Annotated in this window: 127 protein-coding genes, 1 pseudogene and 1 riboswitch (2 of these 129 running past the window's edge); of the genes and pseudogenes, 104 read left to right on the top strand and 24 right to left on the bottom strand. The window is 37.4% G+C overall.

Features of this window, described 5'->3' with window-relative positions; translation table 11 throughout:
* From BANA01_RS01525 to BANA01_RS01490, 9 genes are all read left to right on the top strand, one after another.
* Positions 1–1110, top strand: partial view of a glycine--tRNA ligase gene (locus BANA01_RS01525; RefSeq protein WP_034675037.1) — the 3' portion only. 273 nt of this gene lie to the left of the window's left edge; 1110 of the gene's 1383 nt are visible here — the last part of the coding sequence; its start codon lies off the left edge, out of view; the stop codon is at positions 1108–1110.
* 55 nt (positions 1111–1165) lie between these two features.
* Positions 1166–1801, top strand: coding sequence for a transcriptional regulator CcpN (gene ccpN / locus BANA01_RS01520; protein WP_169803634.1), 636 nt, complete (start codon positions 1166–1168; stop codon positions 1799–1801).
* Between the two features lie 66 nt (positions 1802–1867).
* Positions 1868–2677 (top strand): pyruvate, water dikinase regulatory protein, encoded by an 810-nt coding sequence (locus tag BANA01_RS01515; protein ID WP_034675036.1) that lies wholly within the window; start codon positions 1868–1870, stop codon positions 2675–2677.
* Positions 2678–3088: 411 nt separating this feature from the next.
* Positions 3089–3280, top strand: a complete 192-nt coding sequence (locus BANA01_RS29790) for a hypothetical protein (protein WP_169803633.1) — start codon at positions 3089–3091, stop codon at positions 3278–3280.
* A gap of 19 nt (positions 3281–3299) precedes the next feature.
* A complete protein-coding gene (gene dnaG, locus BANA01_RS01510; RefSeq protein WP_063251330.1) occupies positions 3300–5111 on the top strand; it encodes a DNA primase in 1812 nt (603 codons plus the stop codon).
* A 42-nt stretch (positions 5112–5153) separates the two neighbouring features.
* Positions 5154–6281 (top strand): RNA polymerase sigma factor RpoD, encoded by a 1128-nt coding sequence (gene rpoD, locus BANA01_RS01505; protein ID WP_034675043.1) that lies wholly within the window; start codon positions 5154–5156, stop codon positions 6279–6281.
* A gap of 474 nt (positions 6282–6755) precedes the next feature.
* A complete protein-coding gene (cccA, locus tag BANA01_RS01500; protein ID WP_034675735.1) occupies positions 6756–7112 on the top strand; it encodes a cytochrome c550 in 357 nt (118 codons plus the stop codon).
* Positions 7113–7190: 78 nt separating this feature from the next.
* On the top strand, positions 7191–7922 hold the full coding sequence (locus BANA01_RS01495) for a tRNA (adenine(22)-N(1))-methyltransferase (protein WP_034675737.1): 732 nt from the start codon (positions 7191–7193) through the stop codon (positions 7920–7922).
* Positions 7900–9015, top strand: coding sequence for a Nif3-like dinuclear metal center hexameric protein (locus tag BANA01_RS01490; RefSeq protein ID WP_034675739.1), 1116 nt, complete (start codon positions 7900–7902; stop codon positions 9013–9015). The genes BANA01_RS01495 and BANA01_RS01490 overlap by 23 nt, the downstream gene beginning before the upstream one ends.
* A 579-nt stretch (positions 9016–9594) precedes the next feature.
* Here the strand turns inward: BANA01_RS01490 and BANA01_RS01485 are convergent.
* Both BANA01_RS01485 and vrrA read right to left on the bottom strand, forming a co-directional pair.
* The gene (locus BANA01_RS01485; protein WP_034675741.1) at positions 9595–10533 is read right to left on the bottom strand and encodes a 4-hydroxy-3-methylbut-2-enyl diphosphate reductase; all 939 of its coding nucleotides are present in this window, start codon (positions 10531–10533) and stop codon (positions 9595–9597) included.
* Positions 10534–10698: 165 nt separating this feature from the next.
* The gene (vrrA, locus tag BANA01_RS01480; RefSeq protein ID WP_034675743.1) at positions 10699–11358 is read right to left on the bottom strand and encodes a VrrA/YqfQ family protein; all 660 of its coding nucleotides are present in this window, start codon (positions 11356–11358) and stop codon (positions 10699–10701) included.
* Positions 11359–11609: 251 nt separating this feature from the next.
* Between vrrA and BANA01_RS01475 the strand changes: the two genes are divergently transcribed.
* Positions 11610–12920 carry a DEAD/DEAH box helicase gene (locus tag BANA01_RS01475; RefSeq protein ID WP_034675746.1) on the top strand — a complete coding sequence of 437 codons (1311 nt, stop codon included), beginning with the start codon at positions 11610–11612 and terminating at the stop codon, positions 12918–12920.
* 21 nt (positions 12921–12941) lie between these two features.
* Positions 12942–13835 carry a deoxyribonuclease IV gene (locus tag BANA01_RS01470; RefSeq protein ID WP_034675749.1) on the top strand — a complete coding sequence of 298 codons (894 nt, stop codon included), beginning with the start codon at positions 12942–12944 and terminating at the stop codon, positions 13833–13835.
* Between the two features lie 36 nt (positions 13836–13871).
* Here BANA01_RS01470 and BANA01_RS01465 read toward each other — a convergent pair whose 3' ends face one another.
* Complete coding sequence (locus BANA01_RS01465) at positions 13872–14126, bottom strand: DUF2624 domain-containing protein (protein ID WP_034675752.1); 255 nt, start codon at positions 14124–14126, stop codon at positions 13872–13874.
* 157 nt (positions 14127–14283) lie between these two features.
* Here BANA01_RS01465 and BANA01_RS01460 point away from each other — a divergent pair, with 157 nt between their 5' ends.
* From BANA01_RS01460 to zur, 3 genes are read left to right on the top strand one after another with little or no spacing between them, the layout of a single operon-like run.
* Complete coding sequence (locus BANA01_RS01460; RefSeq protein ID WP_034675755.1) at positions 14284–15063, top strand: metal ABC transporter ATP-binding protein; 780 nt, start codon at positions 14284–14286, stop codon at positions 15061–15063.
* Positions 15060–15923, top strand: a complete 864-nt coding sequence (locus BANA01_RS01455) for a metal ABC transporter permease (protein ID WP_034675758.1) — start codon at positions 15060–15062, stop codon at positions 15921–15923. Before BANA01_RS01460 ends, BANA01_RS01455 begins: the two co-directional genes overlap by 4 nt.
* Complete coding sequence (zur, locus tag BANA01_RS01450; RefSeq protein ID WP_034675760.1) at positions 15920–16330, top strand: zinc uptake transcriptional repressor Zur; 411 nt, start codon at positions 15920–15922, stop codon at positions 16328–16330. The genes BANA01_RS01455 and zur overlap by 4 nt, the downstream gene beginning before the upstream one ends.
* A 40-nt stretch (positions 16331–16370) precedes the next feature.
* Here the strand turns inward: zur and BANA01_RS01445 are convergent, their stop codons facing one another.
* On the bottom strand, positions 16371–16934 hold the full coding sequence (locus BANA01_RS01445) for a 5' nucleotidase, NT5C type (RefSeq protein WP_034675763.1): 564 nt from the start codon (positions 16932–16934) through the stop codon (positions 16371–16373).
* Positions 16935–17150: 216 nt separating this feature from the next.
* On the opposite strand from BANA01_RS01445, the gene BANA01_RS01440 reads away from it, so the two are divergent.
* Complete coding sequence (locus BANA01_RS01440) at positions 17151–17555, top strand: hypothetical protein (RefSeq protein WP_411834225.1); 405 nt, start codon at positions 17151–17153, stop codon at positions 17553–17555.
* Between the two features lie 188 nt (positions 17556–17743).
* Here the strand turns inward: BANA01_RS01440 and ispG are convergent, their stop codons facing one another.
* The 3 genes from ispG to BANA01_RS01425 form a co-directional block, all read right to left on the bottom strand.
* Positions 17744–18847: a flavodoxin-dependent (E)-4-hydroxy-3-methylbut-2-enyl-diphosphate synthase gene (gene ispG / locus BANA01_RS01435; protein WP_218008372.1), complete on the bottom strand. Its 1104-nt coding sequence runs from the start codon at positions 18845–18847 to the stop codon at positions 17744–17746.
* 116 nt (positions 18848–18963) lie between these two features.
* A complete protein-coding gene (locus BANA01_RS01430; RefSeq protein WP_034675768.1) occupies positions 18964–19293 on the bottom strand; it encodes a LysM peptidoglycan-binding domain-containing protein in 330 nt (109 codons plus the stop codon).
* An 87-nt stretch (positions 19294–19380) separates the two neighbouring features.
* Positions 19381–20160 carry a DUF1189 domain-containing protein gene (locus BANA01_RS01425; protein WP_034675772.1) on the bottom strand — a complete coding sequence of 260 codons (780 nt, stop codon included), beginning with the start codon at positions 20158–20160 and terminating at the stop codon, positions 19381–19383.
* A 136-nt stretch (positions 20161–20296) separates the two neighbouring features.
* On the opposite strand from BANA01_RS01425, the gene BANA01_RS01420 reads away from it, so the two are divergent.
* Positions 20297–20779 carry a DUF456 domain-containing protein gene (locus BANA01_RS01420; RefSeq protein ID WP_034675775.1) on the top strand — a complete coding sequence of 161 codons (483 nt, stop codon included), beginning with the start codon at positions 20297–20299 and terminating at the stop codon, positions 20777–20779.
* A 42-nt stretch (positions 20780–20821) separates the two neighbouring features.
* Here BANA01_RS01420 and BANA01_RS01415 read toward each other — a convergent pair whose 3' ends face one another.
* The gene (locus BANA01_RS01415) at positions 20822–21517 is read right to left on the bottom strand and encodes a Crp/Fnr family transcriptional regulator (protein WP_034675778.1); all 696 of its coding nucleotides are present in this window, start codon (positions 21515–21517) and stop codon (positions 20822–20824) included.
* Between the two features lie 278 nt (positions 21518–21795).
* Between BANA01_RS01415 and BANA01_RS01410 the strand changes: the two genes are divergently transcribed.
* The 16 genes from BANA01_RS01410 (at position 21796) to BANA01_RS01335 (ending at position 37488) form a co-directional block, all read left to right on the top strand.
* Entirely contained in the window at positions 21796–22404 is a 609-nt protein-coding gene (locus BANA01_RS01410) for a superoxide dismutase (RefSeq protein ID WP_063251329.1), read from the top strand.
* A gap of 108 nt (positions 22405–22512) precedes the next feature.
* On the top strand, positions 22513–23730 hold the full coding sequence (locus tag BANA01_RS01405; protein WP_063251328.1) for an MFS transporter: 1218 nt from the start codon (positions 22513–22515) through the stop codon (positions 23728–23730).
* A 208-nt stretch (positions 23731–23938) separates the two neighbouring features.
* Positions 23939–26041: a peptidoglycan D,D-transpeptidase FtsI family protein gene (locus tag BANA01_RS01400; protein ID WP_063251411.1), complete on the top strand. Its 2103-nt coding sequence runs from the start codon at positions 23939–23941 to the stop codon at positions 26039–26041.
* A gap of 227 nt (positions 26042–26268) precedes the next feature.
* Positions 26269–27231, top strand: coding sequence for a PstS family phosphate ABC transporter substrate-binding protein (locus tag BANA01_RS01395; protein WP_063251327.1), 963 nt, complete (start codon positions 26269–26271; stop codon positions 27229–27231).
* 62 nt (positions 27232–27293) lie between these two features.
* Positions 27294–28259 (top strand): phosphate ABC transporter permease subunit PstC, encoded by a 966-nt coding sequence (pstC, locus tag BANA01_RS01390; protein WP_063251410.1) that lies wholly within the window; start codon positions 27294–27296, stop codon positions 28257–28259.
* Positions 28259–29137 (top strand): phosphate ABC transporter permease PstA, encoded by an 879-nt coding sequence (gene pstA / locus BANA01_RS01385; RefSeq protein ID WP_063251326.1) that lies wholly within the window; start codon positions 28259–28261, stop codon positions 29135–29137. Before pstC ends, pstA begins: the two co-directional genes overlap by 1 nt.
* Positions 29138–29164: 27 nt before the next feature.
* Entirely contained in the window at positions 29165–29965 is an 801-nt protein-coding gene (pstB, locus tag BANA01_RS01380) for a phosphate ABC transporter ATP-binding protein PstB (protein WP_063251325.1), read from the top strand.
* 12 nt (positions 29966–29977) lie between these two features.
* Positions 29978–30637 (top strand): phosphate signaling complex protein PhoU, encoded by a 660-nt coding sequence (phoU, locus tag BANA01_RS01375; protein WP_063251324.1) that lies wholly within the window; start codon positions 29978–29980, stop codon positions 30635–30637.
* Positions 30638–30687: 50 nt separating this feature from the next.
* Complete coding sequence (locus tag BANA01_RS01370; protein ID WP_218008369.1) at positions 30688–31524, top strand: DUF4912 domain-containing protein; 837 nt, start codon at positions 30688–30690, stop codon at positions 31522–31524.
* Complete coding sequence (locus BANA01_RS01365; RefSeq protein WP_063251322.1) at positions 31517–32755, top strand: glycosyltransferase family 4 protein; 1239 nt, start codon at positions 31517–31519, stop codon at positions 32753–32755. Before BANA01_RS01370 ends, BANA01_RS01365 begins: the two co-directional genes overlap by 8 nt.
* 145 nt (positions 32756–32900) lie before the next feature.
* Entirely contained in the window at positions 32901–33050 is a 150-nt protein-coding gene (gene rpmG, locus BANA01_RS01360) for a 50S ribosomal protein L33 (protein ID WP_015594975.1), read from the top strand.
* 52 nt (positions 33051–33102) lie between these two features.
* Entirely contained in the window at positions 33103–33675 is a 573-nt protein-coding gene (locus tag BANA01_RS01355; protein ID WP_063251321.1) for a 5-formyltetrahydrofolate cyclo-ligase, read from the top strand.
* Positions 33672–34463 (top strand): DUF92 domain-containing protein, encoded by a 792-nt coding sequence (locus BANA01_RS01350; protein ID WP_063251320.1) that lies wholly within the window; start codon positions 33672–33674, stop codon positions 34461–34463. Before BANA01_RS01355 ends, BANA01_RS01350 begins: the two co-directional genes overlap by 4 nt.
* 109 nt (positions 34464–34572) lie before the next feature.
* Complete coding sequence (locus BANA01_RS01345; RefSeq protein WP_157411695.1) at positions 34573–35523, top strand: L-lactate dehydrogenase; 951 nt, start codon at positions 34573–34575, stop codon at positions 35521–35523.
* A 57-nt stretch (positions 35524–35580) separates the two neighbouring features.
* Positions 35581–35787 (top strand): hypothetical protein, encoded by a 207-nt coding sequence (locus BANA01_RS01340; RefSeq protein WP_063251318.1) that lies wholly within the window; start codon positions 35581–35583, stop codon positions 35785–35787.
* A 132-nt stretch (positions 35788–35919) separates the two neighbouring features.
* Positions 35920–37488 carry a rhomboid family intramembrane serine protease gene (locus BANA01_RS01335; protein ID WP_369689636.1) on the top strand — a complete coding sequence of 523 codons (1569 nt, stop codon included), beginning with the start codon at positions 35920–35922 and terminating at the stop codon, positions 37486–37488.
* On the opposite strand, the gene BANA01_RS01330 is transcribed toward BANA01_RS01335, so the two are convergent.
* Positions 37451–38284, bottom strand: coding sequence for a hypothetical protein (locus BANA01_RS01330; protein WP_063251316.1), 834 nt, complete (start codon positions 38282–38284; stop codon positions 37451–37453). The genes BANA01_RS01335 and BANA01_RS01330 overlap by 38 nt on opposite strands.
* 192 nt (positions 38285–38476) lie before the next feature.
* Between BANA01_RS01330 and BANA01_RS01325 the strand changes: the two genes are divergently transcribed.
* The 4 genes from BANA01_RS01325 (at position 38477) to BANA01_RS01310 (ending at position 42291) form a co-directional block, all read left to right on the top strand.
* The gene (locus BANA01_RS01325) at positions 38477–38689 is read left to right on the top strand and encodes a YqgQ family protein (RefSeq protein ID WP_063251315.1); all 213 of its coding nucleotides are present in this window, start codon (positions 38477–38479) and stop codon (positions 38687–38689) included.
* 5 nt (positions 38690–38694) lie between these two features.
* Positions 38695–39669 (top strand): ROK family glucokinase, encoded by a 975-nt coding sequence (locus BANA01_RS01320; protein ID WP_063251409.1) that lies wholly within the window; start codon positions 38695–38697, stop codon positions 39667–39669.
* Between the two features lie 100 nt (positions 39670–39769).
* Positions 39770–40957 (top strand): M14 family metallopeptidase, encoded by a 1188-nt coding sequence (locus BANA01_RS01315; RefSeq protein ID WP_063251314.1) that lies wholly within the window; start codon positions 39770–39772, stop codon positions 40955–40957.
* Between the two features lie 191 nt (positions 40958–41148).
* Positions 41149–42291 carry a YqgU-like beta propeller domain-containing protein gene (locus tag BANA01_RS01310; protein WP_063251313.1) on the top strand — a complete coding sequence of 381 codons (1143 nt, stop codon included), beginning with the start codon at positions 41149–41151 and terminating at the stop codon, positions 42289–42291.
* 33 nt (positions 42292–42324) lie between these two features.
* Here the strand turns inward: BANA01_RS01310 and BANA01_RS28935 are convergent, their stop codons facing one another.
* On the bottom strand, positions 42325–42501 hold the full coding sequence (locus BANA01_RS28935; protein WP_082799349.1) for a DUF2759 domain-containing protein: 177 nt from the start codon (positions 42499–42501) through the stop codon (positions 42325–42327).
* A 193-nt stretch (positions 42502–42694) separates the two neighbouring features.
* On the opposite strand from BANA01_RS28935, the gene BANA01_RS01305 reads away from it, so the two are divergent.
* Complete coding sequence (locus BANA01_RS01305; protein ID WP_063251312.1) at positions 42695–43330, top strand: MBL fold metallo-hydrolase; 636 nt, start codon at positions 42695–42697, stop codon at positions 43328–43330.
* A 169-nt stretch (positions 43331–43499) separates the two neighbouring features.
* Positions 43500–44597 (top strand): class I SAM-dependent methyltransferase, encoded by a 1098-nt coding sequence (locus BANA01_RS01300; RefSeq protein WP_063251311.1) that lies wholly within the window; start codon positions 43500–43502, stop codon positions 44595–44597.
* A gap of 47 nt (positions 44598–44644) precedes the next feature.
* On the opposite strand, the gene BANA01_RS01295 is transcribed toward BANA01_RS01300, so the two are convergent.
* Both BANA01_RS01295 and BANA01_RS01290 read right to left on the bottom strand, forming a co-directional pair.
* On the bottom strand, positions 44645–44893 hold the full coding sequence (locus tag BANA01_RS01295; RefSeq protein WP_063251310.1) for a DUF2626 domain-containing protein: 249 nt from the start codon (positions 44891–44893) through the stop codon (positions 44645–44647).
* Positions 44894–44973: 80 nt separating this feature from the next.
* The gene (locus BANA01_RS01290) at positions 44974–45669 is read right to left on the bottom strand and encodes a helix-turn-helix transcriptional regulator (protein ID WP_063251309.1); all 696 of its coding nucleotides are present in this window, start codon (positions 45667–45669) and stop codon (positions 44974–44976) included.
* Positions 45670–45938: 269 nt separating this feature from the next.
* Here BANA01_RS01290 and comGA point away from each other — a divergent pair, with 269 nt between their 5' ends.
* The 8 genes from comGA to BANA01_RS01250 all read left to right on the top strand — a co-directional run bounded on the left by comGA (position 45939) and on the right by BANA01_RS01250 (position 50243).
* Positions 45939–47045 (top strand): competence type IV pilus ATPase ComGA, encoded by a 1107-nt coding sequence (comGA, locus tag BANA01_RS01285; RefSeq protein WP_305802696.1) that lies wholly within the window; start codon positions 45939–45941, stop codon positions 47043–47045.
* Positions 47032–48063 (top strand): competence type IV pilus assembly protein ComGB, encoded by a 1032-nt coding sequence (gene comGB, locus BANA01_RS01280; protein WP_063251308.1) that lies wholly within the window; start codon positions 47032–47034, stop codon positions 48061–48063. The genes comGA and comGB overlap by 14 nt, the downstream gene beginning before the upstream one ends.
* A gap of 57 nt (positions 48064–48120) precedes the next feature.
* Positions 48121–48429: a competence type IV pilus major pilin ComGC gene (gene comGC / locus BANA01_RS01275; RefSeq protein ID WP_063251407.1), complete on the top strand. Its 309-nt coding sequence runs from the start codon at positions 48121–48123 to the stop codon at positions 48427–48429.
* On the top strand, positions 48429–48863 hold the full coding sequence (gene comGD / locus BANA01_RS01270; RefSeq protein ID WP_063251307.1) for a competence type IV pilus minor pilin ComGD: 435 nt from the start codon (positions 48429–48431) through the stop codon (positions 48861–48863). The genes comGC and comGD overlap by 1 nt, the downstream gene beginning before the upstream one ends.
* A complete protein-coding gene (locus tag BANA01_RS01265; RefSeq protein WP_063251306.1) occupies positions 48847–49182 on the top strand; it encodes a hypothetical protein in 336 nt (111 codons plus the stop codon). Before comGD ends, BANA01_RS01265 begins: the two co-directional genes overlap by 17 nt.
* Positions 49133–49606 carry a competence type IV pilus minor pilin ComGF gene (gene comGF / locus BANA01_RS01260; RefSeq protein ID WP_235847037.1) on the top strand — a complete coding sequence of 158 codons (474 nt, stop codon included), beginning with the start codon at positions 49133–49135 and terminating at the stop codon, positions 49604–49606. Before BANA01_RS01265 ends, comGF begins: the two co-directional genes overlap by 50 nt.
* Positions 49603–49986 carry a competence type IV pilus minor pilin ComGG gene (comGG, locus tag BANA01_RS01255; RefSeq protein ID WP_063251305.1) on the top strand — a complete coding sequence of 128 codons (384 nt, stop codon included), beginning with the start codon at positions 49603–49605 and terminating at the stop codon, positions 49984–49986. Before comGF ends, comGG begins: the two co-directional genes overlap by 4 nt.
* Before the next feature lie 68 nt (positions 49987–50054).
* Entirely contained in the window at positions 50055–50243 is a 189-nt protein-coding gene (locus BANA01_RS01250) for a YqzE family protein (protein ID WP_063251304.1), read from the top strand.
* 33 nt (positions 50244–50276) lie between these two features.
* Here the strand turns inward: BANA01_RS01250 and BANA01_RS01245 are convergent, their stop codons facing one another.
* Together BANA01_RS01245 and BANA01_RS01240 are read right to left on the bottom strand one after the other, a co-directional pair.
* Positions 50277–51068 carry a YqhG family protein gene (locus BANA01_RS01245; protein ID WP_063251303.1) on the bottom strand — a complete coding sequence of 264 codons (792 nt, stop codon included), beginning with the start codon at positions 51066–51068 and terminating at the stop codon, positions 50277–50279.
* Complete coding sequence (locus tag BANA01_RS01240) at positions 51046–52734, bottom strand: DEAD/DEAH box helicase (protein WP_063251302.1); 1689 nt, start codon at positions 52732–52734, stop codon at positions 51046–51048. The genes BANA01_RS01245 and BANA01_RS01240 overlap by 23 nt, the downstream gene beginning before the upstream one ends.
* A gap of 156 nt (positions 52735–52890) precedes the next feature.
* A riboswitch (glycine riboswitch) is annotated at positions 52891–52979 on the top strand.
* 179 nt (positions 52980–53158) lie between these two features.
* On the opposite strand from BANA01_RS01240, the gene gcvT reads away from it, so the two are divergent.
* Genes gcvT through gcvPB form a run of 3 tightly spaced genes read left to right on the top strand, consistent with a single transcriptional unit; the run spans position 53159 to position 57083 of the window.
* Positions 53159–54262 carry a glycine cleavage system aminomethyltransferase GcvT gene (gene gcvT / locus BANA01_RS01235; protein ID WP_063251405.1) on the top strand — a complete coding sequence of 368 codons (1104 nt, stop codon included), beginning with the start codon at positions 53159–53161 and terminating at the stop codon, positions 54260–54262.
* 21 nt (positions 54263–54283) lie between these two features.
* Positions 54284–55630 carry an aminomethyl-transferring glycine dehydrogenase subunit GcvPA gene (gcvPA, locus tag BANA01_RS01230; protein WP_063251301.1) on the top strand — a complete coding sequence of 449 codons (1347 nt, stop codon included), beginning with the start codon at positions 54284–54286 and terminating at the stop codon, positions 55628–55630.
* Complete coding sequence (gcvPB, locus tag BANA01_RS01225; protein WP_063251300.1) at positions 55623–57083, top strand: aminomethyl-transferring glycine dehydrogenase subunit GcvPB; 1461 nt, start codon at positions 55623–55625, stop codon at positions 57081–57083. Before gcvPA ends, gcvPB begins: the two co-directional genes overlap by 8 nt.
* A gap of 151 nt (positions 57084–57234) precedes the next feature.
* On the opposite strand, the gene BANA01_RS01220 is transcribed toward gcvPB, so the two are convergent.
* Positions 57235–57618: a rhodanese-like domain-containing protein gene (locus tag BANA01_RS01220; RefSeq protein ID WP_063251299.1), complete on the bottom strand. Its 384-nt coding sequence runs from the start codon at positions 57616–57618 to the stop codon at positions 57235–57237.
* Positions 57619–57798: 180 nt separating this feature from the next.
* Here BANA01_RS01220 and BANA01_RS01215 point away from each other — a divergent pair, with 180 nt between their 5' ends.
* Positions 57799–58635 carry a lipoate--protein ligase family protein gene (locus BANA01_RS01215; RefSeq protein ID WP_063251298.1) on the top strand — a complete coding sequence of 279 codons (837 nt, stop codon included), beginning with the start codon at positions 57799–57801 and terminating at the stop codon, positions 58633–58635.
* A gap of 37 nt (positions 58636–58672) precedes the next feature.
* Here the strand turns inward: BANA01_RS01215 and BANA01_RS01210 are convergent, their stop codons facing one another.
* Entirely contained in the window at positions 58673–59152 is a 480-nt protein-coding gene (locus BANA01_RS01210) for an SRPBCC family protein (RefSeq protein ID WP_063251297.1), read from the bottom strand.
* A 381-nt stretch (positions 59153–59533) separates the two neighbouring features.
* On the opposite strand from BANA01_RS01210, the gene BANA01_RS01205 reads away from it, so the two are divergent.
* Positions 59534–62086 carry a vitamin B12-dependent ribonucleotide reductase gene (locus tag BANA01_RS01205; protein WP_063251296.1) on the top strand — a complete coding sequence of 851 codons (2553 nt, stop codon included), beginning with the start codon at positions 59534–59536 and terminating at the stop codon, positions 62084–62086.
* 185 nt (positions 62087–62271) lie between these two features.
* Here BANA01_RS01205 and BANA01_RS28930 read toward each other — a convergent pair.
* Positions 62272–62448, bottom strand: a pseudogene (locus BANA01_RS28930) (helix-turn-helix transcriptional regulator); the annotation flags it as partial.
* Positions 62449–62552: 104 nt separating this feature from the next.
* Here BANA01_RS28930 and BANA01_RS01200 point away from each other — a divergent pair.
* The 3 genes from BANA01_RS01200 to BANA01_RS01190 all read left to right on the top strand — a co-directional run bounded on the left by BANA01_RS01200 (position 62553) and on the right by BANA01_RS01190 (position 64375).
* Positions 62553–63032: a GyrI-like domain-containing protein gene (locus BANA01_RS01200; protein WP_063251295.1), complete on the top strand. Its 480-nt coding sequence runs from the start codon at positions 62553–62555 to the stop codon at positions 63030–63032.
* 211 nt (positions 63033–63243) lie between these two features.
* A complete protein-coding gene (locus tag BANA01_RS01195; protein ID WP_063251294.1) occupies positions 63244–63951 on the top strand; it encodes an FAD-dependent oxidoreductase in 708 nt (235 codons plus the stop codon).
* 52 nt (positions 63952–64003) lie between these two features.
* Entirely contained in the window at positions 64004–64375 is a 372-nt protein-coding gene (locus tag BANA01_RS01190; protein ID WP_063251293.1) for an iron chaperone, read from the top strand.
* Between the two features lie 402 nt (positions 64376–64777).
* Here the strand turns inward: BANA01_RS01190 and chrA are convergent, their stop codons facing one another.
* Positions 64778–65944, bottom strand: coding sequence for a chromate efflux transporter (gene chrA, locus BANA01_RS01185; RefSeq protein WP_063251292.1), 1167 nt, complete (start codon positions 65942–65944; stop codon positions 64778–64780).
* 216 nt (positions 65945–66160) lie between these two features.
* On the opposite strand from chrA, the gene BANA01_RS01180 reads away from it, so the two are divergent.
* From BANA01_RS01180 to BANA01_RS01160, 5 genes are all read left to right on the top strand, one after another.
* A complete protein-coding gene (locus tag BANA01_RS01180) occupies positions 66161–66895 on the top strand; it encodes an urease accessory protein UreH domain-containing protein (protein WP_063251291.1) in 735 nt (244 codons plus the stop codon).
* A 143-nt stretch (positions 66896–67038) separates the two neighbouring features.
* A complete protein-coding gene (gene copZ, locus BANA01_RS01175) occupies positions 67039–67245 on the top strand; it encodes a copper chaperone CopZ (protein ID WP_063251290.1) in 207 nt (68 codons plus the stop codon).
* An 86-nt stretch (positions 67246–67331) separates the two neighbouring features.
* A complete protein-coding gene (locus tag BANA01_RS01170) occupies positions 67332–69746 on the top strand; it encodes a heavy metal translocating P-type ATPase (RefSeq protein WP_063251289.1) in 2415 nt (804 codons plus the stop codon).
* 118 nt (positions 69747–69864) lie between these two features.
* On the top strand, positions 69865–70551 hold the full coding sequence (locus BANA01_RS01165) for a response regulator transcription factor (RefSeq protein ID WP_063251288.1): 687 nt from the start codon (positions 69865–69867) through the stop codon (positions 70549–70551).
* The gene (locus BANA01_RS01160; RefSeq protein ID WP_063251287.1) at positions 70552–71922 is read left to right on the top strand and encodes a sensor histidine kinase; all 1371 of its coding nucleotides are present in this window, start codon (positions 70552–70554) and stop codon (positions 71920–71922) included.
* 53 nt (positions 71923–71975) lie between these two features.
* Here BANA01_RS01160 and BANA01_RS01155 read toward each other — a convergent pair whose 3' ends face one another.
* On the bottom strand, positions 71976–73766 hold the full coding sequence (locus BANA01_RS01155) for an urease accessory protein UreH domain-containing protein (protein WP_063251286.1): 1791 nt from the start codon (positions 73764–73766) through the stop codon (positions 71976–71978).
* Positions 73767–73963: 197 nt separating this feature from the next.
* On the opposite strand from BANA01_RS01155, the gene splB reads away from it, so the two are divergent.
* Together splB and BANA01_RS01145 are read left to right on the top strand one after the other, a co-directional pair.
* Positions 73964–74989: a spore photoproduct lyase gene (splB, locus tag BANA01_RS01150; RefSeq protein WP_063251285.1), complete on the top strand. Its 1026-nt coding sequence runs from the start codon at positions 73964–73966 to the stop codon at positions 74987–74989.
* Positions 74990–75075: 86 nt separating this feature from the next.
* Positions 75076–75960, top strand: coding sequence for a patatin-like phospholipase family protein (locus BANA01_RS01145; RefSeq protein ID WP_063251284.1), 885 nt, complete (start codon positions 75076–75078; stop codon positions 75958–75960).
* Positions 75961–75984: 24 nt separating this feature from the next.
* Here BANA01_RS01145 and BANA01_RS01140 read toward each other — a convergent pair whose 3' ends face one another.
* Positions 75985–76374 (bottom strand): SA1362 family protein, encoded by a 390-nt coding sequence (locus BANA01_RS01140; protein WP_305802695.1) that lies wholly within the window; start codon positions 76372–76374, stop codon positions 75985–75987.
* A gap of 340 nt (positions 76375–76714) precedes the next feature.
* Here BANA01_RS01140 and BANA01_RS01135 point away from each other — a divergent pair, with 340 nt between their 5' ends.
* The 5 genes from BANA01_RS01135 to BANA01_RS01115 all read left to right on the top strand — a co-directional run bounded on the left by BANA01_RS01135 (position 76715) and on the right by BANA01_RS01115 (position 80278).
* Positions 76715–77212 (top strand): YqhR family membrane protein, encoded by a 498-nt coding sequence (locus BANA01_RS01135; protein ID WP_063251282.1) that lies wholly within the window; start codon positions 76715–76717, stop codon positions 77210–77212.
* 104 nt (positions 77213–77316) lie between these two features.
* On the top strand, positions 77317–78378 hold the full coding sequence (locus BANA01_RS01130) for a M24 family metallopeptidase (RefSeq protein WP_063251281.1): 1062 nt from the start codon (positions 77317–77319) through the stop codon (positions 78376–78378).
* Positions 78379–78399: 21 nt separating this feature from the next.
* A complete protein-coding gene (gene efp, locus BANA01_RS01125) occupies positions 78400–78960 on the top strand; it encodes an elongation factor P (protein ID WP_063251280.1) in 561 nt (186 codons plus the stop codon).
* A 174-nt stretch (positions 78961–79134) separates the two neighbouring features.
* A complete protein-coding gene (locus BANA01_RS30740; RefSeq protein WP_369689635.1) occupies positions 79135–79584 on the top strand; it encodes a PCYCGC motif-containing (lipo)protein in 450 nt (149 codons plus the stop codon).
* Positions 79585–79594: 10 nt separating this feature from the next.
* On the top strand, positions 79595–80278 hold the full coding sequence (locus BANA01_RS01115; RefSeq protein ID WP_063251278.1) for a c-type cytochrome: 684 nt from the start codon (positions 79595–79597) through the stop codon (positions 80276–80278).
* 193 nt (positions 80279–80471) lie between these two features.
* Here BANA01_RS01115 and BANA01_RS01110 read toward each other — a convergent pair whose 3' ends face one another.
* Positions 80472–80729 carry a hypothetical protein gene (locus BANA01_RS01110; protein ID WP_063251277.1) on the bottom strand — a complete coding sequence of 86 codons (258 nt, stop codon included), beginning with the start codon at positions 80727–80729 and terminating at the stop codon, positions 80472–80474.
* 471 nt (positions 80730–81200) lie between these two features.
* Between BANA01_RS01110 and BANA01_RS01105 the strand changes: the two genes are divergently transcribed.
* The 12 genes from BANA01_RS01105 (at position 81201) to BANA01_RS01055 (ending at position 90295) form a co-directional block, all read left to right on the top strand.
* Positions 81201–81506, top strand: a complete 306-nt coding sequence (locus BANA01_RS01105; protein ID WP_169803632.1) for a hypothetical protein — start codon at positions 81201–81203, stop codon at positions 81504–81506.
* 465 nt (positions 81507–81971) lie between these two features.
* The gene (locus BANA01_RS01100; RefSeq protein WP_063251275.1) at positions 81972–83042 is read left to right on the top strand and encodes a hypothetical protein; all 1071 of its coding nucleotides are present in this window, start codon (positions 81972–81974) and stop codon (positions 83040–83042) included.
* Between the two features lie 13 nt (positions 83043–83055).
* A complete protein-coding gene (locus tag BANA01_RS01095) occupies positions 83056–83520 on the top strand; it encodes a cytochrome c maturation protein CcmE (RefSeq protein ID WP_063251274.1) in 465 nt (154 codons plus the stop codon).
* Positions 83521–83535: 15 nt separating this feature from the next.
* The gene (locus BANA01_RS01090) at positions 83536–85518 is read left to right on the top strand and encodes a heme lyase CcmF/NrfE family subunit (RefSeq protein ID WP_063251273.1); all 1983 of its coding nucleotides are present in this window, start codon (positions 83536–83538) and stop codon (positions 85516–85518) included.
* A 1-nt stretch (position 85519) separates the two neighbouring features.
* A complete protein-coding gene (locus BANA01_RS01085; protein ID WP_063251272.1) occupies positions 85520–86023 on the top strand; it encodes a cytochrome c-type biogenesis protein in 504 nt (167 codons plus the stop codon).
* A 12-nt stretch (positions 86024–86035) separates the two neighbouring features.
* A complete protein-coding gene (locus BANA01_RS01080; RefSeq protein WP_063251271.1) occupies positions 86036–86413 on the top strand; it encodes a hypothetical protein in 378 nt (125 codons plus the stop codon).
* Complete coding sequence (locus BANA01_RS01075; RefSeq protein WP_063251270.1) at positions 86410–87405, top strand: hypothetical protein; 996 nt, start codon at positions 86410–86412, stop codon at positions 87403–87405. The genes BANA01_RS01080 and BANA01_RS01075 overlap by 4 nt, the downstream gene beginning before the upstream one ends.
* 24 nt (positions 87406–87429) lie before the next feature.
* A complete protein-coding gene (locus BANA01_RS01070) occupies positions 87430–88134 on the top strand; it encodes an ABC transporter ATP-binding protein (RefSeq protein ID WP_063251269.1) in 705 nt (234 codons plus the stop codon).
* Positions 88134–88808: a heme exporter protein CcmB gene (locus BANA01_RS01065; protein WP_063251268.1), complete on the top strand. Its 675-nt coding sequence runs from the start codon at positions 88134–88136 to the stop codon at positions 88806–88808. The genes BANA01_RS01070 and BANA01_RS01065 overlap by 1 nt, the downstream gene beginning before the upstream one ends.
* Positions 88809–88811: 3 nt before the next feature.
* Positions 88812–89573, top strand: a complete 762-nt coding sequence (locus BANA01_RS01060; RefSeq protein WP_082799346.1) for a cytochrome c biogenesis protein — start codon at positions 88812–88814, stop codon at positions 89571–89573.
* 12 nt (positions 89574–89585) lie between these two features.
* Complete coding sequence (locus tag BANA01_RS28920; protein ID WP_082799345.1) at positions 89586–89711, top strand: CcmD family protein; 126 nt, start codon at positions 89586–89588, stop codon at positions 89709–89711.
* A 74-nt stretch (positions 89712–89785) separates the two neighbouring features.
* Positions 89786–90295 (top strand): TlpA family protein disulfide reductase, encoded by a 510-nt coding sequence (locus tag BANA01_RS01055; protein ID WP_063251267.1) that lies wholly within the window; start codon positions 89786–89788, stop codon positions 90293–90295.
* A 46-nt stretch (positions 90296–90341) separates the two neighbouring features.
* Here BANA01_RS01055 and BANA01_RS01050 read toward each other — a convergent pair whose 3' ends face one another.
* Positions 90342–91016, bottom strand: a complete 675-nt coding sequence (locus tag BANA01_RS01050; RefSeq protein ID WP_063251266.1) for an SIMPL domain-containing protein — start codon at positions 91014–91016, stop codon at positions 90342–90344.
* 196 nt (positions 91017–91212) lie between these two features.
* On the opposite strand from BANA01_RS01050, the gene spoIIIAA reads away from it, so the two are divergent.
* The 22 genes from spoIIIAA (at position 91213) to spo0A (ending at position 110444) form a co-directional block, all read left to right on the top strand.
* Positions 91213–92136 (top strand): stage III sporulation protein AA, encoded by a 924-nt coding sequence (gene spoIIIAA, locus BANA01_RS01045; RefSeq protein WP_063251265.1) that lies wholly within the window; start codon positions 91213–91215, stop codon positions 92134–92136.
* A complete protein-coding gene (spoIIIAB, locus tag BANA01_RS01040; RefSeq protein WP_063251264.1) occupies positions 92137–92652 on the top strand; it encodes a stage III sporulation protein SpoIIIAB in 516 nt (171 codons plus the stop codon). It abuts the gene before it with no gap.
* 11 nt (positions 92653–92663) lie between these two features.
* Entirely contained in the window at positions 92664–92867 is a 204-nt protein-coding gene (gene spoIIIAC / locus BANA01_RS01035; protein ID WP_007084610.1) for a stage III sporulation protein AC, read from the top strand.
* Between the two features lie 16 nt (positions 92868–92883).
* The gene (gene spoIIIAD / locus BANA01_RS01030) at positions 92884–93273 is read left to right on the top strand and encodes a stage III sporulation protein AD (RefSeq protein ID WP_174524393.1); all 390 of its coding nucleotides are present in this window, start codon (positions 92884–92886) and stop codon (positions 93271–93273) included.
* A gap of 36 nt (positions 93274–93309) precedes the next feature.
* The gene (gene spoIIIAE / locus BANA01_RS01025) at positions 93310–94509 is read left to right on the top strand and encodes a stage III sporulation protein AE (protein WP_063251262.1); all 1200 of its coding nucleotides are present in this window, start codon (positions 93310–93312) and stop codon (positions 94507–94509) included.
* A gap of 11 nt (positions 94510–94520) precedes the next feature.
* A complete protein-coding gene (gene spoIIIAF / locus BANA01_RS01020; protein WP_063251261.1) occupies positions 94521–95141 on the top strand; it encodes a stage III sporulation protein AF in 621 nt (206 codons plus the stop codon).
* A gap of 1 nt (position 95142) precedes the next feature.
* Entirely contained in the window at positions 95143–95793 is a 651-nt protein-coding gene (gene spoIIIAG, locus BANA01_RS01015) for a stage III sporulation protein AG (RefSeq protein WP_063251260.1), read from the top strand.
* Positions 95794–95809: 16 nt separating this feature from the next.
* Positions 95810–96370, top strand: coding sequence for a SpoIIIAH-like family protein (locus BANA01_RS01010; RefSeq protein WP_063251259.1), 561 nt, complete (start codon positions 95810–95812; stop codon positions 96368–96370).
* 135 nt (positions 96371–96505) lie between these two features.
* Positions 96506–97015 (top strand): acetyl-CoA carboxylase biotin carboxyl carrier protein, encoded by a 510-nt coding sequence (accB, locus tag BANA01_RS01005; protein WP_063251258.1) that lies wholly within the window; start codon positions 96506–96508, stop codon positions 97013–97015.
* Between the two features lie 14 nt (positions 97016–97029).
* A complete protein-coding gene (accC, locus tag BANA01_RS01000; protein ID WP_063251257.1) occupies positions 97030–98385 on the top strand; it encodes an acetyl-CoA carboxylase biotin carboxylase subunit in 1356 nt (451 codons plus the stop codon).
* Between the two features lie 18 nt (positions 98386–98403).
* A complete protein-coding gene (locus BANA01_RS00995; RefSeq protein WP_063251256.1) occupies positions 98404–98811 on the top strand; it encodes an Asp23/Gls24 family envelope stress response protein in 408 nt (135 codons plus the stop codon).
* 200 nt (positions 98812–99011) lie between these two features.
* Positions 99012–99401, top strand: a complete 390-nt coding sequence (gene nusB, locus BANA01_RS00990; protein WP_063251255.1) for a transcription antitermination factor NusB — start codon at positions 99012–99014, stop codon at positions 99399–99401.
* A 31-nt stretch (positions 99402–99432) separates the two neighbouring features.
* Positions 99433–100287: a bifunctional methylenetetrahydrofolate dehydrogenase/methenyltetrahydrofolate cyclohydrolase FolD gene (folD, locus tag BANA01_RS00985; protein ID WP_063251254.1), complete on the top strand. Its 855-nt coding sequence runs from the start codon at positions 99433–99435 to the stop codon at positions 100285–100287.
* Between the two features lie 13 nt (positions 100288–100300).
* Positions 100301–101659: an exodeoxyribonuclease VII large subunit gene (gene xseA, locus BANA01_RS00980; RefSeq protein WP_063251253.1), complete on the top strand. Its 1359-nt coding sequence runs from the start codon at positions 100301–100303 to the stop codon at positions 101657–101659.
* Positions 101649–101882, top strand: coding sequence for an exodeoxyribonuclease VII small subunit (locus BANA01_RS00975; protein ID WP_063251252.1), 234 nt, complete (start codon positions 101649–101651; stop codon positions 101880–101882). The genes xseA and BANA01_RS00975 overlap by 11 nt, the downstream gene beginning before the upstream one ends.
* 3 nt (positions 101883–101885) lie before the next feature.
* Positions 101886–102779: a polyprenyl synthetase family protein gene (locus BANA01_RS00970; RefSeq protein WP_063251251.1), complete on the top strand. Its 894-nt coding sequence runs from the start codon at positions 101886–101888 to the stop codon at positions 102777–102779.
* A 147-nt stretch (positions 102780–102926) separates the two neighbouring features.
* Positions 102927–104819 (top strand): 1-deoxy-D-xylulose-5-phosphate synthase, encoded by a 1893-nt coding sequence (dxs, locus tag BANA01_RS00965; RefSeq protein ID WP_063251403.1) that lies wholly within the window; start codon positions 102927–102929, stop codon positions 104817–104819.
* Positions 104820–104822: 3 nt separating this feature from the next.
* Positions 104823–105662 carry a TlyA family RNA methyltransferase gene (locus BANA01_RS00960; protein WP_063251250.1) on the top strand — a complete coding sequence of 280 codons (840 nt, stop codon included), beginning with the start codon at positions 104823–104825 and terminating at the stop codon, positions 105660–105662.
* 146 nt (positions 105663–105808) lie between these two features.
* Positions 105809–106258 (top strand): transcriptional regulator AhrC/ArgR, encoded by a 450-nt coding sequence (ahrC, locus tag BANA01_RS00955; RefSeq protein ID WP_034673247.1) that lies wholly within the window; start codon positions 105809–105811, stop codon positions 106256–106258.
* Positions 106259–106273: 15 nt separating this feature from the next.
* Positions 106274–107974, top strand: a complete 1701-nt coding sequence (gene recN, locus BANA01_RS00950) for a DNA repair protein RecN (protein WP_034673129.1) — start codon at positions 106274–106276, stop codon at positions 107972–107974.
* Between the two features lie 97 nt (positions 107975–108071).
* Positions 108072–109370 (top strand): SpoIVB peptidase, encoded by a 1299-nt coding sequence (gene spoIVB, locus BANA01_RS00945; protein ID WP_411834193.1) that lies wholly within the window; start codon positions 108072–108074, stop codon positions 109368–109370.
* A gap of 282 nt (positions 109371–109652) precedes the next feature.
* Complete coding sequence (gene spo0A / locus BANA01_RS00940; RefSeq protein ID WP_034673133.1) at positions 109653–110444, top strand: sporulation transcription factor Spo0A; 792 nt, start codon at positions 109653–109655, stop codon at positions 110442–110444.
* 65 nt (positions 110445–110509) lie between these two features.
* On the opposite strand, the gene BANA01_RS28915 is transcribed toward spo0A, so the two are convergent.
* Positions 110510–110647 carry a YycC family protein gene (locus BANA01_RS28915; RefSeq protein WP_082799344.1) on the bottom strand — a complete coding sequence of 46 codons (138 nt, stop codon included), beginning with the start codon at positions 110645–110647 and terminating at the stop codon, positions 110510–110512.
* A gap of 41 nt (positions 110648–110688) precedes the next feature.
* On the opposite strand from BANA01_RS28915, the gene BANA01_RS00935 reads away from it, so the two are divergent.
* Positions 110689–111417, top strand: coding sequence for a glycerophosphodiester phosphodiesterase (locus BANA01_RS00935; protein WP_034673135.1), 729 nt, complete (start codon positions 110689–110691; stop codon positions 111415–111417).
* A gap of 10 nt (positions 111418–111427) precedes the next feature.
* Here the strand turns inward: BANA01_RS00935 and BANA01_RS00930 are convergent, their stop codons facing one another.
* On the bottom strand, positions 111428–111670 hold the full coding sequence (locus BANA01_RS00930; protein ID WP_034673137.1) for a DUF2627 domain-containing protein: 243 nt from the start codon (positions 111668–111670) through the stop codon (positions 111428–111430).
* Between the two features lie 186 nt (positions 111671–111856).
* On the opposite strand from BANA01_RS00930, the gene BANA01_RS00925 reads away from it, so the two are divergent.
* The 3 genes from BANA01_RS00925 to bcd all read left to right on the top strand — a co-directional run.
* A complete protein-coding gene (locus BANA01_RS00925; RefSeq protein ID WP_034673139.1) occupies positions 111857–113929 on the top strand; it encodes a sigma-54 interaction domain-containing protein in 2073 nt (690 codons plus the stop codon).
* A gap of 132 nt (positions 113930–114061) precedes the next feature.
* Positions 114062–114970, top strand: coding sequence for a phosphate butyryltransferase (gene yqiS / locus BANA01_RS00920; protein WP_034673248.1), 909 nt, complete (start codon positions 114062–114064; stop codon positions 114968–114970).
* A 30-nt stretch (positions 114971–115000) separates the two neighbouring features.
* On the top strand, positions 115001–115343 hold the beginning of the coding sequence (bcd, locus tag BANA01_RS00915) for a branched-chain amino acid dehydrogenase (RefSeq protein ID WP_034673141.1). The gene runs 752 nt beyond the window's last position; only the first 343 of its 1095 coding nucleotides appear in the window; its start codon is at positions 115001–115003; the stop codon falls past the right edge of the window.

Below are 115343 nucleotides of genomic sequence, written 5' to 3'. Positions count from 1 at the left end.
AACTGTAAAGCACGACACCGTGCCGATAAGCTAATTGAAAATGCTCTTGATGAAAAGGGAGTAGAGATGATTGTTGATGGCCTGCCGTTTGATAAAATGGAAGAACTGGTAAAAGAACATAATATTGCTTGTCCTGATTGCGGCAGTCATGATTTTACCGGCATCCGTCAGTTCAACTTAATGTTTAAAACTTTCCAAGGGGTTACTGAGTCTAGTACGAATGAGATTTTCCTACGCCCTGAAACAGCACAAGGGATATTTGTTAACTTTAAAAATGTCCAGCGTACAATGAGAAAGAAATTACCTTTTGGTATTGCACAAATTGGAAAAAGCTTCCGTAATGAAATCACGCCTGGAAACTTTACCTTCCGTACGCGTGAATTTGAGCAAATGGAGCTTGAGTTCTTCTGTAAGCCTGGCGAAGAATTAACATGGTTTGATTATTGGAAGAATTTTGCTGAGCAGTGGCTTCATTCATTAGGCTTAAATAAGGAAAATTTAAGACTTCGAGACCATTCGGAAGATGAACTTTCGCATTATAGTAATGCAACAACCGATTTTGAATATAAATTCCCATTTGGCTGGGGAGAACTTTGGGGTGTAGCCTCAAGAACGGATTATGATTTAAAGCAGCATATGCAATTCTCTGGTGAGGACTTTAACTATATTGACCCAGAGACAAATGAAAGATATATACCATACTGTATCGAGCCTTCTCTTGGTGCGGACCGGGTAACATTAGCATTTTTAATTGATGCCTATGATGAAGAACAACTTGAAGATGGTACTTCAAGAACAGTTATGCATTTCCATCCTGCACTTGCACCATTTAAGGCAGCAGTTTTACCTTTGTCTAAAAAACTTTCTGAAGAAGCCAAAGAAGTGTTTCAAACTTTAGCCAAGCATTTCTCCGTTGACTATGATGAAGCAGGTTCAATTGGTAAACGTTACCGAAGACATGACGAGATTGGTACACCATTCTGTATCACATATGATTTTGATTCAAAAGAAGACAATATGGTAACAATCAGAGACCGTGACACCATGGAACAAACACGAGTACCACTTGCAGAATTAGTCACTTTCCTCCAAGAAAAGATAATGTTTTAGGTTTAAATTTTTCTGAGGGTGCGGTCCGTCCGCCCCTCTACATAATGGATTAAAAATGGTGGTGAGAAAAATAGAACTGACCAAACGCCAAGAACTTATCATTCAAATTGTGAAGGATAATGGACCAATAACGGGGGAAAACATTGCAGAACAGCTAAATTTGACACGAGCAACATTAAGGCCTGATTTATCCATTTTAACAATGGCTGGATATTTAGACGCAAGACCACGTGTAGGATATTTTTATACTGGTAAATCCGGAACTCAGCTTTTGACTGAAAACCTTCAAAAAATACGTGTAAGGGATTATAATTCAATCCCTATCTTAGTAAAGGAAAACGTTTCGGTATACGACGCAATTTGTACAATGTTCCTTGAGGATGTGGGGACATTATTTGTGGTAGACCAAAACTCCCTGCTAGTTGGTGTGTTATCAAGAAAGGACCTTCTAAGAGCAAGTATTGGCAAACAAGAGCTTACTGCACTACCAATCAACATCATTATGACCAGAATGCCAAATATTACAACGTGTGAAATGGATGATAATTTAATCGATGTTGCTAAATTACTAATTGATAAACAAATTGACGCTTTACCTATAGTTAGACCGTCAGAACAGGGATATGAAGTAATAGGGAGAATTACGAAGACAAATATTACGAAAGCATTCGTTGCCTTGGGTAATGGATAAGAATAGGACGTCCCAAAACCTGAATGAAATAATAATAGGATTTTCTAGAGGAGCTGTTGAGGAAGAATGATTAGTCCTGTCATATATGTAGTATCTGATTCGGTAGGGGAAACAGCTGAATTGGTTACAAAAGCGGCAATTAGCCAATTTAATGGGTCAGGAATGACATTGAAAAGATTCCCTTATGTTGAGGATAAGGAACATATTGATGAAGTAGTTTCACTTGTTACGATGGACCACGCTATGATTGCTTTTACTTTGGTAAAACCAGATATGCGTGCGTATATGAAGGAAAAGGCAGATGAAGCAGGGATTTATGCTGTAGATTTAATGGGTCCGATTATGGACCAAATCCAAATTTTCAGCGGGAAAACGCCACTGTGCGAACCAGGACTTGTAAGGAAACTAGATGAAGATTACTTTAAAAAAGTAGAAGCCATTGAGTTTGCTGTTAAATATGATGATGGACGCGACCCAAGAGGGATATTAAAAGCCGATATCGTCTTAATTGGAGTATCTAGAACATCAAAAACTCCGTTGTCCCAGTATTTAGCTTTGAAGCGTTTAAAAGTTGCGAATGTACCGTTAGTTCCTGAAGTTGACCCGCCTGATGAATTGTATAAGGTTCCTGCAGAGAAATGCTTTGGACTTAAAATCAGCCCTCAAAAACTTAATAATATTAGGCGTGAGCGGTTAATTTCATTAGGTCTAAATGATCAAGCCAGCTATGCAAATATTGAGCGAATTCGTGATGAATTAACCTTCTTTGAAAAGATAGTAAATAGAATTAATTGTCCAGTTATTGACGTAACCAATAAGGCAGTTGAAGAAACGGCAAATGTTATTCTAAATTACTTTCATAAAAGAAGAGCTTAACACATAATCTTAGATTATGTGTTTTTCATTTAAACCATAAAAAAACTATGGAAATGTATAAAAGAATGTACTATAATAAAAAATTGTGATAAAAATGAATCTTTTAGGTTTAGACTTGGCTGTATACGAATAAACTATTTATTGTTAGATGTCAAGGGAACCTACAGAAAAAAATTCGACATAAGCTTTTTGGGGCTGCTCCTAAAAAGTTAGCGTCTTAAAGAAGGAATATGCGGAATGATGTAGAATTATTACTTATACAAAAGGCATTCCAACTATTTTTGTAGATGCAGATTCATGTCCGATTGATAAGGAATTTGTCGAAGGTACTTCTGCATTTTCCGCCAAAGTTCTTTTTATCGCTTCTAATGGCTATCATGGAAATAACAAGACTACATACGGTATTTTAACTTGGAAATCTATCGATTCCAGAGAGAAGCAGCGGACTTATTCATCATGAATCAAACTGCAAAGGGGGATATTACTGATACATGTATCGAAAGGATCAAAGCCTTTAATCCTGATGATCGATCAATATATGTGAAACGACTAATAGAAAAAAATGTCGAAAAATGCAGGAATTTAGATTTCTTTGTAGAATAAGTACACTGGAGATGTTTTCATGGCAGAACGGATTGCCGAAGAAAAAATTAATCAAATTCGTCAGTCTGTTGATATTGTTGAAATAATTAGTGAATATATTCAACTTAAAAAACAAGGGCGAAATTACTTCGGATTATGTCCTTTCCATGGAGAAAACTCCCCATCATTTTCCGTTTCATCCGATAAACAAATTTACCATTGCTTTGGCTGTGGAGCGGGTGGAAATGTTTTCTCATTCTTAATGGAGCTTGAAGGAATTTCGTTTCTAGAAGCAGCCATTAAATTAGCTGATAAGGCTGATATTGACTTACAAGTAAACTTCTCCGTTAATGGGAAGGGGAAGAGTGTTTCTCCGGAACTTCAGTCGATGCTTGACGCGCACGAGTTGTTAACCAAATTTTACCATCACTTATTGGTAAATACAAAAGATGGTCAACATGCTTTAGAGTATTTGCTGAAAAGAGGATTTACCCGAGAATCGATTGATAAATTTCAAATAGGATATTCCTTAAATTCATGGGAATTTGTTTATAAATTCCTTACTAAAAGAGATTTTTCTCCAGAATTAATGGAAAAAGCCGGTTTGATTATCAAGCGAGAAAGAGATGGAACCTATTTTGATCGCTTCAGAGATCGAATTATGTTTCCGATTTTTGACCGAAATGGAAACAGTATTGCTTTTTCAGGAAGATCTTTAGGGAATGATGAGCCCAAGTATTTAAATAGTCCCGAAACAGCAATCTTTAATAAAAGTAAAATTTTATATAACTTTCATTTGGCCAAACCGAGTATACGCAAACTGCAGCAAGCAGTTCTTTTTGAAGGATTTGCAGACGTAATTGCTGCTGACAGGTCTGGTGTGGAAAATGGTATCGCTACAATGGGTACCTCCTTGACAGAAGAGCATATCACACTAATACGGCAAAATACCCAGTCCATTACAATTTGCTTTGATTCGGACAAAGCCGGAATTGAAGCAGCTTTTAGAGCAGGAAATATGCTTAATGACGCTGGTTGTACCATTAGAGTTGCTATGATGTCCGATGGACTTGATCCAGATGAATATATAAAAAAAAATGGTCCAGAAAAGTTTCAAAATGAGGTAATAGGGGCAAGTCATACATGGATGGCGTTTAAATTTCTTTACTTTCGAAGAGGAAAAAATCTTCAAATTGAAGGAGAACGGCTTGCTTATATCGAAACAATACTTAAAGAAATAAGTAAATTGACAAAAGCTGTTGAAAAGGATCATTATTTGCGTCAACTTGCCTCAGAATTTTCGATTTCTTTAGACGCATTACAACAACAGTTAAAGCAGATTTTCTTTACGGAAAAAAGGAATTTGAGTGGTCAAAACCAAGCGCCTGCCAATAGGCCAAGTGTAATGATAAAACAGGATAACAAATTAAAACCTGCACATTATACTGCTGAAAGGCGATTAATTGCCCATATGTTAAAAGATCGGGACACCGCTTATAAGGTTCAGGACTTATTACAGGGTAACACGTTTAATACCGATGAACATCAGGCAATAATAACCTATCTAATTGGTTTTTACGAAGAACACATGAATCCTGATTCTAGTGCATTTTTAACCTATATTCAAGATGGAAATCTTAGAAGAATAGTCGCTGACATCGAAATGATGTCAGTTAATGACGAATTGAGCAATCAAGAATTAGCTGATTATATCAAACAGGTGTTGAATTATCAAAAATTGTTAAAGATAAAAGAAAAAGAAGTGGAACTTAAAGAAGCAGAGCGACTAAGTGATTATAGTAAAGCAGCTGCAATTGCTACTGAAATCAGTCAATTGCGTAAATCGCTATAGAATCCATTTTGAATGTCTTTGATTCTGGAAGGAGGGGGACATATGGCTGAAAAATCAGCACGTTCAAAAGAGGCCGAAAATGAATTGACCTTCGAACAAGTAAAAGATCAGTTAACGGTACTGGGTAAAAAAACCGGAGTCCTTGCCTACGATGATATTGCGGAGAGAATGGCAAATTTTGATTTAGAGTCCGATCAAATGGATGAATTTTATGAATTCCTCGGTGATCAAGGAATCGAATTAGTAGGAGAAAGTGACGAAGAAGATCCAAACCCTAAGCAATTAGCAAAAGGAGATGACGATGAGTTCGATTTAAATGACCTTAGCGTTCCTCCTGGTGTAAAGATAAACGATCCAGTTCGTATGTACTTAAAAGAAATTGGTCGAGTAGACCTGCTTTCTGCTGAAGAAGAAATAAAACTAGCTAACCGTATTGAGGAAGGCGACGAAGAAGCAAAACGACGCCTAGCAGAAGCTAACCTCCGTCTTGTCGTTAGTATTGCAAAACGGTATGTTGGACGCGGTATGCTATTTCTTGATTTGATTCAAGAAGGGAATATGGGACTAATCAAAGCAGTTGAAAAATTCGACTACCGTAAAGGATTTAAGTTCAGTACGTATGCAACCTGGTGGATCCGCCAAGCTATTACCCGAGCTATTGCTGACCAAGCTAGAACCATTCGTATTCCTGTGCATATGGTTGAAACCATTAATAAACTTATCCGTGTGCAGAGACAATTACTTCAGGACCTTGGCCGCGAACCAACTCCAGAAGAGATTGGCGAGGATATGGACTTAACACCGGATAAAGTTAGAGAAATCTTGAAAATTGCTCAAGAGCCTGTCTCGCTGGAAACTCCTATTGGTGAAGAAGATGATTCTCACCTAGGTGATTTCATAGAAGACCAAGACGCTACATCGCCTTCAGAGCATGCTGCCTATGAGTTATTAAAAGAGCAGCTTGAAGATGTACTGGATACACTTACAGACAGGGAAGAAAACGTACTTCGCTTACGCTTTGGGCTTGATGACGGGCGGACTCGTACTCTTGAAGAGGTTGGAAAAGTCTTTGGTGTAACCCGTGAACGTATTCGACAAATTGAAGCAAAGGCATTGCGAAAATTACGACACCCTAGCCGCAGCAAACGCCTAAAAGACTTTTTAGAATAAAATTAAACATAAGAGATAGTTTACTTCTTAACTAGGGGTAAACTATTTTTTTGAATGAGTGAATTGGAAATGAAAGCACTTTCTATTTGGCATTTGTATTTATTTTACTGAATTGTTTTACACTTTGCAAATAGGTAAAAGTAATCCTTTTTTAAAAAATTCACAAATCACTTTTCTAAGAAAGGTTTATCTTTATCGTATTATTTAAACAGTATATGTTATGAATGAGAAAATCATATTCAAATATAACTAAAATTTTTATATGTTATTAATTCTTCAAATAAGTAATTGACATATTAGGGAAGAATAAAAGGGCTGACTTTAAAAATAACAGCTATTTATTGCATTTTTTAGTAATATTATCGTGACAAAATAAGTTTAGGGCTTTTCCTTCTGAAGTTTTTAAAGTAAAATAGTAGTTGTTTGTAGAAGACTATTTATTTACAGTTTTACGTACATAAGGGAGGTTATATGATGAATCGAAATCCGGTTATTCCTTACATCCTGATTTTTGTATTTGGAATCGGACTAATGTTCTTATTGTCTTTCAAAGGCCTCGGGGATATGGATGAGCTTGCCAAGGAAAAAGAAGGCGGTACTGAAACAGAACAGGTTGTAAGAGCACCTGAAGACATTTACAAGTCTTGTATAGGCTGTCACGGGGATGCATACCAAGGGGGAATGGGTCCTGCACTAACAGGTGTTGGTGACAGGTTATCCAAGGATGACATCAAAAACGTGATTACGAATGGTAGAGGGAACATGCCAGCTGGTCTCGTAAAACCAGATGAAGCTGACGCAATGGCTGATTGGTTAGCTAATATTAAATAATTTTCAATGAAAAGGTCCTTTGCTTCTGTAAAGGACTTTTTTTATACTAGTAATAATACATAAAAAGTGGTGAATGATTTGAATACAGATAAATTATCAGTTCGGTTAGAAACGGTAGCAAAATATGTTCCCTTTGGTGCAAGGGTAGCGGATATTGGTTCTGATCATGCATACCTGCCTAGTTACCTTGCTAAGAACGGACGTATTTCTTTTGGGATTGCTGGAGAAGTTGCAAAAGGTCCATTTCAGTCCGCTGAAAAAAATGTAATGGCAGAGGGGCTCTCTGACATCATTTCCGTTAGAATGGGCGATGGGTTAGAGGTGATTCAGCCTGGCGACGCAGATTGTATTACTATTGCGGGTATGGGTGGAAGTCTCATTGCAGATATTTTAGATAAAGGGAAAGAAAAGTTAGCTACTGTAAGGCGTCTTGTGCTGCAGCCAAATATCAATGCAATCGCCATTCGGCAATGGCTAATCGATAATGAGTGGGAATTGATCTCAGAAGAAATCATTGAAGAGGATAACAAAATTTATGAAATACTTGCAGCGGAAAAAGGAGACGCTTTAAAGCCCTATCGTGACGTACCCTTTGAAACGGGCATTTTAGTGGGACCTTTTCTTCTGCAAAGAAAAGAAGCACCGTTTACGAAGAAATGGCTTTTGGAAAAGAAGAATTGGAAACGAATCTATGAACAGCTTGAAAGTGCCGCACCCTCTGCTGAAACGGAAGAGAAAAAACAAGAGGTTGCTAAAAAGATCAATCTTATAGAGGAGGTATTGGACAATGAAGAAAGTGAATGGTCATGAAATCATTCAATTATTTGAACAGTTTTCTCCCAAGGGTCTTGCGATGGAAGGTGACAAAATAGGCTTACAAATCGGACGCTTGAACAAGAAAATAGATAAAGTAATGATTGCCCTTGATGTTCTTGAAGAAGTGATAGACGAAGCCATAGAAAGAGATGTACAGCTAATTATTGCCCATCATCCGCCAATCTTTCGTCCTCTTAAGAATGTCTTAACCGACACTGTACAGGGAAGAATGATTGAAAAACTGTTAAAGCATGATATCGCTGTTTATGCAGCACATACTAACCTTGATGTGGCAAAAGGAGGAGTAAATGATCTCCTGGCTGAAGCACTCGGTTTAGAAAACTCAGAAGTGCTGGTACCTACATATGAAACAAAACTTAAGAAATTAGTGGTTTTTACACCGATAAGTCATGCGAAGGAGATAAGGAAGGTCTTAGGGGACATTGGTGCTGGATTTATTGGAAATTATAGTCATTGTTCATTTTCAACAGATGGAACAGGTCGATTTTTACCTGGAGAAAACACCAATCCACATATCGGACAGCAAGGTCAATTAGAAGCAGTGGATGAAGTAAGAATTGAGACAATTGTACCAGAGTCTTTATTAAAGAGAGCAATCACAGCGATGATAAAGGTGCATCCATATGAAGAGGTTGCATATGATGTTTATCCAGTTGAGAATAACGGTGAGGTGCTTGGACTCGGTAGAATCGGGAAGGTTAAGGAAATGACACTCGCTGAATTTGCTGAGAGGGTAAAAGAAGCTTTAGAAGTGGACAAAGTTAGGGTAGTGGGGGACTTATCTTCGCGGGTCAAGAAAGTCGCTGTATTGGGCGGAGATGGAAACAAGTATTTCATGAGCGCAAAGTTTAAAGGCGCAGATGTCTATGTTACAGGAGATATTTATTACCATACAGCTCATGACGCGATGATGAAGGGGTTAAACATGATAGATCCTGGTCATAATGTCGAAAAAGTCATGAAAAAAGGACTTACCAGTATCCTTTCAAAAATGTGCAAAGAATCTGGTTACGAAGTAGAAATATTCCCTTCAGAAGTCAACACAGATCCATTTCAATTCGTTTAAAAAACTGTGAAAATAAGGGGGATACCTGGGAACTTGTAAGTATTTGGACAAGGCGAGTGCAAAGGGAGCTAGCCTTGTCCGAATGGAGAAGGTATTCGGACAGCTTAGGTGGAATATGGGTCTAGCCCTGTCCGAATAGAGAAGGTATTCAGACAGCTTATGTGGAGTAGGGGCTAGCCTTGTCCGAATGGAGAAGGTATTCGGACAGCTTAGGTGGAATATGGGGCTAGCCCTGTCCGAATAGAGAAGGTATTCGGACAGCTTAGGTGGAAAAAGGAGCTCGCCTGTCCGAATAGAGAAGGTATTCAGACAGCTTAGGTGGAAAAAGGCTTTGTCCGAAAAGAGCACGCATTCAGACAGTAAAAGCGAAAAAACAGCCAGACCTTGTCCGAATAAAGCAGTTATTCAGACAGCGTACTTGAAAAAGCAACTAGCATTGTCCAAATACACCTTGTATTCACTATTTAGGACAATATCCATCTAGTCCTGTCTGAGTTCATAAAAAAATAATAAAAAAAACACACGAAAATGTCGTGTGTTTTTTTATATCTCAAAGGTGACCGTCCTAAGAGATAAAAATTATTTTTTTACTTTAGGTAATATTTTATTAAGTGGTACATTTTTGCGGCGTTCCCATGTAGCTTCGTTATTGGGATCAAATTGTTCTAAAAATGTAATGACTTCTTTGGTAATTGGCGTCGGAGTAGATGCGCCAGAGGTTACGGCCACATGCTTTGCGTCTTTTATCCAATCAATTTCTAACTCAGAAATATCAGCAATACGATATGCCCTTGTACCAGCAATTTCTTCAGAAACCTGTGCTAGTCTATTAGAATTATTGCTCATTGGGTCACCGACAACAATGGTCACATCGGCTTCTGTTGCCTGACCAGCGACTGCTTCTTGACGAACTTGTGTTGCCATGCAGATTTCATTGTGAGCTTCCGCATGAGGATATTTTTCCTGTACCTTTTTCATAGTATCGGCAACATCCCATTGGCTCATGGTGGTTTGATTTGTAACAATTAATTTTTCACTCGTAATGTCCAAGGCTTCCACATCACTTGGTGTTTCAACAAGATGTACGGCACCTGGAGCCACGCCTATAGCACCTTCAGGCTCTGGATGGCCCTTTTTCCCGATGTAAATAACCTGATATCCCTGTTTTGTTTTTTCTTCTATCAGATCATGAGTTTTCGTTACATCTGGACAGGTTGCGTCAATTGTTACAAGACCTTTCTTTTTCGCAAGCTCCCTAACCTCAGGAGATATACCGTGGGCTGTAAAAATGACAGTGCCTGAGTCAACTTTCTCTAGAATATCCTTACGATTTTTACCATCAAGCGTAATAATCCCCTCTTCGGCAAAAGCATCGGTTACGTGTTTATTATGAACAATCATTCCAAGAATGTAGATAGGACGCGGTAATGATTTATCTAATGCCGCATTTCTAGCAACTACCATGGCGTCAACCACACCATAACAGTATCCGCGGGGTGAAATCTTTATAATTTGCATATAATAAAGTCCTCCTAAGGAACATTTGACTTTGAATCTATGTAATTATTATATAAAACTAATAGAAATAATACAAAGATACATTTTACCTTAGAAATTTTTGTGAATTTTTCCTGTGAAAATAAGAAAGAAATAAAAAGATGCTGTTTTTTCAGCATCTCTCAATTAAATGTATAGTTTTGGAATAGAAGGACCGTTTTGAGGTTTTCTTTCAACAACTGGTTCATTTTCCAAATCTTTTTTCTTTTTTTGTTTTTTCTTCGGTTCTTCCTCATCTTGGACAGATTTCTTTTCCATTATCGGTTTTTCAGTTCTATCTTCCTCAGATTTCTCCTCGGTTGGCATATCTTTAAATCCCTTATACAGTTTCCACATCATTGGAAGATTCTTTACAATTGGTCCATATTGCTGAATCATTGGACCGATAGATTGGGCTGTCTTTAAAACCTGTTGGGTATTATTTAGAAATCCTGTGAGGCCATCAGGATTACTCAGAGTTTGAAGAATGGAGCCAACTCCTCTAGAACCATTTGGAACAGCCCTGCTGGCTGTCTGTAATCCTCTAAAAGCACCCATTTGATTACCTTGTTTTTTCCCGCCAAGTATTTTTGAAAGTAAACCACCGCCATTTCTTCTGCCTTGGCCTCTTCCCATCGTTTGTCCCATCATAGGTCTTCCACCGGTAAAGTTTTGCGGGTATCTCATCATTGGCCCGTAGCCGCCATACGGAGGCATTGCTTGTTGCTGGCCTCCAAACGGTCGCGGACCCATCACATTGGCTCCCATATGCCCAGGCAGTGAATATCTCGGTCTTGGCTGCTGCATCGTACGTTCCCCTCTCAAAAAAGCCTTATAATTTAAGGTATGCAACGAATTAAAATTGGTTTAGGAATAAGCACAAAGATAAACTGTAAATTTTCCTGATTAAAAGTTGTTTAAAGGTAAAAGATGATAATAACTGGTTATTTAAATGAATCTTTACTATAATGATATGATGGATATAAAAGTGGAAGCTCTTGCTAAGGTAAGAAACTTACTCCATAAACGGTAGATATTAATATATAAGGAGCAATAACATGAAGCAAAATCGTTTTGAGCGTTTTAATTTTCAGCCATTTATTATAGAAGCAGTAAAGGAACAAGGTTTTTATGAACCGACAGAAATTCAAGAACGGATGATTCCATTAGTTTTAAAAAATGAAAGTGCAATTGGTCAATCACAAACTGGAACAGGGAAAACACTTGCTTTTGTTTTGCCTATATTAGAAAAAATAAATCCTGAGCGCCAAGAGGTACAAGCTGTCATCACTGCACCTACAAGAGAGCTTGCTTCGCAAATTTACCATCAAATTCTAAAGGTGACAGAGCATTGCAGTCCTGATAAGGCAATCATGACTAGATGTTATATTGGTGGAACTGACAAGCAAAGAACTATTGATAAATTAAAGATTCAGCCCCATATTGTGGTAGGAACTCCAGGTAGAATAAAAGACCTCATGGTTGAACAAGCACTCTTTGTCCATACTTCCGACATACTTGTAGTGGATGAAGCGGATATGATGCTTGATATGGGATTTATTGAGGATCTGGATCAAGTGGCAGCGAAAATGCCTGAAAAACTACAAATGCTTGTATTCTCTGCAACCATTCCAGAAAAACTTAAACCATTTCTTAAAAAGTATATGGAGAATCCAAAAACCATTCAAATTGACGCAAAAAGGAAAACGGCAGAAAATTTAACCCATTACCTAATACCTTCCCGACACCGAAATAAAAAGCAACTAGTTCATGACGCACTTATTCAGTACAACCCATATTTAGCCATCGTTTTTACTAATACCAAAAAAATGGCTGAGGAAGTTGCCAACTTCTTGATTAACAAAGGCCTTAAAGTTGCTCGCGTTCACGGAGATTTAAACCCGCGCGAACGGAAAAAAATGATGAAGCAAATACAAGATTTAGAGTACCAGTATATTGTTGCCACTGATCTGGCTTCAAGGGGAATTGATATTGAAGGAATCAGTCATATTATCAACTATGAGTTACCTACAGATTTGGACTTTTACGTTCACCGAGTAGGAAGGACTGCTAGAGCTGGTAATACGGGAGTAGCCCTGACAATATATGATATATCGGACGAGGATGCATTAAACCGCCTTGAAAAAATGGGAATACAATTTAAGTACGTCGATCTTAAAAAAGAGGAATTTGTTGAATTAGAGGATCGTAATAAAAGAAAAACCCGTGTAAGGAAAGAGGATGAAGCAGAAAAGACGGCCAAAACTATGGTCAAAAAACCTCAAAAGGTAAAGCCGGGTTACAAAAAGAAAATGCAGTGGGAAATGGACAAAATAAAAAAACGTCAAAGAAGATTAAAGAAGAAGTAATAGTGAAGGGAGAGAGAGGGTTTGCTGAAAATAGGTTCACATGTTTCAATGAGCGGTAAAAAAATGTTATTAGCGGCAAGTGAGGAAGCTCTATCATATGGTGCAAATACTTTTATGATCTACACGGGTGCGCCGCAAAACACTAGAAGGAAGAAAATTGAAGATTTGAATATTGAAGCAGGCAGAAGGCATATGGAGGAGAACGGGATTTCTGAAATTGTTGTCCACGCTCCGTACATTATCAATATAGGGAATACGACAAATCCTGATACGTTTGAATTGGGTGTAAGATTCTTACGCACAGAAATTGAAAGAACAGAGGCCATTGGTGCAAAGCAAATCGTGCTGCACCCTGGTGCACATGTTGGGGCAGGTACAGAGGCTGGTATAAAGAAAATCATCGAGGGCTTAAATGAGGTATTAACGGGGAAAGAGCACTTACAAATAGCCTTAGAAACAATGGCAGGCAAAGGTTCTGAATGTGGAAAGTCGTTCGAGGAATTGGCGATGATCATGGATGGCGTAAACTATAGCGACCGGCTTTCCGTATGTTTTGATACGTGTCATACACACGACGCCGGCTATAATATCGTTGAGGATTTTGATGGTGTGTTAAATGAATTTGATAAAATTGTTGGCATAGATAAGTTAAAAGTTCTTCATATCAACGATAGTAAAAACGCAGTAGGGATGAGAAAAGATCGTCATGAAAATATCGGCTTTGGTCATATCGGCTTTAACGCTCTTAACTACATCGTACACCACCCACAGCTGACTGACATACCAAAAATACTCGAGACACCATTCGTCGGCGAGGACAAAAATAACAAAAAACCGCCATACGCATTCGAAATCGAAATGCTCCGTCAACAAAAGTTTAACGAAGACCTCCTGGATAAAATTTTACTCGGGTAACAAAAGAGCTGTGCTTTTGGCACAGCTTTTTGAATGTCATTTTGTAAATTGAACAAAAAGTTTATTTACTTCTCTTGCAACTTCAGGTCCTGCAATTTTTGCAATTTCTTTAATCAATGCTGACCTTTCACGATCATCAAATATATTTACATTCTTTCCTTTTAAGTATTGAGCAACTTTATATGCCTGCTGCCGATTTACACGGATATTAAACTGTTCTGCATACTTGAAAAGTTCATCACCAGTAATGGTATTAATCTTATGATTTATAATGTTCTCAAAAATCTTCACACTCATCACCCCTTCATCCAATGTATGAAGGGGGAAAATAGAGTGTTACAAATTGAGATCGATACCCTGTAAAGGTAAAGACTTTACATTGATAAGATCCTATTGTATACTACTTTAAGTTAAATCGGAATGATTCTTAAAATTAAGGTGTGAATGTATGAAATCACAATCTGTTATTGAAATAAACAATCTTTCTTATCGCTATGAAAAAGATACAGTCCTAGAAAATATTAATGTCACTGTACCATTTCGGTCATTTCTAGCGATTGTCGGTCCAAACGGTTCCGGGAAATCAACACTGTTAAAATTGATTTTAGGATTATTGAAACCGCAAAAAGGAGAAATTCGCTTATTTGGACAAGAAATAAATAAATTTAAAGATTGGCAGCAAATCGGTTATGTTTCACAAAAAGCTAACTCATTTAATACCGGTTTCCCTGCTACGGTTTTTGAAGTTGTTTCTAGTGGATTAACAAAAAAGCTTGGGTTGTTCCGCTTTTTTAAGAAAGAGCATACCCTAAAAGTCCATGAAGCATTGGAAGCTGTAGGAATGAGGAAGTTTACTAATCGAAATATAGGCGAGTTGTCAGGAGGGCAGCAGCAAAGAGTTTTTATTGCCCGAGCACTTGTGAGTGAGCCTGAGCTATTAATTCTAGACGAGCCAACCGTTGGCGTGGATGCTGAAAATGTAAACTCATTTTACCATATGCTCGCTGACTTAAATAAACAGAGAGGGATTACCCTCCTTTTAGTTACACATGACATTGGAACCATTTCAGATAAAGTGACCCATGTTGCTTGTCTGAACAAGCATTTACATTTTCATGGTGAAACAAGTGAATTTGAAAAGCATCAAAGTGAGGGGATGTCTGAATTTTATGGAACGGATGTCCATCTTCTTTCCCATCAACATGACCACGGAGGCGTTTTAAAATGATTCAAGGAATTTTTCAATATGAATTCTTACAAAATGCCTTCCTAACAGGAATCCTGATTGGATTTCTTGCACCGTTATTAGGCGTCTTCATTGTTGTCAGGAGACTATCTTTGATTGCGGATGCCCTAAGTCATGTTACATTAGCAGGTATTGCAGCCAGCTTATTACTAGAAAAATACTTTGTTGTATTAAGTGGCCTTAATCCCCTTTACTTAGGAATGGTTTTTTCAGTAGGGGGCTCACTGTTCATTGAAAAGCTGCGGGGCGTTTATAAACATTACCAAGAGCTCGCTATCCCGATTATTTTATCTGGGGGAATAGGGCTTGGCGTTATTTTTATTTCACTCGCTGATGGTTTTAATACGGATCTGTATAGTTATTTATTTGGCAGTGTTTCTGCGGTAAGCCGTACAGATTTATGGGTTATATTTGCTATTAGTATCGTCGTTATAGTCACGGTCATTTTATTATATAAAGAGCTATTTTTGTTATCTTTTGATGAAGAGCACGCAAAAGCCTCTGGGATTGCTGCAAAGAGCATTCATTTCATCTTTATTATCATGGTGGCACTTGTAATTGCTGCTTCTATGCGGATTGTCGGGATAATGCTTGTTTCTTCATTGATGACTTTGCCGGTGGCGGCGAGTATACGCATCGCTAAAGGATTTAAACAAACAATCTTCCTGTCAATCATTTTTGGGGAAATAGCAGTTCTTGGAGGACTGTTTAGCTCTTATTATTTAGACCTTGCCCCTGGTGGAACGATTGTTATGATTGCGGTGGCTATTTTAGTATTTACAATCATTTATAAAAAATTAATGATAAAAAGTCAGGTTTCACAAGGGGGTGCAGCAGGGTGAATGTAAATGAAGCCATACAATTCTTAAAAGAAAATGGATTTAAACAAACGGGAAAAAGAGAAGATATGCTTCAATTGTTTGCAGATAGTGATAAATATTTAACTGCCAAGGATGTTTTGGATGAATTAAAGGAAGACTATCCAGGGTTAAGCTTTGATACCATTTATCGTAATCTTTCTCTTTTTGTTAAAATGGGAATTCTTGAGATGACTGAGCTATCTGGTGAAAAGCACTTTCGCTTTTCCTGTTCACGCCACCAGCACCATCATCATTTTATCTGTTTGGATTGTGGTAAGACGAAGGAAATTGAAACTTGCCCAATGAACAGTTTAAGTGAGGATTTAAAAGGGTACGACATTTCAGGACACAAATTCGAGATTTATGGACGTTGTCCAGAGTGTCATTAAATACAAACAGCATGGCAAATGCCATGCTGTTTGTTGCTATTTACCGAAGCCAATTTTTAACCCAATTATTCGCTTCCAACCAATTATTAACACGTATGACACCTTTTGGAATTGGGTCCTGGTTATAAGGTGTATTAAACAAAAGGACAGGAATGTCACATTCCTCATGGATCATGACAGCATTGTCATGTTTATCCTCGAGAAAAATATCCACTTGATGTCGTTTTGCTGTGGCTACCTTATCATGCGACCCAATTAATTCTATATGATTGTAGGACAGGCCCTTTTTACTAAACCATTTCTTTGTGTTTTCTAGAAGGTGAGAACCTCTTGCACTAATAAAAAATAACTCATGTTCCTTTTTCCATATATTAAGTATTTTTTCTGCCCCATCTGCAAGTGGGGATTGCTCATAAATGATGGGCTCGTTTTCAACAAACCATTTTGAAAGTTTTTCCTCAGGTACTTTAACCACCTTATTTAGGTCATATTCTATAATATCCTCTAATGTAATGTTTAGCCCAAATCCTTCATTAATAAACGGTACAAGTGCCGATGGACACGTTACCGTACCATCAATATCAATGCCAAATCTTTTCCTCATCTGTATTCACCTTCAACTGCCAATTTTTTAACTTTATTTTACCATACTAAAATGATGAAAGTTACAAACAATAATTAATGCTCCTATTACTGAAAGTGAGGGATTCGGATGGAAGATAAAAAAGACACGAAAGTGGCTGGGTATCTCCCAAGTCCAAAATCTAACCAAAATAGCCCAAACAATTCTTCAGAATATAAAGAAGAAACAGCTGCTGAAATGGCAGTGCCTATTTCTAATACCCAACCATCGTTCCAGGAAAAATCAAAGAATGGTGCAGGGGCTGGCACGGGTACTAATGCTGGTGCAAACTCTTCGGAATATAGAGAAGAAACAGCTGCTGAAATTGCAGCACCTGTTCCTATAACCCGACCAACTTTCCAGGAAAGATCAAAAAGTGGTTCTGGGGCTGGCACGGATACAAAAGCTGGTACAGGAATGGGATGGGCTGCTTTAGCGTTATCGATTTTATCACTGTTTGTAATGCCGATTCTTTTTGGTGCAGCAGGTATTGTGTTAGGATTCGTTGCTAAACGTCGAGGAGCAGATAGTCTAGGCGCGTGGGCAATCGGGATAGGTGCCATTTCCATTATCGTTGGTATCTTTATCCTACCGTTCTTTTAACAGCGGCTTGCAAATATAGGGGCAAAAAGAAAAGCGGAAGCGCCTTGTCCAGGGGCGACAGGCATAAGACGAGCCGGCGAGAAGGTGGTACTTTACCTTCTTGACGGATTGGCTTATGACCCCGATCCCCTAGGCGCTGGAGCTAGACAACAAAGAAACCCGGCAGCTTTGCCGGGTTTCTTAATGTTTTATTGGGTTACTTCTGCTTCCTCTAATGCTTTTTTTTGAAAATATTCCTCAGCAAGTTGATCGATTTCTTTTTTTAATTCATCGACTAACTGGTCTTCAGGTACTTTACGTACAATCTCACCCTTACGGAACAGTAATCCCTCACCACGTGCACCGGCAATTCCAATGTCAGCTTCTCTTGCTTCACCAGGGCCGTTTACAGCACACCCTAATACAGCTACTTTAATTGGCGCTTTTATTTTCGAAATATAATCTTCCACTTCATTGGCAATACTGATCAAATCAATTTCGATTCTGCCACAGGTTGGACATGAAATTAACGTTGCAGCATTTGAGGATAGACCAAATACTTTTAAAAGCTCTCTAGCAACTTTTACTTCTTCAACAGGGTCGGCACTTAAGGAAATACGGAGTGTATTACCAATGCCCTTGCTAATAATTGCTCCTAGCCCAGCAGCGCTTTTTACAGTACCGGCAAACAAAGTACCTGATTCAGTAATACCTAAGTGCAGTGGATAATCGAATGCCTTTGAAGCTTTTTCATAGGCTTCTATTGCAAGGTTAACATCTGATGCTTTCATGGAAACAATAATGTCATGAAAATCCAGATCTTCAAGGATTTTGATATGATGGAGAGCACTTTCGACCATTCCATCTGCAGTAGGATAACCGTACTTCTCGAGAATTCTTTTTTCTAGCGATCCGGCATTTACACCAATACGGATTGGAATTCCACGCTTCTTGGCAGCATTAACAACAGCTTCCACTTTTTCTCTTTTTCCGATATTCCCTGGATTAATCCGAATTTTATCAGCGCCGCCTTCAATGGCTTTAAGCGCTAATTTATAATCAAAATGTATATCTACTACTAAAGGGATATTAATCCTTTTCTTTATTTCGGGAATTGCATTTGCTGCTCTTTCGTCTGGACATGCAACACGAACAATCTGGCAGCCTGCTTCTTCAAGACGTTTGATTTCAGCAACGGTCGCTTCAACGTCATGTGTTTTAGTAGTGGTCATGCTTTGTATAAATAATTCATTACTTCCGCCAATCGTTAAATTCCCAACCTTAACGGGACGGGTTTTTGTACGATGTGTAATTTCACTCAAGGAAATTCGCTCCTTCAAATTGGATTCGAATAATAGTTAGTTTAAACATGCACCTATTATTTTATCAGTCCTTTGCTGATCTTGACAAGACAGACGCTTTTGTTTCCCTATTTAGAGTAGTCAGGAAATTCATAAGTTGATCCAATTTGAATCTTTTCTGGAGATAATCCTGGGTTTAAACTTTGAAAATCCTCAATCAGTTTGTCAATGGATACAGGTAATGGTTTTTTTATATGATTTTCTACGATCGATATCAGAGTTTCACCAGGTTCAACTTCGGCTTCAAAAGAATCCTCCGCCTCTTTAACGTTTGTCATTGTTACAACTGTTTGTTCTGGTTTTTGAGTTTCTTGCTTAGGCAGGGTACCGGCCGTTAAATCAATATATATTACATAAATTGTCAGAAGTCCAAACAAAAATAGAATTATCCTTTTCATAAGACATGCCTCCAAAATGGAATGTTTGTACATTCCTATGCTTGTCCACTTCTTTATAGAACGAAAAAACGCACCCAATGGGCGCGTTTAACTTTCTAAGTTTGTTTTTTCGTTTTGAATTTCTTTAATGGCTAAAAATAAGATAATTACTTCAACAAACCAATTAATATAAAAACTATTTGGTACAGGTGTATTAAGGGCGCTCATAATAGTAAAGAAAACTGTAGGCAGCGTTGCACTGTAGGCAGCCATTCTCCATAAGTGGCGATAACTAATACTTCTGCCAGCTAGATTTTTTAATAATAACCCTATCCAAGCTAGAATGGATACTTCAATAAAGTTTACAGCACTTGATATAAGGAACATAAAAAGGGAAATAGCGGGAATAATAATTCCCTTCAGCCCATCAACTGTATCCACTATATCGATGAAATCCGCTTTCGTAATCGTTAAACCTTCCATCATGGAATAGGAATAGCTATCAACTCTTCCGCCTGCAGCGACGGTAATTTCATTCTTCAGCAAAGCGATGGCGTTGCCCTTGTCCTCTACATCTTCGTTTGTAATGACACCAGTAGGATCGACAATAATGGAGAACTCACCTTTATCAACCGTGATCGGTACATCTGTCTCGGCAGAGAGAGTACCATTATCTATGGTAAAAGAGGGGATATCATTGTTTATGACCGATTTTGTACTATCAATTCCTTCATTTAGCATTGTATTTATGTAATAAATTGATGGCAAAATGGATAAAAAAGTGAGAAAAAAGACAAATAAAATGGTTTTGCCAATTCCTTGAAAACGGAAAGAAGCTATATCCTTTGGAGAATAAGTACTTTTATAAAATTGCTTAAAAATATTCATAATTACCACCTTAATAAAGATTCACCATTCTATTGTAACTTTAGGAGCTGTTATAAACAAGAATGTTGATTTATGAAACTATTTAGAAAGCTGGCCGTATAGGTAAATAATATATTTTTAAAAGGATGGAGAAATCATGGAGATCGTTTATTGGTCAGTCATTTCAATTTTATTTATCATTGGGTTCGTCGGTCTGGTTTATCCCATCATTCCAAGTGTTTTGTTTTTATTAGCTGGATATCTATTATATGGTGTCTTTTTTTCATTTGAACACTTTGGCTGGTTCTTTTGGCTGATTCAAGGTTTTTTTATTATTCTTTTGTTTGTCGCGGATTATATCGCCAATATGATTGGGGTACAAAAGTATGGCGGTTCAAAGGCTGGAGTCTGGGGGAGCACGATAGGACTTTTAGTCGGACCATTTGTTATACCGTTTCTGGGAATTCTCATTGGTCCATTTATAGGTGCAGTAGCAGCAGAGCTTTTAGTTAATAAGCAAGGTATTAAAAACAGTTTGAAAATAGGTTTTGGATCTGTTGTTGGCTTTATTAGCAGTGCTATAACAAAAGCAATCATTCAAACACTTATGATTGTTTATTTCTTATTAGTTGTTTTTTAAAAGAAATAATCCCCCTCACTTAAAAGTGAGGAGGATTTATATTTAATTTACCCCGCAGATCTCATAGGGGCAGTTTTGGCAGTCGACTTCTTCTTTAAGGTATTTAATATTTTTTATTGTGAATTTTTGCTGATCATAGGAAATAACATCTTTTTCCCGCAATTCCTTTAATGCACGTTGAATAACTTCCCTTGTTCCGAAGGTTAAATTGGCAAGTTCTTGATGTGTTAAAGGTAAATCAATAAGAATACCATCCTTTGTCATTACACCATAGGTATTGCAAAGGCGAATGAGAATGGAATATAGGCCGCCTTTTTTACCATTCATGATTAGGTCTTGGCACTTCATTTGTGCTTTTAGGTAACCTGTACTTAACCAAGATACAAAAGCATTCATGGCATCAGGATCATTCAAGATAAATTCCTCAAATTGCTCTTTTTTTATAGGAAGGATTTCACTATCAGACAGTGTCTTTGCATAAAATTGATAATGAGGATTATGTTTAAAAAGTTGATATTCAATAATCAATTCGCTGCTATTTAAAATTTTTAAAATAAAGTCCTTTCCGCGCATATGGACTCTCCCTAGTGCCACTGTTCCACTGAGCAATAGGTATACATATTCCACTGAATCTTTCTCCTGAAAAAGAACGCTTCCCGCTTTAATTTTTAGAGGTTGTTCTGTTTTCTGAAAGAATTGTTCTAATAAATTATATATCGAAAAACTAGTTTTTAGCATATGTCCATCTCCTTTACACCCTACAACTTGATTTAAACATGTATTAACAACCTATCACCGGTTGAAACATGACAATTTATTGAAAACTTGAAAAAATTAATGTATAAAATTTTGTTGTGAAGGAAATTGTATATTTGTTAGGAGCAGAGCTTTTTATTTGAAAGAAAACACTTTCTTTGATAATCTTAAGCTACAAAGCTTTAGGAATATTCTAAAATTGTTTTGATTTTAGACATATCTTTAAGCTAAAAAACTTTTTATACATAGGAGGAAATACCATGGCATTTGAATTACCACAATTACCTTACGCTTATGACGCGCTTGAGCCACACATTGACAAAGAGACAATGAATATTCACCACACAAAACATCATAACACTTATGTAACAAACTTAAATAACGCACTACAAGGAAATGAAGAATTATTATCAAAATCTGTAGAAGAGGTTATTGCTAACCTTGATGCAGTACCAGAAGCAGCTCGCACAGCTGTTCGTAATAATGGCGGCGGTCACGCTAACCACTCATTATTCTGGCAAATTCTTGCACCAAATGGCGGCGGTGCACCAGCTGGCGAATTAGCTGATGCCATCAATAATAAATTTGGCAGCTTCGAAAGCTTCAAAGAAGAATTTGCTAAAGCAGCAACTACTCGTTTTGGTTCAGGCTGGGCTTGGTTGTCTGTAAGCAATGGTGAATTAGAAGTTTCTAGCACACCAAACCAAGACTCACCTTTAATGGAAGGAAAAACACCTATCCTTGGTCTTGATGTTTGGGAGCACGCTTATTACCTTAACTATCAAAACCGTCGTCCAGACTACATCTCTTCTTTCTGGAATGTTGTTAACTGGGATGAAGTTTCAAAACGTTACACTGCAGCGAAATAATAATAGTTATGTGGAAAGACAGCTGACTTTTTTAGCTGTCTTTTTATTTTTTCGTATAAAGGCTTCCTCCTTGTTAAAGAATAACCCTTATCACAAAGGGGAGTTACTATGGCGAAAAAATTTAAGTTCTTAGGTGACGTAGAATTAACAAAAGATTTATCCTTGCTGTTAATCATTGGTGGTTTATATTCTTTAAGTGTTGCTTTATCGAATACTTTTGTAAATATTTATTTATGGAAGCAAACGGGAGAATATTCAGACCTCGCGCTTTATAACCTTTCAATTGTTATTTTGCAGCCCTTAACTTTCATCCTAGCAGGTAGATGGGCAAAAAAAATTGATCGTGTTAAAGTATTAAGAATCGGAGTTAGTTTTTTAGCAATATTTTATTTAATGGTTTTAATAACAGGAAAAAATGCTTCAACCTATCTATTACTGTTAGGCGGCCTACTTGGAGTGGGATATGGTTTTTATTGGCTTGCTTATAATGTCTTAACTTTTGAAATAACCGAACCTGAAACAAGAGATTTTTTTAACGGCTTTTTAGGAATTTTGTCCTCTACCGGTGGTATGATTGGACCAATTGCCGCAGGCATTATTATTACACGGTTTGAAAAGTTCACTGGGTATTCGATTGTATTTGGAATATCATTATCTCTTTTCGCATTAGCTGTTTTCTTAAGTTTTTCATTAAAGCCACGTCCTGCAAATGGCAGGTATGATTTTAAAAGGATTTTAGAAGAAAGAAAGAAAAATGAAAACTGGCGTCTTATTACAAATGCGCATTTCTTCCAAGGGCTGAGAGAAGGAACATTTTTATTTATAATCTCGGTACTGGTCTACATCTCCACCGGAAGTGAGCTTGCTCTAGGGACCTTTGGACTGATTAACTCCGGAATTTCCTTCATAGCCTACTATGCTGCCTCCCGGTTGATTAAAAAAAACAGACGAAAAAAGGCGATCCTTATTGGTGGTATTATCCTTTATTTAGCTGTTTTGATTATCGTTTGGGATATTAATTATGTAAAACTTTTAATTTACGCAGCGATGATTGCGGTTGCTTATCCTATCTTGCTAGTACCATATGTGTCCACTACCTATGATGTAATTGGTTCTGCTTGGAAAGCGGCCGAAATGAGAATCGAGTATATAGTCGTCCGCGAAATCTATATTAATCTGGGAAGAATTGTTTCCATACTATCCTTCTTAGCAGCAGTTACTTGGTTTAATGAGAAGGAAAGTATCCCAATCCTGCTATTATTTCTAGGGGCTGGTCACACGCTCATTTATTTGTTTGTAAGGAGAGTCCAATTACCTACAGCGTAACACGATGAGTAATTCCGATTACTCATCGTGTTTTTTTATTTTTATGGTTTTTGTGTGGATTGTAGGAAGATGTCAATTGGTAAGTCTTTTTCGTAGAAAGTAAGGTGATTTTCCGCTAAAATAAGGATTATCATGTCGAATTGGCAAGGAAGTGAGAAACCTGGTTATTAAAAAGAAAAAAACGCAGCGTGTTACTTTTCGCTTAAACATGCTTTTCTTTGTTATATTTTTGTTGTTTTCTGTTCTTATTCTACGTTTAGGTTTAGTTCAAATCGTTTATGGGGAAGATTTTAAACGCGAAATTGAGAGAACGGAAGATATCACCGTTAACAATCCGGTGCCCCGCGGGAAAATGTTTGACCGCAACGGAAAAGTTATTGTAGACAATACACCGTTAAATGCCATCACATATACAAAGTATCAAGATACAAGCCAAGAAGAAATGCTCAAAACCGCTGAACGCTTGGCAAAGCTGATAGATAAAGATATATCAAAAGTTCGTGAACGTGATAAACAGGACTTCTGGATATTAAAAAACCCTGAGAAAGCAAAAGCAAAAATTACAGAGAAAGAATGGGACAAATACGATCAAGAGGAATTGGATGATAAAGAGATCTATAATCTCCAGCTTAAAAGGATTACTGAGAAGGACCTGAAAAGTTTAACTGCACAGGATTTAGAAACGCTTGCGATATTTAGGGAATTTAACAGCGGCTATGCCTTAACGCAACAAATCGTAAAGAATGAAAATGTCACCCCCGAAGAGTTTGCTGTAGTCAGTGAAAACTTAGAAGCTTTACCTGGTGTTGATACTACTACAGATTGGGAACGATATTATGCATTTGGAAACACATTAAAGACTGTACTTGGAAATGTTACATCTTCTGATGAAGGCTTACCAAAAGATAAACTAGAAGAGTACCTTGCTCGTGACTATAATCGAAATGATCGGGTCGGTAAAAGTTACATTGAGCTTCAATATGAAGATGTCTTACATGGACAAAAGGGTAAGGTCAAAAATGTTACCGATAAAGCAGGGAAAATCTTGTCTACTGAAGTTGTTTCGGAAGGACAGCGTGGAAAAGACCTTGTTCTAACCGTAGACATGGATCTTCAGCTTGAAATTGAAAAAATTATAGAAGAAGAACTTTGGAAAGCAAAACAAAATTCCAAATCAGCTCTATTAGACCGCGCATTTGTTGTTCTCATGAACCCACATACAGGTGAAATATTAACAATGGCCGGAAAGCAAATTGCAAAAAATGACGAGACCAATAAACAAGAAATGCGTGACTTTGCACTTGGCAATATAACAACCTCTTATGAAGTTGGATCTGTTGTCAAAGGTGCGACGATTTTAACTGGTTATAATACAGGGGCAATTCAGCCAGGTTCAACTCAGTACGATTCGCCTTTATTGATTAAAAATACACAACCTAAGTCTTCTTGGAAGAACTTTGGAAATATTAATGACCTAAGAGCATTACAAATATCTTCAAACGTGTATATGTGGAAAACAGTGATAGAGATGGCAGGCGGGCACTATGCACCAAATAAACCACTGCCATTAGATTTAACTGCTTTTGATACTATGAGGCAATCATTTAGTCAATTTGGTCTTGGGACAAAAACAGGAATTGACCTTCCGAATGAGAGTACTGGTTATCCTGGTCCGGTTAAACAATCTGGTTTACTGCTTGACTTAGCCATTGGCCAGTACGATACCTATACGGTAATGCAATTGGCGCAGTATGTTTCAACCATTGCTAACGGCGGGTATCGTGTTCAACCTCATATCGTTAAGGAAATTCGTGAACCTATGCTTGACAACAAACAACTAGGTCCGATTTTCCAGGAAATTCAACCAACGATAATAAATCGTATCGATGGCAAGGATGAATGGATCGATCGGGTACAGGAAGGCTTTAGAATGGTTATGCAAGTAGGAGATGGTACCGGTGTTAGTACCTTTAAGGGTTCCGAGTACAATCCTGCAGGTAAAACAGGAACCGCTCAAGCTTTTTATGATGGTCCTGAAAGGAAGAAATTTGGGGAAATACCGCCAAAAGTGATGAATTTAAGTCTTGTAAGCTTTGCACCGTTTGATAATCCAGAAGTGGCAATGGCTGTTATGGTTCCATGGGCATACCAAGGAAACAGTGGCCCGGCTACTGCCAATGTGATTGGAAAAAGGGTTTTGGATACGTATTTTAATCTAAAGAAGCAGACTCCTGCGACGGAAAATCAAGACGATGCACAAAATGCCGATGGTACAGCTGAAACAACAGAAACTCAGCAAAATAATCAATAGATTTCACAAACCTGTCTCAAAAATTGAGGCAGGTTTTTTCATATTATTTTTATAAATGAACATGCTATCATTAATACATTTTATTTATGATTTACAAAAGTCATACATACCTTTACAAAACCTTTACAATCCATTAAAACAAGCTTTACAGAAGGAGTATATTATTAGTCTTGTAAGGAAAACGAACAAGATAAAAACAAACCAATTTTCGTAGGGGGAATTAAGTAATGAAAAGCTTTAAGAAATTAGCACTAACAGCAATGATGTCTGGTGTGCTAGCAATCACTGCAGCTTGTGGCGCACAAGGTACTGAAGGCAACAAAGAACAAGCCGGCGAAGAAGTAAAGCAACTTCAAGGTGAAATTAAAATAGACGGTTCATCTACAGTTTTCCCAATTATGGAAGCAGTTGTTGAAGAATATGGTATGACACAACCAGGCGTTAAAGTTTCTGTTGGTTCATCAGGAACTGGAGGCGGTTTTAAAGCATTCATCGCAGGTGAAACTGAATTAAGTAATGCTTCTCGTCCTATAAAAGATGAGGAAGCAGCCGGTCTTAAAGAAAAAGGTATTGATTTTACAGAAGTAAAATTAGCATTTGACGGACTTTCAGTAGTGGTAAATAAAGACAATGATTGGGTAGAAAGCTTAACAATCGACGATTTAAAGAAGATTTGGATCGAAGATGGTACAACGAAAAAATGGTCTGATATCAATCCTGATTGGCCAAATGAAGAAATCAAATTATACTCTCCTGGTGCAGATTCAGGAACATTTGATTACTTCGATGAAGTAATTCTTGATGAACAACCGATTGTTCAAAAAGCAACTCTTTCGGAAGATGACAATATCTTAGTACAAGGTGTTAAGGGTGATAAAAATGCAATTGGATACTTCGGTTATGCTTACTATGCTGAAAACAAAGATTCTTTAAAAGTTGTTAAAATTGATGGCGGAAATGGCCCTGTTGAGCCGAACAATAAAACTATTGAATCAGGCGAGTATGCACCATTATCACGTCCATTATTCACTTATGTGAAAAACTCTGCGATTAAAGATCAAGAAGAAGTATATGATTTCGTAAAGTTCCTTTTAGAAAATGCTGCAACATTATCTGAAGATGTTGGCTATGTAAAATTACCTGAGGCAGACTATACAAAGCAACTAGATACATTAGAAACTCTTAAGTAAGAGTTAGAATAATTTTATAGGTGAGAAGCATGGTAAAATGTGCTTCTCATCTTGTCATTGGAATGAAAGGGGTTTTCAAATTGGCCACTCAAAACACCAATTCCTTCTCGGTTCAAAAGATGATTCAAGAGAAGAAGAAAAAGAAAAGTGCTGGTGGAATTACAGAAAAAATCATGCCATATATCTTATTCCTCACGGCAGCTGTCTCTGTTTTAACAACGATTGGCATTGTCCTTACGCTTATTTTTGAGACATTTTTATTTTTTGATGCTGTATCGATTAAAGAATTCTTTACAGGTAAAGTATGGTATCCTTTTTCCGAAACCAATGGATCTTTCGGTATTCTACCGCTAATAATGGGAACTTTAAAGGTAACTGTAATAGCTGCTATTGTTGCTGTTCCTATCGGATTGGCTTCAGCCATTTATTTGAGTGAGTATGCAACTGATCGAGCTCGCAGAATTATTAAACCGATATTAGAAGTTTTAGCTGGAATTCCAACGATTGTTTATGGATTTTTTGCGCTAACCTTTGTTACTCCTATATTACGTGATATCATTCCATCCCTTGAAATTTTTAATGCTTTAAGTCCTGGTATTGTCATTGGAATTATGATAACACCGATGATAGCTTCACTTTCAGAAGATGCGATGACTTCGGTTCCAAATGCAATGCGAGAAGGTGCGCTTGCCCTGGGAGCGACTAAATTTGAAGTAGCTATTAAAGTCGTCTTGCCAGCAGCTATTTCAGGAATAGTTGCCTCTATTGTATTAGGTATCTCACGCGCTATCGGCGAAACAATGATTGTTGCAGTAGCTGGGGGATCTACACCTAATCTTGAATGGAATATAACGGGCTCCATTCAAACGATGACAGCATATATTGTCCAAGTCAGCCAAGGGGATGTAGGATATGGTACGACGATCTATTATAGTATTTATGCTGTTGGGATGACGCTTTTTGTATTTACATTAGTGATGAATTTATTGGCTCAATACATCACTCGTCGTTTTAGGGAGGAATATTAATGAATCTAATTAATCATGATACCGTAGTAAAGCGGATGAAACCAAGATTATCCAAAAATTCTATTTCAAAATGGATATTTTTTGCTTTAACTATGTTTGTTTTATTAATACTAGGAATATTATTATATCGGATATTCTCTCAAGGATTTGGCTACTTAGATTTGCAATTTTTGCAAAGTCTGCCTTCAAGGAAACCTGAAAATGCAGGGGTTTATGCTGCGTTAATTGGAACCATTTGGTTAATGGCTGTTGTTGCCCCTGTTTCTTTATTGCTTGGTGTGGGTACTGCCATCTATCTCGAAGAATATGCAAAAGAGAATGCGTTAACAAACTTTATTAAAGTTAATATCTCTAATTTAGCTGGTGTCCCTTCTATTGTTTTTGGGTTACTTGGTTTAACAGTATTTGTTCGTGCGTTAGCATTTGGAACAAGTGTTTTGGCCGCAGGACTTACCATGAGTCTACTTGTTTTGCCAGTCATTATTGTAGCTGCACAAGAAGCTATCCGTGCGGTGCCAAATCAATTAAGAGAGGCTTCATTTGGGTTAGGAGCTACTAAATGGCAGACTATTGTCCGTATTGTTCTTCCTGCTGCAATTCCTGGGATACTTACGGGCGGAATTTTGGCTCTATCTCGTGCCATTGGAGAAACTGCACCTCTTGTTGTCCTTGGAATGCCTTTATTTCTTGCATTTTTACCAAAAACATTTTTAGATAGTATTACTGTTTTACCTTTACAAATTTACAATTGGACAGGTCGCCCGCAGGTAGAGTTTCACGCTTTAGCTGCAGCAGGTATTATCGTTTTACTTTTCATGTTAATTGTTATGAATTCAATTGCTGTACTAATTCGAAATAAATTCCAGAAAAGATATTAAGGCTAGGATTTAGGGAGGCAAACTATAATGGAAACATCAACAGCCGCTGCAAATATTGTCAACACAGAAGAAAAACAAATTGTATATAAAACAAGCGACTTAGATTTATGGTACGGTGATAATCAAGCGCTAAAGAAAATAAACCTAGATATTATGGAAAATGAAGTTACGGCTATTATCGGACCTTCAGGTTGTGGAAAATCAACGTATATTAAGACATTAAATCGTATGATAGAACTTGTGCCAGGTGTTAGAACTTCAGGTGAAATTCTCTATCGAGGGAAAAATATCCTAGATAAATCCTATCAAGTAGAAGAATTGAGAACAAAGGTTGGAATGGTATTCCAAAAGCCCAATCCATTTCCAAAATCAATTTATGAAAATGTGGCTTATGGACCAAAAATACATGGTATTCGCGATAAAAAAATCTTAGATCAAATTGTTGAAAAAAGCTTACGTGGGGCTGCGATTTGGGATGAGGTAAAGGATCGTCTTACTCAAAATGCTTACGGGCTGTCTGGGGGGCAGCAACAGCGTCTCTGTATCGCCCGCTGTCTTGCGATAGAACCAGATGTCATTTTAATGGATGAGCCTACTTCTGCACTTGATCCCATTTCGACATTAAAGGTAGAAGAACTTGTACAAGAATTGAAGAAGGATTTTAGTATTATTATCGTTACTCATAACATGCAGCAGGCTGCACGTATATCTAAGAAAACTGCTTTCTTTTTAAATGGAGAAGTGATAGAATTCTCTGAAACTAATAAAATTTTCTCTACTCCAGCAGATAAGAGAACTGAGGACTATATTACAGGAAGATTTGGATGATGAGGTGAAGAGATGAGTACAAGATCGAAATTTGATAGTAAATTAACGGCTTTAAAAGAGAAACTTTTAGAAATGGAACGTTTAGCGGAGACTGCTGTTCGTGATTCACTAAGTGCCCTAATTAACCATGATATTGAATTAGCTAATGCAGTCATTGATGGTGATGATAAAATAGACACCTTAGAACATGAAATTCATGATACCGTTTTGCTTTTGATTGCAAGAGAATCACCCGTCGCAAAAGATTTGAGAACACTCAATGTGGCTTTAAAGGTTTCATCGGAAGTAGAACGTATGGCCGATATGGCGGTAAATATAGCAAAAGCAGCCATTCATATTGGTAATGAAAAGCACTTTAAAGAAATTCGTGATATTCCAAAGATGATGGATCAAGCACTTGAAATGGTCACAATGTCAATTAAAGCATATATTGATGAAGATGTTATGCTTGCACAGAATTGTGCTGAGAAGGATGATGAAGTGGATAATATGTTTGGTAAATTAGTTCATGAACTAATTAGCATGGTCCCAGAAAACCCGAATGCAACAAACCAGATTATTCAACTATCTTTTGTATGCAGATTTATCGAAAGAATTGCTGATCATTCAACGAACATTGCTGAGAATGTAATCTATCTTGTAACTGGGAAAAAATTCAACCTAAATGAGTAATAATAATCCACCTAAGATGAGACCTCTAAATGATGTCTCATCTTTTTTTTATGCTAAGAAAATTGTCACTTTATGCAGAAGCAAAATACGACAAAATACGTTTATTGTACAGTTCGCTTACCGGTGGTACCATTAAGTTTATCTATGAAAGAATATTTAGATTACTTTTGCATATGTATGTGTTTGCAGAATGGAGGAGAACAATGATTGAAGAAATTATTAAACTAAGAGAGGATGGTTTATCATTCCGAAAAATCGCCTCACAACTCAACACTACGGTTGGAAGAGTCCAATACCGATGGAATAAATATATAAATACTCAGGAAAATCATATAGTAGATGATACTGTTGAAGAGATATCTAAGAAGGAAGATGACGTTTTAGAACAGTCTTCGATGGAATATTCTCCAATTAAAGGTGAACTTCAAGTGAAACTGGTTACCCCAAGAAAAGTTATCGTTTATTGGGAAGCATCGAAGATTCCTGAGAAAGTTATTACTTTATTTTATAACAGGAAGTATGAGGAATTGGTCTACATCATTAGACTATATGATGTAACAGATATCATTTTCACAGGAGAAAATGCACATCATTACTATGATATCGCGGTACCCTATCATAAGGGACATTGGTTTATCAAAGGCCTTACAGCAAATAGGAGTTATGTAGCCGAATTAGGTGTTAAATTTAATGATAATGACTTTTTTCCAATCCTGCGCTCATATTCTGTTCAAACCCCCCCATTAGGAAATGTAAATGGAAGTGAAATTTATAATAATTTAGTACACAATCAACAAATTGATCAATACTCCCCAAAATGGATTGATTATGTAAGTACGTACAGTTATTACGGGGAAGCAAAAAATGTGGGGCAGAATAATGAATGATAAATTAATAAACGAAATGGCCCAAAAACATTCCTATGATTGGCGATTAAAAATTCTAATCCTGACATGGGAATACCCGCCAAACGTTGTAGGCGGGCTTTCAAGGCACGTTAATGGTCTTTCTGTACATTTAGCTGAGCAAGGCCACGAGGTCCATGTGGTAACAGCAGGCAATGCCAGTCTCGCGGCTCACGAAATCATGAGTGGCGTTCATGTCCATCGTGTGACGCCACTCAACAACCAAGACGACCATTTTCTATCTTGGATTGCTGGTTTGAATCTAGCTATGAGTTTCAAAGGTGAAAAAATAGCAGAAAATATAAAGTTTGATATCGTCCATGCTCATGATTGGCTGGTAGGAACGGCTGGAATTGCGTTAAAAGAAGTGCTATCGATTCCATTATTATCTACGATTCATGCGACTGAACATGGCCGGAATAATGGAATTTATACAGAGATGCAGCGGTTTATCCATGAAAAAGAACTTCAGCTCATGACAGAATCAGATCAAGTCATTGTGTGCAGTAACTATATGAGAGAAGAACTTTTAGCAAACTTCCATCTCTCAGACAAAAAAATAACCATTATTCCAAACGGTATCGAACCCTGTAATAGTAAAGTAGATTCAAATAAGATTAATCCATTTATTAAGAATAAAAGATACATTTTTTCAGTCGGCCGAATCGTAAAGGAAAAAGGGTTTGAGACGTTAATTGAGGCGGCACAGGCAGCAAAGGAACAGGGACAGGAAATTTATTTTGTTATTGCGGGTAAAGGGCCAATGCTGGAAAGATATCGGAAGATGGTAACAGAAAAACAATTAGATCATTATGTGGCTTTTATTGGCTATGTTACGGATGAGGAAAGAAATGCGCTATTAATGAATAGTGAAATAGCTGTCTTCCCTAGTTTATATGAGCCCTTTGGCATTGTGGCTCTAGAAGCTATGATTCTTGGTAAACCCACCATTGTTTCAGAAACAGGAGGGCTAAAAGGGATTGTGATGGATCGGCAAACGGGCTTGCTCGTGGTTCCAGGTGATGCAGAAAGCCTACTGAAGAATATTGAATTTTTATTACAGAATCCTCAAACAGCAGAAGAGATTGGTTTAAAAGGAATGAAGATTGTTAAGAGTTTATATGGATGGAAGCGAATTGCTTCCCAAACCGTTAACGTAATGGAAGATACTCTGTTACATCAAAGGGCCAATATGAGTGAAAAGACAAGATAGTTTAAGCAGAAATAATATCTAGGTTAACGAAATTCTGGATAGTAAAATAAGCTTTTAAAAAACACACTAGCATTTCCTTTTGAAAAATGATATTATAGAAAAGTCGTATGAACGAACTAGCTTAATCGTTTGGAGGGAAATTGACATGCGTGTAAATATTACGTTAGCTTGCACTGAGTGTGGAGATCGTAACTATATTTCAACAAAAAATAAACGTAACAACCCAGATCGTCTTGAGCTTAAGAAGTATTGCCCAAGAGAAAAGCGTACAACAGCACACCGTGAAACAAAATAAGCAGTAGGGCTTCCTGCTGCTTTTTTTGTTGTAAAAAAATAAGGAGATGACGATGCACTTGTCCGAAAAAAACCTTATACGTAAAGAAATGAAAGGGAGTCTAGCGCTTCTTTCTAAACCTAATTATGAACATTATTCCTATATAATTGCTAACACCCTATATAAAGATGAGGATTGGCAAAAAGCGAACGTCATCGGAATTACAATCTCGAAGGAACCTGAAGTCGATACATACCAAATTATACAAAAGGCGTGGGAGGAAGGAAAAGTGGTTGCCGCACCGAAATGCAATCCGAAGACAAAGACTTTGTCCTTTCGAAAAATAACGGAATTTTCACAACTTGAATCCGTTTTTTATGGATTACTTGAGCCCATTATAGAACAGACGATAGAGGTAAAGCCTGAGGATATCGAGCTTTTATTTGTACCTGGTTTAGCGTATACAAGACAGGGATACCGTCTTGGTTTTGGCGGAGGGTACTATGATCGTTATTTAACGAAATATAACGAAAAAACTATTTCTCTTGCCTTTAATCTCCAAGTCATTCCCCAATTCCCTATAGAAAAGCACGATATTCCGGTTTCAAAGATAATCACAAATGATGAGGTAATAAAAATAAAATGATTCAAACTATAGTTATTAGTACAATCATTATTTTAGGCGGCATTGCAGGTTATTTAGAACGATCATTAAGCAGTAATGGCGCCATTGCTGCTGTAATAGTAGGGGCAGCTGTCTATTTTGGATTTGGAATAAAAGGACTTCTCCTTCTTGGATTATTTTTTATCACATCCAGCCTATGGTCCAAATATAAAAGCTCAGCCAAGAAAGATATTGAAGAAAAATTAGCTAAGGGAGCAACTAGAGACTGGGGTCAAGTGGCAGCAAATGGTGGTTCTGCTGCGTTAATCAGCATTATATATTATTTTCAACAGGATTTGGTTTGGCTGATTGGTTTTATCGTTTGTCTTGCTAGTTCAAATTCTGATACCTGGGCATCAGAAATCGGCACCTTAAGTAAAAGGAAACCCTTATACATACGTACGTTTAAGCCAATTGAAAAAGGGACATCAGGAGCTGTCAGTTTATTAGGGACTACAGCTGCCATTTTTGGTTCTATGCTAATAGCTTTTGCAGGTGCTTGGCTTTTTGATCTGCAACTATTCCACGTCTTTATCATTTTCTTGTTCGGCTTTTTAGGTAATGTCATCGATACATTATTTGGCGCTTATTATCAACAGGTTTACATATGCAATAAATGTGGAATTGAAACAGAGAAAAAAGTGCATTGCCAAACGGCAGCCAAAAGAATAAAAGGGTATCATTTAGTGGATAATGATATGGTGAATTTTTTGTCAGGTTCTATTGCTGCGCTATTAGCAATGATTGTTATTTATTTTGTAACAATATAGTTTTAAGGTACGATTTCTCACCGATTAAAACTGATAAATACTTGTGAACTAATATACAATAATAGAGTAATGAATATATTAATATATCCACTATGCCCAGAGGAGGAATATCATGGTAAAAGTAAATAGAGTTGTCCTTGTTGGAACTGGTTTTGTCGGTTCAAGCTATGCTTTTGCGCTCTTAAATCAAGGAATAACTGAAGAACTTGTGCTAGTTGATTTAAACGAGGCCAAAGCTGAAGGGGATGCGATGGATTTAAATCATGGTTTGCCATTTGCACCATCACGAACCAAAATTTGGTATGGAAGCTATGCGGATTGTGATCAAGCTGACCTTGTTGTGATCACGGCTGGCGCTAACCAAAAGCCAGGCGAAACTCGTCTTGACCTTGTAGAGAAGAACACTAATATTTTTAAAGGGATTGTTGAACAAATAATGGCAAGTGGTTTTGATGGTATTTTTCTAGTTGCAACGAATCCGGTTGATATTTTAACCTATGCAGTATGGAAGTTTTCTGGGCTTCCAAAGGAACGTGTAATTGGTTCGGGTACAATTTTAGATACTGCTCGATTCCGCTTTTTATTGGGACAATATTATGATGTGGATACACGTAATGTTCATGCCTACATTATTGGGGAACATGGAGACACTGAACTTCCAGTATGGAGCCACGCAGATATTGCTGGAATGAAAATATCTGAATGGACAAGTAAGCATGAAACGAACCAAGAGGACCTTGACAATATATTTATCAATGTACGAGATGCAGCGTATCATATTATTGAACGAAAAGGTGCGACCTATTATGGAATTGCGATGGGACTTGTTCGATTAACAAAAGCGATTTTACGTAATGAGAATTCAGTATTAACTGTTTCTGCTTATTTAGATGGGGAATACGGTCATAAAGACGTCTATATTGGCGTCCCTGCCGTGGTAAATCGCGGTGGTATCAGAGAGGTCGTAGAACTTGACCTAAATAAGAAAGAGAAGGAAAAATTCTCAAACTCCGTGAAGGTACTAAAGGAAACAATGGATCCTGTTTTAAGTAAATACTAAAAAGAGTTGGATAAAAATAGACTCCTGCTCACACAATATGGGTAGGAGGGATGAATAATGTCTCGTATGTTGACATCCATATTTATGATTGGGTCAATCGGCTATGTTGCATTCCGCTTTAGGTATCGAATCATTAACGTAATGCTAAGGTCTGGCTGGATGCGTCGACTTGCCGTAGGCTCCATCATGAGCTTTCCAGGTGTGAAAAACAAAATGATGCAGACCGTTTTTGGAGGACCAACTGAAAGACCATCTGAATGGTGAAAACCACAGATGGTTTTTTTATTGAAAAAATGCGGTCCTTATTAACCTGTTTTTGTCATTATTAGGCGAGTTTTTCGTTTATAATGAAATAAACGGTAAACAATGTTACAAAAATAGTCCTAATAGAAAGTAGTGGGCGTATTGAACAATAAAGAAGATTACCTCTTTTGGAGATTAGCTTATTTTTTCGTTTCAGAACAAGGCTACCGAATCGTTCAATTATTTGATAATCAAAAAGAATTATGGCTGGAAAGACTGGAAAATAAAAAAGCCCCAATCATTCGGTTATTACGACAGGATTTAGACTGGAGCAATACCATGCAAAGAGATATAGAATTTACCGCCTCAAATGGTGAAAAGGTTCGAAAACAGCTTGGTCGTGGAGAGCTTTCGATTTTAAATGTCTATATTAGTCAGTATCCACCTGTTGATGAGTACGAATTTCGGCTGGTACGTCCATTTATTTTCCCTCAAAGTAATAAAACTAGTGTTAGTTCTGTACTAATAACCCGTGATCAATATGAGGAAGGATTTAAAACTTTATCAACCAGGATTGAAAGCGAAGTCTCCTTCCCCGTTCATGAAGAGTATTCTGAGCAAGATGTTAATGCTCAAAAGAAAGCAACATTAGACTTTGCGATACAATCAGCAAGGAAAGAGAAAGAAATATTTACGAATGGGAAGCCATTTTTTACATACTTTTTTATGACTATCCAGGTGGCTGTTTTTTTATTGTTAGAGCTACAAGGGGGAAGTACTAATACATCTACACTAATTAAATTCGGGGCAAAATTTAATCCATATATTTATGACGGAGAATGGTGGAGATTCATTACACCCATTTTCCTGCATATAGGTTTTTTACATTTGGCCATGAACACCTTGGCACTGTATTTTTTAGGTCCTGCTGTGGAAAGAATCTTTGGGAATTTACGATTTCTACTTATTTATCTATTTGCGGGTATATCAGGAGTTATTGCCAGTTTTATCTTTAGCCCAAATATTTCTGCAGGAGCTAGTGGAGCAATCTTTGGTTGTTTTGGAGCATTGCTTTATTTCGCTCTCATATATCCGAAACTTTTTTTTCGAACAATGGGACCAAGTGTTATAACGGTTCTTGTCTTTAATTTAATATTTGGTTTTACCGTCTCAATTGTAGATAATGCTGGACATTTAGGCGGATTGGCCGGTGGTTTTCTTGCAGCAGGGATTGTGCATTTCCCTAAAAAGAAAAAGCCATTTTTGCAGGTGCTATTTTTGTTGGTATCTGCAGGTATTATTTACGGCTCGCTATTGTATGGCTTTGAACATTCCAAGACAGGTGGAAATGAAAGTTCCACAATGATGTTAGCGCAAGAATATATAAAACAGGAAAATTATGAACAAGCATATGGCGTTTTAACGAAATATGCAGAATCCAATCAACCATCTGCGGAGGTATATTTTGCGTTATCGTTTATTGAAATCAAGCTTGGCGAGCTAAAGGAAGCGAAATCACATCTTCATAAAGTGATTGAACTGGATCCGGACTTACCGGAAGCATACTACAATCTTGCATTAATTTATCTAGAGGAAAATGACGTATTGAATGCAATGGAAAATGCTGAAAAGGCAGTGGAAATAAGACCAAGTCAACAAGAATACGCTGATTTGGTTCAAGAACTTAATCGACTGCTCCCATCATCTGACGGAGGACAATAGGCTCACCCGAAGCAGTTTCGATTAACACTAAAATATGAGTCTTATCCGTTGCAATTAAAATTAGCGGAAGTGTACTGCCTCTGGGATTTTCACTAGTTCCGTCCGCTTTTTTTATACCTAGTATATAGTTTTTATATAAGCCTTCCCAAAGATTACCTACAATTGCATCGGTCTGTGATTTTGTAAAACCAGGCAATACATTCTTTGCCAGTTCATTGAATTGGCTGAGGGGGTAAGCCTGGTAATTTTTTAAATTAATTGCAAAATGGCGCAGTGCTTTGTTCCAGCTTAGCTGGAGCATTCTCTCGGTTTGTTGGTCCAGTTGTTTCTTGATTTTTTCTTCATCTGCGGCAGGGGTAATAAAGTAAATTTGATCAGATGACATGGCATGTGAGCTGGAAATTTGATCCTCCTTATCATGAAGCTCCGCATGGTGAAAAGTAATTGCTTGTAAAAGTGAACTATTATCAATCTTCATTCTTTTTTCCTGTTCAATCTCTGCTGTATTTTGTTTCCATTTCCACATTTCATCTAATAGGCGGCCATTGGCATATAATAGGGCAGCATCCTGTCTTAAGTAGGCTTTCCGGTCAAGAGTGGAATGTTCTTTCCAGAGGATATTATGGGATTGTTGATCGGTCATCGCTAGTGTAGTCTCTGCCGTTTTGAAGGTTACATTTGGGTCAATAGGGAAGTACGTAATACTTTCCTGTACCTTCGGATTGGCATGCTGATATATACCAATAGCTAGAATAAGGGTAATTGATATTCCTAGTACTAAATAGATTCTTATCATCTAATCCCAACCTTCTTTTACTATTAATGGAGTATAGTAGTTATAGTAAAGGTTATGGGAACAACTTGTTGGACATGCAAGAATTTTATATGGTTAGAGTTGCTTTCTTAAGAACGTCTTGAGAGCAGCAGGGGCTTAAGGTATACTTTACATGTAATGTTTCTTATTCTTTAAGTAAGAGGGCTAAATAAAATGAAGTCAATCTATGATATTCAACAATTATTAAAGCAATATGGAACGATTATTTATATTGGTGACCGAATAGCTGACCTTGAATTGATGGAGTCAGAATTAAAAGACTTATATCAAGCCCAGCTAATAGAACCCAAAGAATACTCGACTGCATTGTTAATTTTAAGGCATGAAATAAGATTCTTAAAAGAAAAAGAAGAAAAAGATAGGTGATTACAGTGTCAGAACAATGGATAGTTGGAGTTGACCTTGGAGGGACAACAACCAAATTAGCTTTTATAAATTTGAACGGAGAAATCCAGAATAAATGGGAGATTCCAACGGATAATTCAAACGAAGGTCAAAATATTACCGCGAATATTTCTATTGCAATCAATCAAAAGCTAGAAGAATTGAAAGAGCAGAAAACTAAATTAATTGGAATTGGTATGGGGGCACCAGGACCGATAGATTATGAGACTGGTGTTGTCTTAAATGTTGTTAATCTAGGGTGGAAAGATAACTTTCCTTTACAAGAGAGCTTGCATTCTTTAACGGGCTTACCAGTTGCTATTGAAAACGACGCTAACTGTGCTGCATTAGGCGAAATGTGGAATGGCGCAGGTAAGGGCGCAAGTAATCTAGTATGCGTGACACTTGGAACGGGTGTAGGCGGTGGAGTTATTGCTAATGGTAATATTGTTCGAGGTGTTAACGGTGCCGCTGGGGAAATTGGTCATATAGCGTCAATACCTTTTGGCGGTGCACCTTGTAATTGCGGAAAGTCTGGCTGTCTCGAAACCATTGCATCTGCAACTGGCATTGTACGCTTAGCAGAGAATGAGCTATCGAATTCCGAATCAAAGGGAGAGCTTGCTGCACTCCTTGTGGAAAATGGAAAAGTTACAGCAAAGGATGTTTTTGATAGTGCTCGTAATGGTGATGAACTTGCAAATAAAGTCCTCCATGAAGTCAGTTTTCATTTAGGATTTGCTCTAGCGAATATTGCTAATACACTGAATCCCGAAATGATTGTTCTGGGTGGTGGAGTTTCGCGTGCCGGTGATATTTTATTGGACACGGTGAAAGCAAATTTTTCTAAGTTTACTTTTTCGGCGGCTAGGGATTCTACAAATCTTTCGCTTGCCACACTAGGAAATGACGCTGGAGCAATTGGTGCAGCATGGCTGATAAAAAATAAACTAAACTTATAAGAAAATATCCTAAAAACCTGCATCCAAATGCAGGTTTTTATTATGCTCATTTTCTACCACCTTTTGTCATATCATTTTTATGATGGAAGGAGGAAGAAATATGGAGGTTAGAGTCCGGGAAGGTGACTCCTATGCGTATTATGGCCGATTATTCATGGTTCCACTAGAACTTATTATCGATTCAAACGAGAAGGTAAATCCATCTAATTTGAAAACTGGCACGAAAATAATGATACCAGGCTATGTTTCTGTTCCATACACCATAAAAGAAGAGGATACATTATGGAAAATTAGTAAGGCAAAAAATTTATCCATTGATGCCATAATGATACTAAATCAAATGCAAAATCCAAATCAAGTAGTACCCGGTGAAACCCTATATTTGCCTGAGCGTATTTCACAACAACATGTTAGTTTGAAACTGCCTTATGGTTCGAAAATTTTAACGAAGCAGATCAAAGCGTTAAAAAAGTTTTATCCATTTATAAATGTAGATAGAATTGGCACTAGTGTTCTAGGTAATCATATTCAAGAAATAAGGATTGGAAAGGGTTTAAAAAAAGTTCATATGAATGCTTCTTTTCATGCGAATGAATGGATTACATCCATGATTTTAATGAGCCTTGTTAATCAATACCTTGTTTCTTTAACGAATCGAAGCCAATTAGCAGGCATTAATACGATAAATTTATATAATGAAACAGAACTCTCCATTGTTCCAATGGTAAATCCGGATGGGGTGGATCTCGTATTGAATGGACCGCCAACAGGCAGTCGTCAAGAGGTATTGAAGATAAATGAAGGTAGTGGTGAATTTGTCCATTGGAAAGCAAATATAAGAGGGGTAGATTTAAATAATCAGTTTCCAGCTAATTGGGAGATTGAGCAGGAAAGGAAGGCACCAAAGTCGCCTGCACCTAGAGATTATCCAGGAAGCTCTTCTTTATCAGAACCAGAAGCAAAAGCAATGGCTGATTTAATAAAGAACAATCAATTTGATCGTATTCTTGCCTTTCATACTCAAGGAGAGGAGTTTTATTGGGGATATGAAGGATTTGAGCCACCTGAATCTGAATTCTTAGCAAGAGAATTTGAACGGGTGAGTGGATACAAGGCAATACAAAATGTTGATAGTCATGCTGGATTTAAAGATTGGTATATTCAAGAATATAAACGCCCTGGTTTCACACTTGAATTGGGAAGGGGCATAAATCCGCTGCCTTTATCACAAATTCATGACATTCTCAAAAGAGTTGAGGGAATATTTCTAGCGTCACTTTATTTGTAAATAACCCCCCTTTACGGCTTGTAAAATGATTTCAATGACATTAAAATAAATTATTGTGTTGGTCTTTATTGATAAGAAAAAGTCGTAAGTATGCGACTTTTTTCTTATTTCTAGAATGTGCTGTAATTATTGAAACATTTCTGTAAAATAAACGTACTAATTAATGTGAAGAAATTGGAGGGAGGGGGAAAATGAGCTTTAGCAAATGTACTTTACTAATAAAATTTATTTTTCAAATTATATTTTTGCTCGTTTTTGCCTCTTTTTTTAGTGCGTGCGCACATCAACAAGATGCCGAACCCAGCCCTTCTAAAGATACTGACAAGGAAAATGTCCCGCCAGCACAACCTGAAGATACATGGAAACTCCCCATTGAAATTCCAGAAGGTGAATTTTACAAAGTTGGCGGCTGGTATTCCGACCATCAAATACTTTATATTACCAATCTTGAACAATCATCGTCTGTTTATCTTTATAATCTTTTAACAGGCAGTAGTGAATTACTTTATAAGAGTGAAGTCCCAATTGTCACTTTACAGACAAGCCCATCAAAAAAGAATATACTTATTCAATCATCCCCTTCTACGTATGAAGGACAAGTTACCATCCTCTCTCTAGAGGGCTCAGAAATCTTGAAACAAGCTATACCATCATATGAATTAGCTTTTGAATGGAACCCATTTAATGAGTCTCAGATACTCATCTCATCTTTTAATGAAGATTGGACATTTCAAATGTTGCTTTTAGACATTGAGCAAAGAGAGACAACTGAACTAACACTTCCTCAACCATTTGTTAAATGGCTGGGAAATGAGGAAGTTGCCTATCTGAATTGGAATGATGATGGACCATCTCTTTTTGCTCCCCTCATGATGAAAAGTTTACGTGCTGAGACGGGGGAAGAAATATTTACAGATGTACTTCAATTCGCAGCTTTCAATGACATTTTAATGACTGTTACGGTTAAGGATGATGAACAGTTACAGGCTACTTATACTTTTTATGATGAGGACAAAAGGATAGTAAATTCTTTTTCGATTCCTCATTTATCAATGTTTTCCGGCTGGTTGGTCCCTTACAATGATTTAAATGTCAGTAAAGGAGAGTTTCTTACCCTTAAACCAGTGAAAAGTGCAGAGGCTGATGCTTACCGTGAAGGTTTTGAGCTTGTTTCCTATGATATTAATAACGGCAAACGTAACGTTATTTTGAATGGCCTGAAGAATGAACCAATTCTGTTATCCCCTTCTGGCAAATTTGCACTGTACGGTAATCGTTTTGAAAAAGTCATTGATTTAGAAACAAAAGAATTAAGGGAGCTTATAGAAAAATAAAAAGACTGCCAGTTGGCAGTCTTTCAATTTTGTTTAGTGTGTACCAGTAGGGAAACCACTTTCAATAAGCGTCATGATTGCAAACCAGCCAAAAACCGCCAATGTACCTACTGCAAAAAATGCTCCTAATAAATTTTTATTTTTTAGGGCAGTGAATGCACCATAAGCAGCAAGTAATGCTACCAAAGCAAAAATAATAACTACTCCCATTAATAAAGCCCCCTTTATTAGATAATACTTGGGCTTAGCCCAACACATTTCTAAGAGTTATGTAAGAATATTATATACATTCGATTCTTATTTTATATTCTTTTTAATCATTTGTCGAGGGCTAAAAGGTTAGCAATGAAGCTTACATAGTGTAAAATAATAGTAACGTAAAATAGTTGGAGGTATGTTAGAAATGAAATGGTCACAAATCCCGTTGGGAGTATTACAAACAAATTGTTACGTCGTTGAAAGTCCTGACAAATCCTGTTTAATCTTTGATCCAGGGAGCGAAGGGAAAAAGCTAATAAAGTGGTTATCAAAAAGAGAGCTTAATCCAATTGCTATTTTTTTAACACATGCACATTTCGACCATATCGGCGCTGTTGATGAGATAAGAGATTATTATAATATTCCGGTTTATATACATGAAGAGGAAGAAGATTGGCTGATAGATCCTGCATTAAATGGTTCTAAGTTTTTTCAAATGCAAGAGTTAATGAAAATGAAAAAAGCAGACTTCATCTTAAAAAAAGAAGAAACGATAACAATTGGTAATTTCACGTTTTCTATCTTTGAGACTCCAGGACATTCTCCTGGAAGTGTGTCGTATTACTTTGAGTCAGAGGGATTTGTTGTATCAGGGGACGCGTTATTCAAGAGCAGCATTGGCAGAACAGACCTGCCAGGTGGTAATCATAAACTTCTAATGAAGAGCATTCATGAAAAATTATTATTTTTACCTGAAGAAACAACGGTATTATCAGGACATGGACCAATAACCACGATTGGGGAAGAGATGGATAGTAATCCATTTTTAAATGGGTTTTAATTCATTGTTCATTGTAAACAAAGAAAAACCCTTCTCGAATGAGAAGGGTTTTTCTGGGGGACGTTCTATTCATATTAAAAATGGGAGGGGATATCGTTAAGCTACTAGAATAACAATATAATAAAGTTTTCACTATGTCAATGATGTAAACCTACATAAAGGAGCTTTTATGATTACCTACTTAAAGAGTTTAATTTCAAGCTCACCAACGAACTTAATTTCCTATGCAGAATACATTGAAGCAGTTCTCTACCATCCTGATTATGGGTACTATATGAAAGATAAACAGAAAATTGGCAGTAAAGGTGATTTTATTACTACAAGTAATATTTTCGATATCTATGGCCGAATGGTTGCGAAATGGTTTGCAAGTGTTTATAAAAAGCATGATCTTGAACCGAATTTCTGTGAAATTGGGGCCGGCAATGGACGTTTTGCCCATGCATTTTTACAGGAATGGGAGAATTCCATCAAAACACCAATCAATTATATGATTGTAGAAAGCAGTCCATATCATCTGAAATTACAGAATGAATTGATCCCCTCTCACCATAACGTAATCCAAGTAAACCACCTAGATGAACTAGGGTGTTTTAAAGGGATGGTTTTTTCAAATGAATTATTTGATGCCCTGCCCGTTCATGTCATAGAGAAAGAGAACGGTCAATTATACGAGGTTATGGTAGGAATAAAGAATGAAACCTTATATGAAGAGAAGGTTTTATTAACCAATCCAGCCATTTATTCCTTTTTAGAGGAAAGTATGCTGGAACTAAAAGATAATCAGCGAATAGAAGTGCCTTTGTTAATGGAAGGCATGATTCTAGATATATCGAGGGTATTAACGAAGGGGCTGGTAGTGACCGCTGATTATGGATATACGAAAGAAGATTGGAAGCATCCTTCAAGAATGAAGGGAAGTTTAAGAGGGTATTATCAGCATCAGATGATTGATGATGTTTTGGAGCATCCTGGAGAAATGGATATAACAACACACATTCATTTCGATTGGTTTATTCAAAAGGGTGAGCAAGCGGAGTTAGTATTTCATTCCAAGTTAAGACAGGATGAGTTTTTATTAAAAGCAGGAATCTTAAAGGAATTAGAAAACCATTACGACCCTAATCCTTTTTCAGAGGTTAGCAAACGAAACCGTGCAATAAGGAGTTTAATTATGCCATCTGGAATAAGTTCTTTTTTTCATTTGATCATTCAACAGAAAGGTATTATTAATACGGATCATTTTGAAGAAGAAGAAGAAGAATAAAAAACACCGGAGAAGAACTCCGGTGTTTTTTATGTGTTGATTACTTCTTAATGTCCTCCAACTCCACCAAGCGGCATCATAAATGTTGTCCAATAAGTGAAGCCTGCGAAGAATACGGTTAAATATGCTCCGAAAACATACATATACATACGTTCGGAAAGTTTAAGATAGCTTAACAAAACAAAGAATCCAGTTTGGGCTAGGAATAGCATTGCAGTCTTATCCATATCTCCTAGATAGAACATTACGGTAAATATACCCGTCCAGAAACCCAAAACTCTGAACATGCGATCCATATGTATCCCTCCTTTTCCCCTACAGTACCATCATGCAATATTATAAAGAAAAGGAGTTCAAAAGTAAATAAAGTTTCAAATTAGTTTGTAACTAGTGCCTGGTAGGAGCAAGTTTCACAACCAGCAATGATATTATCCTTCTCAACTAACTCTACAGATTCAAATAAAGCTTCAAACATTCCTTTTAGAAACTCATGATGCATAGCACAAACACTTTCATGCTCCTCTGCGACTTCTTTGAAGGGACAATTATAGATCTGGAAGTAGATTTTTGTTTGATCTCCATTTGCTTCAAATTCTGGATAGAACCCAGCTAAAGTGGCTGCACTTTTGAGTATTGTTAATTTCTGATCAAAATCTATTTCTTCTCCAAAAGATTTTTTTGCTAGTTCTTGTTCAATAACTTCTGTACCAAATCGCTTCCCAGTTAAGTATAGTGCCTGTTTACCTGCTTCACCCAATGTCAGCATGGTAGAAATGGCTACTTTGGATAATAACATGTAATCCCGGAACGGAAAGTGCAATTGAATAACATCATCTGATAAACGGTATAACCTGCTTGGTCTGCCGCCTTTACCTGTCTTTTTAGTTTCAGATGCTAACATGTTAACATCCTCAAGCTTAGATAAGTGTAATCTTGCAACGTTCGGATGGATATTAAAATTCTCTGCAACCTCTTGTACTGTCACTTCTTGATGACGTTTTGTAATGTATTGGTAAATGTAGTACCTGGTTGGATCTGATAAAACATTTGTTATCTTTAATGTTTGTTCCATCACTGTTCACCTCGAACCCCCATAATTTAATCCAATTATAATACAGCTATTTAAACATGGGAATGAGGTTAACAATGTTAACACTATATGTTTAGAAAATGTTCACAATTGCCGAGTGCTTGGAGACCAATGCTTATACAAAAGTTAAACAAGGTATATACACGTTGTTTGTCAAGGGTTATTTTTCGGTAGAATTAGTAGTGAAAAAAGTAAAAAATATTTTCAAACAGGATGATTAATGAAGGAAAAGCTTGAAAGGTGTCGAATAATTGCAAAGACAAAATAAAAAGGTGGTGTTATTTATTGTAAGTGCAATCGAAATACTAGCAAATAGAATTATTACAGATGCAGCTCGAAATCAAGCAACTGATATTCACATTGTTCCCAGGAAAAAAGACACACTTATTCAAATCCGCTTAACCAACAAACTCATCCCCCGGTTATCACTTCCAAAAGATGAATGCGACAGATTAATTTCACATTTTAAATTTACAGCAAATATGGACATAGGAGAACGACGACGCCCTCAAAGCGGTGCTATTTTTTGTGAGGTGGACGGAAAACTAATGGGTCTTAGACTATCAACCCTTCCTTCTAATAACCGAGAAAGTCTTGTTATTAGACTTCTGCCCCAACAAGAACAGATTCCCTTTCATCAGCTCTCACTTTTCCCTGGTATGACCAGAAAGCTACTCGCTCTCCTAAAACATGCGCACGGTCTTATAATATTTACAGGTCCGACTGGATCTGGCAAAACGACCACCTTATATTCCCTTTTAAATGAAACCGCACATCTTTTTCATCGAAATGTTATCACACTTGAAGACCCCATCGAAAAAAACTACGATTCTGTTTTACAAATACAAGTGAATGAAAAAGCAGGTGTGACCTATGCGGCCGGTTTAAAGGCCATTCTACGTCATGATCCAGACATTATTATGGTGGGGGAAATTCGTGATGCGGAAACAGCGAAGATTGCAGTCCGAGCTGCATTGACGGGGCATTTAGTTCTTTCGACCATGCATACAAGAGATGCAAAGGGTGCGGTTTATCGTCTCCGTGAATTTGGTGTAAATTGGCTAGAAGTAGAACAAACCTTAATTGCTGTAACTGCACAGCGATTAGTAGAATTAACATGTCCCTATTGTCAAGGGGAGTGTTCACCATTCTGTTATTCATATGGAAGATGGAAGAGGGCAAGTGTTTTTGAACTTCTATCAGGGAGAAACCTTAATGCTGCCATGAAAGAAGCAAAAGGTGAAAATATTATTTCACGGTACACGACAGTAAGGGAAGTAATCAAGAAAGGGATAGCTTTAGGTTATATTAAAGAATCTGAATATGAACGCTTGGTGTATGAACATGAAGCGACATAATTGGCCGATTAATGAGCAGGCTCTCTTATTAAAACGGATAGGAGAATTATTGGCACGGGGTTACCCAATTGCAGAAGCAATTGAATCAATATCTTTGCATTTACCTAAGAATCGAAAGGAGGAGCTGTATCAATGTTTAGTCGATTTGAGAAATGGGATATCCTTTCAGGATGTTCTAAGTAATTTAGGATTTCAAAAAGACTTAATTGGTTACGTCTATTTTGCGGAACAGCATGGCAGCTTCGCAGAAGCACTCTTGGAAGGAAGTAATTTGGCAATAGTAAAAGAGAAAGATAGGAAAAAATTATTGAAACTGTTACAGTATCCAGCTTTGCTTTTTGTTATTACTAGTTTTTTGTTTGTATTTGTCCAACAATCATTGCTGCCCAAATTTACAGACATCTTCGCCTCAATGAGGCTTGAAGCTAATTTCTTTATGAAAGTACTTTCCTCATTTAAAGTTTATTTTCCATTCGTAATGATGGTCTTCCTATCATTGGTGGCAATAGGTGCCATTTATTATGTTTTTGTATTTAGTAAAATCTCCATCCTGCAGCAGCGTTCACAGCTTGTAAGAATACCAGTGGCAGGAAAAATCCTTCGATTATTATTTACCCATTATTTTGCTGTCCAACTCAGCTTCCTTTTAGCGGGTGGAATTTCCGTGTTAGAAGCCTTGCTATTATTTGAGAAGAATACTAGACAGCCTTTTTATAGCAAGCTGGGATTGGAAATTAAGGAGAAGCTTTTAACTGGTGAGAAACTAGAGTCTATCTTATCTTCCTTTTCATTCTTTGAAAGAGAATTCCCGATGATCATAAAACATGGACAAGAAAATGGAAAATTGGAGCAAGAGTTACTTTTTTTCAGTCAGCATTGTGTTTTAAATATGGAGGAAAGAATAGAAAAATGCCTAAAAACGATTCAGCCTATACTATATCTCTTTATCGGGTTTCTCGTTGTATCAATGTACTTAGCCATCTTACTCCCAATGTTCCAGCTATTAGAAGGAATTTAGGAAAAAGGACGGCCATTCGAAACAAGATAAAATATTAAAATGGAGGAATGAATGATGATGAAAAATGAAAAAGGTTTTACTCTTGTTGAAATGATGATTGTTATGCTGGTTATCTCTGTTTTATTAATTGTAACCATCCCAAATGTAGCAAGGCATAATACCAACATTAACAACAAAGGCTGTCAGGCATTTGTGAAAATGGTTCAAGCGCAGGTACAATCTTATATTATGGAAAATAATAAGGTGCCAACGATGGCAAATCTAATTACAGATGGATATCTTATTGAAGATGCTGGTTGTCCGAATGGAACAAAGAGTATACAAATTGATTCAGAAGGAAAAGTATCGGCAGTACCTACAACGTAATGCTCCAATGTCAAAAGGGATTTACATTAATTGAATCTTTGATTGTTCTCTCCATCTTTCTAATTATCTCCTCTATAACTGCCTTTAACATAAAACCTCAATATTATTCAACTGTTGATAAGGCCTTTATTTCCCAATTAAAAGCAGATTTATATTATGGTCAGCAGTATGCTATGGCTCATCAGATAGAAGTAAAAGTTATCTTCTATGAACATGAGCACATGTACACAATCGCTACAGGCAGTAAACAGCTAGTTGAAAGAAATCATTCTCCAATGATTACTGTGACTCAAGGATCGATTCAATTAGTCTTTAAGTTTAACCCAAATGGAAATGTAGACAGATTCGGTACATTATTTATTCGGACACAACAAAACAATTATCGATTCATTCTTTTGATTGGAAAGGGACGGTTTTATGTTACGGAAGAGTAATGGATTCTTTTTACTTGATCTCCTATTATCGCTTTCTGCATGGTTTATGATGGGCATGTTTTTTATGCCATTATTAATAGATTTATCCAACCAATCTCAACAGCTAGTAAGGGATAAAAAAGGAGAACAGTTTTTATTTGAAGAACTCCAAGCAAATTTAACAGAAGTGAGAACAAGCTCAAATTACTCGATCTTTCATAATGGAACTGAATATAAGATTTATTGGAATCATTTGTCAGGTATTGAAAAGGAGGTGTGTGTGAAGGTTGATGAAACTGCCTTACTTCGAGGAACGGAAATTTGTAAAGTACCTGAATGAAAAAGCCTTTACGCTCCTTGAAGTGCTTTTTGCTTTTTCGATTTTTATGATCATTGCATTCTTCATGCTTCCTGTTCTTCATATCATTTTAGATAATAATGACTCAACTGGAAGGCTTCAGGATATGGAATGGGATGTTTTTTGCAGCCAGATCAAAAAAGAGATTCGTATTAGCTCTAAAGCCGATGTTGTATCAGGGAGACTGGTGCTGACGAATAATAATGAAACGATTAACTACGAGAAATATGGGAGTAACATTAGAAGGCGTGTCAATTCTTTGGGTCACGAGATATTACTACAAAATGTATCTTCCGTCACTTTTATCAGGATAAATAACTCCGTGAAAATAATCGTATTAGATGTTTGGGGGAAAGAATACACTGTTGTAGTGTATCCCTATATTCAATGGGTTCCGATTGTATGAAGAATAACGAACAAGGGTTTACGTACCCATTAACTTTAGCAATGCTTCTCCTATTTCTTTCACTCTTTTCTTTTCGTGTCGATCAATTGTTAACCGAAAGGAAGCTGGCTCATGAAACTAACCTAATTCTACAGGAGGAGTATTATTTTCATTCTTCGGTTAAAAAAGTTGAAGAAATCATGCTATTGGGAGGTGTAATCCCATCAAAAGGTACATTTACCTATTTAAAAGGAAGCATGGGATTTCAAGCTGACATTCCAATTGGAACTATACAGAAAATCAACTTTACTCTTAAAATGCATACTGGTGAAACAGTAGTAGGACGCGGTTTTTTCGATATTACTTCTAAAAAAATGATTAAGTGGACTGAAATTTATTAAGCGTACTAGTTGTTTGAAAAATTAAAATATGGACATACTTTTAGTGAAGAATGAAGGCAGGTGTGTCCATGAAAACAAATGATTACGTGAAATATATGACTCAAACTCTTGTTAAATATGCGGACCAGCCAAAAGATGAAAGAAAAAGGCTCAGGGAAGAAAGAAAACAAACGAGAGCGTCTTTTTGGTATCGTTGGTTCGGGATTCTTCCCTATATATTTTATATTGAAGTGAAAAACAGAAGAAGAAAAGAGTAAAGAAGCAGATTCAAAAACTGCTTCTTTACTCTTTTACACAGCATTATCGGTTAAATAAAACAATCCACCATTTATAAATGAAATGTTTATTTTTGGTTCATATTGGTCTTGCAAGGCTTTTTTCTCTGTTTCATAATTTTCATTTTCCTCCTCCACATCCTCGTAAAAATGATCAAGAAGACGCAAATCTTGCTCCCAGCGTTTCCGAGCTTCCTCGGCCCACGTATGGTCATCTTCATTAATTACAGCTTTCAGATAGTGTTCGATTCTCGACATTCCGCTTTTTGGCTTAACAAGAGGTGAAAGAGTAAACGAATAATCCGGTATTTTCGGTGTCAGTTGGACATTCTGCAGTCGCTCATGAAAATCCTCAATCATTTGTCCATTAATAAGCTGCAAACCAATTGATTTATAAATATCCCGCTTACGGTCGCATTGATACGAGATCTTAACATTCATGCAAAGCCAAGGCATTAATGGAGTTTGTTGTTGACCATTACGGTGATTCTCATAAAGCCTGATATAGCTAGACAGCTTTTTGGTTGATTGAAAAATTTGGTGCAGACGAGGAGAACCAAAATGAACGGTTTCTCCCTTAATATGTTCAGGTACTATCTGAGGGTTCGTAATAAACGTAAGCTTCATCGGATTAGGTATTCCGCCAGTTTTTTCTAAGTAATGCCAATAAAAAGGTCGGTTCATTAATTCTTTATCGAGTTCGATTGTTAATTGAACCGTTAGGTATCCTGGTCCATTTTCTGTTATTTCACATTCATTAGCCAGAAAATAGCGTATCAGAAAATTATGAATTTCCAGCTGCTGCATGTGAATCCTCCTTCTGCATATCTTTAGCTAAATCAATCATTGATGTAAGATTTTCCATCTTAATCCGCATTTCTCCCTCAGAGCAGGATTGTCCAAAAATATCAATTAGATGATCTTCAATACTTCCAAAGTCTAACTTCGTTAAAATATCGTCTAAATCACCAATTACTTTTTCAAAGAGTTCAATTTTTTCATATAGTAGCTTTAATATATGTTCTTCCACTGTGTTCTGAATTGCAAAATTGTAGATCATTACATCCTTTTCTTGCCCTAGACGATGGATCCTCCCGATTCTCTGCTCCAATCTCATTGGATTCCATGGTAAATCGAAATTTATTATATGATTACAGAATTGAAGGTTAATACCTTCTCCACCCGCTTCAGTCGCGATGAGTACTTGTGCATGCTTTTGAAATAGCTCACGCATCCAATCTTTTTTACCTCGTTTAAAGCCCCCGCGGAACGGAACGGATGATATCCCGTTTTGTTTTAAATACCATTGGAGGTACATTTGGGTTGCTCTGTATTCGGTAAAAATAATAACCTTATCATCAATTTTTTGAATCAATTCCAAAGCCTTTTCCGCTTTAGAGTTGCTCGAAACTGCTTCCACTTTTGAAATTAAATGTTGAATCTGGTCTTGAAACTCCTTCGTAGGGTTTTCTTTTTTCTGAAGCATGTTTTTAAGTGTATAAAAAACTGCCTCCCTGCTGCTGCAGGCTTCCCTCTGCAGGGTCATCACCGAGAATGCACTTGTTTGGACCCAATCGCCTTCGCTCTTTAAATCAGTAATAGCTTGGTACAATTCTTTTTCCTCGGGTGTAAATTCAATCGGTATAGTTTCAACATGTCTTTTGGTCCATTCAATGCCTGTATCCGCACGTCGGTTTCGAATCATTACCTTATTAACCAACTCTTTTAAATGCTCATTATCATTTAATGAGCGTGCATCCCGTTTGTATTTATCATAGAATGCTGTTTCACTGCCTAAATGGCCAGGTTTTAATAGGGATACGAGGTTAAAAATTTCACCAATTCGATTTTGAATAGGTGTAGCAGTGAGAAGCAGACAAAACTTCTTTTTAAGATTTTGTACAAACTCATAGTTTTTTGTCTTGTTGTTCTTAAGTTTGTGAGCCTCATCAATAATAATTAAATCATAGTCCTGTTTATTGATAATATCGCGGTGTGGATCCCGTTTTGCAGTATCTATTGATGAAACGACAACATCGCATTGTTCCCAAACATAGCTTTTCTTTTGAGAAACCGCAGGTATAAAAAATTTACTATTCAATTCATAAGCCCATTGGGTTACTAAGGAAGCTGGGACAAGAATGAGAACTTTTTTTACAAGTCCACGAATCATGTATTCTTTTAAAATAAGACCCGCTTCTATCGTTTTTCCAAGCCCAACTTCATCAGCAAGAATGGCCTTTCCATTCATATTCTCAATTACTTGTTTTGCCGTTTCCAGCTGGTGGGGAAGCGGCGTCAAATTCGGTAAATGATTAGGTGCTTGCAGGCCTTCAAATTCAGGGATAATCAGATGTTTTTCAACTCCGACTGCCAGTTTAAAAAGGTCCCAATTTCCCCATGGTCCATCATTCTCAATCCTATGTAAAAATTCATCCTGCCAGGAGGAATCAAATTCTATTTCAACTGTCATGTTTTCAGCTCCTTCATGCACAAAAAATTTATTGCTCACCTTATGCTTTAATGGTAGGATGGAAATAGATTTGAATGTTTTAATTATTGCAATAAAATAAAATTTTTTCAGATGTATATTTTAGTATGACCCGAATGTGAAAATATTATAATGCGGATGATGACAAGGGGAGAGACTACTTATGTAGCGCCGAAGGAGCAAGCACAATGTGTGAATCTCTCAGGCAAAAGAACTCTTGTTTGACGCAGCTCTGGAGAGTGCTGACAAAAAGAGCAGCCACCAAAGGGGAAAGCCGAGCTTAGGTAAACTTTCAGGTGCAAGGACAGAGACCTTCTTTTTTTAGTAAAGGGAGGTATCTGTCCTTTTTTGTTATTTTATGCGCTGTAGTCTAAAAAATGGAACATCAAAAGGGGGATTCGTGATGATGACTGAATTAAAACGTACACCATTATTTGAAGTTTATAAGCAATATGGTGGGAAAACGATTGATTTTGGAGGCTGGGAGCTGCCTGTTCAATTCTCAAGCATTAAGGAAGAACATGAAGCTGTCCGTACTAAGGCTGGTTTATTCGATGTTTCTCATATGGGGGAAGTAGAAGTAAAGGGTCCAGACAGCTTAAACTACTTGCAAAAGATGTTAACGAATGATATTTCAAAAATTAATAATGGCGGAGCACAATATAATGCAATGTGCTATGAAAATGGCGGCACTGTTGATGATTTGCTCGTTTATAAAATAGAGGACAATCATTATTTGCTAGTTGTTAATGCCTCAAATATCGAAAAGGACTATAAATGGCTTGAGGATCATTTAGAGGGTAATGTGTCGATTGAAAATTTATCTGAAAAAATGGCTCAATTGGCGCTGCAAGGTCCGCTTGCTGAAAAAGTCCTTGAAAAGCTAGCAGGTGATACTAATCTTAGTACAATTGGCTTCTTTAAGTTCCAAGAGAAAGTAACGATTGATGGGAAAAATGCACTGATCTCACGAACTGGTTATACAGGGGAGGATGGCTTTGAAATATATTGCGATTCCTCAGATGCTGTTGAACTCTGGAAAGCGATTCTTTCTGCCGGGGAAGAAGAAGGGGTAGTTCCTTGTGGTTTAGGTGCCAGGGATACGCTCAGATTTGAAGCGACTCTTGCACTATATGGCCAAGAATTGTCTCCTGAAATCACTCCGCTTGAAGCTGGAATTGGCTTTGCAGTTAAGTTAAATAAAGAAGCAGATTTTATTGGTAAAGAAGTACTTAAGCAGCAAAAGGAAAAGGGTGCAGCAAGAAAATTAGTAGGAATTGAAATGATTGACCGTGGAATACCACGACATGGTTACCCTGTCTATAAAGGTGAGGAACTTATTGGTGAGGTGACAACCGGGACGCAATCACCATCTTTGAAAAAGAATATTGGACTTGTGTTAATTAAAAAAGAATACGCAGGTTTAGAATCAGAAATAGAAGTTGAAATTCGCGGAAAACGCTTAAAGGCGAAAGTAGTACCAACACCTTTTTATAAACGAGAAAAGTAAACACGAGGGGAGATTAGGTTTATGAAACATCGATATTTACCTATGACTGAAGAAGATAAAAAGGCAATGCTTGAAACAATCGGCGTTAACTCCGTTGATCAATTGTTCAGCGATATTCCAGAAAAGGTTAGATTTAAAGGTGAGTACAACATTAAAGCTGCAAAATCTGAGACTACTTTGATGAAAGAACTTTTCCAAATGGCTTCTCGTAATGCAGATTTAAAAACAAATGCATCCTTTCTGGGAGCAGGTGTTTATGACCACTATATGCCTGTAATTGTTGACCATGTTATTTCTCGGTCTGAATTTTATACGGCTTATACACCTTATCAACCTGAAATCTCACAAGGTGAGCTCCAAGCCATTTTTGAATTTCAGACAATGATCTGTGAGTTAACTGGTATGGATGTAGCTAACTCCTCTATGTATGATGGAGGAACTGCATTAGCTGAAGCAGCGATGCTGAGCGCAGGACATACGAAACGGAAAAAGATTATTGTTTCAGGTGCTGTACATCCTGAGTCAAGGGAAGTCTTAAAAACTTATGCAAAAGGTCAATATCTTGAAGTAATTGAGGTACCAGTTAACGATGGAATTACAGATACTCAAGCATTAAAAGGATTAGCCAATGAGGAAATTGCAGCTGTTATTGTACAGTACCCAAATTTCTTCGGAAGAATTGAACCTTTAAAAGAACTAGAAGAAATTGTTCATGCTAATAAATCATTATTTGTTGTTTCAAGCAATCCACTTTCTCTTGGAGTATTAACACCTCCTGGGAAGTTTGGTGCAGATATTGTTATTGGTGACGCGCAGCCGTTTGGAATCCCTACTGCGTTTGGAGGCCCACACTGCGGTTATTTTGCCGTAACCACAAAGTTAATGAGAAAGGTACCAGGACGTCTCGTTGGCCAAACGACTGACGATCAGGGCCGCCGTGGATTTGTATTAACACTACAAGCTCGTGAACAGCATATCCGTCGCGATAAAGCGACATCAAATATATGTTCAAACCAAGCGTTAAATGCATTGGCTGCATCTGTAGCGATGACTGCCCTTGGTAAAAAAGGCGTACGTGAAATGGCCGCGGCCAACTTGCAGAAGGCACACTACGCAAAAACTGTATTTAAAGAAGCAGGCTTTCAGGTTGTCTACGAAGGACACTCCTTCAATGAATTTGTTCTGAAACTAAACAAGCCAGTAAAAGAGATCAATCAAGCCTTGTTACAAAAAGGAATCATCGGCGGTTACGACTTAGGACGTGACTATCCGGAGCTTGCCAACCATATGCTGGTTGCTGTAACAGAGCAAAGAACGAAGGAAGAAATTGATACTCTTGTTAAAGAAGTGGGGGATTTGCATGCATAACCAAGACCAGGCACTCATTTTTGAATCTAGCACACCAGGAAGAATTGGATATAGCCTCCCGGAAATGGATGTTCCTGAATTAGACCTAAGCAGTCTTCTGCCTGAAGGGTATTTGCGCAGTGAGGAGCCAGAACTTCCTGAGGTTTCAGAGCTTGATATTATGCGTCATTATACTGCTCTATCCAGAAGAAATCATGGTGTAGATTCTGGTTTCTATCCATTAGGTTCTTGTACCATGAAATATAATCCGAAAATTAATGAAAACGTAGCCCGTTTTAATGGATTTGCTCATGTTCATCCATTGCAGGACGAGAGCTCGGTTCAAGGTGCTCTTGAGTTGTTGTATGATTTGCAGCAGCATTTAATTGAAATTACAGGAATGGATGAAGTTACGTTGCAGCCAGCAGCTGGCGCTCATGGTGAATGGACTGGATTAATGATGATTCGTGCCTACCATGAAGCCAATGGAGATTTGAAACGTACGAAGGTTATTGTTCCAGACTCTGCTCATGGAACAAACCCTGCTTCTGCAACCGTTGCAGGTCTTGAAACGATTACAGTAAAATCAAATGAATTTGGTCTAGTAGACCTTGATGATTTAAAAAGAGTGGTTGGGGAAGATACTGCTGCCTTAATGTTAACAAATCCCAATACCCTAGGACTTTTTGAAGAAAATATTGTGGAAATGGCTGAAATCGTTCATGCTGCCGGCGGAAAGCTTTACTATGATGGAGCGAACTTAAATGCTGTTCTATCAAAAGCTAGACCTGGAGATATGGGCTTTGATGTTGTTCACTTGAATCTTCATAAAACCTTTACAGGTCCACATGGCGGCGGAGGTCCTGGTTCAGGTCCTGTTGGTGTAAAAGCAGACCTTATTCCGTATTTACCAAAGCCTGTGATTACAAAACGCGGAGAAGAGTTTGTATTTGATTATGACCGTCCGCAATCAATCGGGCGCGTGAAGCCTTACTATGGTAACTTTGGTATCAATGTTCGTGCTTATACCTACATTCGTTCTATGGGCCCTGATGGCTTAAAAGCTGTAACTGAATATGCTGTACTAAATGCAAACTATATGATGAGAAGACTTGCTGAATATTATGATCTTCCATTCGATAAGCATTGCAAACATGAATTTGTACTAAGCGGAAGAAGACAGAAAAAATTAGGTGTTCGTACGTTGGATATAGCAAAACGCCTGCTTGATTTTGGCTATCATCCGCCAACCATCTACTTCCCATTGAATGTGGAAGAATGTATCATGATTGAGCCAACGGAAACAGAATCTAAAGAAACGCTCGATTCATTCATTGACATCATGATCCAAATTGCCAAAGAGGCAGAGGAGAATCCAGAAATCGTCCAAGAAGCGCCGCATACCACTGTGGTAGGCAGGATGGACGAAGCAACAGCTGCGCGTAAACCAATCTTAAAATACCAAAAGGCTTAGAGATTTTAGGTCAGATTCAGTTTGCTGAATCTGACCTTTTGGTTTTTGGGGAAGTGGAATTGTGCCGGTAAATTAGGCGGGACGAAAATAGGGGAAAAATCCAATAAAAGTAATAAAAATAGACTTCCAGAATATAGGAAGTCCTCATCGATTATTTCTTTGTTTTTACTTTTCCAGACCATTTTTTGAACCCGCCTTGAAGCTGGGTAAGATCCTTGTAACCTTTACGGTGCAAGAATTGAGCTGCCCTAGAGCTGCGCAATCCATTTTGGTCATATAAATAAACAGGTAAATCTGGACGAAGCTCCTTCATTCGCATTCTCATTTGTGACATTGGAATATTTCGGGCTCCTAAAATATGACCTGCTTCGAATTCGTTCGGTTCACGAACATCGATTAATTGTGCCTTTCGATAACCGGCACGAAACTCCTCTTCCGTTACCGTTTTTACAATCCTTTTTTGATAAAAATAGGTGAAAACGGAGTACGCTGCAACTGCCACGATGATGATTAGTAGGACATAAAGTGAATTCAATTTCTATTGCTCCTTTCAAGCATGGTACACTATGTTTTATTATATAAGCCAATTAAAGAAAGATAAAGAATAAACGACAAAAAACTTCAAATTCATTATACCTGAAACATCTGGTTTTGAATTTATATCAGATTTTGGTAGACTAAAACAAGATAAATTAGATAAAGATGAGGTTTTTATATGAGCAAAGAGGTATGGCGTTTTATAGATTCAGGTAATTGTTCTCCATCATTTAACATGGCGTTGGATGAGGCATTACTTGATTGGCATAGTGAAGGGAAAATCCCCCCCGTTATCCGCTTCTATGGCTGGGAACCAGCGACTTTATCCATTGGATATTTCCAAAAGGTTGAAAAGGAAATCGATCTGGAGGCAGTAAAAGCCCATGGATTAGGGTTTGTTCGAAGACCCACAGGCGGCCGAGGAGTGCTCCATGAGCATGAACTTACTTATAGTGTAATTGTTTCGGAAAATCACCCGGAAATGCCTAAGACGGTAACAGAGGCGTATCGTGTTATTTCTGAAGGAATCTTAAAAGGATTTCACCAGCTAGGATTAGAGGCTTACTTTGCTGTCCCAAAAACAGATGAGGAACGAAGTGCACTGAAAAATCCTCGTTCAGCAGTTTGTTTTGACGCACCAAGCTGGTATGAACTAGTGGTCGAAGGTCGTAAGGTGGCCGGTAGTGCACAAACAAGGCAAAAGGGAGTAATCCTCCAGCATGGATCGATTCTATTAGATTTAGATGAGGACAAGCTATTCAGCCTATTTAAATATCCTAGTGAAAGAGTAAAAGACAGGATGAAATCTGCTTTTAAAAGTAAGGCAGTTGCCATTAATGAAATTAGTTCAAGAAAAATCACATTAGACGAAGCAAAAGAAGCTTTCTATAAAGGCTTTGCAGAGGGTCTTAATATCGAACTACAATCCTATCAATTAACCGATGAAGAACTTGCATACGTGAATAGAATTGCTAAAGAGAGATATGAAAGTGATGAGTGGAACTTCAAAAGATAGATGATTAGGCGTACCATTTAAGGGGTACGCCTGTTTTTTATTGGTTGGTTACTTTTTCTATTTCCTTAATATACTTTTCATACCAGACTTTCCATTCTTCTTTACGCTCAATGCTCCTGCCGTCTAGAAGCGCTTCAATGACATCTAAGCATACATGCCAACCAGCAAGGTCTCTTGGTGTATGGTCAGTAATTGTATTAATTTTCTCTATTAGGCGCAATGAACATCCTTTTGATTCTTCGGTCAATTCGAACCGAACGGTGTCTTTCCACCAAGAGAATTCCAGAACAGTATTTATTTTTAAGTCTAAGATAGAAAGATCTTCAAAAGTGCCATCCCCCATATCAAATTTAATGACTCCGCCTTTATGAAGTTCGTCTACACGTAACTCCGAAAACCATTTTGGCAGTTTCTCGTTATCTGTTAAATACGACCATACCTCTTTAACTGAATGTTTAAGATGTCGTTCAAAAGTGGCAATATAGAAGTTTTCAACTTTTTCAATATGTGCTATCATCTATTTTTTCCTCCTCTTATTCGCTTATGAATTAAGTATACCTTTTTTAATATTCTAGATAATCAATTATCTCCGTTAAATTTTCCTGCATTAAAAAATCGCAACCTGCGAAATTTGTTAAAATTTCCGGTTTTATGCCGAAAATTAATAGATATCTTATCTATACTCTTGTTTCTATTTTATTTTGAGTTTGACAAAGTTTATATTTTTTGCCTCTAACACAATATGTAGTGTTGTCGAAAATATTTTCGGTACTATATATTGATTTGTGTATCCTATCTATGTTAATTTATTTATATTAAGTCAACAAGAAATACAAGATATAGTCTTACTTACTAGAATTTCACTCAATATATAGAATTTTTTGAAGGAGTTGTTCTCATGTCTGTTGTTTTTAGACAAAAAATGAATATTGATTTTGAAAGGTTGAATGAGGATATCCACTTATTCCCGCAAGTGCACCCGGTTACCCCAGATATGAAAATAACTCATAAGGGTGTTTCACGATTGGTCATGTTGGACCGGTACACCTTCAAAGACACTGCAAAAATCACCCTAACGAATGGCGACTTTGTTGTTCTCACTATAAAAGAAGATCCAAAATTCCCAGCACGCGGTCTTGGATACATCATGGAGATTGATTGGGAGAGTAAAAAAGCAAAGGTTTTAGTAGAAGAGGAATTTAGAGGTGTCCTAGATGACGCTGAAGAAAGCACAACTGGATTAATATGGCGTTCACTTGATGTGATTGAGAAACCTCTTGAATTGTTTTATGAGCAAATTGCAAAGCGAAATGCAACTGGACTTGCTTCGGTTGAAGAGACGGAAGAGAAGCGGATTGAGTGGTTTGAGAAGTTTTACAATGAGCTTGTTTCAATGAATTTCATTCCAGCAGGTCGTGTCCTTTATGGGGCAGGAGCAGAAACGGATGTAACGTTCTTTAACTGTTATGTAATGCCTTTTGTTCCAGACTCACGTGAAGGGATCTCTGATCACCGTAAACAGGTAATGGAAATCATGAGCCGCGGCGGTGGTGTTGGTACAAATGGATCTACATTGCGCCCAAGAAACACCTTAGCAAGAGGTGTAAATGGAAAATCATCAGGTTCGGTTTCGTGGTTAGATGATATTGCGAAATTAACGCACTTGGTTGAGCAAGGTGGATCGCGCAGGGGTGCGCAGATGATCATGCTTGCGGACTGGCATCCAGACGTTATTGAATTTATTATTTCAAAAATGCAAAACCCTAGAATTCTAAGGTTTTTAATTGAAAATACAAACGATGAAACAATCAAGAAGCATGCTAAGGACAAACTAAAATTAACACCGCTAACTGCACAAGAGAGAGCTATGTATCAGGGAATTGTTAATTATAAACATATTCCCGGTACTGGTGGTTTTGGTGAGGATATTATTGCAGAGGCTGAAGAAAAGCTTCAAACTGGTGGTAATTATACGGTTCATAATCCAGAATTCCTAACAGGAGCAAATATCTCTATCTGTTTGACAAAAGAATTTATGGAAGCTGTTGAAAATGATAGTGAGTATGAGCTTCGTTTTCCACATGTTGAAATCTACAATAAAGAAGAAATGAAAATTTACAATGAAGAATGGCATAATGTTGGAGACGTACGTGAATGGGAGAGACTTGGTCACAAAGTACGAGTTTATAAGAAAATCAAAGCGAAAGAACTTTGGAATCTTATAAACATTTGCGCTACCTACTCTGCAGAGCCAGGAATATTCTTCATCGATAATGCAAACGACATGACCAATGCAAAAGCATACGGGCAGCAAGTAGTGGCAACAAATCCATGTGGAGAGCAGCCTCTCGCACCATTTTCTGTATGTAATCTTGCAGCTGTTAACCTTGCAGAAATGGCTGATAAGGAAACAAAAACAGTTGATTTTGAGAAATTAAAGAAAACAGTAGAAATTGGCGTTAGAATGCAGGACAACGTTATCAATGCTACGCCATATTTCCTTGAAGAAAATAAAAAGCAAGCTCTTGGAGAGCGTCGTGTTGGTCTTGGAGTAATGGGCTTGCATGATATGTTAATTTATTGTGAAACGGTTTATGGCTCAGAAGAAGGAAATAAACTCGTTGACCAGGTTTTTGAAGCAATTGCGACCACAGCGTATAAAACATCAGTGGAACTAGCAAAAGAAAAGGGAAGCTTCCCATTCTTAAATGGTGAAACACGTGAAGAAACGAATCGTTTACGTCAAGCATTTATCGATACAGGATATATGAAAAAAATGCCTGAAGATGTCCGCCAATCTATATTGGAAAATGGAATAAGAAATTCACATTTACTAACTGTTGCTCCTACGGGGTCCACTGGTACAATGGTTGGAGTTTCAACTGGCCTTGAGCCTTATTTCTCATTCTCATATTTCCGAAGCGGACGTTTAGGGAAATTTATTGAAGTAAAAGCTGATATCGTTCAAGAATATTTAGATAGGAATCCAGAAGCAGAATCTGAGAATTTGCCAAGCTGGTTTGTATCTGCAATGGAACTCGCACCTGAAGCGCATGCAGATGTTCAATGTGTTATTCAGCGTTGGATTGATAGTTCTATTAGTAAAACAGTTAATGCACCACAAGGATACAGTGTTGAACAAGTTGAAGCTGTTTACGAACGTCTTTATAAAGGCGGAGCTAAGGGAGGCACGGTCTATGTAGATGGATCGCGTGATTCACAAGTTCTTACCCTTAAGGCAGAGGAAAATGATGTAACAACAACTTTTAAAGAGAAAACAAAACAACACGTGGTTTTGGTTGATACCATTAGTGATCTTCGTTCAACAGATGTAACCATCGGTTCAGAGGTTGGCAACACATGCCCAGTTTGCCGTAAAGGAAAAGTAAAAGAAATCGGCGGCTGTAATACATGTTCCAACTGTGGTACGCAGCTAAAGTGTGGTTTATAAAAATGAAAAACGAGGATTCCCAGTAGCTTTACAATAAAGTTCGATAAAAAATAACCTCATTGGTAATCCTTACCAATGAGGTTATTTTTTTGTCTTTTTAGAAAAATGGAAAAGTAAGTGAATGAATGTCTATACGAAAACGTTCTTCATTAATTGGTAAGAAGTTGAAGGAAGCTCTTGGACTAACCTCCATCCCTTCCAACTTCACCTTCAAGTGGCATCCCCATCGCTTCAATTTCTCTGATATCCCTAATGGCAGTTTAACGGGAGATGTTAAATTCCCGCATTATTTCAGAAATTGTAAAATAGGAGCGATTGTTGATATACCGCATGATGGTATTAATCCGTTCAACTTTTTTCATGGGTCTTCTTAAACAGTATCACTTTTTGACATAGTTTAATGCTACTATAAACCCAGCGAGTAAGAAAACAAATCTTTTGTTTATTTAAAAGGAGGAATTTTGAAATGGCAAATTATACTTTAGAAGAAAAGGACAGCTTTACTGTTTTAGGTTTTGGAACAGAGCTTAAGAGTGATTACACTGACTATGCTGGTATTAATAAGGAAAAGGCAGACTTTTGGCAAGCTGTCAATCAAGATGGAAGGCTTGATAAACTAAAAACTGTCGCAACAAATGACTACATATTTGTTGTAAACGAAGCAGTGAATAATAAGATGATGCATTATGCTGGTGTTATGACGGAGGAATCCTTACCAGAGGTAACTAGACTTATCCAATTTCCCAAAGGGGAATACATTGTTGTTAGAGGGGAAGCGGATACAGATGAAGAGTTGAGTAACAAGCTTACTGGTATTGCCTTTGGTGAAGTCCTGATGGAAGTAACGGATGTATCCTATGTTGGTGGTCCAAATGCAGCAGTTGTGATGGGACAGCAAGACGGCTTAGTATATGGTGAAATGTGGATCCCTGTTGTTAGTAAATAAAGAGATAAAAGGCGGGATGGAAATCCACCTACTTACTATTAGGATGGTTTAAAATAGACATCATAAAACAGATCACTAATGGTCTCCGTTGCCAATAAGTGATCTGTTTTGTACTTTTGAAATTTTAAATCCCGTTGTTGGTTAAATAAGTGTGACTGAAAGAAAAGGAAAATCCAAGTCAGTAGGATAGCTTTAATAAAGGAGATAGGAAATGAGTTTTTTTCAAGATACATTATCCATATTTAAAAAGAGAGATTTACTATTTTTGGAAAGTTACAAAGAGTCTGAAGGTGTTTATACCTTCCTATTTAAAAAAGAGAAAGATTTAACTTGGAAAGCAGGGCAACATGGTTTGTTTAGCATTACTCATAAGAAAATAAAAAATCCTACAAAACCATTCACTGTGGCATCTACTCCCACTGAGAATATTGTTAGACTAACAATGCGTATTGGTGATAACCCAAGCGATTTTAAGAAGGCGATGTTGGAATTAAAACAGGGTATGAAGGTTAAAATGAGTGGACCAGTAGGTAGTTTTTATTTAAAAGATAACAATCCTTCACTTTTAATAGCAGGCGGAATTGGAATAACACCATTTCGTTCAATATTAAAACAAGTAGAGGCAGAGTGGAATGGAGTCGAAAAACAAATAAAACTTCTCTATATGAATAGCAAAAAGTCATATCTATTTAAAGATGAAATTGATGAAATTGCTAATAATTATTCAATAAGTGTAACTTACCTTGATTCAAGGGATGATTTATATCGGGAGATAAATAAGTTTACCACCATATATAACAACGATGGTAACTACTTAATTGCTGGACCGAAAGAAATGGTAGATGCCACCTCCGATTATTTACAAAATAATAATATTTTAAAAAAGAATATCAAAAAGGATTCCTTTTATGGATATTAGTTAAGAATGAATTCGAATTAAACGAGAACATTTTATTCTAGGAGGGATCAACATGGAGGTTTTTCAAAAATATTTAGAAGGAATCGACCACCCTGACCACCGCGACAGAACAGAGGAAATTTTGGTGTGGGTTGCAAATAAATTCCCGAATTTGGAACCGATATTCAAATGGAATACGCCAATGTTTTCCGACCACGGCACATTTATCATAGGCTTTTCTACAGCCAAGCTGCATTTGAGTGTTTCGCCAGAGGTAGCAGGCATTTTGCATTTTGCCGATGACATTGCAAAAGCTGGTTACAGCTCTACCAAAGGCTTATTTCGAATTCCGTGGAATGAGCAGGTAAATTACGAATTACTAGAAAATATTATTGAATTTAATATCATGGATAAGACAGACTATACGAATTTTTGGCGGAAATAAAGCATCACGCCTTATCAAAATCGCTTTGTTCAGTTAATAGTGTTGGATAATTAAGGAAGTTTACCTTCAGCACTAAATGAATTTTTGAAATGTGTTCGTTTAACGGATTATAAGGACAAACAAGGTTTTAAAAAGGATGAACTTAACGGATTTTAAGATGGGGATCATGTTTGAGTTATTCCATAATAGGGAACGATTGTTGAAGATTCTAGCTCGAAAATTATCACACTTTTTTATAAAAATTGTACAATGCTTCACAAAGAAGGAACCCGTTTGATCAATCTTTTTCAAAACGGGTTCTTTTTTAGTTACGATAGATGTAGGTTTGATAGGTATTTTTTGATCAAACTTTATTTTAAAGCTACAGTCCTTTAAATAGGACATCCTCGTTTTTTCATATATTCAAATTAGACTTATCAGGTAGCCACCGACGCTTCCAGTAACCACAACTATCCAAGGCGGCAGCCTCCAATAGGCAAGCATACAAAACAATAGGGCAGCAAACGCAAAATCCATTGGATCAAAAATGGAGCTTGTCCAAATGGGATCATAAAATGCTGCAATTAGTATTCCAACCACAGCTGCATTTACCCCCATTACTGCTCCTTTTATTTTTGGATTAGCGCTTAAACTTGTCCAAAATGGTAATGTACCTAAAACCAGCAAAAACGCAGGGAGAAAGATTGCAAAGGTGGCTAGTAATCCTCCAGCCCAGCCATCCACGACGGCACCAATATAGGCAGCGAATGTAAACAATGGTCCAGGTACCGCCTGAGCTGCTCCATACCCGGCTAGGAACTCTTCTTTACTGAGCCAGCCAGTAGGAACAAATTCACGCTCCAATAAAGGCAATACCACATGCCCGCCGCCAAAAACCAAAGAACCAGACCGATAAAAACTATCAAACATCGCCACCCAACTAGAAGCCGTCAACTCTCTTAAAATTGGCAGAAGGATCAATAATCCAAAAAACAAACCTAAACAAACGACCGCTGCCGTACGAGAAAGTGGAAACTGGATAGAAGAGGGAGAATCTTCCTTCTGTTCTTTATAGATGAAAAATCCCACCACAGCAGCAACCACAATCACACTAACCTGTGAAAAAGCAGTCTGCCATAGAAGTGTAGCTAGTAATGCAAACAAAGCAATTGATTTTCGAGTAAGATCAGGAGTTAACTTTTGTACCATTCCTAAAATGGCGTGAGCAACGACGGCTACTGCGACAATTTTTAATCCATGAATCCACCCAGCATTTCCAACATCCATACCTTTTAAAATAATGGCAAAAAGTATAAGTGCAATCACAGAAGGAATCGTAAAACCAAGAAAGGCAAATATCCCTCCTAATAATCCACCCCGTAAAACACCGACGCCTATCCCAACCTGACTGCTAGCTGGACCGGGCAAAAATTGACAAAGAGCTACTAAATTAGCATACCCCTGTTCATCCAGCCACTTTTTCTTTCGAACATACTCTTCATGAAAATACCCTAAATGAGCAATAGGACCTCCAAATGAGGTAAGACCAAGCCTGGTCGAAACGATAAGAATTTCAAATAGTTGTTTCATAAATCCCCCTAATGTAATGCTAGGTTGTATTTATTACTATTTTAAATGGTTTCCTGAAAGTTTGATGTTAATTGTTTGTAAAGCTTTATTAACGGTATATTCCCTAAGGTGTCGCAAATTTGTCAAAATCTCAACATACCATCTTCATATAATCTGAGTACTATTGATATAGTAGTAATTAACAAAAACAGTATTTACTAGAATACAGGTGATCCAATGTATAACGTATTAAGCCAGTTTAGTGCGTTTGTCAGCAAACCGTTTTTTATCATTGCCAATAACTTGGAATCATGGCCCCTTGTTTTTGCTTTAATATTGGGACTAGTGGGAGCGCTGGCGCCGTGTCAACTAACCGGAAACTTCAGTGCATTAACACTATACGGTAACCGATCCTTCCAGAAAAAAATCGTCTGGAAAGATGTTATCTTCTTCACTTTAGGTAAAATCGCTGCCTTCTCGTTGTTAGGTGCACTTGTCTGGATTTTAGGAAGAGAAATTCAAGATAACCTCATCTCCTATTTCCCTTGGATTCGTAAAATAATGGGGCCTTTACTAATCATTGTTGGGTTTTACATGTTAGGACTTATAAAAATCAATGGGACAATCAATTTATTTAAAGGTTCAAAAGAGTACAAACAGGAAACCCCATTTGGTTCATTTATGTTAGGTTTTAGTTTTTCCCTTGCATTCTGCCCGACCATGTTTATCTTATTCTTTATTACGCTTATGCCAGTTGTATTGTCCAGCTCATATGGGTTTATTCTGCCGTCTATATTTGCATTTGGAACGGCCCTGCCGCTGCTCCTATTTATATTTATAATTTGGTATCTAGGCGGCGGTGGTGTATTAATGAAAAAAGGAAGAAAGTTCGGAGTCGTTATCCAAAGGGTAGCCGGATTTATTATGATATTACTAGGTATAATGGATACCATTACTTATTGGTCCCTTTAAGTTAAAAACCTAAGTATGAACAAAATGTGAAAGTTAGGAAATAATAAAATAAAAATATAAAAAGCACTTTACATAGGGTAGGGGGGTATGGTTAAATGGAATTAAGGTTAACAAAATTGTTAAATAGGAAAGGATGTATATAAATGGAAAAAGTAACATTAAACGTTCAAGGTATGTCTTGCAATCATTGTGTAAAGGCAGTTGAAGGCAGTGTTGGTGAACTTAATGGAGTAAGTTCTGTAAAAGTTGATTTAAAAGCTAATACAGTCGATGTTGAATTTAATAATCAAGAGGTAACCCTCGATAAAATTAAAGAAACAATCGATGACCAAGGTTACGATGTAGAGTAAAAAATTTGAAAGATACGTGCTATTTTGAGTAGCACGTTCTTTTTACAAATTATTATACCCTAAAGGGGTATAAAGGGGTGGATTTTATGGCTCAAAGTTTAAAAGAAACCAATTTGCAAATCTCTGGAATGACCTGTGCTGCTTGCGCTACAAGAATTGAAAAGGGATTAAATAAATTAGAAGGTGTAGAAACAGCAACCGTCAATTTAGCTCTAGAAAAATCAGCAATAAAATACAATCCAGAAAAACTTAAGGTTGAAGATATAGAGAAAAAGATAAGGGATTTGGGATACGATGTCGTTACTGAAAAAGCTGAGTTTGATATCACTGGAATGACCTGTGCTGCCTGTTCCACCAGAATAGAAAAAGGCTTAAATAAATTAGAAGGTGTCGTTAAGGCAAATGTGAATCTAGCCCTTGAAAAAGCGACGGTTGAGTATAACGGGTCGGCTTTATCACCGGCTGATATTATTAAGAAAGTTGAAAACCTTGGTTATGGAGCCCATATAAAGGAGGACGAAAAAGAAACAATCGATCATCGTCAAAAGGAAATTAAGAAACAAACGAAAAAGTTTATTTTTTCAAGCGTACTATCCCTCCCATTATTGTGGGCAATGGTTGGACATTTTTCATTTACCTCCTTTATCTGGGTTCCTAAAGCCTTTATGAATCCATGGGTTCAACTTGTATTGGCAACACCCGTTCAATTTATCATTGGCGGCCAGTTCTATGTCGGAGCCTATAAGGCATTGAAAAATAAAAGTGCCAATATGGATGTCCTTGTTGCTCTGGGTACATCTGCAGCTTATTTTTACAGTTTATATTTATCGATTATGTCGCTTTCAATGGATACTCACTCAGTTGAACTTTACTATGAGACTAGTGCAGTCCTGATTACATTAATCATCTTAGGTAAGCTATTTGAGGCAAAAGCAAAAGGTCGTTCGTCAGAAGCGATTAAGAAATTAATGGGACTTCAAGCTAAGACCGCAACGGTTGAAAGAAATGGGCTGGAACAAGAAATTCAGCTTGAAGAAGTAATTGTTGGAGATATTCTGCATATCAGGCCTGGAGAAAAAATTCCTGTGGACGGAAAAATTATCGAAGGAAATTCAGCCATTGATGAATCCATGCTTACAGGGGAAAGTGTCCCTGTTGATAAGACTATCGGTGATGAGGTTATTGGTGCAACTCTTAACAAAAATGGCTTCCTTAAGGTTGAGGCAAAGAAGGTTGGCAGGGACACGGCTCTTGCACAAATCATTAAGGTGGTTGAAGAGGCACAAGGTTCGAAGGCACCTATCCAGCGCTTAGCCGATAAAATATCTGGCATATTTGTTCCAATTGTGGTAGGGATTGCTGTAATAGCTTTTATCATATGGTATGTGTGGGTGGCACCTGGAGATTTTGCAGAAGCTTTAGAAAAAATGATTGCTATCCTTGTCATTGCCTGCCCATGTGCATTAGGTTTAGCAACACCAACCTCTATCATGGCTGGGTCCGGAAGAGCAGCTGAATTTGGTATTCTCTTTAAAGGTGGAGAACATTTGGAAATGACCCATCGTATTTCTACCGTAGTTTTGGATAAAACCGGGACAGTTACAAATGGAACTCCTGTATTAACCGATGTTTTTACCGATGAATTAGTTGATGAGAATGAATTTTTATCGTTAGTGGCTTCAGCTGAAAAGCAGTCGGAGCACCCGCTTGCCCAGGCCATCGTTCAAGGAATAAAGGAAAAAGGAATTCCTTTAACAAATGTAACAGAATTTGAAGCAATTCCTGGATTCGGTATCAAAGCGATGGTAGATGGGAACGAATTATTAGTTGGTACAAGAAAATTAATGAACAAGTATAATGTCCATGTTGATGGTGCACTTGCACAAATGGATGAATTAGAAAAAGTAGGGAAAACAGCAATGCTTGCTGCTATTAATGGCCAATATGCTGGTACTGTTGCTGTTGCTGATACGATTAAGGAAACATCAAAAATGGCGATTAGCCGTCTCAAAAACATGGGACTTGATGTCATTATGATCACGGGCGATAATCAACAAACTGCATTAGCTATTGCAAAGCAAGCAGGTATTGACCACGTTATTGCTGAAGTTCTTCCGGAGGGAAAAGCGAATGAAATTAAGAAGCTGCAAGCCCAAGGAAAGAAAGTGGCAATGGTCGGAGATGGAATAAATGACGCCCCAGCACTTGCGGTTGCAGACATTGGTATGGCGATAGGAACTGGAACAGATGTAGCGATGGAAGCAGCGGATATAACACTTATTCGCGGGGATTTAAATAGTATTGCTGACGCAATTTACATGAGTAAGAAGACGATAACGAACATAAAGCAAAATCTTTTCTGGGCACTTGCCTATAATTCGCTTGGGATCCCAATAGCAGCTCTTGGTTTCTTAGCTCCTTGGCTTGCAGGCGCTGCCATGGCCTTTAGTTCAGTTTCCGTTGTCTTGAACGCTTTACGTTTACAAAAAGTTAAATTATAAAAATATCTAGTCTAAAGGCTGACACATAATTGTCAGCCTTTTTACCATTTATCACTATCCTCAGCTAGTATACTTATTATAGATAGGATTGAAAAAATAGTGGGCAGGGTGAAATATCATGAATCATATTTTACTAGTTGAAGACGAGGAAAGTGTATCAACCGTTATCAAAGGTTACTTAGAAAAAGAAGGATATAAGGTTCATCGTGCTTCCACGGGATTAAAAGGGTTAGACCTTGTTAAAACAGTAGATTTTAAACTAATTATCTTAGATTTAATGCTTCCAGATATAAGTGGTGAAGAGGTCTGCAAAATTATCCGTCAATCCTCTGATGTTCATATTTTTATGCTTACCGCTAAAGGCTCTTTAAATGATAAAATTGAGGGTTTAAATATTGGTGCCGATGAATATTTGATAAAGCCGTTTAGTCCAAGAGAACTAACTGCTAGAGTGAATGCTTTGTTTAGACGATTAGGCGCTAAATTTCCGTCATCCAAGGTAATTTTTGATGATGGGTATTTGCTGATTGATTGTGATAAGAGAGCTGTAAAAGTTATGGAACAGGAAATTCCATTTACGCCTAATGAATTTGATATTTTATGTGGACTCGTAACCGCAAAAGGAAATGTTTTATCAAGAGAGAGGTTAATAGATAAAATCTTTGGTGCAGATTTTAGCGGATATGATCGAACAATTGATGTTCATATTAAAAACATCCGAAAAAAAATAGAAAGAGATACGAAGAATCCTAAATATATTGTAACGGTTATGAAGGCAGGTTATAAATTTGGCGGTGAGAGATAAGTGCAATCAATCAGCAAAAAGTTAAGCATCTTATTTGTGTTATGTGCTGTTGCAGCCATCCTGCTGGTTACAATTTTCGTAAATCTTACGGTCTCCAATAAATTTAACCTGTACATGATTGATATTCAAAACAAAAGATATGAGAGAATCGTTTCCTATTTTGAAGAGGCTTATAAGAGAGAAGGGAAATGGTCAAAGGATACTGGTATTGAATTAATGCACGAGGCCTATATGGGAAACTATTGTTTAACACTAATGGATAGTCAGAAGAAGCCTGTCTGGGGAATGGATCCGAATGAATTATTAAATCAAATCCATGTCGGTGATATGTCCGTCCAAGATAATGGTATTTACACAACTAAGACGTTTGAAATAAATGTTGATGGTAAAGCCGTGGGCTTTGTTGATATTGGACAATACTCATCTGTCCTGTTATCGGAAGAGGATGTAAACTTTAAGAATTCTATCAATAAGAGTATTGTGGTCAGTGGAATTATTACTTTAATTATCATCAGTATTATAAGTCTTTATTTTTCAAAACAATTTTCTACTCCGATTCGCGAAGTAGCCAATCTGTCCGTTAGCTTATCCCAAGGGAATTTTGAAGCTAAATCAACTAGTAAAAGTAAAATTGAAGAGCTTGAAAATTTAAGGAAAAGTGTGAATATCCTTGCCGAAAAATTAAAGCACCAGGACACGCTAAGAAAGAGGTTAGTATCGGATATAACTCACGAGATTAGAACCCCTCTAAATGTGCTGCAAAATAATCTTGAAGCCATGATTGATGGAGTGTTCCCGGTAACAAATGAAGGATTAATCTATTTAAATGAGGAAATAATTCGATTTGGCAAATTAATAAATGACTTAAACATATTAAAGGAGTTTGAATCGGAAAGTATCAAGCTTAATTATGAACCCTTCAACTTGGATGACTTGTTAATTGAAATGAGTAAAGATTTCTTTATTGGGGTAGGAAAAAAAGGTATATCAATCGAGTATGAAATCCTGGCTAATGAAAAATATCAAATTATTGGCGATATCGATAAAATCAAACAAGTAATCATAAACTTACTGTCAAACGCTATTAAATTTACTGAAAGCAATGGGGAAATTACGATTAAACTATACAAAGAAATGAAGCAAATTGTCGTTGAAGTGATTGATAACGGCAGCGGTATTAAGCAAGAAGATTTACCCTTTATCTTCGAACGGTTATACAGAGGAGATAAAAGCAGGAATCAAATTGAAGGAAATGGGATCGGATTAACGATTGTTAAGAATATACTAGAGCTTCATAATGCAAAGATTGAGGTGAATAGTATGGAAGGGATAGGGACCAAGGTGAAAGTCTATTTTAATTCAGCAAATTAACAGAAGGTAAAAAGAGCTTTGATAATCAATATGATTGCCAAAGCTCTTTGTCATTACTGAATATATTTTGCTCTGATTTTTTCAACGTCAACTGTGTTTATATCTTCAACAACTTCAATGATTCCAAGTAATTCTTGTTCATTTAAAAAGATACCATATGATCCAATTTCACTTATTGAGAACTCAAGATTATTTATCCCTTTACTGCCTGTAAAATCAGTTACGATCTGCTTTGTTGTCGAATTCATTAACATAAAGTAGCCTTCAGCATTATCAAAGGCAGTTAAATCTAATGTCATTTTTGTCTGTATTCCCTTATTCACGACCATGATTAATGGCTCAAACTCATAACCAGTTCCTTTAATCATAATCGTTTGCTCGTTAACAGCCACACCAGCTTTTTTAACTAATCGATCTGTCGCTACCTTACTAAAATCATTTCCGTAGATACTAGGCTTTACAGGTTCAGCAGGGGGTGCAGTTACAGCTGAATCAAGCCCTTCGCCGTCACTGCTTGAAGCGGTGATTGCTTCAAGATCATCTACCACCTTTATGACTCCACGTTTCATTCCCATCCAACAGCTAAAATTTAGATCTTCATCCCCAGGTGTGAATTCAATAAGGTTATTACCGCTTTGCAGCTTCTGTTGAATGTTCATGTCTGGCACAACAATCGAATTATTACAGCCGGTAATCTCTTCTCCTTCTATAACCCATTTAAGCGGCATTCCTTTTTGGACATAAAGGGTTTTTGGAGTATAGCCATAGACATTGGCGGTCATATTCAATACCTGAACGCCATCTTGAATGGTTGCTTTAGTTGCATTCGAGGGGTCTGCGGTGGCGCTTGCATCACCGAAGGCACCAATACTTGACATAAGGGCCATCGGGCTTAAATTCATGCCGGCCAGAGCAAGCCCTCTATTACTCATAATAAGACCAAGCATAATTATTAACACACCGCTAAATTTAAGGATTTTTTTTGTGTACCCTTTGCTCAACAACCCTGATAATGCTCCAAATGTCAGCATTAAGGGGACAGTACCAATTGAAAACATAAACATCGATAACGCACCAGCAGTTGCACTGCCTGTCCCCAGCGCAAATATTTGCATAGTTTGAAGGGGACCGCATGGCATTAATCCGTTTAGAAGCCCGACAAAAAACGGAGCTTTCGGTTTACTCATTGCTTGACAGGCAACATTAGGTAATTTAATTTGGAATTTCCTAAAAGCCTTAAACCCAGACATATTAAATCCCATCATAATCATGAAAATACCAGCAAACAGCTGTAATCCTGCTTTTGCCGTAAGGGATAGAGCAAATACTGACCCAATGGCACCAATGATACCACCCAGAATCGTATAGGCAGCTACTCTTCCAGTATTATATAAAAGAGCTGGTTTTATGGCTTCAAACCTATTTTTGCTCTCTTTACCAATACTTTGTGAAAGCATGATTCCTCCGCACATTCCAACACAATGGATAGAAGTAATGACACCTGCAACAAATAATACAGCATAAGAAGCATTATTAAGGTGAGATTCCATATCATAGTTCCCAGAATTTACTCCAAGCAGCACAACCGCTGCTACCGCTATCAAAATCCCAATCAACTTATAGTCGTTAGACTTTTCTGTGGCATAGCCAACACTTTGAATAGCTGCTTTTATTTTTTTTATACTGCATAGCTTATCATTATATTCAATATCCGCCAATTGACCACTAAAACTTGCTTTTACATTTACTACTCCATCTAGTTTCTTTACTGTCCGTTCAACCCGTTTCTCACAGGATGTACAAGTCATCTCATACACCTTTATGCTCTCTCTTTTTATGCTCATAAGAGTTCCCTGCCTTTACATGTTAATCAAAATTAACTAATGAATAGGTAAAGTATAGTGAATTCTTGTGTTGATGATATGAAGAAAAAGAGTACTAAAGTGAACAATTTGTAGACAAAATATAAACAAATTATGAACCATGTTAATAATTAAAAATTGCTCATACTATAAAAAAAGATTGAAAAGAGGAAAACAATTTGGAACCTTTTATGCCACAATTAGTCTACTTTGAACCAAAAGCATTAGAATATCCTCTTGGAAGGGAACTAAAAGAGAAATTCGAGAAATTGAATCTTGAAATTCGTGAGACTACTTCCCATAACCAAATCCGTGATTTACCTGGAGAGAATGAACTCCAAAAATATAGAAATGCAAAATCAACTCTTGTGGTTGGTATCAGAAAGACGTTGAAATTTGATACCTCAAAGCCCTCTGCAGAATATGCTATTCCTTTGGCCACTGGCTGTATGGGCCATTGTCATTATTGCTATTTGCAAACGACACTTGGCAGCAAACCTTATATCCGAACCTATGTAAACCTAGAGGATATCTTTGAACAGGCACAAAAATACATGGATGAGCGGAAGCCGGAGTTTACACGCTTTGAAGCCGCTTGTACCTCGGACATTGTTGGCCTGGATCATTTGACACATTCACTTAAGAAAACAATCGAATTTATCGGACAATCTGAGTTTGGTTTGTTGAGATTTGTAACAAAATTCCATCATGTCGATCATCTTCTCGATGCCAATCACAATGGAAGAACAAGATTTCGTTTTAGTGTTAATTCTCGTTATGTAATAAAGAACTTTGAGCCAGGGACCTCTTCCTTTGAAGATCGACTGGCAGCTGCAAGAAAGGTTGCAAAGGCTAAATATCCTTTAGGATTTATTGTCGCACCTATTTATTTACATGAAGATTGGAAGGAAGGCTATCGAGAGCTATTTGAACGTTTAAGTGACGAGTTAGCAGGCATAGAAATTCCTGAATTGACATTTGAACTTATCCAACACCGTTTTACAAAGCCAGCAAAAAACGTGATAGCAAAAAGGTATCCAAAAACAAAGCTTGAAATGGATGAGGAAAAGCGAAAATATAAGTGGGGCCGCTATGGAATCGGCAAATATGTCTATCCAACAGAGGAAGCGAATGAATTAGAAACGACCATTCGCGGTTACATAGACGAATATTTTCCAAATGCAAAGATAGAATATTTCACTTAAAAAAATTTTTTGCTTGTACACCGTACTATTTTGGTGAAAAACCGCTTAAAGATGTAACAATGAGTACACCTTTAGGAGTGGCTGCCATGAAAATAGACGGTGTTTTTTCTGGAGGAGGAATTAAAGGATTTGCCCTAATTGGCGCAATTCAAGAAATTGAAAGAAGAGGTTTTCAATTCGAGCGAGTTGCTGGAACGAGTGCTGGGTCGATTGTCGCCGCTTTAATTGCAGCAGGATATGGAAGTCATGAGATCGAACAAGTTCTTGATGATCTGGATCTAACTAAGTTTCTCGATGCCCGAAAAATGATTATTCCTTTTCCACTGGCTAAATGGCTTTTTGTTTATTGGAAGTTGGGTTTATATAAAGGGAATGAGCTGGAAAAGTGGCTTGAAGAAAAATTAGCAGCAAAAGGTGTAAGAACATTCTCGGATTTGCCGCCGCAGAACTTAAGAATAATTGCTTCCGACCTCTCCAATGGCAGACTGATGGTCCTGCCGGATGATTTAGTTAGATATGGTATTCCTCCTGAGTCATTTTCAATCGCAAAAGCTGTAAGAATGAGCTGCAGTATTCCATATTTTTTTGAGCCTGTTAAATTAAAATCGATGGATGGAGTAAATGTGATTGTTGATGGCGGAGTATTAAGCAATTTCCCAATGTGGCTATTTGACCGGGAAAATATTCAAAAGGTAAGGCCGGTAATCGGAATTAAATTAAGCGCAGATGAATACGAGCATGAAAAACATAAAATCAAAAATGCCATTCAGTTATTTGGTGCACTGTTTGAAACGATGAAGGATGCACATGATTCGCGGTATGTATCTAGAAAACATGCCCAAAACATCATTTTTGTACCTTCTGAGGGGGCATTATCAATAGAGTTCCATCTGACAGATGAAAAGAAACAGGAATTGTTTGAATTAGGCAGAGAAGCTGCCAAAAAGTTTTTTAAGTCTTGGTGTTACTAAGGAGCAAATAAAAAAGTCGAGCGTTTATAATGACGCTCGATTTTTCTTTTTGCCTTTTTTGCCATCGATGACTGTTAAGTGAACTGGGGATTTCTTTTTAGTCTTGCTTTTCTTTAAAGAAGTAAGTGAACCCAAAGATGTACTTTTTGTTGACTGTTCGCCACCTTTAGTCTGCAATCGTTTTTTAGACTTCTTAGCTGCTTTGATAAAGGCCTGCTGCTCTTTATTTCTAGGAGTGGATCTGCGCATTAACCTAAAAACAAAATAAATGGCTAAACCAACTAATGCGAACACTGCGATATTCTTCAGAAAACCGATAGGATCATCTGCAAAGGTTCCAATAATGCCAATTATCCCTAACACAATAACACTGCCAACCAAAGGAACGGAAATCCGATTTTTCAAGAAAGCCACCTCCCTAAAAGCATCATAAGCATTTTCTTAATTTTTTAAACACATAAATAATAATGTTTAGACATTTTTTCTATTTTTAATATTTATTTGATGCACTCTCCGATAGTTCTATAGGAGTAAGACCGGAGATATGGACCACTTTTTTCATACTTTGGAAAATTAATATGTACTTAATTTTATTCTACTTCAATCATGAAAAAACCTCTAGGATGACATAAGATTTCCAATTAAAATGTTTAATTAATGCAAGTGAAAGGCAATGAAAGGGCATAATATAATGGAAATCTGCTGTATGAAGATTTTTCAAGTGAAAAAACAGATTTTAAGGGGGTAGATTATTATGGCTAATAGTTCGAAAAAATCAAATTATCCAAAACCAATGTCTTTTACTGCCGTAGTATTCTGGACAGGATTATTTGGAGGTCTATTTTGGGGGACAATCGGTTTTTTAGCATACTACTTAAATTTCACTGAAATTCGTCCAAATGTAATATTAGGACCATGGGCGTTGGGGAACTGGAAAAATGAATGGCTAGGAACTGTCATTTCAATTATTTTACTTGGGATTCTTTCTGTTGGTGCAGCATTTGTATATTCTCTGGCCTTAAAAAAGTTTAACGGAATATGGCTAGGCTTAGGATATGGTATTATACTTTTTTTGTTGGTGTACTTGGTATTAAATCCAATCTTTCCAGGGATAAAACCATTTTTAGAGTTAAGTCGCAATACAGTTATTACTACTATATGCTTATATCTGGTCTATGGATTATTTATTGGCTATTCAATTAACTATGAATTTACAATTAATCATATGGAAGAAAATGAGACAGCCTCTTAACGCATTATTAGTCTTTATAGACTAAGGTGTGATAAAATAATTTTTGATATTAGTACAATAAGAAATTAATTTGTTACTGGATTACATACGGGGAGTGGGAGACGATGGAAAAGATAGATAAATTAAGATCAAGTTTTTCTACACACGGCATTGATGGTTTTTTAATTACAAGTCAATTTAACCGTCGATATATGACAAACTTTACTGGTTCAGCTGGGGTAGTACTCATTAGTGCTTCCAAGGCGCAATTTATTACTGATTTCCGATATGTTGAACAGGCTTCAAACCAATGCGAAGGGTATGAAGTTGTCAAAATGACTGGAACGCTTGTGGAAGAAGTAGCGAAGCAAGCTAAAAACCTAGGTATAAAAAAGCTTGGTTTTGAAGAAGATCATTTAACATTTTCCACTTATAAAGCTTATGAAAAAGAACTCGAAGCAGAACTTGTTCCTGTTTCAGGTGTTATTGAAAAATTACGCTTGATTAAGACACAAGCAGAGATTAAGATATTAAAGGTAGCTGCAGATATTGCTGATGCTGCGTTTAAGCATATATTGGATTTTATTCAACCAGGAAAAACGGAGCTTGAAGTATCCAATGAATTGGAGTTCTTTATGAGAAAGGCAGGCGCAACTTCTTCTTCCTTCGATATCATTGTTGCCTCTGGATATCGCTCTGCTCTTCCACATGGAGTTGCAAGTGATAAGGTGATTGAAAAAGGAGATTTTGTAACCTTAGACTTTGGTGCTTATTATGACGGCTATGTATCAGATATCACTAGAACAGTGGCAGTAGGTGAACCTGAGGCAAAGCTTAAAGAAATATATGACATCGTTCTAGAAGCCCAATTGAGGGGAATGGCGGGTATTAAACCTGGAATGACAGGAAAAGAAGCAGATGCACTTACAAGAGATTACATAACGGAAAAAGGTTATGGAGATTATTTTGGGCATTCTACTGGTCACGGAATTGGACTTGAGGTCCATGAAGGGCCGGCTCTTTCTTTCCGTTCGGATCTTGTTCTTGAACCAGGCATGATTGTAACGGTAGAGCCAGGTATCTACTTGCCAGGACTTGGCGGGGTTCGGATTGAAGATGATACTCTCATTACAAAGGACCATAACGAAGCTTTTACTCATTCTACAAAAGAACTTATTATTTTGTAATAGACATAGGAGGATAAAACAATGAGTATTTCTGTTAATGACTTTAAAACAGGTCTAACAATTGAAGTGGATGGCGGGCTTTGGCGCGTTCTTGATTTCCAACACGTAAAACCAGGGAAAGGCGCAGCATTTGTTCGTTCGAAGCTTCGTAATCTTCGTAATGGAGCAATCCAAGAGAAAACATTCCGTGCTGGTGAAAAAGTTGAAAAAGCACAAATTGATAACCGTAAAATGCAATATCTATATGCAAGCGGTGATCAGCATGTATTCATGGACATGGAATCCTACGAACAAGTAGAACTTCCTGCAAACAATATTGAATATGAATTAAAGTTTTTAAAAGAAAACATGGAAGTTCATATCATGATGTACGGTCATGAAACACTTGGTGTGGAATTGCCAAATACAGTTGTACTAGAAGTTACTGAAACAGAGCCAGGAATTAAAGGTGACACTTCTTCAGGCGGTACCAAGTCAGCTACTCTTGAAACTGGACTTAATGTTCAAGTTCCATTCTTCGTCAATCAAGGTGATAAATTAATTATTAACACAACAGAAGCTTCTTACGTGTCCCGCGCGTAATAAAAACCTTAGGCCGTAAATACCCGGCCTAAGGTTTTTCTATTTATATTGTTTATTATCACACATATTGTGAAAACTTCACTAAATAGTAATAATTGCTTCCTATTGCAAGGAGAGGTTTTTGCTAAAATAAAGATAGAATTACATAATAGTTGCAAAGGGGTGACACAGATAATGAAAAAACTTCTATCTCTCTTGTTTCTCTGCACAGCTATCGCTCTGCTATTAGCAGCCTGCAGCAGTGCCAAAGATATGAATGTAACACTAGATAAAAAGCATGAGCCATTTCCGGATTATGTTTTAAATTCTTCTGATTTAGTTCAAGAAACGTATGCAATGGTATCGAACTATCCGGAAGTAGTCGCAGGTGTTCCTTGTTATTGCGGCTGTTTTGCTTCTGATGGCCATAAGAGCAATCTAGATTGCTTTATTGATCAATTTGGAGAAGGAAATGCTGTTCAACAATGGGATTCAATGGGTATAGCCTGAGACGTTTGTATAGATATCGCCCGGGAGGCGGTAGAAATGAATCTTAGCGGCAAAAGCCCACAGAAAATATATGACTTAATCACAACAAAATATCAGGATTATGGAGAGCCAACTCCAACGCCAGAACCTAAGTAAGGGATAACGTATGAAAAAAGTTTTGTATGGTCTCTACATTATCATTATAATTGGGATAATTATTAGTATTGTAAATAGTGATATTTTTAGCAGTAAAAATGCTGCGGCGATTGCTGTAGGTGAGAAGATTTATAACAAGCAATGTCTGATTTGTCATGGCGAAAGTGGTAAGGGTGAAGGAAAAAATGCTGGTACCGCTATAAATAATCAAAACTATTTAAATACTGTAAGTGACAAGGATATTTTTAATAGTGTTAAATTTGGCAGAGAAGGTACAGCAATGCCAAGCTACGGTCCAAGATTGTCGGATGAGGATTTAAAAAATGTTGTTGCCTTTGTAAGGAATTGGCAGTCTAAGGAAATCGAGTTCGATGTTCCAAAGACCATTTCCGGTGATGTTGTTAACGGCGAAAAACTCTATAACGTTTATTGCATTAATTGTCATGGTGAAGCTGGTGCAGGTAAAGTGAAAATGGGGACTGCTCTTTCAAATCCTCAATACTTGAAATATACCACGGACAAGCAAATTTGGATTGCTACTGCTTACGGACGTGAGGATACAAGGATGGCTCCAACATTAAAAGGTCTTGACGGAGTAAGACAGCTTAAACAAGATGAAATAACAGATATTGTTAGTTATATTCGCATACTTAAACCAAAAGAAAATACTAATAATAACTATCTTGAACCTTGAAACCAATAAATTGGTCTCAAGGTTCTTTTACTTTTCATTGTTTAATAAGAATAGTATTAATTAAGAAGACATGTGATAACCCCTGCTGTTGAAAAGCAGGGGTTCCTTTCACGTATGATATGCATTTAGGGTATAGTGCTAACACCATTAGACATTTTTCCTACTTTTATAGTTAGCTAGGGAAGTTTATACATTAAAATCGGTTCATCATACTTTCACTTTTCATTCCCTCTTGATTCGTTCCTTCCATCATTCCCGCATCGTTATGGCATGCGTTGTACATTTCTTGCAAATCTTCATTTGAGGAATTTGGATGCATTTCTTGCATAAATGGAAGCACCTTTTCAAAGGTATTACCTTCTCCAGAGTTGTTGGTTCCTGCTGCAAATACAACTGTTCCTGCCCCAAGAATTAAAGCAGAGCTTAATATTCCTACAGCCCATTTTTTCATATTCTGACAGCTCCTTTCTTTTAATATCTTCATCATATATCAGAAATTCGCAAAAAGAGTGGAAATTTCTTGTTGATTTAATGAAACTTTAAACTATTCTATAGTTGTTTATTACTATGCTGCCGTATTATATTCTTATGATTGCACTTGCAGTTACGAATATTTACTTATTCTCCCTGCCTATGAGTCACAGAGTTTAATTAATTATTATACAAATTTCTAAATAGATAGAATTCAGCCATTAAGAATGAAGAGGAACTACTGCGGTTCTTCTTTTTTATAATTGTGGTTTTATTTTAAATAATGATTTGTTTGTTGTAGTCAAAATAAGAAGATTATCATATAATTTAAATAAAAGTTGGTCTAGGGAAAATTATTAGGTTATAGGAAAATGTTTCACCTTTAATCTACAAAATTGAGGTGATGAATTTGTGTTCTTCAAATAATTTTATCGAACAACAAGCTTACGAGATGAATGAAAAGATAAAGAAAGATTCAATATACAAATTTATTAAAGTAGTTTATTCAGGAGGTAACAATCTTGGGTCGCCTTCTGAATCAGCGCTTATTTCTCAAGTTGTCTTAGAAGATCAAGAAGGTACTGTTTATTTTGTCGAACCGAATCCTATTGGTGTAAAATTTGCAAAGGGAGAAATTTCATTTAAAGAGTACAAAAAACTTCAAAAGAGAAATACATCCCATGGAATTGCTATTTTCTTTGGAATCATAGTTTTTTTTAGCGGTTTAATGTTTATGTTAATGAAATACTTTGCCTGAATGAGGAAATGTACTCTAGGTTACTGCAGGTTAGAATGTCACCAAGTTAAATTGGGGTCATTACAAGAGAACAATGACATCCATGTGTGTACACAGGAAATTCATTAAATATAAAACCCTGAATCTTCGGATTCAGGGTTTTTCGTATTGTTCGATCCCAGAAAATATTCAATGAAAAAGTGAAATTGGTGCGGATTTAACAAAACGTTCATTTTCAAGTCAACTAGGTATATAGGTTAGGGTTTATAGTACTAGATGGAATACAAAAAAAACACGGAAATCTCTATGAGCTAAAAGTAAATGTGAACATTTTGTGGTGAATTATTGACGAAAACGTAACGTTTGACCTCCTTTTACAAAATGTTCAAAAGTGTATCAGCTATACATAGATGATAAATATTATATTTATTTCAAAGAGGGCTATAGTGAAAAATAGTTTTTTATAGGAGCTCAAGGAGGATCAATATGCTTAAAAATAAGTTGTTGGCTTTAATTGTTATCACGTCATTTATCGTTAGTTTTATCGTTCCAAATGCATATGCCGAAACAACCTTTCAGCCAGAAAAGTTTCCGTATACTGAGATGCAAATCCAAGTAATGCCAGAGTTTGACTACCCTGAAAATTGGCCAAAAGACACACCATCATTACTTATAGGACAATACGGAACCTTTACAAACAAAAGTGGCCAGGATTTTGACGGCAAAGTTGAAATAGCTGTTCCCGCTGGTGAAATAGGCTTCCAAGCTTACTTAGTTGCTGAATTTCCTGAAGACAATAAGCCAGAAGTGCAACGACCATTCGATGTTGATAAGGAAAAGGGAATCATATCATGGAAACCTTCTAAAGCAATTAAGAATAATGAAACGTATCGATTTGTAGTGGAGTACTATACCAGTGCTGTAGAAGTAAAGGACAAAAGAAGTTTTACATACGAATATAGCAACCCAACTGAGATTGGAACACTGGACGTAATCTTTTATGCCCCAATGGAGGCAAAAGAGATTACCTTAGAGCCTAAGGCACCAAACAATACAAAAAGTGAATATGATGAAGAGCTATTCTACTATCAATACAAAAATGTAAAAGCTGGTGAAAGCTATAAATATACTTTCTCCTATCAAAAGGATGGTTTTAAATCAACCTTAGATGCTATTAATGAGAAACAACCGCCTAATGATGAAAACCACGCTAGTGTTAATGGAACTGCCACAGATCAAATTTCCGGGGGCTCAGGTGGAACTGGAACCGGGCGATCAGCAGGTGATCGACCAATTATTGGTATTGGCGGTGCTATCGTAATTGGTATAGCAATCGTCATTGCTGGTTTGTTTGTTTACTTGGGATTAAAAGGAAAATCATATTCTGCACCTAAAACATCTAGTTCCAAAGCACCAAAACACCACCCAAAAAAGCAGACGGTAAAAAAGGAAATTAAAGCTATCAGTGATGACGACAAAAAAGAATTACGTAAGAAACTCCTAAATGGAAAAATTGATCAAGAAACATATGATGAGGAAATGAAAAAATTAATTTAATGGGGTGAATGGGTTGAAAAAGAACACGATTGTAATGTTAGGTGGATTTATTATTGCCGGAGCTATTGTATTCTTGCTTATGGCAGCCACACCAGGATCAAGTGGTATTGAATTAACCATGAAGGAGCTTTTGACTAACCAAGAAAAGCATAAAGACGACTTTGTAACGGTTGAAGGTCTACTAATTGAAGAATCTATTAAATGGAATCCAGATAAAATTGAGTTGAAGTTTGATGTAAAAGATAACGAAGGTAACATAATGCATGTTATTCATAATGGAACTAGACCAGATAACTTCTCTGAAGGTGTTATTACTATCCTCCAAGGTGCACCTACTAAGAAAGATACGTTTGTTGCAGAAACGGTTAAAACAAGATGTCCTTCAAAATATGAGGGTGAAGATGTTGAAAACTATGATCCTGAGGCACACAAAAAATTATTAGATCAGCCACCAACAGAACCAGATACGGCAAAATAATAAGAAGGTGACGATATGTACTTATTTGCTAACGCAACAATTTATGTGGGCTTAGCGCTTGCAATCTACTCACTCCTCATCATCACATTGGGGATTAGTACCAAGAATCAAAAATTAATTAATAGTGGTAAAGGTGGAGTAATTGCAATCTTAGTTTGTGCTTCAATGGCTATGCTTTCTTTATTCTACTTACTAGCAACCTCTCAATTTCAATATGAATATGTTACTGATTATACGAGCAGTGAGCTGCCAATCATATATAAGCTTACAGCATTATGGGCTGGAAACTCAGGATCCTTGTTATTGTGGACTTTCTTCTTAGTTCTTTACACTGTAATGATTGCTTTCTCAAGAAAAATGAGAGGAAATCCGATGGTCCCTTATATTTCCGCTATTCTATTAGGAAATATCGTATTCTTCTTTTTAATACTAGGGTTTGTTGCAAAACCATTCGTCCTGCTAGACCAAGTTCCAATTGAAGGTCATGGATTAAACCCAATGCTGCAAAATCCAGGCATGATTATCCATCCAGTTACGCTTTACCTGGGTTATGTAGGACTAGCTATCCCATTTGCGTTTGCCATGGCAGCACTTATATTGAAAAATGTTGATGATTTCTGGATTAAAATGACTAGACGCTGGACGATAATAGCTTGGTTGTTTTTGAGTCTCGGAAATATTTTTGGCGGTCAATGGGCTTATGTTGAGCTAGGCTGGGGTGGTTACTGGGCTTGGGATCCAGTTGAAAATGCGTCCTTTATGCCTTGGTTAACGGCAACTGCGTTCTTGCACTCCGTCATGATTCAGGAACGAAAAAACATGTTGAAGATTTGGAATATAAGCTTAATCATTACTTCTTATGCCTTAACATTGTTCGGAACGTTCCTTGTTCGAAGCGGTGTCCTAACCTCCGTTCATGCATTTGCTAATTCAAACCTAGGATTATATTTCCTTATTTTCATGGGTGTAGCTGTAATTGGAGCCCTCTATGTGTTAATGAGTCGTTACAGTCTCTTAAAGCGAAGCGCAGGAGAATTCAATTCTTATATATCAAAGGAAAGCAGCTTCTTAATTAATAATCTATTGTTGGTGGGAGCAGCGTTTGGTGTATTCTGGGGAACAGTTTTCCCGTTAGTTTCAGAAGCGGTTCGTGGTACAAAAGTAACAGTAGGTATGCCATTTTTTAATACGGTTCAAGCGCCAATTTTATTATCAATGATGTTTGTAATGGCTGTATGTCCATTACTTGCATGGCAAAGATCATCCTTAAAGAATTTAAAGAAAAATTTCTTAATACCAGCAATCCTTGCAGTTGTTGCAATGGCTTTAATGGTCGTACTTGGTATACAAAAAGCCTGGGCTGTAATTGGATTCGGCGTTATCGTGCTACTATTTATCACACACTTTCTTGAGTTTTACCGTGGTGTCAAAGCACGGAGAAAAATGACAAATGAAAAAGTGTATCTATCCCTATATCGCTTAATGACCAAAAACCGTCGGAGATATGGTGGGTATATTGTTCATATCGGTATTGCGTTTATCGCAATGGGAATTATCGGCTCACAAAACTATGACGTACAAACGATGAAGACAGTGAATTTAGGTGATTCCATTGAGCTGAAGGATTATCGAATTAACTACGAACGCCTTGATCAAAAGAGAGAAGGTATTAATGACATCGTTTATGCGGAAATGACGGTGTTTAAGAATGGTAAACGAATTGGAAGTATTATGCCTGAAAAAGTATTTTACGGAAACTGGGATCAGCCTTCATCAGAAGTTGGTTTAATCTCATCATTAAAAGAAGACTTATACGTTGTTTTGAGTGATTGGGAAGACGATGGAAAGGCCACTTTTATTGTAAAAATTAACCCGATGATTACTTGGCTTTGGATTGGATCCTTCATGATTGTTATTGGCTCCCTATTTGCTGTTTGGAATGGAAAATATCAAAATATTACTCCACGGTACACAGGAGTACGCAAAGAGGTATCTTAATATGAAACGTAAAATTTATATTGGACTCCTTTTGATTGCATTTATTTTTCAGGCTTCTATCATCCAAGTACAAGCGAAAGAGTTTGACTATAAATCTAAGGAATTTGAAGCAGTAGCTTCACAATTCATGTGTACATGCGGCTGTGGTCAAGATCATTTTGAATGTGACCCTAAGACTTGTAATCTCACTGTTGGCTTTAAGGAAGACATTGTTGAAATGATGAACAAGGGCTGGAATAAGGAAAAAATTCGTGAATACTACGTTAATATTTATGGTGAAGAAATTTTAACTGCCCCAGAAAAAAGTGGATTCAGTTTAGTTGCTTGGGTAATGCCTTTTGTAGTTTTAATACTTGCAGGGGTGGCGATATTCTTCATCATTCGTAAATGGGTGAAGAAAAAAGAAACAGAAGTACAGACTCCAGACAACGAAAGTGATAAGGATGAAGTGGAAGATGAAATCCTCTCATCAATGATTGAAGAAGAACGCAAAAAGTACCTTTAGGATGTGAACATAATGCAAGAAATTTCGATCATTTCAATGATATTCACAGCTGCGCTTGTGCTCATTTGTTTATTTCTCGTTCTAGCTCCTTTCTTTTCTTGGGATTCATATTTAAGTTTCGCAAACTTGGGTCAGGATACTGCCTCAAACAAAGAAATGCTTTTATCCACTCTAAATGAACTAGAGTTTGAATACAAAATGGATAAAATCTCCCACGCAGATTATAAAAATCTGAAGAAACAATATGAAGTACAAGTTGTCAGCATAATGAAGGATGAAGAAGAGCAAATGACATCTCTGGCTGTTGACAAGGATTTAATGGCTGAAATAGAAAGTGAAATCGAGGCTTCAATGAAGTGTTATCAAAATAAAAAGGGGGAAGGAAAGTGATAAAAAAAATCACCTTTTTCCTCCTCGGGCTGCTGCTGCTTATTCCTATCCACGGAATGGCAGCTGCAGAATCAGCGATATCTGTTGATATGCATTACCTCGTCGTTAGCCCTGCAGAAGATGGTTCAACCAATATGATGAACATGGTGAATTACACCAATACAACAGCAGAGGAATTTAAAGGTGACGGCACAGGTGAAGCAGTTTTGAATGTCACTATCCCAACAGGAGCAATAGGATTTACCTTTTTAGATAACAAAATGGCTCAAAAGCAGGTGGATACGGGATTTATCACTACCGATCCTATTCCAGCAAATCAGACAGTAGTTTTACCATATAGCTATAGAATCGCAAAAGGCAAAGAAATTAATTTAAGCTTTGACTACCCTGTTCAAATGATGCAAATTCTTGTTCCAGAGGGAATGGGAAGCATTGAATTTAAGAATGTTACAGCAACAAATCAAGGTCTGTTCAAAATGGATGATCAGAATTATCAAGGGTACAGTGTTGAAGGCATTCAAGCCCAACAATCCTTTACCATGGTTTATGACAAAGAGAAACAACCATCACCTAGTGAAACACAAGCGTCCACAGATCAAGGAGCAAGTGCAACAAAAGGGAATGTAACGAAAACAGCACCAGCCTTCCATAATCCCGGCCACCTTCGAATGTGGTCACAATCACCATTACACAGCTGGGATCCACATGTTTTCTTAATTGTTATAGGTGCAATTATTATTGCAGCATTGTCCTATTTTGCCTATTTCAGGATGAAGGCAATGGCGGAAGAAAAGAGGCTTGGAGCAGATAAAGAAGAATCAGCTTTTAAAAATCTTATGGCGAAGCAAAAAGCAATTTTGGATAAAATTATTGAATTAGAAGAAAACTTCGGTGATGGAAATATGACAGAAGAGGACTATCAAGCTAAATTGGCTGCATACAAACAGCATTTAGTGCAAGTGAAAATAAATTTACGCCAATTTGTAGAGTAACAGTCGGAATGCGAGGGATACTTGATGATTGAAATAAAAAAGCTTACGAAGCAAGCCGACAATAAGTTAATCCTGCGAGGTATTGACCTATCCATTACTCAAGGCGAAACAGTTGCAATACTTGGTCCAAATGGTGCAGGAAAAAGTACACTGCTTAAAGTACTCGCAACATTAATCAAGCCTACATCTGGCCTTGTGAAGATTAACGGATTGGATTTAATAAAGGATCATATTGAAGTAAAGAAATTGTTTGGTTACTTGCCTCATTCCAGCTTGTTATATGATCACTACACGCCATTAGAAAACTTAGTTTTTTTTGGTGACTTATATGGTGTCAAGGATGTCGAAAAGAGAGCAAGGAATCTTGTAAATGAGGTAGGCTTATCATTCTTTATTAATGAACCTGTAAAGAATTTTTCGCGCGGAATGATTCAAAGGATAGCGATTGCAAGAGCCATCATTCATGAACCCAAAATTATGCTGCTAGACGAACCACATACCGGGTTGGATCAAGGTGCCATTTCCATATTAAATAATGTCATCCTTTCTATGAAAGAAAAAGGATGTACCACATTAATGGTAACCCATGATTTCAAGCAAGCTGCTGCAATTTGTGATCGAATTATTATCGTGAAAAATGGCAAGATTGCGGATGATTTTAAAATAAATAATAAATCACTAAATTTAGTTTCTGAAAAATATCAGGTACTAGTAGAGGGGGTTTCTTGATGTTAAGAACAGCCCTCACTATCGCAAAAAAAGATATCTATTCAGAATTAAGAACAAAGCAAGTTTTGGGAACCATGATTATTTTTGCAGGATTAGTCATCTTAGTACTAAGCTTTGCTTTCGATCCAGCAAATAATACTACAAAAGCAGTTATTCCCGGTGCTGTCTGGATTATCATAGTATTTTCAGGAATATTAGGACTAAATCGCTCATTAGTATCAGAGCAGCGAAATGATACGATGCATGGTCTGCTGGTTGCACCTATGGATGCTTCTAGCATTTACTTAGGTAAATTCCTGGCAAACTTTTCAATGATATTAGTTGTAGAGCTTGTATCCATTCCTTTTCTCTTTCTCTTATTTGATTTTAAAATCACCGGCAGCATTCTCTATTTCATTTTAGTATTATTTGTCGGTAGTTTTGGATTCATTGCGATTGGAACATTTTTGGCAGCACTTGCTTCCAATTCGAAGAGTAGTGAAATGTTATTACCGCTTTTGCTATTCCCAATGACCAGTCCTGTCTTGATTGGTGTTACGCAAGCAACAAAAATCATACTAACGAATATGGAGAAATTACCGACTGCCATTGCCTGGCTGCAATTGGTAACTGCCTATGATGTAATTTTCTTTGTTCTATGTTTTTTATTAATTGAGTATGTTCTGGAGGTTTAAGAGATGAGTATGAATCTTGAAAGAGAAAAGGCGCAACTTCCAATGGTAGATTTGGCCCCCGTTAGAAGTTCTGTGATAACCAAACTATTATATGGTGGTATGGTAGTTTCAATGTTAGCGGCATTCTACTTTATTTTCATGTATGCCGAAATTGAAAAAACAATGGGTGCGGTACAAAAGATATTTTATATGCATGTTCCCTCAGCCTGGGTAGCATTTTTAGCATTCTTTGTAACATTTGTCTTCAGTATCTTGTTTTTAGTAAAGCGTAAACGAATTTTTGACACCTATGCCTATGTATCGGCAGAAATAGGGGTAGTGTTTACAGCTATCGTTCTAACTACAGGTCCAATCTGGGCGAAATCTTCTTGGAATACATGGTGGGCATGGGAACCACGGTTAACTACAACATTGATTCTCTTTTTCCTCTTTATGGCTTATCTAATGGTTCGCCAGATGGATGGCGTTTGGGATAAAAAAGCAAGACTTGCTGCAGTATTCGGAATTATAGGGTTTGCAGATGTTCCAATTGTATTTTTTGCGATTCGCTGGTGGCAATCAAAATTCCATCCAATTGTTTTTGGAGAGGGACCATCTCAACAAGGCGGAGGGATAGCACCTAGTATGCTTGTTGCTTTGTTGGTTACGATTACTGCATTTACCTTCCTTTATGCATATATTCTTCATAAGGGAGTATCATTTGAAAATATGAGAATAAAAGTGGGTCACTACAAAGAAAAATTACGAGAAAGATTAGAAAACTAGGAGGAATTAATCATGGGATTCATGTACGCAGCATATTCAGTCGTTTGGGTAATTATTTTTGGTTACATGCTTCTGATTGGAAAACGTCATAATAGTCTTAAAAAAGATATTGAGTTTTTAAAACAATTAGATAGGTAGAAGTAGAAAATGGCCTGTTAACACAGAACAGGCCATTTCTATAAAACTACTTATTTCTGTCAGGAGGAAGCAGAATGAGCAGACGAGTCATTAACTTACTCGTGTTGTTTCTATTAATTGGAATGTTTGGATTTTTTGGATATAGTTTGGCTAGCAAAGGTGACAATACTGATGTAGGGGATCAAGCCTATAATTTCGAACTGCCAAACTTAGAAGGAACAAATACGAAGCTTTCTGATTACAAAGGTGAAATTATCATCCTGAATTATTTTGCTTCATGGTGTAAACCGTGTGTGGATGAAGCTCCAGAGCTAGAAGCATTCGCAAAAGATTATGGTGATCAATACCGATTAATCATGATTAACAAGGGTGAAACAAAGGAACGAGTTAAAAAATTCTTAAAAAAATATAATACACCTGCTGTTTATGTATTTGACTACAATTCTAAAGTTGCCAAAAAGTATAATGTTACCGGCCAGCCAGAAACCTTTATCATTGATAGAAAAGGAGTCATAAGAGAGCATTACAATGGTCCTGTTACTTCTGCTCAATTATATGCAATGGTAAAAAAGTATGACCAATAATGATAAAAGAGGATTGAATCACTTTTCGAGTGATTCAATCCTTTTTTTATCCACCAATGGAAAGATATTTAAATTCTGCTGATACACTTGCTTTGACGATCAGTTGTCCTGGTTGAATTTGTGTATTGCTCGTGATTTTAGCAAATGTAAGTTGCTGGCTTTCATAGGGCTGGATTATGTCGCCGTTTTCTATCACGAGTATGGGGGTCGGATTGAGAGTCACCCTTAGGGTATTGGCTATGGTCCTCGCTTTGTTGTTGGCATTGTTTAAAGCGATTGTAAGAGCATGTTGATAATAATATTCTTTGTGACTAGTTGTAAATTGAACATTAGCAACATAGTTGGCGCCGTTTTGAACAGCAGTATCAACAACTTTACCAATATTCGTTAAGTCCTCTATCTTCACCTGCAAAATATGTGTAATTTTATATCCACGAAATATTTGTGTTCCTTGATTATAGTCGTATTCTGGTTCAATTCGATAATCAAAGGTCTGTATGTGATTTTTAATAATCCCCGACCTAATGAGAGTATCAATTATCTTGTTTGCAGCCATTGAATTCTGCTGCTGTGCGTCAATTAATTCTTTACTATCAGTCACAATACCGAGATTAACAGAGACTGTATCTGGCTGAACGGCGATTTCTCCTTCCCCTCTTACTTTTATTATGTTGTTCTGTTGGCTCTCGGTAATAAGGTATCCAGGGTTCTGAATCTTCATGGTCTTTCCCCCCTTATAAAAAATCCTTTACTAAATAAAATACGCTGAGCCACATGAAGTATTCCTGGTTCTAGTAACCCTCTCAAAAAAATAGAATATAAGAGTATTTTAAAAGAATTGAAATTTTCAAAGTCATAATGCTTATCAAAGGGCATACATTTTAAATAATGAGACAAGCAACAAAGGAGGAAAAAATGTGGAAACGATCATAAAATTCTTACCAAAAAACATTGCCGATCTAATCAGTAAAATCCCTCCTAATCAAAAAGCAGAATTGGAAGAAATCCGGATTCGCATCGGACGACCTATAGAAATCACGATGAAAGGAGCTCCGAGATTTCTCTCGTACATCATTCAGCAAGAAGATGCGTTCCATCTAATGAATAAAATCAGCCAATTCTCCATCTATACGCTTGAGGAAGAGTTGAAGCGAGGGTATATAACTGTTTCAGGAGGTCATCGGATTGGACTTGCAGGAAAGGTGATTCTTGAAGAAGGAAAGGTAAAAGCATTAAGGGATATTGCTTCTTTTAATATCCGGATTGCCAAAGAGAAGTTAGGAATAGCAGAGACGATTACTCCCTTTATATTCAATGATTCCTGGATGCATACAATGATTGTCGGTCCTCCCCAAACAGGGAAAACGACACTTTTACGTGATATTGCCAGAATCATTTCAACCGGAAATCATGAAAGAGGAATCCACGCATATAAGGTAGGGATCGTGGATGAACGTTCAGAAATTGCCGGGTGTGTTAATGGCATTCCGCAAATGTCGTTCGGTCATCGTCTAGATGTGTTAGATGCCTGCCCAAAAGCAGAGGGGATGATGATGATGATTCGTTCCATGAGTCCGGATGTGTTAGTTGTCGATGAAATTGGTCGAATTGAGGACGCAGATGCGATTCAAGAAGCTGTCCACGCAGGCATCAAACTAATTATGACCACACATGGAGCAAGCTTAGATGAGGTAAAGAACAGACCTTCATTAAAATCCATTATTGAGCAGAACATATTTCAACGATTTATTGTACTCAGCAGATCACAAGGACCAGGAACCATTACACATATTTTGGATGGAAGCGGAAAAGAACTGAGTCAAAAAGTGAGAGTGATGTAAATGGTTAAGATAATTGGCGCCATTTTTATTATACTCGCTACCACTTGGACGGGGTTTGAAGCTGCCAAACATTTAAGCGAGCGCCCGAGGCAGCTCAGGCAGTTAAAATCTGCCCTGCAATCACTTGAAGCAGAAATTATGTATGGTCATACACCCTTGCATGAAGCGGCGAGAAGATTGGCTGCACAACTTTCTCAGCCATTGTCTTCTTTTTTTGAAGGATTTGCAAAGAGATTAACTGATACAGAAACAACGGTTAAAGACGCTTGGGGAGACAGCTTAAAGGAGATTTGGAATCAAACAGCATTTAAACAAGGTGAATTTGAAATTATGAAACAATTCGGGGAAACCCTCGGTCGGCACGATCGCTTTTCCCAGCAGAAACATATTATGCTAACTCTTTCCCACCTCGAAAGAGAAGAAGCAGACGCCATTCAAAGCCAAGCAAAATATGAAAAGATGGTAAAGAGTTTAGGGTTCTTTTCAGGATTATTACTGATCATTTTATTAATTTAGGGGGAAAAGCAATGGGCTTAGAAGTGGACATTATTTTTAAAATAGCGGGAGTAGGTATAGTGGTTGCGTTTTTGCATACGGTACTCGATCAGGTTGGGAAAAAGGAATATGCCCAGTGGGTAACACTCTTTGGTTTTATTTACATTTTGTTTCAAGTCGCGTCAATTGTTGACGATCTCTTCCAAAAAATAAAATCTGTCTTCTTGTTTCAATAGAAAGGAGGGCTTTGCCATTGAAATTATTAAGATAGTTGGCGTGGCTCTTGTTGCAACCTTCCTTGCTTTAATCATTAAAGAGCAAAAACCTAATTTCGCCTTCCTGTTAATTGTATTTGTTGGCTGCAGCATTTTTCTGTTTCTTGTCGATAAAATATATGAAATTATTCATATGCTTGAAAAGCTTGCAGTGAATGCAAATGTAAATTTGATCTACGTAGAGACCATACTAAAAATCATTGGAATTGCCTATATTGCTGAGTTTGCATCTCAAATTACCAAGGACGCAGGCCAAGGGGCAGTGGCTTCAAAAATTGAACTCGCTGGAAAGGTGTTGATACTGGCGATGGCAATTCCAATTTTAACCGTCATGATTGAAACAATAATTAAGCTGATTCCAAGCTAGAAAGGCATTTCCTTTTGAAAATATGAGGTGAAAATGATGAAGCAAAAGCTGCAGATTATTCCCATTATGATTCTATTATTTCTATTTTTTACTTCAACAAATGTACAAGCTAACGAAGAAGTGAAGGATAACCATACACCTCTATCCCCGCAGGAATTAGTAGATGCACAGCTTGAAACTATGGATTTAACAGAACTTAAACAATATTGGGAGGATATTCAAACTAAATATGGCGGCTTTCTCCCTGAAAGCCAAAAGGGGAGTCTGTACGATTTTGTAAAGGGGGACAAGCAATTCTCCTTTAAGGAATGGACACAGGGAATCATTAAATTCTTGTTTCATGAATTTGTTGTAAATGGTAAACTGCTAGGTTCATTAATCCTGCTAACGATATTCAGTATGTTTCTCCAATCGATGCAAAATGCATTTGAGAGCAGTACCGTCAGTAAAGTTGCCTACTCCATTGTCTATATGGTCCTAGTAATAATTGCCCTTAATAGTTTTCATATCGTCATACAATATACCAATGAGGCTATTGGAAGCATGATTTCATTCGTGCTTGCGCTGATTCCGCTTTTGTTAGCCTTGATCGCTTCTTCTGGAGGAATAATCTCAGCCGCTTTCTTTCATCCAGTTATCTTATTTTTAATGAATATCAGCGGAATGTTTATGCAATTTGTTATACTCCCACTTCTCTTTTTAGCCACTCTTTTAAGTATCGTGAGTACGATGTCAGACCAGTATAAAGTGACACAGCTGGCACAGCTGTTAAGAAACTGGAGCATTGGTTTAATGGGGCTTTTCTTGACGGTCTTTCTTGGAGTCATATCGGTCCAAGGTGCTTCTACTGCCATAACGGATGGTGTAGCCATCCGTACAGCAAAATTCGTTACAGGCAACTTTATTCCTGTCATTGGCAGAATCTTCACTGACGCAGCTGATACAGTAGTAAGTGCATCTGGATTATTGAAGAATTCAGTGGGTATTGCAGGGGTTGCTATTCTCCTCATTATCGTGGCATTCCCTGCTTTTAAAATATTGATGATCGCCTTTATTTATAAATTTGCAGCTGCGATATTACAGCCATTAGGCGGGGGTCCCGTTATTAAATGCTTAGATATCATCAGCAAAAGTGTTATCTATGTTTTTGCAGCGCTAGGTATTGTCTCTCTCATGTTTTTTTTAAGTATTACAGTAATTGTCGCAGCAGGGAATTTAACAATGATGATGAGATAGGGGAGAACGTTATGCAGTTTTTAATAGAGTGGGTTACGAATATCATCCTATTTATTCTTTTAGCAACGGTTATTGATATGCTGCTGCCTAATACAAATCTACAAAAATATACAAAAATGGTTACGGGGCTGCTGCTTATTGCCATCATCCTTACGCCGATTTTTAAGTTACTCTCTAAGGATTTTGAAACTGTGATGGCTCAGATTCCCACATTTCAGGATTCTGGAGAAAAAAATATGGAAAATTTAATAGAAATGCAGAAAAAAGAAATACAAGCCTCCAATCATGCATATATTTTAGAAACAATGGCTGTCCAGCTTGAAAAGGGAGTAGAGGAGGAGTTGATGGAACAATTTGGTTTGGAAATTGCAAAAATTAATCTTACAACCAAGGATGATAGCCAAGAATCATTCCCTGAAAACCTAGAAATGGTTACCGTGCTATTAAAACAGCCAGAATCATCTTTAAGGACAGTCGAAGCTATACAACCAGTTAGTATTACTACCGAAACACCTCTTCCATCTAAGGAACCAACAGAAGAATCAGAAGAAATCGCCGCATTTCTTTCGCAGCAATGGAATGTCACTGAAAAAGCAATTGAGATCTCGGTTGAAGGGGGGATGAATAAGTAGAATGGAAAATAATAAAGGACCATTTTCATGGTTGAAAAACATAATGGCTAAGGGTGAGACTTCCGATAAAAAGTCCGGGAAATATCAATATATGATTCTAGTGCTGTGCATCGGTGCTGCATTCATGATTGTTGGAAATGTACTATTTTCCGATAAATCAGCTCCGCTTGATAGTAAGGCTGTAACCACGAGCCAAGCAGAAACTACTGATGTTGAGGCGTTTAGCCTTAAGAAGGACTCAAATAATAAAAGTATTTCTGGATACGAGGAAGAGTATGAAAAGCAGCTTAAGAAGGCACTGGAAGAAATGCTGGGTGTAGACGATGTAACGGTTGTCGTGAACATTGATTCTACTGACAAGAAAATTCTCGAGAAAAATACGGTGACAAAATCTCAGACAACGGAAGAAAAAGACAATGAGGGCGGGGAACGAAAGGTACAGGATACCTCCACGGACCAGCAATTAGTCATTATTCGTGAAGGAGAGAAAGAGGTACCCATTGTGGTTGAATATCAAAAACCTGCTATTCGTGGAGTATTAGTGGTGGCTAAAGGAGCAGGAAATATTCAAATTAAAAAAAATATTATTGAGGCAGTAACAAGATCACTTGATGTACCAAGTCATCGCGTTGCCGTTATGCCTAAAAAATAAAAGGGGGATATTAAAAATGTTATTGAAAAAACAAACAGTTTGGTTGTTAACTATGTTAAGTTTGGTGGTTGTATTGTCCGTTTATTACATTACTTCTCCGGAACAAAAAAGCAATGAACTTGCTGCAGTGAAGCAAGAAGAGAAAGCAGATTCAAAGGAAAAAGAAACGAAAACTGATACTGAAGCAAAAGAAGGCGACACTGTTATTTCTTCAGTTGCTGGTGATGAAGAATTTGAAGCACTACGATTAAAGCTTCAAGATGAACGCAGCGAATTAAAGGAACAATTAAACGCTGTTGTGGCAACGACTGATCTTCCAGCGGCTGAAAGAAGCGAAGCAGTGGATCAAATGAAAAAATTAAATGAAATTGCCCAAAAGGAAGAAATGCTTGAAACTTTAATTAAAGCTATGGATTATGAGGATGCCCTTGTTAGAGCAGATGGTTCAACAGTTAAAATTATTGTAAAGTCTAATAAAGAGTCTTCTAAATCCGAAGCAAATGCAATTATCCAAATGGTTAAGAAAGAAATTGGCGAAACTAACTTTGTTGCTGTTGAATTCCAGCCAACTAAATAATCCGATAGACCTATAAGGAGAGCTCCTGCTTTCCTTTTTTTACTGTTCACTTAACAAGAATATTGAACTTTAATAAGATATTAGCGTATAGTATTAGTAGTTAGTCTTAATCTAGCAGGACAAGGAGTGTTTAGATTGTTAAAAGTACAAGAAATTCGTGAATTAATTAAATTAGTGGACCAATCCAGCATTGATGAATTTGTATATGAAATTGAAGGCTCAAAAATTAAAATGAAAAAAAATCTTGGAACTACAACTGTTACCACTGTACAAGTACCACAAGCAGCAGTGGCTCAGGCAGTTCCTGTCGTGCAGCCAGAAGCAGTTACAAGTAAAGCGCCTGTACAAGAAATAAAGCAGGAAGAAGCAGTAACTAATGCTCCAAGTCAGGCTGATACTTCAAATTTACACAAAATTACTTCTCCAATGGTTGGGACTTTTTATGCCTCACCAACACCAGAAGCAGACGCTTATGTAAAAGCGGGTTCTGTTGTGACAAAGGATTCTATCGTATGTATTGTGGAAGCAATGAAATTATTTAATGAAATTGAAGCTGAAGTAAATGGTGAAATTGTAGAAGTTCTTGCGAAGAACGGACAATTAGTAGAATATGGACAACCATTATTTTTAGTGAAGCCAGAATAAGGAGCGATAACAGGATGATAAAGAAACTGTTAATTGCAAATAGAGGAGAAATTGCAGTAAGGATTATTCGTGCGTGTAGAGAAATGGGTATTGAATCAGTAGCCGTCTTCTCCGAAGCAGATCGTGAAGCGCTGCATGTACAACTTGCAGATGAAGCCTATTGCATTGGACCAAAATTATCAAAAGAGAGTTACTTAAATGTGACGAATATCATTAGTGTAGCAAAACTAACAGGTTGTGATGCGATTCACCCTGGCTATGGTTTTTTAGCTGAAAATGCAGATTTCGCTGAGCTTTGCCGTGAATGCAATATTATCTTCGTAGGACCAAGCCCAGAAGCGATCACGAAAATGGGAACGAAAGATATTGCAAGGGAAACAATGCGTGAAGCTGGAGTTCCGATTGTACCTGGTTCAACTGGTATCATTAATGATATTGATGAAGCGCTTGAGCTTGTAAGTAAAATTGAATATCCAGTGATTATCAAAGCAACTGCTGGCGGTGGCGGTAAAGGGATCCGCGTGGCAAAAAATGAACAAGAACTAGTTAAAGGTATTTCTATTACACAGCAGGAGGCATTGACTGCCTTTGGTAATCCAGGAGTATACATAGAAAAGTATATCGAGGATTTCCGTCATGTTGAAATACAAGTACTTGCAGACTCCTATGGAAACACGATCCATCTTGGAGAGAGAGACTGTTCTATTCAACGCAGACTTCAAAAGCTTTTAGAAGAAACACCTTCACCGGCCTTGGATGGAGAAATTCGTGCTGAAATGGGAAATGCAGCAGTTAAAGCCGCAAAAGCAGTTGATTATTCAGGTGCAGGAACGGTAGAATTTATATATGACTACCGCAATCGGAAATATTACTTTATGGAAATGAACACAAGGATACAGGTGGAGCACCCTGTAACAGAATTGGTCACAGGTGTGGATCTAATTAAGGAGCAAATCCGAGTTGCTTCTGGAGAGAAATTAACGTTAAATCAACAGGACGTTACGTTTACAGGCTGGGCAATTGAGTGCCGAATTAATGCCGAGAATCCAGAAAAGAACTTCATGCCTTCAGCAGGGAAAATTAATATGTATTTGCCTCCTGGCGGTTTTGGCGTTCGGATTGATTCAGCAGCATATCCAGGTTACACCATTCCACCTTATTATGATTCCATGATTGCGAAAGTTATCACATATGGTAGTAGCAGGGAAGAAGCAATCTCACGAATGAAACGTGCACTAAGCGAATTTGTGATTGAGGGAGTTCATACCACCATCCCTTTCCATTTAAGATTGCTTGAGCATGAAAGTTTCGTAGAGGGACAATTCAATACGAAGTTTCTTGAGTTACATGATGTGATGAAAACTAGCTAAAATCTGGAGGTGTACTTTATGAGCGAGTATAATGTACTAGAAATGAGTCAAGGAAACAGCGGGCATGGGAAAGTAGAGATTGCACCTGAAGTCATTGAAGTCATTGCAGGTATTGCTGCTTCCGAGGTTGAAGGAGTAGCGCAAATGCGTGGGAATTTTGCTACCGGTGTAGTAGAACGTTTAGGCAAGAAAAACCATGGTAAAGGTGTTAAAGTGGAACTTTCAGAAGAAGGAATTACGGTAGATGTATACTGCTTAATGAAATTTGGAGTATCCATCCCTACAGTCGCAGGGAAAATACAGGATAACATTCGCCAGGCATTGTTAAATATGACTGCATTAGAAGCAGAGGCAGTAAACATTCACGTTGTCGGCATTTCCTTTGAAACCCAAAAGCTAGAACCAGAAGTGGAAGAAGAGATTTAACCCATTTGACCAAAGGAGTAATCCTTTGGTTTTTTTTCTTTTTTGGTTATTAGTAGACTGCTTCTAGGTAAAAATAAGTTCTTACAGTGCGAATCAGTTTTAGTTGTGCTATTATCTTTTTATGTACAAAACATTAATACGACATGGTTGTATAAAATTTGACAAAATTAATTATTATCTCTAAAGGAGTTAACGGTATAATGAAAAGAAGAACAGCAAGGGAAAAAGCGTTACAAGCTCTTTTTCAAATTGATGTAAGTAACACAGAACCATCTTCAGCAATCGATCATGTTTTGGAAGGCGAAACGGGAGATGACTACCTTACCAAGCTAGTTTTGGGCGTTGTGGAACAAAAAGATCAAATTGATCCATACATTAAAGAAAATCTTGAAAAATGGACGATGGACCGTTTAGCAACGGTTGATAGAAATTTATTAAGGATCGCTATTTACGAGTTATTATATTTCCGTGATGAAATTCCTGAAAATGTTATTTTAGATGAAGCGATAGAAATTGCTAAAATTTACGGAGATGAACAATCCAGCCGTTTTATTAATGGGGTCCTATCGAAGGTAAAAGAAAAATTGTAAGACGACTAATTATGAATAGGAGGAGAAACAAATGGCAGCAACTATTATTGATGGGAAAGAAATAGCAGCGAAAAAAAAGGTAGAAATTGCATCTGAGGTCCAAAAACTAAAGGCATTGGGAATTACACCAGGACTTGCGGTTATTCTTGTTGGAAATAATCATGCATCGAGAACGTATGTGACGAATAAAGAAAAAACTTGTCGAGACCTAGGTATGCACTCAGTACTAATTGAACTACCAGAAACGGCTACCCAGGAAGAATTACTTCAAAAAATAGAGGAACTAAATGTAGATCCCGCTATCCATGGCATTTTAGTACAGCTTCCTCTTCCAAAGCACATCGATGAAACAAGAGTTATTGAGTCAATATCTCCTTTAAAGGATGTAGACGGATTTCACCCGATAAATATTGGAAGAATGATGACGGGGCAAGATGCATTCTTACCGTGTACCCCTTACGGAATCATGGTACTCTTAGAAGAAATGGGTATATCGGTTGCCGGGAAACATGTTGTTGTCGTGGGGAGAAGTAATATTGTAGGAAAGCCAGTTGGTCAGTTGTTTCTTAATCAACATGCAACGGTAACCTATTGTCATTCGAAAACAATCGATTTACAATACCATACTACTCAAGCTGATATTCTTGTCGCAGCAGTTGGCCTGGCCAACTTTATTAAGGCTGATCATGTAAAAGAAGGTGCGGTTGTGATTGATGTAGGGATCAATCGGAATGAAGCAGGTAAGCTTTGCGGCGATGTTGCGTTTGATGAAGTAAGTCAGAAGGCAGGTTATATTACCCCTGTACCAAAAGGAGTAGGTCCGATGACCATTACTATGCTCATGTATAACACTCTTAAATCAGCAAAAAATACGCTGCGGTCCTAAAAAGGAGTTCCTTATGCAGGAAAAAAAGTATTTATCTGTGCTTGCATTAACAAAATACATAAAAAGAAAATTTGATGCAGACCCTCATTTACAAGATGTACATGTTCGAGGAGAAATCTCAAACTTCAAACAGCACTCAAGCGGACATATGTATTTTACATTAAAGGATGACAAAGCTAGGATTCTTGCAGTGATGTTTGCTGGCCAATCACGTGCCATGAAGTTTTTACCAGAAAACGGAATGAAGGTGGTTGTAAAAGGGGACATCTCGGTTTATGAACCAAGTGGTCAATATCAAATATATATTAAAGAAATGCAGCCAGATGGAATCGGGGAATTATTTTTAGCCTACGAGCAGTTAAGAAAAAGACTTGAAGCTGAAGGGCTATTCTCAATAGAACAAAAAAAGCCTATTCCTAGTTATCCGAAAACGGTGGGGGTTATAACATCACCAACAGGAGCTGCAATAAGGGATATTATCACCACAATTAAAAGACGTTATCCCATTGCAAATATCCTTGTTTTACCAGCGCTTGTACAGGGTGAGAATGCAGCGGCTTCGATAGCACGGGCTATTAGTAAAGCAAACAAGATGGAAAACTTAGATATACTAATTGTTGGGCGCGGAGGCGGTTCGATTGAAGAGTTATGGGCTTTTAATGAGGAGATAGTTGCTAGGGCCATTAATCAATCGGAAATCCCTATTATTTCTGCAGTCGGCCATGAAACTGATTTTACGATTGCCGATTTTGTCGCAGACATGCGTGCTCCAACACCAACTGCAGCAGCAGAGCTTGCCGTTCCTCATATTGATGAATTAATGGAAAGACTGCTTCAGCGGAAGACCCGGATGCTTCAATCCATGAACGGTAGATTTCGATATGAAAAACAACGATTAGAGCGTGCACAAAAATCCTATGCATTTCGTTATCCACATCGTCTTTACGAACAAAAACTTGAACAGGTAGATAAATTAACAGAATCACTTGTACGTGGGACTGCTAGATTGACTGATCTAAAAAAGTCCCAATATGAAACGATTCATAACCGACTCATTCGAAACCATCCAAAAGTAGTATATCGTGATGCAGAAATTAGATTTGAGCGTTCGAAAAAAGATATCCAACGGGCAATGGGACAAATCTTCTTGAAGAAACAAAACGAATTTGAAAGAATTCTCGCTATGCTTCAAGCTTTAAGCCCGTTAAAAATAATGGAACGAGGATTTAGTCTCGTTTATTCAGAAGACAATGTGTTAATAAAAAGTGTTAAACAAGTAAAAGAGAACGAACCACTTCAAATTCAATTAACAGATGGTAGCCTTCTCTGTAATGTACAGAACATAAAGGAGAGCGAAAATCGTGACGAATGAACAAAAGATTTCCTTTGAGGAAGCAATGAATAAGCTTGAGCAAATTGTTGATAAGCTTGAAGAAGGGGATGTCCCTCTCGAAGCGGCCATTGCCTTTTATAAAGAGGGAATGGAGCTGTCAAAACTCTGTCATGATAAGTTAAAAAATGTCGAAGAACAATTAACACAGATTATTACGGAGGACGGACGTAAACAAAACTTTACGATTGAAGAGGAGGTATAGGCTTTGACTACTAAAGTTCTAGATGCTTTTACACAAGAACATAAACAGCTACTTGAATCTGAGCTTCAAACCTTGGTGGAAAAGCTTAATGCGCCTCCTATTATTAAAGAAGCAATGCATTATTCATTTAAGGCAGGCGGTAAGAGAATCCGTCCATTACTGGTATTTGCTACGCTTGCTGCTTTTGAAAAAGATCCAAAAATCGGTCTAATGGCCGCTGCCGCAATTGAAATGATTCATACATATTCGCTAATCCATGATGACCTGCCAAGTATGGACAATGATGATCTAAGAAGAGGCAAGCCTACGAATCATAAAGTATTTGGAGAGTCCATTGCCATTTTAGCAGGAGATGCATTATTGACCTATAGCTTTCAGGTAATTGGACAAACTCCTAACGAATTCGCGTCTAGTGAAACCAAACTTCAACTCATTATGGAGATGGCCCAAGCTGCTGGCAGCGAAGGAATGGTTGGTGGTCAGGTGGCTGATATGGAAGGAGAGGGAAAAACTCTTACCGTTGAGGAACTTGAGTATATCCACATCCATAAGACAGGGAAGTTATTGAAGTTCAGCGTTATCGCTGGCGCATTGTTAGGTGGAGCAAGTCAAACTCAATTGGAAAACCTGTCTTCATTTGCCCATCATTTAGGGCTTGCATTTCAAATACAAGACGACATTCTTGACCTAGAAGGAAATCAGGAATTACTAGGTAAACCTGTTGGAAGTGATTCTGCTAATGAGAAGAGCACATATCCACAGTTATTGTCTATGGAGGGTGCGAAGAAAGAGTTAGGACAGCAATTGCACCTTTCTAAACAATATTTGGATAAGACAGGACTTAACATCCTTTTACTTAAAGAAATTGCTGATCTTATAGCATCAAGAGACCACTAAATAACTGGTATTTGAACAACAACGTAATTGTGTTATAATTGTTGTCAATGTAGAAATCGTTGTCAATGCCGTTACCACTTTTTGTGTTAGCGGCTATTTTTTACTAGGTGTATGGAAAGAAATAGAATGAAAGTGAGTGGTCCAAACATGGATCTGTTATCAATAAAAGACCCTTCCTTTTTAAAAGGGATGTCAAATCAAGAATTGGAGGTTTTAAGTCAAGAAATACGCCAATTCTTGATTGAAAAACTGTCTGTTACTGGAGGCCATATTGGACCGAATTTAGGTGTTGTCGAATTAACCATTGCCTTACATAAATGTTTTGACAGCCCCAAAGATAAATTTATTTGGGATGTAGGACATCAGTCTTATGTTCATAAAATACTTACAGGCAGAGCGTGTGAATTTGATACATTGCGTCAATTTAAGGGACTGTGCGGCTTCCCAAAAAGAATTGAAAGCGAGCATGATGTTTGGGAAACAGGGCATAGTTCAACTTCCCTTTCAGCTGCGATGGGAATGGTCATCGCTAGAGACTTGAAAAAAGAGAGTTCCTTTGTTGTACCTATCATTGGCGATGGTGCGTTAACTGGAGGAATGGCGTTAGAAGCATTAAATCATATAGGCCATGAGAAAAAGAATATGATTGTCATTCTGAACGACAATGAAATGTCCATTGCCCCAAATGTTGGTGCTCTTCATAACATTCTTGGTCAATTACGGACAGCTGGTAAATATCAATGGGTTAAAGACGAGTTAGAATTGTTATTGAAAAAGGTACCAGCTGTCGGAGGGAAACTTGCAGCCACTGCGGAACGTGTGAAAGATAGTCTTAAATATTTATTTGTGTCGGGAATGTTCTTTGAGGAGATGGGGTTTACATACTTAGGTCCGGTTGATGGTCATGATTATGAAGCTTTATTTGAAAATTTACGCTATGCCAAAAAAACGGAAGGACCAGTCCTTCTTCATGTCATCACGAAAAAAGGGAAAGGTTTTCAGCCAGCTGAAAGTGATAAAAAAGGTACTTGGCATGGCACAGGACCTTATAAGATGGACACAGGTGCCTTTGTTAAGTCTGATAAAGCCCCTCCAGCATGGAGCAGTTTAGTAAGTGAAACAGTTCGCAAGCTAGCTCGTGAGGATGAGAGGATTGTCGCGATAACGCCAGCTATGCCTGTTGGATCGAAACTAGAGGGCTTTGCTAGTGAGTTTCCAGAAAGAATGTTTGATGTGGGGATAGCAGAACAGCATGCAGCTACCGTTGCGGCTGGTTTGGCGACCCAAAATATGAAACCCTTTTTAGCGATTTATTCAACTTTCTTACAACGAGCGTATGACCAGGTTGTTCATGATATATGCCGTCAAAATTTAAATGTTTTTATCGGGATTGATCGGGCTGGTTTAGTAGGTGCAGATGGTGAAACGCACCAGGGCGTATTTGATATAGCTTTTCTAAGACATGTTCCTAATATTGTTTTAATGATGCCGAAAGATGAAAATGAAGGGCAGCATATGGTTTATACTGCGATGACCTATGATGATGGTCCAATTGCAATGAGATTTCCACGAGGTAATGGATTGGGTGTACCGTTGGATGAAACATTTAAGAGCATTCCAATCGGAACCTGGGAGGTTTTGAAGGAAGGCGAGGATGCGGCAATTTTAACGTTTGGTACAACCATTCCTATGGCTCTAGAAGCTGCAGAAACGCTTGAGAAACAAGGGATTTCCGTAAAAGTCATAAATGCTCGTTTTATTAAGCCTTTAGATGAAAAAATGCTCAATGAGTTATTTTTAAATAATATCCCTATTCTAACCATTGAAGAAGCAGTCTTACAGGGCGGTTTTGGAAGTTCTGTTCTAGAATATGCACATGAAAAAGGATTTTACCAGCAAGCAATCGACCGAATGGGGATACCTGACCAATTTATCGAACATGGTGATGTAGAATCGCTTCTGGAGGAAATTGGAATGACTACGTCAGAAGTCGTAAAAAGAATGACCATACTAGCTCGAAAAAAACAACAAAGGGCATAATTCATGAAGAATAAAGAACGATTAGATGTATTATTAGTTGAAAGAGGATTAGCAGAAACAAGAGAAAAAGCAAAACGTTCTATTATGGCAGGTTTGGTTTACACCAACGAAGAACGTTTAGATAAGCCTGGCGAGAAAGTGAAAGTAGATATCCCGTTAATGATAAAGGGGAATGTACTTCCCTATGTCAGTCGAGGTGGTCTAAAACTGGAGAAGGCAATAAAGATTTTTGATGTCTCAGTAAAAGATAAGATTATGCTCGATATAGGTGCTTCAACTGGTGGATTTACTGATTGTGCACTACAGAACGGTGCAAAAATGTCTTATGCACTGGATGTAGGGTACAATCAGTTAGCTTGGAAGCTGCGTCAGGATGAACGAGTAGTGGTAATGGAAAGAACCAACTTTCGGTATGTGACACCTGCTGATTTAGCTGGTGAAATGCCTAATTTTGCCACAATAGATGTTTCCTTTATCTCTTTAAAATTAATATTACCTGTCTTAAAAACCCTGCTTGTACCTGGCAGTGACATTGTGGCACTTGTTAAGCCTCAATTTGAAGCAGGTCGTGAGCAAGTTGGTAAAAAAGGTATCGTACGTGATGAAAAGGTACATTTACAGGTTGTTAATAAAATCGTTGATTTTGCTCTTGTGCAAGGATTCAATGCTGTTAATTTATCTTTTTCTCCGATTACCGGCGGAGATGGAAATATTGAGTTTCTCCTTCACCTTAAATGGATGGGAGAGCAGGACGCCGGTCAAAATCAATTGCCTAGAGAGCCAGAGCACATTGTAAAAGACGCTCATCAGGAATTTAAATCTAAACAAGATGTGGAAGGATAAGCCTATGCTTTTCCTTCCTTTTTGATTGGGCCCTTTTTTGAAAAATAATAATTGTACTTCCATGGCAAAATGGGCTAACATATGGGTATAAGCGACATTTTTGTACAAAATACATAAATGCTTTGGATGATTACGGGGTGAATGGATTGAATAAGGGTCAACGTCATATAAAAATTAGAGAAATTATTACTGCTAATGATATTGAAACACAAGATGAACTTGTTGATGAATTAAAGAGTGCAGGATTTAATGTTACGCAAGCAACAGTTTCTCGAGACATTAAAGAATTGCATCTGGTTAAAGTTCCGTTATTAGATGGGAGATATAAGTATAGCCTCCCAGCTGATCAACGGTTTAATCCGTTACAGAAATTAAAAAGATCATTAATGGATGCCTTTGTTCGCATCGATTCCGCAGGTCATTTATTAGTAATGAAATGTCTGCCTGGTAATGCTATGGCCATTGGTGCTCTGTTAGATAACCTAGATTGGGAAGAAGTACTAGGAACCATTTGTGGTGACGATACGATTTTAATCATTTGTCGTACGCCAGAAGATACAGAGACAATCACTAACCGGTTCCTTGATATGCTTTAATAGGGGGAATATACCTTGTTATCAGAATTATCGATAAAGAACTTTGCAATAATAGAGGCCCTTTCCATTTCGTTTGATAAAGGGCTGACCGTTTTAACAGGAGAAACAGGTGCAGGGAAATCCATTATTATAGATGCCATTCACCTGCTTGTAGGTGGCAGAGGATCCGCTGAGTTTGTCAGACATGGAGAAGAAAAAGCTGAAATTGAAGGTCTTTTCCAAATCGATGAGCACCATCCTTGCCACTCAAAGGCTTTTGAGTTTGGGATCGAAATTGAAGAAGGAATGGTTGTTTTACGAAGAGATATCTCTCGTTCGGGCAAAAGTGTGTGTAGAATTAACGGGAAACTAGTGACCATATCGACCCTTCGTGAAGTGGGATCAACCCTAGTGGATATACATAGCCAGCACGAACACCAAGATTTAATGGACGAGAGCAGACATTTACTCTTACTCGACCAATATGGATATGATGAAATATCTCAGTCACAGGCAGAATACCAGGAAGTGTTTCACCGCTATGAACAAACGTCCCAAAAGCTTAAATCGCTGAGTGAAAATGAGCAAAAAACCGCACATCGCCTCGATCTCATTCAATTTCAGTTTGATGAAATTCAAAATGCTAAATTAAAGTTGAAAGAAGACGAAGAACTTTTTGAAGAGAAAAGAAAACTTGCGAATTTTGAGCGTGTATTCGAGGCTGTTCAATCCAGTTATAATGCCTTAACTGGAGAACAAAAGGGACTTGATTGGATTAGTATGGTAATGGGTCAGCTAGAAGACGCTGCAGCACTGGATTCAGCATATAAAGAAATATATGAATCCGTTATGAACAGCTTTTATCAATTGGAAGACGCCTCACGTATGTTGAGGAATGAACTAGACGGATTAGAATATGACCCACAGCGTTTAAATGAGATTGAAGAGCGATTAAATGAAATTAATCAGTTGAAGCGTAAGTACGGAAAAACGATTGAAGAAATTTTAGAATATGCCGCTAAAATAGAAGAAGAAATTGAAACATTGCAAAACAAGGAAACACATATCGGTCAATTAGAAAAGCAGTTAACGTCCATTAAAAAAGATTTAATCCTTGAGGCTAAACAGTTAACCGAGCTTAGAAAACGCTGGGCTAATAAGCTCACTACTTTAATACATAATGAGTTAAAAGAGCTTTACATGGCAAAAACCGTGTTCGAAATTCGGTTTGAATCGATTTTACCTCATTTTTCAAAAAATGGTGTAGATCACGTGGAGTTCTATATTTCCACCAATCCTGGTGAACCGTTAAAGCCGTTATCTAAGATTGCCTCTGGCGGGGAGCTTTCAAGAATTATGCTGGCGCTAAAGAGTATTTTTTCAAAGCATCAAGGAGTTACTTCGATTATATTTGATGAGGTAGATACAGGAGTCAGCGGCAGAGTGGCTCAGTCAATTGCCGAAAAGATTTATAATGTTGCTGTTGATTCACAGGTACTATGTATTTCCCATTTACCACAAGTAGCTGCGATGGCTGACACTCATCTTTTTATTTCTAAGGTTACGGAAGGCGGCCGTACAAAAACCTCAGTTAATCCACTTAGTATTGAAGAAAAAATAAAGGAAATAGGGCGTATGATTTCAGGTGCTGAAATTACGGATTTAACAAAGAAACACGCGGAGGAATTGTTGTTTTTAGCTTCAGAAAACAAAAAAATTGTAAAGCTTCCCAATTAGGGGAGCTTTTTTATGTTGTATCAGGTTATAAATGGCGCTGATGCAGGCAAAATTAAAGATGTAGCCATTTCTATAGTGTGAAACAGAAGCGAGGAGAGTGAAGATTTTGAAGTTAGAAATAATTAGAAAGATCATTGGTGGAATTCTCCTTGTTTCATTAATCAGCGTTTTATATTATCAGCCATTACAGCAATACCTTGATATACCAAAGACCATTACAGTCTTTGAAGGACAAGATTATACTTTCCAAAAGGCTGTACCGGTATCAGCCTCATTAGTATCTCACAATCCGAATATCACACTTGAACAGGATCCAAACACAGTTTCCCTAACAGCTAGTGAAAATGGCAAAGATGAAATGTTACTAGAATTTGCAGGAATTCCAGTAAAAAAGGTCGATGTAAATGTCTTAAAGGACTTTAAAGTCCAGCCAGGAGGTCAGTCTATCGGTGTTAAATTAAACACGGTTGGCGTATTGGTCGTAGGTCACCATTTAGTTAATACCGAAGATGGAAAAAAATCCCCTGGAGAAATTGCAGGAATAAAAATTGGTGATATTATTACCGAAATCAATGGAAACAAAATTGAAAAAATGACAGATGTAGCACCTTTTGTACAAAATGCAGGACAAAACGGGCAAGCATTAGATATGGTAATTAGCAGGGAAAGTGGAAAGTTCACAACGAAACTTACTCCACTAAAAGATAAGGGAGAGAACTCCTATAAGCTTGGATTATACATTCGTGATTCAGCAGCAGGTATTGGAACGATGACTTTTGTTCATCCACAGACGAAAAAATATGGTGCCTTAGGGCATGTAATATCTGATATGGACACGAAGAAGCCAATTGTTGTTGAAGATGGTCAAATCGTTCGTTCAACTGTCACCTCTATTGAAAAAGGAAGCAATGGTGATCCTGGTGAAAAGCTTGCACGTTTCTCTTCAGATCGTGAAATTGTCGGAAACATCACAAAAAATAGTCCATTTGGCATATTTGGAGTGTTAAATAAAGAATTAAAGAACGGTATTATGGATAAACCGTTGCCAATTGCTCTATCTCACCAAGTAAAAGAAGGGCCAGCCAAAATCTTAACCGTTGTAAATGATGACAAGGTTGAAGAATTTGAAATTGAAATTGTCAGCACGATTCCGCAGAAATTTCCAGCAACAAAAGGCATGGTATTAAAAGTTACAGACCCAAGACTTCTTGAAAAAACTGGAGGAATCGTTCAAGGTATGAGCGGAAGTCCCATCATCCAGGATGGTAAGCTGATTGGTGCCGTAACACATGTCTTTGTCAATGATCCAACCTCAGGTTATGGAGTACACATTGAATGGATGTTAAGTGAAGCAGGAATTAACATATATGAAAAACCGCAGGAAAAGGCAAGTTGAAAATGAATTGGTTGTAAAACAAAATAGGCGAAACCGCCTATTTTGTTTTATATAAAGATTATTCGACAAAAGAATAGAATTTTAAGGCTTATATGCGAATTTAGTCGAAATTTAAAGGAAAACAAAGAAAAGATAAGATATTATCACTATTTTAAGAAATATTAAAAAAACTAGAGGAATTTTAGTTGCATTGTCGAATTTCTAATTTAGAATAGAATTAAGACAATAAAGAACAATGATAAATAGAGATATGACCCATTTGGATCGAGGAGGATATAAAAGGTGAAAAAAATTAAAGTTTGTGTCGTTGACGACAATAGAGAATTAGTGGGATTATTAGAGGACTATATTTCGTCCCAGGATGATATGGAGATTGTAGGTATCGCTCATAATGGTCAGGATTGTTTAGATCTTCTTGAATCCACAGATACAGATGTACTCGTTTTAGATATTATTATGCCTCATCTTGATGGGTTAGCAGTGCTTAAGCGCTTAAGAGAATTAAAAAAGGGTGCAATTCCAAACGTTATTATGTTGACTGCATTTGGTCAAGAAGACGTTACAAAGAAGGCTGTGGAACTCGGAGCTTCCTACTTTATTTTAAAGCCATTTGATATGGAGAATTTAGGAAACCATATCCGTCAGGTAAGTGGTAAAAGTAGTCAGGTTAGCCGCAAAGCCCCTACTGGAAATTACCGTTCGCATACTGAACATAAACCAAGAAATCTCGACGCCAGCATTACAAGTATTATCCATGAAATTGGTGTTCCTGCGCATATTAAGGGATATCTATATTTACGTGAGGCCATTTCGATGGTATACAATGACATTGAATTGCTGGGATCGATTACGAAGGTTTTATATCCTGATATTGCAAAGAAATATAATACGACAGCCAGCCGTGTGGAACGTGCGATTCGCCATGCAATCGAGGTAGCGTGGAGCCGTGGGAATATTGATTCCATTTCCTCTTTATTCGGGTACACTGTAAGCATGTCTAAGGCGAAACCAACAAACTCAGAGTTTATTGCCATGGTTGCAGATAAACTGCGTTTAGAGCATAAGGCCTCTTGAAGAGATCTATAATATAAGGAAAAGCCTTCATTTTAAAAATGAGGGCTTTTTTTGTATAATAAATCTTATTTATTTTCTTTTTCAAGTTCCATTAACTTTTGAATAAGTATATGTTGAGGCATATGCATAAGTTGTTCTATTGGAACATTTAATTTTTCGGCCAGCTTAACCGCTGTTCCAGGGGATAATTGTAAAGGTTTCATTGCAGGTTCGTACCTCCATTCTTTAGTTAGGGAGTGAAAAAATGACACAAATTTTTGCTCATCGAGGTTATTCTGCACTTTTTGCAGAAAATACAATGAGTGCATTCATAGCAGCTGAGAAGGCAAATGCAGACGGTTTAGAGCTCGATGTCCAATTAACCAAAGACGGTGAAGTAGTGGTCATTCATGATGAAAAAGTTGATCGGACAACAAGTGGTTCTGGCTTTGTTAAAGATTATACTTTTAATGAGATACGAAAGCTCAATGCCAACAAAAAAGGTGTGAAAAAAGAACCAATCCCATCTTTAATTCAGGTTCTTGAATGGATGCAATCCAATCAGGTAGTTTGTAACATAGAGTTGAAAAATAACCTGTTTCCATATGAAGGGATGGAAGAAAAGGTTATTCAGCTTGTTCGAAACTATAACTTAATGGATCGGATTATCTTTTCTTCTTTTAATCACTATAGTATCGTCTTATGTTATCGGATAGCACCTGAAATCGAGACAGCACCGCTATTTAATGAGCGAATCTATATGCCGTGGGTTTATGCGCAATCCATCCGCGCAAAAGGTATTCATCCCAAATTAGCAACGATAACAGATGATATTATCGATGGCGCAATAAAAAATGGAATTGCAGTTAGACCATACACTGTTAATAAAGACAACGATATCAGCAGGCTTTTGAAAATTAACTGTACAGCACTTATCACGGATGATCCGGTAAAGGCGATAAAAATTAAACAACAATTTGAAAAGAGACCATAGTTGGCCTCTTTTATTTTTTTGTGTTTGAAAACCGCGTTTGTACTTTATTTCTCTTTCTATCACGATGAAAAATGAAGCCTGCCACAAACCCCAAACCTCCTATGAATAGAAACAGGCCTAAAAGGAATTGAAGCCATAGGAAAGGAATTGGGCTTTGCAGAATCCCAAATGTCATATCACGCATTAATTTAATCCCATAACCTGCTAAAAAGCCTGGAATAACCAATATAAGTAGAGCAATAATCCGCCTCATAATTAAATCCTTCCAATTGTTTGATAAGTTATAAGAATTATACCTTCAAAAGAAATATTAGTACAAGGATATAATTTGTCAAGGTAAGGAAAAAAATATAGAATAGATAATGAAAAATATTGCATGTTTTCGATTATGTTGGTGTGAAAAAGTTTTCTTTTTCAAATATAATAAAGGGGCGGAAAAATGCAAAATGTTATGATTGTTGGTGCCGGTAAGGGTGGTACAGCGATCCTTAAATTACTTAATGAAACAGAAGTATTGAATGTCCAGGTTGTGATTGATAGAAACTTTGATGCACCGGGGATCGTACTGGCACAAAGTGAGGGGATAAAGACCGGGATAGACTGGAAACCATATTTAAACGAACAAATTGATATCATCATAGAGGTAACTGGAAATGAACATGTTTTTCAAGAGTTAAGGAGTACGAAGGACAAGAAAACCGTTTTAATTCCTGGGAGTGTTGCATTTCTTTTAGCAAAGCTATTAGAAGAAAAGGAAGAACTAATCGTTAAGCACCAAAATGCCTCCTATCAACAAGAACTAATCTTTAATGCAACGAATGATGGAATGTTGGTAATAGACCCTAAAGGGATTGTGATTTTATTTAATCGCATGGCCGAAGAAATGACAGGTGTAAAACGAGGTCAAGCGATTGGGAAAAACGTCATTGACGTAATTCCAGAAAGTAGACTTCCTTTCATTCTTGAAACAAGAAGAATAGAGAAGAATCAAGAAATGACTTTGGGGAACGGGCGAAAAATTATCACAACCCGTATTCCTATCATTGAAGAAAATGGAACGTTAATTGGTGCGTTTGCAGTTTTTAAAGATATCACAGAAGTAGTGAACCTTGCTGAGGAAATTACGGATTTAAAAGAAATTCAAACCATGCTTCAGGCGATTATCCACTCAAGTGATGATGCGATTTCTGTAGTGGATGAAAACGGAAGAGGTCTTCTCATTAATCCGGCGTATACCCGGCTAACCGGGCTAACAAGAGAGCGCGTGATTGGACACCCGGCAACTGCTGATATATCAGAAGGTGAAAGTATGCATATGAAGGTTCTTCAAACAAGAAGAGCAGTCCGTGGAGTCCCGATGCGAGTTGGTGCAAATAAACGGGAAGTTATTGTTAATGTGGCCCCGATTATTGTAGAAGGGAAATTAAAAGGCAGTGTTGGAGTTATTCATGATATGTCAGAAATTAAATCCCTAAACCGGGAATTGAACCGTGCGCGTCAAATCATCCGAACGCTTGAAGCCAAGTATACCTTTGAGGATATTATCGGAAGTTCTGAGGAGATGACGCTTGCAATTGAGCAGGCTAAACTTGGCGCAAAAACGCCGGCAACCGTTCTTTTACGAGGTGAGTCTGGTACAGGGAAAGAATTGTTTGCCCATGCTATACATAATGCAAGTGATCGAAAATACAACAAATTTATACGTGTTAATTGTGCTGCCATTTCAGAGACCCTTCTAGAAAGTGAATTATTTGGTTATGAAGAGGGGGCCTTTTCAGGGGCAAAAAGAGGAGGGAAAAGAGGTTTTTTTGAAGAGGCGAATAATGGAAGTATTTTTCTCGATGAAATAGGTGAACTATCAGCTAATACTCAGGCGAAATTACTGAGGGTCTTGCAAGAAAATGAAATCATTAGAGTAGGCGGCACCAAACCAATTCCGATAAATGTTAGAATCATTGCTGCAACACATGTGAATCTTGAAAAAGGAATTGCGAAAGGTTCTTTTAGGGAAGACTTATACTATCGTTTAAATCGTATGCCTATACATATACCTCCACTCCGGAATCGAAAAGAAGAGATACCTGTTTTGTGTGAAAGGCTTATCCAAAAAATTAATCGTGATTATGGAAGAAATGTGGAGGGTGTTGCCCAGGCTGCACTCCTGAAATTAATGAATTATGATTGGCCGGGAAATGTACGGGAACTAGAGAATATTCTTGGGCGGGCAATGATCTTTATGAATTACTATGAAACATTGATTAATATACATCACCTCCCTGAACTAAGAAAAAAAACGGGAACTGAACCACAAGTATCAGACGTTAGTGAATCCATTCAGCAGGATCGGTCCTTAACTGCTATGGTTGAAGAGTATGAATCTGAAATTATCCAACAATCGCTTCAACGTTTTAATGGGAATAAGACGGCGGCTGCTAAAGCACTTGGTTTGTCGGTAAGAAATCTTTATTATAAGTTAGAAAAATACAAACTTGAAAATAATAGCATGCAATAAATTTCATAGTATGAAAATAATTGCACTTTTTATTCTGGGTTATAAAGCGTTTTCAAGGAATTTCACTTGGCACAGATTTTGCATATTAAAATTATGGAGTTGGAGTTGAAGAAAGAAAGGGTTGATGACAACTTGTTGCTTGAAACACTAATAAACAAAGCAACCCAATTGGATGACATCACGGTCGCTGTTGCAGTGGCAGAAGATGAAGAAGTAATAGGAGCCGTTATCGAGGCATTAAACCGAAATCTTGCCAATTTTATCTTATTTGGTGATAATGAAAAAATTAATATGATTTTGAATGGGAATCATAAAGACCAACAAAAAACTAATAAAAGTCTTACTATTGTTCATGCAGAATCCAACACGATGGCCGCAGAACTGGCAGTCAAGGCTGTATCGACTAAGGAAGCTACTGTGTTAATGAAAGGGAATATCCCAACGAGTGATCTATTAAAGGCTGTTTTAAATAAAGAATACGGTCTAAGAACGGGAAATGTATTATCGCATGTGGCGGTCTTTGAGGTCCCAGAGTACAATCGGTTTATCATCGTTACGGATGCAGGGATGAATATTTCACCAAATTTAGAGCAGAAAGCGCAAATTATAAGAAATGCGGCAGCCATAGCAAGAGCAATTGGAATAGAATATCCTAAAGTTGCTCCTATAGCCGCTGTTGAAGTAGTAAATCCAGCTATGCAAGCCACTATTGATGCCGCTTCATTGACCATTATGAATAAACGAGGGCAAATCACAGGCTGTATAATAGATGGTCCATTAGCATTAGATAACGCCGTTTCTGCTTTAGCCGCTGAACACAAAGGAATTCATAGTGAAGTAGCAGGAAGAGCTGATATTTTATTAGTTCCCGCTATTGAAGTTGGAAACGTCTTATATAAGTCATTCATTTATTTTGCAAAAGCAAAAGTAGGGGCGGTTATTGCTGGGGCGAAGGCTCCTATTGTATTAACCTCAAGAGCTGATTCAGCGGAAAGTAAGCTATATTCACTTGCACTTGCTATCTGCTCTGTTACAAAATAGATTGTGTAACTAAAAGGGAGGATTTTTACCATGGAAATTTTTAAGTACTTAGAACAATACGATTACGAGCAAGTTGTTTTTTGTCAGGATAAACAATCGGGATTAAAAGCAATTATTGCGATACATGATACAACATTAGGTCCTGCCCTAGGCGGTACCCGTATGTGGACATATGAATCAGAAGAAGCAGCCATTATTGATGCATTACGTTTAGCAAAAGGGATGACGTACAAAAACGCAGCAGCAGGACTAAATCTTGGCGGTGGAAAAACCGTTATTATTGGTGACCCTCGTAAAGATAAAAATGAAGAATTGTTCCGTGCTTTCGGCCGCTATGTTCAGGGATTGAATGGAAGATATATCACTGCAGAGG

Origin of the sequence: Neobacillus niacini NBRC 15566 (assembly GCF_001591505.1) — a bacterium.
In the GTDB taxonomy this organism is placed as follows: Bacteria; Bacillota; Bacilli; order Bacillales; family Cytobacillaceae; genus Neobacillus; species Neobacillus niacini.
This window is presented reverse-complemented; position numbering and strand designations above follow the sequence as displayed.

Coding starts and splice junctions, on each gene's coding strand:
- ccpN (WP_169803634.1), top strand. CDS start 1,166: ATGGTGGTGAGAAAAATAGAACTGACCAAACGCCAAGAACTTATCATT.
- BANA01_RS01515 (WP_034675036.1), top strand. CDS start 1,868: ATGATTAGTCCTGTCATATATGTAGTATCTGATTCGGTAGGGGAAACA.
- dnaG (WP_063251330.1), top strand. CDS start 3,300: ATGGCAGAACGGATTGCCGAAGAAAAAATTAATCAAATTCGTCAGTCT.
- rpoD (WP_034675043.1), top strand. CDS start 5,154: ATGGCTGAAAAATCAGCACGTTCAAAAGAGGCCGAAAATGAATTGACC.
- cccA (WP_034675735.1), top strand. CDS start 6,756: ATGAATCGAAATCCGGTTATTCCTTACATCCTGATTTTTGTATTTGGA.
- BANA01_RS01490 (WP_034675739.1), top strand. CDS start 7,900: ATGAAGAAAGTGAATGGTCATGAAATCATTCAATTATTTGAACAGTTT.
- BANA01_RS01485 (WP_034675741.1), bottom strand. CDS start 10,533: ATGCAAATTATAAAGATTTCACCCCGCGGATACTGTTATGGTGTGGTT.
- vrrA (WP_034675743.1), bottom strand. CDS start 11,358: ATGCAGCAGCCAAGACCGAGATATTCACTGCCTGGGCATATGGGAGCC.
- BANA01_RS01475 (WP_034675746.1), top strand. CDS start 11,610: ATGAAGCAAAATCGTTTTGAGCGTTTTAATTTTCAGCCATTTATTATA.
- BANA01_RS01460 (WP_034675755.1), top strand. CDS start 14,284: ATGAAATCACAATCTGTTATTGAAATAAACAATCTTTCTTATCGCTAT.
- BANA01_RS01455 (WP_034675758.1), top strand. CDS start 15,060: ATGATTCAAGGAATTTTTCAATATGAATTCTTACAAAATGCCTTCCTA.
- BANA01_RS01445 (WP_034675763.1), bottom strand. CDS start 16,934: ATGAGGAAAAGATTTGGCATTGATATTGATGGTACGGTAACGTGTCCA.
- BANA01_RS01440 (WP_411834225.1), top strand. CDS start 17,151: ATGGCAGTGCCTATTTCTAATACCCAACCATCGTTCCAGGAAAAATCA.
- BANA01_RS01430 (WP_034675768.1), bottom strand. CDS start 19,293: ATGAAAAGGATAATTCTATTTTTGTTTGGACTTCTGACAATTTATGTA.
- BANA01_RS01425 (WP_034675772.1), bottom strand. CDS start 20,160: ATGAATATTTTTAAGCAATTTTATAAAAGTACTTATTCTCCAAAGGAT.
- BANA01_RS01420 (WP_034675775.1), top strand. CDS start 20,297: ATGGAGATCGTTTATTGGTCAGTCATTTCAATTTTATTTATCATTGGG.
- BANA01_RS01415 (WP_034675778.1), bottom strand. CDS start 21,517: ATGCTAAAAACTAGTTTTTCGATATATAATTTATTAGAACAATTCTTT.
- BANA01_RS01410 (WP_063251329.1), top strand. CDS start 21,796: ATGGCATTTGAATTACCACAATTACCTTACGCTTATGACGCGCTTGAG.
- BANA01_RS01405 (WP_063251328.1), top strand. CDS start 22,513: ATGGCGAAAAAATTTAAGTTCTTAGGTGACGTAGAATTAACAAAAGAT.
- BANA01_RS01400 (WP_063251411.1), top strand. CDS start 23,939: ATGCTTTTCTTTGTTATATTTTTGTTGTTTTCTGTTCTTATTCTACGT.
- BANA01_RS01395 (WP_063251327.1), top strand. CDS start 26,269: ATGAAAAGCTTTAAGAAATTAGCACTAACAGCAATGATGTCTGGTGTG.
- pstC (WP_063251410.1), top strand. CDS start 27,294: ATGAAAGGGGTTTTCAAATTGGCCACTCAAAACACCAATTCCTTCTCG.
- pstA (WP_063251326.1), top strand. CDS start 28,259: ATGAATCTAATTAATCATGATACCGTAGTAAAGCGGATGAAACCAAGA.
- pstB (WP_063251325.1), top strand. CDS start 29,165: ATGGAAACATCAACAGCCGCTGCAAATATTGTCAACACAGAAGAAAAA.
- phoU (WP_063251324.1), top strand. CDS start 29,978: ATGAGTACAAGATCGAAATTTGATAGTAAATTAACGGCTTTAAAAGAG.
- BANA01_RS01370 (WP_218008369.1), top strand. CDS start 30,688: ATGCTAAGAAAATTGTCACTTTATGCAGAAGCAAAATACGACAAAATA.
- BANA01_RS01365 (WP_063251322.1), top strand. CDS start 31,517: ATGAATGATAAATTAATAAACGAAATGGCCCAAAAACATTCCTATGAT.
- rpmG (WP_015594975.1), top strand. CDS start 32,901: ATGCGTGTAAATATTACGTTAGCTTGCACTGAGTGTGGAGATCGTAAC.
- BANA01_RS01355 (WP_063251321.1), top strand. CDS start 33,103: ATGCACTTGTCCGAAAAAAACCTTATACGTAAAGAAATGAAAGGGAGT.
- BANA01_RS01350 (WP_063251320.1), top strand. CDS start 33,672: ATGATTCAAACTATAGTTATTAGTACAATCATTATTTTAGGCGGCATT.
- BANA01_RS01340 (WP_063251318.1), top strand. CDS start 35,581: ATGTCTCGTATGTTGACATCCATATTTATGATTGGGTCAATCGGCTAT.
- BANA01_RS01330 (WP_063251316.1), bottom strand. CDS start 38,284: ATGATAAGAATCTATTTAGTACTAGGAATATCAATTACCCTTATTCTA.
- BANA01_RS01325 (WP_063251315.1), top strand. CDS start 38,477: ATGAAGTCAATCTATGATATTCAACAATTATTAAAGCAATATGGAACG.
- BANA01_RS01315 (WP_063251314.1), top strand. CDS start 39,770: ATGGAGGTTAGAGTCCGGGAAGGTGACTCCTATGCGTATTATGGCCGA.
- BANA01_RS01310 (WP_063251313.1), top strand. CDS start 41,149: ATGAGCTTTAGCAAATGTACTTTACTAATAAAATTTATTTTTCAAATT.
- BANA01_RS28935 (WP_082799349.1), bottom strand. CDS start 42,501: ATGGGAGTAGTTATTATTTTTGCTTTGGTAGCATTACTTGCTGCTTAT.
- BANA01_RS01305 (WP_063251312.1), top strand. CDS start 42,695: ATGAAATGGTCACAAATCCCGTTGGGAGTATTACAAACAAATTGTTAC.
- BANA01_RS01300 (WP_063251311.1), top strand. CDS start 43,500: ATGATTACCTACTTAAAGAGTTTAATTTCAAGCTCACCAACGAACTTA.
- BANA01_RS01295 (WP_063251310.1), bottom strand. CDS start 44,893: ATGGATCGCATGTTCAGAGTTTTGGGTTTCTGGACGGGTATATTTACC.
- BANA01_RS01290 (WP_063251309.1), bottom strand. CDS start 45,669: ATGGAACAAACATTAAAGATAACAAATGTTTTATCAGATCCAACCAGG.
- comGB (WP_063251308.1), top strand. CDS start 47,032: ATGAAGCGACATAATTGGCCGATTAATGAGCAGGCTCTCTTATTAAAA.
- comGC (WP_063251407.1), top strand. CDS start 48,121: ATGAAAAATGAAAAAGGTTTTACTCTTGTTGAAATGATGATTGTTATG.
- comGD (WP_063251307.1), top strand. CDS start 48,429: ATGCTCCAATGTCAAAAGGGATTTACATTAATTGAATCTTTGATTGTT.
- BANA01_RS01265 (WP_063251306.1), top strand. CDS start 48,847: ATGTTACGGAAGAGTAATGGATTCTTTTTACTTGATCTCCTATTATCG.
- comGF (WP_235847037.1), top strand. CDS start 49,133: ATGAAACTGCCTTACTTCGAGGAACGGAAATTTGTAAAGTACCTGAAT.
- comGG (WP_063251305.1), top strand. CDS start 49,603: ATGAAGAATAACGAACAAGGGTTTACGTACCCATTAACTTTAGCAATG.
- BANA01_RS01250 (WP_063251304.1), top strand. CDS start 50,055: ATGAAAACAAATGATTACGTGAAATATATGACTCAAACTCTTGTTAAA.
- BANA01_RS01245 (WP_063251303.1), bottom strand. CDS start 51,068: ATGCAGCAGCTGGAAATTCATAATTTTCTGATACGCTATTTTCTGGCT.
- BANA01_RS01240 (WP_063251302.1), bottom strand. CDS start 52,734: ATGACAGTTGAAATAGAATTTGATTCCTCCTGGCAGGATGAATTTTTA.
- gcvT (WP_063251405.1), top strand. CDS start 53,159: ATGACTGAATTAAAACGTACACCATTATTTGAAGTTTATAAGCAATAT.
- gcvPA (WP_063251301.1), top strand. CDS start 54,284: ATGAAACATCGATATTTACCTATGACTGAAGAAGATAAAAAGGCAATG.
- gcvPB (WP_063251300.1), top strand. CDS start 55,623: ATGCATAACCAAGACCAGGCACTCATTTTTGAATCTAGCACACCAGGA.
- BANA01_RS01215 (WP_063251298.1), top strand. CDS start 57,799: ATGAGCAAAGAGGTATGGCGTTTTATAGATTCAGGTAATTGTTCTCCA.
- BANA01_RS01210 (WP_063251297.1), bottom strand. CDS start 59,152: ATGATAGCACATATTGAAAAAGTTGAAAACTTCTATATTGCCACTTTT.
- BANA01_RS01205 (WP_063251296.1), top strand. CDS start 59,534: ATGTCTGTTGTTTTTAGACAAAAAATGAATATTGATTTTGAAAGGTTG.
- BANA01_RS01200 (WP_063251295.1), top strand. CDS start 62,553: ATGGCAAATTATACTTTAGAAGAAAAGGACAGCTTTACTGTTTTAGGT.
- BANA01_RS01195 (WP_063251294.1), top strand. CDS start 63,244: ATGAGTTTTTTTCAAGATACATTATCCATATTTAAAAAGAGAGATTTA.
- BANA01_RS01190 (WP_063251293.1), top strand. CDS start 64,004: ATGGAGGTTTTTCAAAAATATTTAGAAGGAATCGACCACCCTGACCAC.
- chrA (WP_063251292.1), bottom strand. CDS start 65,944: ATGAAACAACTATTTGAAATTCTTATCGTTTCGACCAGGCTTGGTCTT.
- BANA01_RS01180 (WP_063251291.1), top strand. CDS start 66,161: ATGTATAACGTATTAAGCCAGTTTAGTGCGTTTGTCAGCAAACCGTTT.
- copZ (WP_063251290.1), top strand. CDS start 67,039: ATGGAAAAAGTAACATTAAACGTTCAAGGTATGTCTTGCAATCATTGT.
- BANA01_RS01170 (WP_063251289.1), top strand. CDS start 67,332: ATGGCTCAAAGTTTAAAAGAAACCAATTTGCAAATCTCTGGAATGACC.
- BANA01_RS01165 (WP_063251288.1), top strand. CDS start 69,865: ATGAATCATATTTTACTAGTTGAAGACGAGGAAAGTGTATCAACCGTT.
- BANA01_RS01155 (WP_063251286.1), bottom strand. CDS start 73,766: ATGAGCATAAAAAGAGAGAGCATAAAGGTGTATGAGATGACTTGTACA.
- BANA01_RS01145 (WP_063251284.1), top strand. CDS start 75,076: ATGAAAATAGACGGTGTTTTTTCTGGAGGAGGAATTAAAGGATTTGCC.
- BANA01_RS01135 (WP_063251282.1), top strand. CDS start 76,715: ATGGCTAATAGTTCGAAAAAATCAAATTATCCAAAACCAATGTCTTTT.
- BANA01_RS01130 (WP_063251281.1), top strand. CDS start 77,317: ATGGAAAAGATAGATAAATTAAGATCAAGTTTTTCTACACACGGCATT.
- efp (WP_063251280.1), top strand. CDS start 78,400: ATGAGTATTTCTGTTAATGACTTTAAAACAGGTCTAACAATTGAAGTG.
- BANA01_RS01115 (WP_063251278.1), top strand. CDS start 79,595: ATGAAAAAAGTTTTGTATGGTCTCTACATTATCATTATAATTGGGATA.
- BANA01_RS01110 (WP_063251277.1), bottom strand. CDS start 80,729: ATGAAAAAATGGGCTGTAGGAATATTAAGCTCTGCTTTAATTCTTGGG.
- BANA01_RS01105 (WP_169803632.1), top strand. CDS start 81,201: ATGAATGAAAAGATAAAGAAAGATTCAATATACAAATTTATTAAAGTA.
- BANA01_RS01100 (WP_063251275.1), top strand. CDS start 81,972: ATGCTTAAAAATAAGTTGTTGGCTTTAATTGTTATCACGTCATTTATC.
- BANA01_RS01090 (WP_063251273.1), top strand. CDS start 83,536: ATGTACTTATTTGCTAACGCAACAATTTATGTGGGCTTAGCGCTTGCA.
- BANA01_RS01085 (WP_063251272.1), top strand. CDS start 85,520: ATGAAACGTAAAATTTATATTGGACTCCTTTTGATTGCATTTATTTTT.
- BANA01_RS01080 (WP_063251271.1), top strand. CDS start 86,036: ATGCAAGAAATTTCGATCATTTCAATGATATTCACAGCTGCGCTTGTG.
- BANA01_RS01070 (WP_063251269.1), top strand. CDS start 87,430: ATGATTGAAATAAAAAAGCTTACGAAGCAAGCCGACAATAAGTTAATC.
- BANA01_RS01065 (WP_063251268.1), top strand. CDS start 88,134: ATGTTAAGAACAGCCCTCACTATCGCAAAAAAAGATATCTATTCAGAA.
- BANA01_RS01060 (WP_082799346.1), top strand. CDS start 88,812: ATGAGTATGAATCTTGAAAGAGAAAAGGCGCAACTTCCAATGGTAGAT.
- BANA01_RS28920 (WP_082799345.1), top strand. CDS start 89,586: ATGGGATTCATGTACGCAGCATATTCAGTCGTTTGGGTAATTATTTTT.
- BANA01_RS01055 (WP_063251267.1), top strand. CDS start 89,786: ATGAGCAGACGAGTCATTAACTTACTCGTGTTGTTTCTATTAATTGGA.
- BANA01_RS01050 (WP_063251266.1), bottom strand. CDS start 91,016: ATGAAGATTCAGAACCCTGGATACCTTATTACCGAGAGCCAACAGAAC.
- spoIIIAB (WP_063251264.1), top strand. CDS start 92,137: ATGGTTAAGATAATTGGCGCCATTTTTATTATACTCGCTACCACTTGG.
- spoIIIAC (WP_007084610.1), top strand. CDS start 92,664: ATGGGCTTAGAAGTGGACATTATTTTTAAAATAGCGGGAGTAGGTATA.
- spoIIIAE (WP_063251262.1), top strand. CDS start 93,310: ATGAAGCAAAAGCTGCAGATTATTCCCATTATGATTCTATTATTTCTA.
- spoIIIAF (WP_063251261.1), top strand. CDS start 94,521: ATGCAGTTTTTAATAGAGTGGGTTACGAATATCATCCTATTTATTCTT.
- spoIIIAG (WP_063251260.1), top strand. CDS start 95,143: ATGGAAAATAATAAAGGACCATTTTCATGGTTGAAAAACATAATGGCT.
- BANA01_RS01010 (WP_063251259.1), top strand. CDS start 95,810: ATGTTATTGAAAAAACAAACAGTTTGGTTGTTAACTATGTTAAGTTTG.
- accC (WP_063251257.1), top strand. CDS start 97,030: ATGATAAAGAAACTGTTAATTGCAAATAGAGGAGAAATTGCAGTAAGG.
- BANA01_RS00995 (WP_063251256.1), top strand. CDS start 98,404: ATGAGCGAGTATAATGTACTAGAAATGAGTCAAGGAAACAGCGGGCAT.
- nusB (WP_063251255.1), top strand. CDS start 99,012: ATGAAAAGAAGAACAGCAAGGGAAAAAGCGTTACAAGCTCTTTTTCAA.
- folD (WP_063251254.1), top strand. CDS start 99,433: ATGGCAGCAACTATTATTGATGGGAAAGAAATAGCAGCGAAAAAAAAG.
- xseA (WP_063251253.1), top strand. CDS start 100,301: ATGCAGGAAAAAAAGTATTTATCTGTGCTTGCATTAACAAAATACATA.
- dxs (WP_063251403.1), top strand. CDS start 102,927: ATGGATCTGTTATCAATAAAAGACCCTTCCTTTTTAAAAGGGATGTCA.
- BANA01_RS00960 (WP_063251250.1), top strand. CDS start 104,823: ATGAAGAATAAAGAACGATTAGATGTATTATTAGTTGAAAGAGGATTA.
- BANA01_RS28915 (WP_082799344.1), bottom strand. CDS start 110,647: ATGAAACCTTTACAATTATCCCCTGGAACAGCGGTTAAGCTGGCCGAA.
- BANA01_RS00935 (WP_034673135.1), top strand. CDS start 110,689: ATGACACAAATTTTTGCTCATCGAGGTTATTCTGCACTTTTTGCAGAA.
- BANA01_RS00930 (WP_034673137.1), bottom strand. CDS start 111,670: ATGAGGCGGATTATTGCTCTACTTATATTGGTTATTCCAGGCTTTTTA.
- BANA01_RS00925 (WP_034673139.1), top strand. CDS start 111,857: ATGCAAAATGTTATGATTGTTGGTGCCGGTAAGGGTGGTACAGCGATC.